We start from the raw sequence: 115,343 nt of genomic DNA on the forward strand, positions 1-115,343 counted from the left end.
GGGGCCAGAACCTGTTCAAGGTCTTCGATGGAATAGCCAGCCGCCAATTGACGCTGACGCAGTTCCGCGCCTTCGAACAGCGGTTTTTCCGGCACGTCGCCCATCAGTTCGGTCAGATCGACAACTTTTTCGATCCATTCGCCAAACGGCTGCGCCGCGGCAAGCACGTCTTTGATTTCCGTATCATGGAACAGCTTGCCGGCCTTCATATCAACCGCGATCATCTGACCAGGGCCAAGCGCGCCTTTTTCAACAACTGTGGCTTCGTCGATCGGCACCATGCCCACTTCGGACCCTGCAATCAGCAGACCATTGCCAGTCACGACATAGCGCAGTGGACGCAGACCGTTGCGGTCAAGACCGCCACAGACCCAACGTCCATCCGTCATCGCCAATGCTGCCGGCCCATCCCAAGGTTCCATGACCGCGTTGCAATAGCTGTACATATCTTGCCAGGCTTGCGGCATTTCCGTCGCTTGCTGCGCCCATGCTTCGGGGACCAGCATTGTTTTCGCCATTGGGGCGTTACGGCCCGCACGGACCAACACTTCGAAAACAGAGTCTAACGCAGCGGAATCCGATGTGCCCGATGGGATGATCGGCTTAATGTCTTCGGCTTTTTCGCCAAACGCACCGGACGCCATCCGGATTTCGTGGGACTTCATCCAGTTGATGTTGCCCTTTAGCGTGTTGATTTCGCCGTTGTGGGCCAACATGCGGAATGGTTGCGCCAGCGACCACTGCGGGAAGGTGTTGGTGGAATAGCGCTGGTGATAAATCGCAAACGCGGATTCAAACCGTTCGTCCATCAGGTCGGGATAGAAATCCGCAACCTGTTCGGCCAGCATCATGCCTTTGTAAATGATCGACCGGCACGAAAGCGAGCAGATATAAACGCCGTTGATCTGCGCCGCTGCGGCGGCTTTTTCGATCCGGCGGCGGATGATGTACAGCTCGCGCTCGAACTGTTCGTCATCGATGTCTTTTTCACAACGGATCAGGATTTGTTCGATCTCGGGGCGGGTGGCGTTTGCCTTGTCGCCCAGACAGTCAACCTTGACCGGCACATGGCGCCATCCGTAGATATAGTGCCCCATGCGCAGGACTTCGGATTCAACAATCGTCCGGCACCGTTCTTGGGCACCAAAATCGGTGCGCGGCAGGAACACCTGACCGACCGCAATCATCTTGCCTGCGTCAGGTTCATGCCCTGTGCGGCGGATTTGGTCCTGAAAGAAAGCAACAGGAATCTGCACGTGAATTCCCGCGCCGTCGCCTGTTTTACCGTCGGCATCAACCGCACCACGGTGCCAAATCGCCTTGAGCGCATCAATCCCGTTTTGGACCACGCCGCGCGATGGTGTGCCGTCAATGGCGACGACCAGACCGACACCACAGGACGAATGTTCATCCTCGGTCGAGTACATGCCGTTTTCGGCCATCCACTTGCGCTTTGCTTCCTCAGCCGCGACCCAAGCTTGATCATAGGTAGTCATAGGTAGTCTCCTCAGAAAGTGGTGCGGATGAGATCGCAACCCCACAGCCGTGCTTTGGCCGTGTGCTTAGAAAACCCGGTTCACCGGGAAAGATGAATTCGACAGGGGTGTCGTCGTGTTCAAACTGGCCTTCGGGTGTGGTTGTCACACCCGTGCCAGACAGAAACATGCGCCAGTCGGGGCTGATAAATTCCCGGCCCTTGCCAGACCAAATCACGCTGCCGTCTGCGGCATACGCGGTCAGATCATAGGTCGTTTCAAGCAAACTGACCCCGTCAATGGTCACTTCTTTGCCCGTGAGCGTGTCGCGCCCCACAAACCGGGTTTCGCCAAACATGTCAGAGGTGGTGCGAAAATCGTAGTCATCAACGCTGTTCGCCATCAGATCGGTCAGCGACGCGGGCTCTGTCGGGTTCGGCATCAGCGATTCACTATGCCCGGTCAGCGCATGAAAACTGGCAATCCACTGGGTTTCCGCGTCTATTTCGCCAGCATAGGTCACGCCCTGTTCATCGAGACTGACGCGGCGCTGGTGACCCTCGGCATCGCCTTCACAGGTAAAGTGGTGTTCGACTTCACAGCTGGCGTTTTGCACCGTGACAAACGCGGTGCATCCAGCAGGCAAACTAAAGGTTGTCGGTCCAGACTGCGCCACGGCAGGACTGGCCAGACACACCAAGGCAAGCACAAGTTTCATGGATGGTAGCCTGTTTCGATTTGGTTGCATTCGTATTTAGGCGTGGCCGCAAAAAAGCCGGGTTCGCCGGGGTAGATAAATTCCAGCGGAGACAGATCGGTGATCAGATCAGGTGTCGCGGCATCCCAGGTTTCGCCCATAAAAAACAAGCGGTGCGTCGGGCTTACGTATTGGCGCCCCTCGCTTTCGTCCAGAATGTTACCCTGATCGTCGATCGTTTGCCCCTCGAACGCGGTCATCAAAAGCGGTTCACCGTCAATTGTGATCGTCTCGCCTGTCAGCATATCAAAGCCGACGTTACGCTCACTGCCACCTTCGGTTTCAATGGTGAAATCCCAGGTATCCACTTGATTTTCAAGAAGCTCGGTCAGCGAAGACGGGTCTGCCGCAGGTTGTTGCAACCGCTCCGTACCGCCGATTCCATAGGTTTCCATCCACTGAAATTCACGGTCAACCCGCTGCACGCTGAACACACCGGCCTGCCCGATCAATGCAATCCACTGATCGCCGGGGTTGTCTGCCTCGCATGACCAGACATTCACCATAACGCAGCCTTTTTGCTGCACTGTCAGCGTGCCTTCGCAACCTTCTGGCGCAGCAAAGCTTTGCTGCGCCGCCACGGGGGCAGCCAGCACAAGGGCGACAGTCGTCATCAATGGCTTAAGCATGCTTAACCTTTCAGGTCAGGTCGACAGGATTTATTCAGCCGCAACCGATGCGGATTCGTTCAAGAAATTCAGGATAGCCGTCGCAGAGTCGCGGCCGTCGCGGATGGCCCAAACCACCAAAGACGCGCCACGAACAATGTCACCAGCGGCGTAAACGCCTTCGAGGCTGGTCGCGCCAGAACCGAATTCAGCCTTGATCGTTCCCCAACGGGTGACCTCTAGACCTTCAACGTCCCATAGCTTTGGCAGGTCTTCGGGCGCAAACCCAAGCGCCTTAATCACCAGATCGGCGGGTTCGACATAATCGGCCCCTTGGATCACTTCGGGGGCGCGGCGTCCTGTCACGTCGGGTGCGCCAAGGCGCATTTTCTGTACCTTCACACCTGTGACCGCGTCGCCTTCGAAACCCGCAGGCGCAGCAAGCCAGACAAATTCGACGCCCTCTTCTTCGGCGTTTTGCACTTCACGTTGTGATCCAGGCATGTTGGCCCGGTCGCGACGGTACAGACATTTCACGCTTTCGGCGCCCTGACGGATCGACGTGCGGACGCAGTCCATTGCAGTGTCCCCCCCACCAATCACGACAACGCGCTTGCCGGCAGCGTTCAGTTCACCGCTATCAAATTCCGGCACATCATCGCCAAAGCTTTTGCGGTTGCTTGCGGTCAAGAAATCAATGGCGTGCACGATCCCGTCTGCGCCAGAATCCGGCAGATCGTGGGTTTTATAAACGCCTGTGGCAATCAGGATCGCGTCGTGTTTGCCACGGATCGCATCGAACGACAGATCTTCGCCGACTGTGCAGTTCAGCACAAACTGGACGCCGCCGTCTTCAAGCTGCGCCATACGCTGCATCACAATGTCTTTTTCAAGCTTAAATCCGGGGATGCCGTATGTCAGCAGCCCGCCACCGCGATCGTAACGGTCGTAAACCGTCACTTGCACGCCTTGGCGACGCAGCATATCCGCAGCGGCCAAACCACCGGGACCAGCGCCGATAATACCAACGCTGTCAGCACGTTCGACAGCGGGACGGATTGGTTTCACCCAACCCTCTTCAAACGCTGTGTCCGTGATAAATTTTTCGACCGACCCGATTGTCACGGTGCCATGACCAGATTGCTCGATCACGCAGTTGCCTTCGCACAGGCGATCTTGTGGGCAAATGCGGCCGCAAATCTCTGGGAACGTGTTCGTGGCTTGGCTGATTTCATAGGCCTCTTCCAACCGGCCTTCGGCGGTTAGGCGCAGCCAGTCAGGGATGTTGTTGTGCAACGGACAGTGGGACTGGCAGTAGGGCACGCCACACTGCGAACAGCGGCTTGCCTGTTCTTCGGCTTTGGCTGTCGCGTATTCGGCATAGATCTCGCCAAAGTCCTGCTTGCGCAGATTTGGCGGACGCTTTTCCGGCATCTCGCGGTCCACGACAGTAAATTTCAGCATCTTCTGGCCAGCCATACGCCGTCCTCCCGTTTTACAGAGCGAACCGTCTTTTAAAACGGATCGAAATAAATGAAAAGGCAGTAATGCTGACCTATATTCAATAATTTTCCGGGGCAGCGATCATTTTTCGGGACTTGCGGATGAAATTTAGGTCCGACATGATACCTATATATCCCCTTCCCCCTGTTTCGCATCAGTTTAGGGTGACGAAAAACGAATCACAGGTGACCCGAGATGACACTGTTTAACCTTCTGCTTGTCGCGTTAATCCAAGGGATCACTGAATTTCTGCCCATCTCTTCGTCTGGGCACCTCATTCTGCTGCCGTCCCTTACCGGCATGGCCGACCAAGGCCAAGTGATCGACGTCGCAGCCCATGTCGGGACGCTGACAGCGGTCATTTTGTTCTTCTGGTCAGATGTCCGCCTCGCAATCGGTGGCACCGTCCGCTTGTTGACCGGCAAGGCGGACACGCCGGGCGCGAAACTGGCGCTGTGCCTGCTGATCGCGACGATTCCCGTTATTGCTTTCGGCCTCATTTTAAAACTGACCGGCCTATCGGATCATCTGCGCGGGATCGCAATCATCGGATGGACGATGATCATATTCGGGATTTTCCTTTATTGGGCCGATCAAAAGGGACCAACTGGAAAGGTATCCGCCGACTGGACCATAGCGGACGCGATCAAGATGGGCCTCTGGCAGGCTGTCGCGCTTATTCCCGGCACGTCGCGTTCGGGGATCACAATCACGGCCGGGCGGATTTTGGGATACACCCGCGCCGATGCGGCACGGTTATCGATGCTGATGTCGATCCCGACGATTATCGCATCAGCGACGCTGATCGGGCTGGATGTCGCCAAGACGGCGGATGCCAGCGCGCTTTATGATATCGCCATTGTCGCCGCGATGTCCTGCGTGGCTGCGTTGGTGGCACTGACGTTGATGATGCGCCTGCTGCGCGCCGTCAGTTATACACCATATGTCATCTACCGGCTTATTCTGGGGACCGTCCTGCTGTGGATCGCGTATACCTAAGCTTTCAAGTTTTTCGCAGATTCCTTGATGGCGTCGTACTGGCCTGATGGCCGGAACCGCCACAAATAGTCAGGCAAAATAGCATCCAACGACGTTGGCTGAATGCCCAGCGCGGCAAGGTCATTTGCCCCGGGAGTGACCACATTATCCACAGTCAGGTTTGCCACTTGATCTGTCGTAATCGGCCCCTTGACGAGCCCCAACGAAAGCACGCGCCCGATACCAAAGCCTTTGGCCATCAATCGCGCCACCCAGAACGGGATGTTGACGATCAAACGCCGACGGCGGACAACTCCCAGCATCTTTTGCATCAGGCCACGAAAATCCAGAACATCCGGGCCGCCCAATTCGTATACCCCGGCTGGTGCATGCCCCAACACGGCCTTCGCAGCGGCAGCGGCAACATCATCGACGTAAACCGGTTGAAACTTTGTCTCTGCGCCGACAACGGGCAGGATCGGCCCAAAACGGGACATCCCCGCAAACCGGTTAAAGAATTCATCTTCGGGACCAAAAACAATCGACGGGCGCAAAATAACCGCGCCCGGGAAATGCGCCAGCACAGCGGCCTCTCCCGCTGATTTGGTGCGGCCATAGATGCTTGGCGCGTTTTCGTCGGCGCCGATCGCAGATACATGCACCATGCGCGCAACGTTCAGCGACGCCGCAATCCGGGCGATGCGGTCGGCGCCTTCGGTGTGTACCGCGTCAAACGTGTTCTTCCCCGCCTCGTCCAGCAGACCCACACAGTTCACAACCACATCCGCGCCAGCGGTCACGGCAGCAACGCTCGCGTCGTCGCGAATGTTGCAAAACACGGGCTCTACTTGCCCGACGGCACCGTAGGGACGCACAAACATCGCCTCGTTGACATTGCGGACGGCCACGCGGACGCGCCATCCCTCTTGGGCCATGCGACGGGCGATGTAACGCCCCACAAAACCGGATCCGCCGAAAATGGTGACTAGCTTGGACATGGGAAGGCCTCTTTGCAGGTTTAACACGGTTTAGCGGGCCAGCCATGGTCAGACAAGCCGCATTTAAAAGGTTTCTATGTGGTCTTTTTGAACGAACGCAATTTTCCCGTCGAATCGCGTTGACACCACCCGGTTTCAGCCTTAGATCGCCCTCCACGACACTTGCCCAGGTGGCGGAATGGTAGACGCGCCAGCTTCAGGTGCTGGTGTCTGTATGGACGTGGAGGTTCGAGTCCTCTCCTGGGCACCATTAGCAAGCCAAACAACCCTTAGAAACTTAGTTTTCGGAGGGTTTTTTTTTTTATCCACACAAACTGCGACACACAGCGGTTCTCACCTTTGTGAGTCATGTTGGCGGCAGGGTTCTCATTGGGCCTCCCTCCCGAGTGGTCTTGTCCGGCGTACGTTCCGGTCTCTTAACTCATTTGGCTGCCTTTAGTGCGAACGCCAAGGGGCTTTTGCCGCGTAGCGACGAGTGCCGCCGCCGCGGATTGTAGAATCCCTTGATTTACTGGAAGATCGCGCCTTCGGCCTGGCGTCTGGTTTCCCAGCGGTTGCGCCAGATCACCTCAGCTTCGAGCGATTTGAAGAAGGTTTCCACCATGGAATTGTCATAACAATTCCCTTTACCTCCCATGGATACCTTGAAGCCATGCTTTGACAGGCGCTTCTGATCGTCATGTGAACAGTCTTGCGATGCACGACGATCCGTGTGGTGAATGCAGCCCTTGGCAGGTTGTCGCTGGGCTACGGCCGTGTCCAACGCCCGGATCGCCAGATCCCATTTCATGAGATTGCTGACCGCCCATCCGATGACGCGAGGGGAGTACAGATCAAGGATGACTGCCAGTTAAGCCAGCCTGCGCTGGTTCAAATGTACGAGATATCACCCGCCCATTTTTGATTTGGCCCATCGGCAGACAAGTCCTGATCCAGCAAGTTGGGCGCGATGTTGAAAGCGTGGTTACTGTCCGTGGTCAACTTGCATTTCTGAGTTCCGACGGTCATGATGCCGGTCATGCACATTAGGCGGCCAATCCGGCGGTGCCCGACGTTCAGCCCCCGCTCCTGCAACTCTTCGGTCATGCGTGGTCGACCATAGCGATGCAGGCTGGGACGGTGTTGTTCACGGATATGCGCCAGAATAACCATATCGCTGCGTTGACGCGGGCTTATCGGACGCACTCGCCACGCACGATAACCACGCGATGTAACCTGCATAACACGTCAGAGACAGTCGACAGGCCATTCTTCTTTCCAGGCTTCGGTGAAAGCAAACCTCACCGGCTTTGGCCTTCAAGAAGATCGCCGCATTTCTTAACACTTCCCTCTCCTCGCGAATGCGCTCGTTCTCCCGCTCCACATCTTCATGAGGACCCGACATAAGGTCATCATGCTGATACTTTTGGATCCACTTGTTCAGGGTCGAACGCCCAATACCCTAATCAGAGTAAGCTTGTGGTCATTTCAGTCCACTGGTAGTTGCGATGCGCACTGCATCACCGCCAAACTCGTCGGTGTATCGCGTTGCCATTCTTTGTCTCTTTCATAGCAAAAATCGCTCGAAAGAGAACGGAACAAAAACGCGACAAGGCCACACCGCTCATCCCATGCTCCGGCACAGATCAGAGACCGACACACCGCCCTGTGCTTTGCGAAGGTGATCGTGTTTGGCTGGGATCCGCAATCTGCGCAGACCGTTACGCAGTATCCAACCACCGATGACGCCACCGGTGGTTGGTCGGGTGTTTCAGGCGTTCCAGGCGCGGTCGCCTTGCGCGTCTTTAACCCGTGTCGGCAGACCAAGCTGGTCGAGCAGCGTAAAGAACGGTTTTGGGTCCAGCTCTTCGACGTTCAGCATTTTGCCGTGGTCATATGACCCATCCGCGATCAACATGGCCACGGCCACAGGCGGCACACCGGCGGTATAAGAGATGCCTTGGCTGCCGACTTCTTCGTAGGCGTCTTTGTGGTCAGCGACGTTGTACACAAACACCTCGACCTCTTGTCCGTCTTTGGTGCCCTTTACCAGATCACCGATGCAGGTCTTGCCGGTGTAGTTCGGTGCCAGGCTTGATGGATCAGGCAACACGGCTTTGACAACCTTCAGCGGCACGACCTCAAGCCCTTCGGCGGTGACGACAGGTTGTTCCGATAGCAACCCAAGGTTTTTCAAAACGGTAAAGACGTTGATATAATGATCACCAAAGCCCATCCAGAATCGGACATCTGCGTCAGGATAGTTGGCGGCAAGCGAATGCACCTCGTCGTGGCCGGACATATACGCCTTTTGTTTACCGACGACAGGCAAGTCCCATTCGCGGCCAACTTCGAACATTGCGTTCGATTGCCATGCGCCTTGTTGCCAACTGTACACCGTGCCGGTGAATTCACGGAAATTGATTTCAGGGTCAAAGTTGGTCGAAAAGTATTTGCCGTGCGATCCTGCATTAATGTCCACGATGTCGATTGACGTGACCGTGTCCATGAATTCATCAACCGCAAAGCGTGCAAACGCGTTCACAACGCCCGGATCAAACCCCGCCCCAAGGATCGCGGTCACGCCGGCCTTTGCACAGTCGTCGCGGCGTTTCCATTCGTAGTTTCCGTACCATGGCGGGGTTTCACAAATCTTGGCCGGATCTTCGTGGATCGCTGTGTCGATGTAGGCGGTCCCTGTCTGAATACAGGCATCTAACACGGTCATGTTCACGAAAGGTGCGCCAACGTTGATGACAATTTGTGCGCCTGTGTCCTTGATCAACGCGGCAACAGCATCGGTATCCATCGCGTCAACGGCATGCGACAGCAGAACGCCGTCCTGTTTCATCGCGTTTTTTTCATGCACGCTGGCAATGATAGCGTCGCATTTGGAAACCGTCCGACTGGCGATATGAATATCCCCCAAAACATCGTTGTTTTGTGCGCATTTATGCGCCACGACTTGGGCGACGCCACCAGCGCCGATGATAAGAACGTTGCGTTTCATGTATCCAAGAGACCTCTTTTGTTTGTCGGGTTAAGAAAGGGCTGCCGCAAAGTCGGCATAGTCAAAGTCGCGCACCATACGCGTGGTTCCATCCAGTTCACGGATCGCGATTCCCGGCATCTTCACGCCATTGAACCAGTTCTTTTTAACCATTGTGTAACCAGCGGCATCTTGAATCGAAATTCTGTCACCAGCTTTCAGCGGCTTATCGAAACGGAACTCGCCAAAAATATCCCCCGCAAGGCAGGATTTCCCGCAGATCATCCATTCATGATCGCCTGTATTCGGGCTGATCTTGGCGGATTCGCGGTAGATGAGCAAATCAAGCATATGCGCCTCGATCGAACTGTCGACGATCGCCAGATTTTTACCGTTATGCAGCGTGTCAAGGACGCTCACTTCTAGGGTTGCGGCACCGGTGATCGCGGCCTCGCCCGGTTCAAGGTAAACCTGCACGCCATTGTCGGATGCAAAACGTTTCAGGCGCTCGGCCAATCGATCCAGCGGGTAATTTGCGCCAGTGAAATGGATGCCACCGCCAAGGCTGATCCAGTCCATTTTTGCGATGATCGCGCCGAACCGATCCTCGATCAGGGTCAGCATCGCGTCGAACCGGTCAAAGTCATCGTTTTCACAGTTGTTGTGGAACATCAGGCCGGAAATTTTATCCGACACCGCGTCAATGGCCGCAGGATCATGTTCACCCAAACGGCTAAACGGGCGCGCAGGGTCCGCAAGGTCGAAAGACGATGTCGACACGCCGGGATTCACCCGCAAACCGCGCACATGTCCGGCGGCGGCGGTTTCGAATTTTTCAAGCTGACCGATGGAGTTAAAGATGATTTTGTCCGAATTTGCCAAAACTTCGGTAATTTCGTTGTCAGCATAGGCCACGGAATAGGCGTGTGTTTCACCGGGGAATTTTTCATAGCCCAGCTTGACCTCGTAAAGAGACGACGAGGTGGACCCGTCCATATACTGCGCCATAAAGTCGAACACCGACCAAGTCGCGAAACATTTGAGCGCGAGCAGCGACTTTGCACCGGATTCGGCGCGCAGCCACGCGATCTTCTCCATGTTTTGCAGAAGACGTGATTTATCGATCAGATAAAATGGCGTTTGCATGGTGAACCCTCGATTGCCCAGACAGTCATGGCGCTAGCGCGCCAAATTGATCAGTGAACCGTCGTCATACGGGCTCTGCAATTTCTTGTACAGCGCTGTGCCGCTACGGCAGGTGGGCGGCTGCCAAATCGTCCAGAATCGGGCAGTCCGGCCGATCGTCGCCCGCGCAGCATGTCACCAAACGTGACAGCGTGGCGCGCATCGACTGTAGCTGCGCGATTTTTTCGTCGATCGCATCAAGATGCCCTTTGGCCACCGCTTTGACCTGCCCGCTTTCGCGGTTGTCATCGGCGTATAAGCCCAGCAGCGTTCTGCAGTCATCGATGGTAAAACCCAGCGCCCGCGCGCGCGCGATGAACGTCAGTTTGTGCAGATCATTTTCCCCAAAGGCGCGATACCCGTTGGCGGACCGTTGCGGCATGATCAACCCGATATCTTCATAGTAGCGGATCGTTTTGGGCGGCAGACCTGATCGCTCTGCGACGTTTCCAATATTCATATCAGTCTCCGGCTTGTGGGCTTGTTTCATTCATTACGGGTTTTACCCGACGCAAGCGCAGCGCGTTCGTCAGCACAAAGACCGATGACATCGCCATCGCCCCTGCGGCCAATATCGGTGATAGCAAAATCCCAAAGGCCGGGTAAAGCACGCCTGCGGCAACAGGAATCAGCGCAACATTATACCCAAAGGCCCAGCCAAGGTTTTCCTTGATATTGGTCATGGTCCGGCGTGAAATATCAAAGGCATTCACCACCCCGCGCAAGTCGCCTGACATCAATACCACATCGGCGCTTTCGATTGCCACGTCAGTGCCGGTGCCGATCGCGATACCAACGTCAGCATGGGCAAGCGCGGGCGCATCATTGATCCCGTCACCGACAAAGGCGATTTTTCCAGTACCGCGCAGTTTTTCCAACGCGGCAACTTTGCCGTCGGGCAACACACCCGCAACAACATGATCGATCCCGATTTCGGCAGCGATCGCGTCAGCGGTTTCCTGTTTGTCACCCGTGACCATCGCAACCTTCAGGCCCAAGCGATGCAAGGCGGCAATGGCGGCCCGGCTTGCGGGCTTTACCGGGTCGGCGACTCCGATGACTGCTGCGATCTGCCCCCCGATGGCCGCGAAGAGCGCGGTGCGCCCTTGGCGTGCAATCTCTGTTTCAGCCATCGCCAAGTCACCCAAGTCGATGTTTTCGCGCGCCATCAACCGACCTGCCCCGACAAGCACATCCGCGCCATCCACCAGCGCCCGCACGCCATAACCCGTGATGGTCTGGAAATTTGAAAGGGGCGGCAGCGTCAATTTTTCATCGTGTGCTGCACGCAGTATGGCCTGCGCAATCGGATGTTCAGACTGGGCCTCGACGGCTGCGACCTGCGCCAGCACCGCAGCGCGGTCAAATCCGTCAGCCAGCACAAGATCGGTCAACGCCGGTTTGCCTTCGGTCACGGTGCCGGTTTTGTCCAGCGCAACGACTGTCACTGAACCCAATGCCTGCAATGCGTCACCCTTGCGAAACAGAACACCCATTTCAGCGGCACGCCCGGTGCCCACCATGATCGACGTCGGCGTGGCAAGCCCCATCGCGCAAGGGCATGCAATGATCAGCACGGAAACCCCCGCGACCAGCGCATAGGTCAGGTTGGGTCCCATCACCAACCACGCCAGCACGGTCAACGCGGCCAATCCCATAACGGCAGGCACAAACCACAATGTGATCCGGTCTACGATCCCTTGGATGGGTAGCTTTGCGCCTTGGGCGTCTTCGACCATACGGATGATCTGCGAAAGTGTGGTGTCCGCCCCCACGCGCACGGTGCGAAACTGAAAACCGCCAGCGCCGTTCACTGTGCCACCAGTTACGGTATCACCTGTCGTTTTCGCAACGGGAACCGGTTCGCCAGTGATCATGCTTTCATCAACATAGCTGTCGCCGGTCGTCACTGTTCCGTCAACGGCGATCCGTTCGCCCGGACGCACCAGCACGATGTCACCCACCTGCAACGCCTCGATTGCGATATCGCTGGTTTCCCCGTCGCGGATCACACGTGCTGTCTGCGCCTGCAATCGCAACAGTTTCTGGATCGCAGCACCTGTGCGGCCTTTCGCACGCGCCTCGAGCCAGCGCCCGATCAGGATCAGCACCACGATCACCGCCGCTGCTTCAAAGTACACCGAACGCACCGCATCCGGGAGCAAAGCCGGCGCAAATGTTGCAATAACAGAATAGACATAGGCGGCACCGGTTCCGACCGCGACAAGGCTGTTCATATCGGGTGCAAGTTTCAGCAACGCGGGCACGCCGCGCAGATAAAATTGCCGGCCCGGCCCGATCAGCACAAGCGTGGTCAGCACCCATTGGATCACCCAACTGGCCTGTGTACCGATGGTATTGTGAATCATCATATGGAAGGCGGGGATCAGATGCCCCCCCATTTCCATCACAAAAACAGGCACTGCAAGGGCCGCAGCAATCGTAACACGGCGCTTCAGATGGTGGGCTTCTTCTTCTTTGCGCTCTGCCCGGTCCTGACTGGCGGTCGCAACGGCAACGGTTGCCGGGTAGCCGGCGTCTGTCGCAGCACGGATTAAGGCATCTGCGTCAACCGCCCCATCATCAAAGGTCACGGCAGCCGTTTCAGTGGCAAGGTTCACATTGACCGACGTCACGCCCGGTACGGCCGCGAGCGCATGATCGACACGTCCGACGCAAGACGCACATGTCATGCCTTCAACAGTCAGGGTAATTGGCATTTGGGCAGTCATATCGGGCTCCTTGCGGGATGTTCGATATGCTACATGGTGGTTCCAGTTGCGGGAAGGTCAAGTGTTAGAAAAGTCTTTCTGCGGGCTTGACCCTCCCGTTGGTGGAAACCCTATGTAAAAACCACCACAACGGAGTAGTCCCAAGATGATTTTTAACGTCCCTAAAATGAGCTGCGGCCATTGCACCGCTGCGATCACGAAAGCCATCACAACTGCCGACCCGACCGCCACCGTGACCTGTGATCTGACCGATCACACCGTGACCGTACAAGGCGCCCTTGATGATAGGCAGCTCGCGGCACTGATCACATCAGCAGGTTACGACAGCACCTTACAGGTCGCCTGAACGTCAGTCCCAAACATCACGCATGGCTGCTTTGCCGCCGTGCGGAGACGTGCACCAATCCTTTTTGCAAAAGGATAAAGACCAAGAGTAGTATCCCGATCACAATCTTCGTCCACCAACTGGACAGGGTGCCGTCGAATACAATGTAGGTCTGGATCAACCCCATGGTCAGCACGCCGATCAACGTGCCAAACACATATCCCGCGCCCCCGGCAAGCAGCGTGCCACCAATGACCACCGCCGCAATCGCCGTCAATTCGGTTCCAACAGCGGCCAGCGGGTAACCGGACCCGGTATAAATCGAAAAAACGATCCCCCCGAGGCCCGACATAAACCCTGAAAACGCGTAGATCTTCATCGTGGTTTGGCGCACGTTTACACCCATCAGCCGGGCCGTATTTTCGCCCCCACCCAGTGCAAAGACCGACGTTCCAAACCGGGTCCGGTGTGCAACAATCATGCCGATGCCCACCGTCGCCACCATCAGCACCCCGATAAACGTCAAACGGCCCTTGCCCGGCATCAGGTAATAGGCCTTTTGCAGCATCGTGTAGAATTCATCCGTGATCGGGATCGATTCAATCGTCATCATGTAGGCCACACCACGCGCCAAAAACATGCCCGCGAGCGTCACAATAAAGGGCGGCATCGCAAGCCAATCAATCAGCCCGCCCATCGCCGCGCCAAACAAAGTCGTGATCACCAAAAGCAGCGCGAAGATCAGCAGAGGGTGCAGATTGGTATCGCGTAGCATGACGGCGATGAAAACACCGGAAAACGCGATCACCGATCCAACAGACAGGTCGATGCCACCCGAAAAGATCACGATCGTCATCCCGACGGCCACAATGCCCAGATAGGCGTTGTCGGTCAGGAGATTGCCCGCGACACGCGTCGAAAACATCGTCGGGAACTGCAGCGCACACAGGGTGTAAGACACGATAAAAATCGCGATGGTCGCCAAAAGCGGATAAGCGCGGGGGTTCATCATCAGACCTCTTGTTCGCGTGCGGCACGACGGCGCGCAATTTGGTGACGGATCAATGCCCATTCGCGCGCGAGGTGCGGGGATTGAATCATCAGAATGGCCAGAACCAGTACGGCTTTGATCACGAGGTTATATTCAGATGGGAAACCCGCCAGCAAAATGCCGGTATCGATGGTTTGAATGATCATCGCGCCCAATACTGTCGCAGCAATCGAAAACCGCCCGCCCAGCAAAGAATTCCCGCCAATGACGACGGCAAGGATCGCATCAAGTTCCAACCAAAGCCCGGCGTTGTTGGCATCGGCCCCCAGAATATCTGCGGTCGTGATCACCCCTGCCAGGGCAGCACACAGGCCCGACGCCATGTAGACAGCAATCAGAATGACTTTGGCGTTGATCCCGGCCAGCGCGCTGGCACGCTGGTTGATCCCAATCGCTTCGATCAACAGGCCAAGCGCTGTTCGGCGCATCAGGATTGCGATTAAAATCGCCGTCAAAACCCACAAAATCGCCGGAACAGGAATTCCAGCCAAATTGCCTGATCCCAGCCATGCAAATGCGGGTTCGTTAAAGGTAAGAATACGGCCTTCGGTGATCAGTTGCGCAATCCCGCGTCCCGCAGTCATCAAAATCAGGGTCGCGACGATGGGTTGAATACCGATATAGGCAACCAGAACACCGTTCCAAATGCCTGCAATCAGGCCTGCGATCAGCGCAAGAATGATCGCAATCGGGACACCCCAACCATTGACCAGCGCCATGGCCGCCACAGCACCGGTGATCGCCATGACCGTACCAACAGACAGATCAATGCCGCCGGTCGCAACCACAAGGGTCATGCCGACGCCCAAAATTGCGATCGGCGCGCCACGTTTCACGATGTCGATAACGGGTCCGACAAGGCGGCCATCTGAAATTTCGATTTCCAGAAAGCTGGGGAAAAACCAGCTGACTAATGCCGCAAGAACAATCAACGTGATCACTTGCGGCGCGATGCGTTTCAGCACGCGGTTCATGGCTGCACCTCTGTTGTCTCGTGGTCCGGCGTGGCGATTTCACGCATAATCGTGTCGGTGGTCGCCGCCGCGCCTGCCAATTCTGCGACATGGCGACGATCACGGATCACGATCACCCGCCGCGCTGCGACAACCAATTCATCCAATTCGGATGAAATGATCAGCACGGCCATGCCGTCTTGGGTCAGTTGTTCAACCAGTTTCAAAATTTCGGCATGGGCACCGACATCGATCCCGCGGGTCGGTTCATCCAAGATCAAAAACCGCGGGTTCATCGCCAGCCAGCGGGCCAGAACGACCTTTTGCTGGTTGCCGCCAGACAGGTCACCGATTGCTTTTTCGGCGTCGGATGTGCGGATATCCAGCTTGTTGATATATTCTGCGGCCAGACGGTCCTGTTCCGCGCGCGGCAAGGGGCGCGCCCAGCCGCGGCGGGCTTGCAGTGCCAAGATGATGTTCTCGCGGATCGACAGATCAGCCACGATACCGTCTGTTTTGCGATCTTCGGGCGCAAATCCAAACCCCGACGCAATGGCCGCACGCGGGCTGTCAATTGACACGGGACCGTCTTTGTCAGTGGCAGTGCCAGTCTGCGCACGGCGCAGACCAAACAAAAGTTCGGCACTTTCGGTGCGCCCCGATCCTAGCAACCCCGCAAACCCTGTCACCTCGCCTTCGCGGATTGTCAGATCAAAGGGTTCGATCACGCCCGATCGTCCCATGCCTTTGAATTCCAACATGACGGGGCGGTCTTTGCCGGTATTGGTGCGCGTCATGGCAGGCGATACCGCCTCGAGTTCGCGGCCCAACATATGTTGAATAAGACCCAGTCGATCAAGATCCGCGGTTTTCACCGTCACAACCTTTTGCCCGTTGCGCAGCACAGTCACGCGGTCGGTGAGGTCAAACACCTGATCCAGAAAATGCGACACGAAAACAATACCAAGCCCCTGATCACGCAGCTTGCGTACCACATCAAACAGCATGCGTACTTCGGCAGCGTCCAAGCTGGCAGTTGGTTCGTCTAGGATCAACACTTTGCCAGATACGGCGACCGCACGCGCGATGGCAACGATCTGCTGGATGGCAACGGAATAGGTGGACAGATCACGGCCGACATCAATATCAAGTCCGTAGCCTTCCAGCATCTCGTGGGCTTGGCGTTTTTGCGCGCGCGTATCGATCAATCCGAACCTGCGCGGTTCGCGCCCGAATGTCAGGTTTTGCGCGACCGTCAGGTTTGGCAGCAGGTTGACCTCTTGGTAGACCGTCCCGATCCCCAGTTCTTGCGCCTCTGAGGTGGATTGCGGTGAGACCAGTTCACCATCCAGCCGAATATCACCGTCATCGCGGCGATAGGCGCCTGTCATGCATTTAATCAGGGTCGATTTTCCAGCGCCGTTTTCGCCCAGCAACGCATGCACTTCGCCTGCGGCCAGCTCAAAATCGACACAGTCGAGAGCTTTGGTGCCCGGAAATGATTTGGACAAAGATTGAAGAGATAAAAGCATAATTCAGCCCGTCTACTGTGGAATTGCAGTAGCAATCCTGTGACGTCACCGGGCCGCATGCCGCAGCCCGGTGCGCATTAAATCAAAGGATTAATAACCCAGATCTTTGCGTGCTTCGTATTCAGCCGCTGGATCGTCTGCTTGTGTGTACAGCGCAGATTCCGTTTGGATGAATTTGGGGGGCAGCGTGCCATCAGCCCAATAGGCAGCCAGCGCGTCAAATGCAGGACCTGCCATGTTTGGCGTCAGCTCGACGGTTGCGTTTGCGTCGCCATCAGCCATTGCCTTGAAGATATCAGGCACCGCGTCAATTGACACGATCAGGATGTCTTCACCTGGGTTCAGGCCAGCTTCTTTGATGGCTTGGATCGCGCCGACAGCCATATCATCGTTGTGTGCGTAAAGCGCACAGATGTCAGCGCCACCATTTTCAGCCTGCAAGAAGCTTTCCATGACTTCTTTGCCCAACGACCGCGTAAAGTCACCTGTTTGGCTACGTACGATTTCGATGTTGTCATGGCCTGCAATGCCGGCTTCAAAGCCGTTTTTACGGTCAATCGCTGGGGACGAACCGGCCGTACCTTGCAATTCGACAACGCGGCAAGGCGCGTCGCCAACCGTATCAACCAGCCATTGACCGGCAACTTCGCCTTCGTGGACCAGATCGGACCCGACCGCAGTTAAATACAGATCGTCAGAACTGTCGACAGAACGGTCAAGCAAAACAACCGGAATATCGGCTTCTTTTGCTTCTTCCAGAACGGAATCCCAGCCTGTTGCAACAACTGGCGCGATCAGGATCGCGTCAACGCCTTGGGCGATGAACGACCGCATGGCGGCAATCTGGTTTTCTTGCTTTTGCTGCGCGTCCGAAAACCGCAAGTCGATGCCGCGCTCTTCGGCTTGAAGGCGTGTCAGTGTCGTTTCCGCCGCACGCCAACCGGATTCAGATCCGATCTGCGAGAAGCCGATGGTTTGTGCTTGGGCAGTGGCCGCGAAACAAAGCGTAGCAGCCGTCGTCATCATAAAAGTCTTCATCATAGCAATTGTCCTCCCAGACAGTCGGGTCGCAACGTGCTTCCCTTACTAATGTTCCTCCTCGGTGGCCCGGCTTGCCGGATCACCCTTTCTTGCAGGTTTGCAAAGCACCCTCTTTTCGGGGTTCAGTTCTTTGCGTCTTCGGGCAGCAGCGCATCCGGGATATTCTGGAAACAAACCGGACGGACAAACCGCCGAATTGCCAATGTCCCAACGCTGGTTGCGCCGAAATTCGTGGATGCAGGGAAAGGTCCGCCATGGACCATCGCATCGGCAACTTCGACCCCGGTCGGGAAGCCGTTGACCAAAATGCGCCCTGCTTTGCGTTCAAAGACGGGCATCAATGGCCGCGCAGCATCAATATCCGCGTCGTCCATTTGCAAGGTAATCGTCAGTTGCCCGTCCAGTTTCGCGGCGATCTGCGCACGTTCGGCCGCATCTTTTGCGAAGATCAGGATGCCTGCGGGTCCAAAGACCTCGTGGGCCAGTTCAGGGTGTGCCAGCCAATCGGCACCCGACACGCGAAATGCAGCAGGTGCCGCACAACGGGCCGGGGCGTCTGCGGGCGTATTCAGCGCCGTCGCAACACCGGCATTTGCCAGTGCAGTCACACCACGCCCATAGGCAGCGGCGGTGCCATCGGTCAGCATCACCTGCGGGGCCACGTCGCCCAATGCAGCCGCAGCAACCGATGCAAAGCTTTCAGCGGCATCACCCGCGGTCAGCACGACAATTCCGGGGTTGGTACAGAATTGGCCCACACCCATGGTCAGCGACGCCGCCCAGCCTTTGGCAATATCATCGCCGCGCGCAGAAAGCGCGCTATCCATGACGAAAACAGGGTTGATTGCGCCCAGTTCGCCAAAGAACGGGATCGGTTCAGGCCGCGACATGGCGATGTCAAACAGCGCTTTGCCACCACCAAACGACCCAGTGAAACCAACGGCGCGGATCAGCGGGTGACGCACCAAGGCTTCACCGGCTTCATTTGTATTGGACTGCACGAAACCAAATGTACCTGCTGGCATCCCGGTCTTTTCGATTGCAGCCGCGATTGCGCGGGCAACCAATTCGCCTGTGCCGGGGTGGCCGGGGTGGCCTTTGAACACAACCGGGCATCCTGCCGCGAGTGCCGACGCGGTGTCACCGCCCGCAGTCGAAAACGCGAGCGGGAAGTTGGATGCGCCAAACACACCTACAGGTCCAATCGGGCGTTGGATCATACGCAAATCAGGGCGCGGCAGTGGCGCGCGATCAGGCAAGGCAACGTCATGCCGGAAATCAAGGTAATCGCCCTTGCGAATGTGATCTGCGAACAACCGCAACTGACCACATGTGCGACCACGTTCACCTTGCAAACGTGCCTCTGGCAGACCCGTTTCTGCATGGCCAACAGTTGTCAGTTGATCACCGCGCGCGTCGATTTCATCGGCGATTGCCTCAAGAAATGCGGCGCGGGCTTCGCGACTGGTCCATCCGTAAGTCACAAACGCGTCTTCGGCAGCTTTGACCGCAGCGTCAACTTCGGCCTGACCTCCACATTGAATCGTCAGTGCGTCACCTGTTGCAGGTGCGGATTGGAACGGCGTACCACCATCTACCCATGTGCCTGCAATCAGATGTTGTCCGGTGAGTGTCGTATCAGTCATCTTAATTCCTCGGGTTCATTCGTGAAAGGGCGCCACAGTTTTGCGGTCACCCAGCATGAAAGCATCCGCCACATGCATGAGCGGGCTTATATCGACATCGGATTGACCTGCTTCGATCAGTTCGGCGAAGCGGTGGTAAAGGCCGGGATATTCCCCGGTATCGGTTAGTTTCTGCGCCAAACCATTGATCGTTAGCGTCGCGCCGCCATCGGTCAGCTTCAGTGTGCCTTCGGTGGTTTCAACGGTAATATTCCACGTCTGTGGACCCTCTTGCCGCCAATCAAAGTCGGCTTTGACGACCATACCAGCAGGCCCTGCAAATGTCAGATCGGCGGCGATCGGTGTCGCCCTATTTTCGGGAAACGACAGGGTTGCGCCGGTCAGATGCACCGGGTTTGGCAGGATTTCGGTCATGATTGACAGGGCATTGATACCCGGATCAAACACACCAAGGCCGCCTGCCTCCCAGATCCAGTCCTGACCGGGGTGCCAGCGCCGCACATCTTCTTTCCAGTCGATCTGTACCGACGTAATCTTGCGATCGGACAACCACGCACGTGTACGCGCAACACCCGCAGCATAACGCGAATGCCATGTTGCAAAAAGTGTCACGCCTTTCGCCTTGGCCAGTTTTTCAAGCTTGCGGACTTCGGTTACCGTCGCGCCGGGCGGTTTTTCCAGCATCGTGTGCTTGCCCGCCATCAACGATTTTACGGCAATTTCATAGCGCGGCACCGGCGGCATACAAAGCGACAGCGCGGGAATATCCGTGCGCGCGCCCAGCAACGCGTCGATGTCGGTGAAATTCTCGACCCCGTCGACGCCGCCAGAGCGGCTGACTGTTGCGGCCAGATCAAAGGCGGTACTGCCAGCAATCGCCGGAATATGCTGGTCGCGGGCAATTTTGCCCACACCAAGGATTGCGATCTTTGCGCCGCGCAGTTCCGCGCCCGATGAACTAGTGACTGTCACGGGGCACCTCGTTTCCGCGCTGGCCTTTCAGCACTTCGAAATCCGCACCGGTGTCAGCGCCTTCGACGTTGTCAACGAACATCTTGGAAAAACCGCTGGTGAACATCGGCGCAGCCGGGGTCCATGCGGCCAAACGTGTCGCAAGCTCTTCATCGGAAATATCCAGATGGATGCGGCGCGCGGCGACATCTAATTCAATCATATCGCCGTTTTGCACCACAGCCAGTGGACCACCGGCCGCGGCTTCGGGGGCAGTATGCAGCACAACGGTGCCGTAAGCCGTGCCCGACATCCGCGCGTCTGAAATCCGGACCATATCGGTGATGCCTTTTTTCAGGACTTTGGGCGGCAATCCCATGTTCCCGACTTCTGACATGCCGGGGTACCCTTTGGGACCGCAGTTTTTCAAAACCATGACGCAGTTTTCGTCGATATCCAGCGCGTCATCGTTGATCTTGGCTTTGTAGTCGTCGATATCTTCGAACACCACGGCGCGGCCGCGGTGTTTCATCAGATGCGGGCTGGCCGCAGAGGGTTTCAGCACCGCGCCTTTTGGTGCAAGGTTCCCTTTAAGAACCGCAATACCACCGGATGCCGCCAGCGCCTTTTCGACAGGCAAAATCACATCTTCGTTCCAGTTGGTCGCGTCTTTGACTTCGTACCAGATCGCCTCGCCGGATACGGTCAGCGCGTCTTTGTGCAGCATGCCTGCTTCGCCAAGACGTTTCAGCACCACAGGCAAACCGCCCGCATAAAAGAATTCTTCCATCAGGTACTTGCCCGATGGCATCAGGTTGACAATTGTTGGCACGTCGCGTCCGCACCGGTCCCAGTCGTCCAAGGTCAGATCAACTTCGACACGGCCAGCAAGCGCAAGAAGATGGATGACCGCATTGGTCGATCCGCCGATCGCACCATTGGCACGGATCGCGTTTTCAAAGGCTTGTTTGGTCAGGATGTCGGACGGTTTCAGGTCGTCCTTAACCATCTGCACAATGCGGCGGCCCGTCATTTGGGCCATCACCTTGCGACGGCTATCAACACCGGGAATGGCTGCGTTGCCGGACAGGGCCATGCCCAATGCCTCGGCCATGGATGCCATCGTTGATGCGGTACCCATTGTGTTGCAGGTTCCCGACGACCGGCTCATTGCCTGTTCGGCCTCTAGGAAATCTTCTTGGGTCATTTTACCGGCTTTGATGTCTTCGGACATTTGCCAAAGCGCGGTACCCGACCCGACACGTTCGCCGCGGAACCAGCCGTTCAGCATCGGCCCACCGGTGACAACGATCGAGGGGATGTCGGTACTGGCGGCGCCCATCATCAAGGATGGCGTGGTTTTGTCGCAACCGACAAGAAGAACCGCGCCGTCAATGGGTTGCGCGCGCATCACTTCTTCGACCGCCATCGCCGCAAGGTTGCGATACATCATTGCCGTCGGACGAAAGGTGTTTTCCGAGGCCGAAAAAACAGGCACCTCGACGGGGAAACCGCCAGCCTCCCAGATCCCGGCCTTCACCTTTTCAGCCAGTTCACGCAGGTGGCCGTTACAGGGGGTCAGTTCCGACCAAGTGTTCAGAATGCCAATCACCGGACGCCCGTCGAACAGGTCATGCGGGTAGCCTTGGTTTTTCAGCCAGCCACGGTGATAGATATTATCGCGGGAATTGCCGCCGTACCATTCTTGCGAACGCAATTTGCGGGGCCACTTAGCGGGGACAAAGGTCATGGTCGGCTCCTACAGCTTGCGAACGGCGACAGCGCCGGACGTCACAGGGGTGGTGGACAGGGCGTTGCGCAGCGGCAGGCCAAAAGCGGGCGCACTGATTTCAAAGACATCGCCGTCTTGCGGTGCGACGCCATCCGCAAAGGACAGGGTGGCCGTACCAAACATATGGACATGCACATCGCCGGGCTGGCGGAAAACATCATATTTAAAATGGTGATGTTCCAAATTGGCGATTGTATGCGACATATTCGCCTCTCCGGACAGGAACGGCTTTTCAAACAGCGTGTCGCCGCCACGCAAGATTTTGCTTGTCCCTTCTACGCTATCGGGCAGATCGCCGATCAACATTTCAGGCCCAACCGAACAGGGGCGCAATTTGGAATGCGCGAGGTAAAGATAGTTCTGGCGCTCTGTCACATGGTCCGAAAATTCGTTGGCTAGCGCAAAGCCAAGGCGGAATGGTGTGCCATCGGCCGCAATGATGTAAAGGCCCGCCAGTTCAGGTTCTTCCCCACCATCCAGCGCAAACGACGGTGACACCAGCGCAGCGCCAGGCGCAACAAGTGCGGCACCGGTCCCCTTGTAGAACCATTCCGGCTGGACGCCGACCTGTCCCGACGCCGGTTTTCCGGCCTCGACCCCCATGCGGAACATTTTCATGGAATCGGTTTCTTCGTCCGCTTTGGCATGCATCGATGCGCGCGTTGATGCGGACCCAAGGTGGGTCAGGCCGGTCCCGGTCAGATGCAAATGCGCCGGATCTGGGTGGGTAAGCGGCGGTAAAAGTTGGCCCGCCGCATAAAGCGCGGATAGATCAACCGCGTCCCCGAAACCAATTTCGGATATACAGGCAAATAGTGTCTTGCCGTTTGCGGCGCAGTCCATCGCCAAGTCGTACAATGAATGATCGGTATTAACCTCATAGGCCTCTGTGCCGTCGCGTGCGACAATTTGGATACGGCCATCAGCCTTGCGGTATTGTGAAATCAGCATCTGATTAACCCTTCTTTTTATTCAAGACGTCAAAGACAACAGCAGCCAAAAGCACAAGGCCTTTGATGACTTGTTGCCAGTCAATGCCGATCCCAAGGATGGACATCCCGTTATTCATGACACCCATGATAAACGCGCCGATCACAGCACCAACAACAGTTCCGACACCACCCGACATCGACGCACCGCCGATAAACACCGCCGCGATCACATCAAGTTCAAACCCAAGCCCGGCTTTGGGGGTCGCGGTATTCAGGCGCGCCGCAAATACCAGCCCTGCAAGCGCGGCCAGCATCCCCATGTTGGCAAATGTCAAAAAGGTGATCTTTTTGCTGTTGATCCCGGACAGCATGGCCGCCTTTTCATTCCCACCAATCGCATAGATACGCCGCCCCATCGTCGTCCGAGACGTCACAAACGAATAGACCGCGATCAACAAGGCCATCACGATAAAGACGTTCGGCAGGCCGCGGAACCCGGCCAAAAGAAAGCTCATGCTGACCAGCGCCAGAAAAATCAGCGCATTCTTTGAGGCGAAGAACACAAACGGTTCTTCAATGCTACCTGTTTTGGCGGCATCCATTCTGCTGCGGATTGCCAGACCGGCAATCAACGCGGCGACAGCGGCGCCCAAGAACAAAGAGAACGCATTGATGTCCTCGCCATTGAACAGGTCAGGAATAAATCCGGACGAAATCAACTGAAACTGCGGCGGAAATGGCCCGACAGATTGACCGGCCAACAGCCACATCATCAACCCTTTGAACACCAGCATCCCTGCGAGCGTCACAATAAACGACGGGATACGCAGATAGGCGATCCAGAATCCTTGGGCCATGCCGATAATTGCCCCGGCCCCCAAACACAGCACCGCAGCCACAGGATAAGGGATGCCCCAATTTACGATCATGACAGCAGCCAATGCACCGATGAACCCCATGACCGATCCAACCGACAGGTCAATGTGCCCGGCTACAATCACCAGCAACATGCCCACCGCCATGATGATGATATAAGAGTTCTGCAAAATCAGGTTCGTCAAATTGAGCGGTTTTAACAGGATCCCGCCCGTCGCAATCTGGAAAAAGATCATGATCGCGACGAGCGCGAACAGAATTCCGTATTCACGCATATGGCTGCGCAGAAATGACCAGCTGGATTTGACCTGCATTTTCGGCTGATCGTTTTTATGTGTCGTGGTTGCCTCGGTCATGCCTGGTTTCCTGATTTAATGATGGTCGCCATGATTTTTTCTTGGGTTGCGCCTGTTGTTGGCATTTCGCCGACAAAGCGGCCTTCGTTCATGACATATAGTCGGTCAGTGACGCCCAATAGTTCGGGCAATTCCGACGAGATCACGATGATCGCCTTGCCGGATGCGGCCAGTTCACGGATGACAGTATAAATTTCGAATTTCGCGCCGACGTCGATGCCGCGCGTCGGTTCGTCAAGGATCAGCACGTCAGGGTCCGCAAACAGCCATTTCGACAGCACGACCTTTTGCTGGTTCCCGCCCGACAGATTGATTGTTTCCTGCTCGATCGAGCTGGATTTGATGTTCAAGCGGTCGCGGTACTGGTTTGCGACAGAAGCCTCTTTGGTGCCGTCCACAACAAGCCCGTTCGCGACACCTTCGAGGTTGGCCAAAGGCACGTTCCGCCGGATCGTATCGTCCAGCACCAAACCATAGGTTTTGCGATCTTCTGTCGCATAGGCAAGGCCCGCATCAATCGCGCGGCGGACGTTTGATAGATCGACAGGCGCGCCGTTGATCAACACCTCGCCTCGGATGTGCGCGCCATAGCTGCGGCCGAACAGTGACATTGCCAGTTCGGTACGCCCAGCGCCCATCAGGCCCGCGATACCCAGCACTTCGCCTTTGTTGACATGAAAAGAGACGTCTTTGACGACCTCGCGTTCGGCATGCAGGGGGTGGGTCACCGACCAGTTTTTGACTTCCATCGCAATTTCATCGCGCTTGTGCGGCACGCGCACGGGATACCGGTCATCCAGTGACCGGCCAACCATATCGCGGATAATATCGTCTTCGCTGATCCCGCTACTGCAATCCAAACGCGATACGGCAGCGCCGTCGCGGATAACGGTGATGGTGTCAGCGACACGTGAAATTTCATTCAGCTTGTGCGAAATCAAGATCGACGTGATGCCGCGCGATTTGAATTCAAGCAACAAGTCCAACAGTTTTTCGCTGTCGGTTTCATTCAGGGACGATGTGGGTTCGTCCAAAATCAGCAAACGGACGTTCTTGGACAAGGCTTTGGCGATTTCAACCAGCTGCTGTTTGCCCAGACCCAATGTGTCCACAATCGTATCGGGGTGTTCATCCAGCCCGACACGCGCCATCACTTCGGCGGCCGCACTGCGGGTTTCGTGCCAGTCGATCACGCCGCGGTTGCTGCGTTCGTTGCCCAAAAAAATATTCTCGGCGATCGACAAAAGCGGCACCAACGCCAATTCCTGATGAATGATGATGATCCCGTCATCTTCGCTATTGCGGATATTGGCAAAGGCTTTGATTTGATCGTCATAGACGATGTCGCCAGTATAGGTGCCATGGGGATATACACCAGACAGGACCTTCATCAGGGTCGACTTACCCGCACCGTTTTCACCAACAAGTGCGTGGATTTCACCCTCGGCCACGGACAGGCTGACCTGATCCAGCGCTTTTACACCGGGAAATTCCTTGGTGATCGCACGCATTTCAAGAATAGTGGACATGTTGTTTTTGCTCTCACTTGAGCTGCATAAATGGGTTCCCACCGGCACGTCAAAGGGTCGGCAGGAACCAAAGTGACAGCGACGCGGACACTGCGTCGCTGTCGTGGGAGACGTGTCTTATTCGACCTGATCGCGGGTGTAGTAACCGCTATCGAGAAGAACAGATTCCCAGTTGTCCACGGTCACAGCCACTGGCTCCAACAGGTAGGACGGGATCACTTTGACACCGTTGTCATAGGTGGTGGTGTCGTTAATTTCAGGTTCGCCATCGTTCAAGATTGCCTCGACCATACCGACGGTGACGCGGGCCAGTTCACGGGTATCTTTAAAGATTGTCGAATACTGTTCGCCTGCGATCATGGATTTGACCGAAGGGACCTCGGCGTCCTGACCAGAAACGATTGGCATTGGCATATCGCCAGACCCGTAACCCACACCTTTCAGCGACGACAGGATGCCGATGGACAGACCATCGTAAGGCGACAGAACGCCGTGCACATGTGAATCGCTGTAGTTGGCGGACAACAGGTTATCCATACGCGCCTGTGCGACAGAACCATCCCACCGCAATGTACCGACCGTATCCATCCCCATCTGGCCGGAACCGATGACGATGTCACCAGAATCGATCAGCGGCTGCAAAACAGACATGCCACCATTGTAGAAGAAATAGGCGTTGTTGTCGTCCGGGCTGCCGCCGAACAGTTCAACGTTCCAAGGCTTGTCATCAGGGAACCGTTCTTGCAGGCCATTGACCACTGTTGTTGCCTGCTGAACGCCGACCTTAAAGTTGTCGAACGTAGCGTAATAGCTTACGTCGCCACTGTCGCGGATCAGACGGTCGTAGGCCACAACTTCGATGTCGGACGCCGCGGCATTGGCCAGCGCGTTCGACAATGTGGTGCCGTCGATGGCAGCAATCACCAGAACATCCACACCTTTGGTGATCATGTTTTCAATCTGAGCCAACTGGTTTGGAATATCGTCTTCTGCGTATTGCAGATCAACGGTGTAACCCGCAGCTTCGAACTGCTGCACCATGTTTTCGCCGTCGGCGATCCAGCGTGCCGACGATTTTGTCGGCATTGCGATACCAACATAACCTGCGTCCTGCGCCGTAGCAGCAGAACCGAATGCGACCAACGCTGTTGTCGCGAGAATTTTCTTAAGACCAGTCATATTTTCCTCCCTGGCGCATGCAATTGATCAAAAACTGATCAGAAATCGGCATGCAGTGTCCTTGCCCCCAACACATTGACATAGTGTCCCCCAATATGTGGTGCGATCCGTATGATGGCGAGCTTCGTCATTGCAATCAAATCAGAAATCGGCCATTTGATATATCATATGTGACATATCAAAACAGGTGGCGCCTTGCAAATCCAGACCCGCGAACACGGCCAGACTGACCGTCTTATCCAGCGCGGGCTTCGGTTTTCGCAATTACGCCTGATTGTTTCGATTCAGGACACTGGACAAATATCGAGTGCTGCGGGTCTGTTGGGCATCACCCAGCCTGCGGCATCGCGTCTGCTGGCAGATCTTGAAAAGGCCACCGCCTGCAAGCTTTATGAACGCCACCCGCGTGGCGTTGTTCTGACCGAAGCCGGGATTGCATTTGCTGCGCGCGCGCGCGCGACGCTTCACGAATTGGATGGGGCGTTTGCCGATCTGTCGTTGATGAACGCAGGCGCACGCGGTGTGGTCCGCATCGGCACCGTGACCGGACCGGGGCTTGAATTGATAATGCCCATTATCCGCGAACTTCGGATTACCTATCCTGACATCGAATTTGACGTGCTTGTCGACACATCAGACAAGCTGTCAGAGGCGTTACTGGCGCATGACTTGGATTTCTATATTGGCCGGCTGTTGGCGACGATGGACCCGCGCGCGGTGACTTTACGTCCCATTGGGCCGGAACCCTTGGCGTTGATCGTACGTGCGGGGCATTCTCTTTTGAACAAACCTGACCTGACGCTCAAGGATTGTCTGGACTACGACTGGATCATGCAATCGCAAACCGGTTTGCTGCGGCGGACAGCCGAAAAATACATCATGGAACACGGGCTACAGCCCCCAATGCGGGTGGTTAGTACGTCGTCGCTGCTGATGACACTGGCCCTGATCAGTGAAACCAACGCGATTGCGCCGATTGCCCGGTCGGTCGGGGATTTGTTTACAAAATCGTCGCGACTGGGCAGCAACATTCGCACGCTGGATTTGGCACAAGACATGATCGTCGAGCCATACTCTTTGATCCAGAGACGCGGCTATGAGCCGACCCCTGCGGTGCAACGGGTGTTAACACAGCTCGCGACGCGGCTAGAAACCATTCAGAAATCAGAAACGACGTGATTTTTTATTCGGCCAGAAAAATTGTGCCGGGCCGCACGTCGTGCAAATCAACCCCTTGCATATGCAGCCAATTCTTCAGCAACCGGGTCATGTCGGCGGCGGAAAACTGTACAGCGCGAAACCGGGGGCTGCACGGGCCAGCGGTGTCGATACCAGCGCGGTCAAAACCGCCGACGCCCCAGTCACCCATGGCACCGCCGAATTGATATGCGTGCCAATATCTGATCCCGTTATCACACATTTTCCGACGGCTTCTCATGTCGCGCGACTCATTGCGCCTGTTGGGCAATCATAGGCTGACAGTTACCTGCCGTAAGACAGCCCAGCGATAACGCCACGCAGTTCCGCCAACCCCCGCAAGCGTCCGATCAACGGATAGCCGGGGTGGGTCGCACGTGCGGCATCCGATAGCAGTTCATGCCCATGGTCAGGCCGGAACGGGATTGACGCATCAGCGCGGCCAACCGCATGCCGTCGCTGTTCTTCGTCGAGCAAAACCTTGATCAACGCAACCATATCGGTGTCACCTTCTAAATGCGCAGCCTCTTCAAAGGCGCCATCGGGGTCTTTGCGTACATTGCGCAGGTGCGCAAAATGAATGCGCGCCGCATTGGCAGCGGCGATCGCCGGAACATCATTGGCAGGGTTTGCGCCAAGCGACCCCGAACACAGCGTAAGCCCGTTTGCAGGGCTGTCGACCGCATCCATAATCCACTGGATGTCAGCGGCGTTGGACACGATGCGCGGCAGGCCTAAAATATCACGCGGCGGGTCATCGGGATGGACGCATAGGCGCATACCAAGGTCTTCGGCGGTGGGGATCACCTCTTTGAGGAACCGATTATAGTTGGCCCGCAATTCCGCCCGGTCTAGCCCATCGTAAAGGGTCAGCGCCCGCTTCAACCCATCCACGTCATAACGGTCATAGGCGCCGGGCAGCCCCGACATGATCGCATGCAGTAGCGCGTCACGATCGGCTTGGGTGGACTGTTGGAACCAGATCGCCGCACGCTGGCGCACCTCTTGCGGGTAATCATCTTCTGCCGCGGCGCGTCCCAGCATGTGAATTTCAAACGCAGCCATCCGGTAGGCTTCGAACCGCAGGCAGGTCCCCCCGCGTGCGACAGGCGCGGTCAGGTCGGTCCGGGTCCAGTCCAAAAGCGGCATAAAGTTATAACAAATGACCTTTACGCCGGAAGCTGCCAAATGCGCCATCGACTGACGGTAATTTGCAAAAAGCTGGGTTAGATCACCTTCGCCGCGTTTGATCCGTTCGTGGATTGGAAGGCTTTCGACGACCGACCATTCAAAGCCAGCAGCGCGAATTTCCCCTGCCCGCGCCGCAATCGCATCGGCATCCCACACGTCGCCATATGGCACCTCGTGCAAGGCGTTCACGATCCCGGTTGCACCAGTTTGCGCAATTTCGGGCAGGGTAATTTTGTCAAAAGGGCCGTACCACCGCCATGTTTCCTGCATCAGATTAAACCTTGGACTGTTGGCTGCGCACCATCTTCGAGAAGGCGCAGAAATGCTTGGGAGACCGCCGTCCTGAACACGGTGTTCGCGGCCAAGGCTGGCGTAAATACATCTGTGATGGCAAGCAAGGCCGCGACCTTTTCCTCTGGAACGTCGCTGCTGTCATAGGCCCTGCGCAACTGTTCGGCCAACGGGTCCTTGACGTCGATCGCGGCCCCGTTTTCGTCGATACCGCCGACATAGCGCATCCAACCCGCAACCCCCAATGCAAGGCCCGGAATGTCGCGCCCCGCAGCAAGGTTATCAGCGGCGGTTGCCAGCAACCGCTGCGGCAGTTTCTGTGACCCGTCCATGGCGATCTGCCATGTGCGGTGCCGGATGGCCGGGTTTTGGTAGCGGGTCAGCAAAGCCGCGCAGTAGGCCGACAAATCTTCGCCTTCGGGTTGCGGCACCGTCGGGGTGATTTCGTTCGCCCATAACGCGTTGATCAGTTTGGCAAATGCAGGGTCCGCCACTGTTTCGGCGATGGTTTCATACCCGGCCAGATACCCCAAGTAAGCAAGTATTGAATGGGTGCCATTCAAACAGCGCAATTTCATCAGTTCGAACGCGTCGACATCACTGACAAGTTGCGCGCCAACGCTGCCCCAATCAGGGCGGTCGCCATTCACAAAGTTGTCTTCGATCACCCATTGCCGAAATGGTTCATGCATGACGCAGGCACTATCGACATAGCCCTGCTGCGCGGCCAGCGCGGCAACATCAGACGGGGTTGTCGCAGGCGTGATGCGGTCAACCATCGTCGCTGGAAACCGGACGTTGGCGTCAATCCACGCCGCCAGACCGGCATCAAATGCATGCGCAAAATCCAGCACGACACCGCGGGTCAGTGGACCGTTGCTGGGCAGGTTATCGCAAGACATCACGGTGAACGGCGCAATGCCCGCCTTGCGACGCATATCCAGTGCATGAACAATAAATCCGATCGCCGAACGGGGCGCATCCGGGTGGGCCAAATCATGCGCTATATCAGGGTCATCCAACCGCAATTTCCCGGTGGCTGGGTTGTGGCAGTATCCTTTTTCGGTGATCGTGGTTGATACGATCTTAACATCCGCATTGGCCATCGATGACAGAACCGCGCCCGGATTTTCGGGGGCCACAAGGATGTCTTCAATCACCTCGATAACCGTGTACCGGGCATCTTGCGGGGCAAGCGTCACGGCGGTGTAGGCGCAATCTTGGGGCGCAAGTTTATCGCGGATATCAGCGCTGCGCAGGCTCACTGCCAGAATACCCCAGTCACCACCGGATTTTGCCATCGCTTCGGCAGTAAACGGCGCATTGAAGGCGCGAAAGAATGCGCCCGGCCCAAGGTGGACAATGCCAACGTTCGGGCGCGGCGCAGCAGAGCGGCGCAAAATCGGGTTAGCGGGCAAGCCAGCCTCCATCAACATTCAGCACGGCACCGTGCACATAGTTTGCCGCAGATGACGCAAGGAAAACGGCCGCGCCGCCCATGTCGGACGCATCACCCCAACGCCCAGCCGGAATACGGTCAAGGATCGCTTTGTTGCGGTCTTCGTCTGCGCGCAAGGCGGTGGTGTTGTTCGTCGAAATATAGCCGGGGGCAAGCGCGTTCACGTTGATCCCCTTCGCGGCCCATTCATTCGCCATCAGCTTTGTCAGCCCGGCTATACCATGCTTGGATGCGGTGTAGGATGGCACACGGATGCCCCCTTGAAACGACAAAAGTGACGCGATGTTAATGATCTTGCCGCCCGTTTGCCGCGCCAACGCGGCCTTGGCAAATGCCTGACAGGTGAAAAACACCGCCTTCAAGTTGACGTCCATGACGTCATCCCAATCAGCCTCGGAAAAATCGATGCTGTCAGCGCGGCGGATGATCCCGGCGTTATTGACCAGAATATCGATTTGCTGATCGTTAAACACATCACGCGCGGCCATCGGGTCTGAAAAATCCAGCTGAAGCGCGGCCCCAGTTGGGACCAAAGCCAAAGTTTCTTCCATGCCAGAGCGGCCCGCGCAGACAACCTGTGCCCCCGCGTTTCCCAACGCAACCGCGATGGCCTGCCCAATGCCGGTGTTTGCGCCTGTTACCAGCGCCCGTTTTCCTGTCAGATCGAACGGGTTCACCGCAAATCCCCCATCGCGACCATATCCATGTCTGTGAAATCGACGTTGTCACCAGCCATCGCCCAGCAAAATGTATACGACCCGGTGCCCGCACCACAGTGGATTGACCACGGCGGGGAAATGATGGCCTCTTCGTTTGCGATCACCATATGACGGGTTTCAGACGGTTCGCCCATAAAGTGGAATACGCGCTGATCCGGGTTCACGTCAAAATATAGGTATGCCTCCATGCGGCGATCGTGCAGGTGTGCCGGCATCGTGTTCCACAACGAACCGGGCTTAAACTGGGTATATCCCATCAAAAGCTGGCAGCTTTTGCAGACTTCAGGGTGAAGCACCTGAATGATCACGCGCTCGTTCGCTTGTTCACGTGACCCCATTTCAACACGGCGGGCGTCCGATTCACGGATGTGCGTGGTCGGATATGACTGATGCGCAGGGGCCGACAGAATATAGAACCGGCCTGCACCGGAAAATTCAACGGCGCCGCCGCCCATGCCGACGTATAACACTTCGCCTTTGGCTAATTCATATGCAGCACCATCGACCTTTACCGTCCCAGTGTCGCCAATGTTCAAAACAGCCATTTCGCGACGCTCTAGAAACGTCTTGGTACCCGTTTCCGGCATGTCAGTCAGCGTCAGCGTGCCGTTACCGGGTACAGCCGACCCAAGGATCAGACGGTCATAGTGGCTATAGACCAGTTTGATTTCACCATCTGCAAACAGCCCCCCCACGTGAAAGTGGCTGCGCAACCCTTCGGTATCCAGCGTCTTTGCTGTGGCAGGGTCAATGGCGTAGCGGGTTTCAGATTTCAGCATGGGGAGGGTCCTTTTCAAAGAAAGTCGTCGCGGCGAGGTGTGAAAGTATCGATCAGCCGACCAGGTGCCAGGCAGACACAGCCGTGTTCCGCACCAGATGGAATAACAAAGCTATCGCCCGGCCCGACCTCGAAATCCTGTCCAGATAACGTGAACCGGAAACGCCCGCTTTCGACATAGGTGGATTGCACATGCGGGTGGCTATGCAGCGCGCCTTTGGCATCAGCATCAAAGCTGAATGACACCACCATCAGGCTTTCATTTTCCGACAACACCTGCCGGGTGACGCCCGTATCGGGGTGGGCCTTGGGATAGGTTTTCAGCATTTCAGTCTCGATCTTATTGGAACGGCGGGGACAGTGATCGCGGTTCTTACGGCATTAAATTGTTGAAGAAAGCCGGCAACCAAAGCGACAGACCGGGGATGTATGTGACCAACATCAGCGTTGCAAAAGCCGCGCCATAGAAGGGCCAGATCGACCTGACTGCATCCCAGATTGGCAGCCGCCCAACGGCACATCCCACAAAAAGAACTGCACCAACGGGTGGCGTGCACAGGCCAATGCCAAGGTTCAGGATCAGGATCACCCCGAAATGCACAGGGTCCACGCCAAACGCCATGGCAACCGGCAGGAAGATCGGGGTTGTGATCACGATCAGCGGGGACATATCCATGAACGTGCCAAGGATCAGCAAGACCACGTTCAACAACAACAAGATCACAATCGGGTTGTCCGAAATGCCCGTCAGGAACGTGACCATCGCCGCCGGAACCTGAAGACGGGCCAGCAGCCACCCGAACCCGGCCGCACAACCGATGACCAGCAATACCATGGCCGTCGTCCGCACAGCGGCAAATGTTGCTTGGATAAAGTCGTGCCAGCTAAGGCTTTGGTAGACAAAGAACGTCACAAACATCGCATAAATCACGGCGACGTTGGACGATTCAGACGCGGTGAAAACCCCGGAACGTACCCCACCAAAGATTATCAAAATCAGGATCAGCCCCGGTGCCGCTGAAGCGAACAACTGGCCCAGCATCTTTCGCCCCGGAAACGGTTCTGTCGGATAGCCGCGGCGGCTTGCCACGATGTATGCCGCAACCATCAAGGACGTTGCCAAAAGCAGACCGGGGATAATGCCCGCCGTAAACAGATCTGCGATAGAAATGTTACCACCAGCTGCAATCGCGTAAATGATCATGTTGTGCGAGGGCGGCAAAAGCAGTGCGATGATCGAACTGACCACTGTGATGTTCACAGCATAGTCAGCACCATAGCCGCGTTCTTTCATTTGCGGCACCATCAGGCCACCCACGGCAGATGCATCCGCCGCCGCTGATCCCGACACACCGCCGAACATCACGGACGCCAAAATATTGACCTGCCCTAATCCGCCGCGCAAATGCCCCACAACCGCGCCGGCCAAGGCGACCAAACGGCGGGCAATATCGCCGCGTACCATCAGGTCACCGGCAAAGATAAAGAATGGGATCGCCATCAGCGAAAAGTTGGACACCCCGGAATTCAGGCGCTGGAAAACGACGATCGGGTTGATGCCCATATAGGCAACGGTCGCAAAGCTGGACACGCCCAGACAAAACGCGACAGGCGTCCCGATCAAAAGGAGGAACACAAATGTTCCGAATAGGATATACAGTTCCATTACATGTCCTCGATGGGATCGTCGCCAAAGCGCGCGGTCGGAAGGCCCGCAGCACGACGTGCAAGGCGTTCAAGGGAAAACAACACGACCAACACGCCACCGATCACAATCGGGGCATAATCATAGGCACCCGAGATACCCAATGACGGAAGTTTGGTATTCAATTTGTTCGCGGCCAACAGCCAGCCGTAATAGATCATGCCCGCCCCAAAAATGGTGACGACAATGTCCGACAGCGAATACATGACCATTTTCCCGCGGTGCGGCAGCAGATAAAGCAGCACATCGAATGACAGGTGGTATCCTTCGCGAATACCAACGGCTGCCCCCAAGAAAATAAACCAACCCATGATCATCACGGATGCCGGTTCGGTCCACGAAATACTGTCGTTCAGGACATAGCGCCAAAACACTTGGGCTGCGATCAGGGCGGTCATCACGACCAACCCGGTACCTGCCAGCAAAAGTGCTGCAGTCGCAATGCGCCCCATCCCGCGGGCGACGATTTTCATGAAATTCTGCACTCTGTTCCCCCCAGAGAAGATGGAGGCCCGCAACCGATGCTGCGGGCCACTATCGCTTACTCGGTGGCTTGGATGTCGATGACCATTTGCTGCAGAACAGGCGAGGTCACATATTTTTCATAGACAGGCACCATGGCTTCGATGAACGGTGTTTTGTCGATGTCTGTGATAATCTCGACGCCGGATGCACGCACACGGGCTTCTGATTCCGCCTCACGCGCGGCCCACAGGTCGCGCATGACAGGCACGGAATCACGCGCCGCTTGCCGCACAAGTTCCTGATCTTCAGCGGACAGTTTATCAAAGCTCGACTTTGCCATCACCAAAACCTCGGGCACGATCAGGTGCTGATCCAAAGTGTAGTACTTGGCGACTTCGAAGTGGCCCGAGCTGTCGTAAGAAGGCCAGTTGTTTTCCGCACCGTCGATCACGCCCGTCTGGATCGACGAATACACTTCGCCGTACGGCATCGGTGTCGCATTCGCGCCCAGCGCAGATACCATGTCAACGAACATGTCAGACTGCATCACGCGGAATTTCAGACCTGCAAGGTCTTCCATCGACGTAATCGGCTTTTGCGAGTTGTAAAAGCTGCGCGAGCCGCCATCAAAGAACGCCAAACCAACCAGATCGTGATCCGTGAACGCATCCAAAATCTGCTGGCCAACAGGGCCATCCATCACGTGGTGCATATGTTCGACCGACCGGAAGATGTAGGGCAGCGACGGAATTTGGGTTTCTTCGATGATGTTGTTAAACGGCCCAAGCGAGACACGGTTCATGTCGATGACACCGAACTGCGTTTGTTCGATGGTGTCTTTTTCTTCACCCAACTGCGCAGAGTGGAAGACTTCGATGCACAGGCGACCGCCGGACCGTTCTTCCAACAGCTCGCCCATGTGGTTCACTGCTGCCACCGTGGGGTAACCATCAGGGTGCGTATCCGACGACCGCAGCGTTACTTCACATGCGGCCACCGCAGATGCCATGGCAACGCTTGCCAGCAAGGCTGCCCCGATTGTTTTCGTAAAAGTCATTTGTTTTTCCTCCCAGAAAAATGGCCCATTTCAGAGCCGGTAAGCCTGCAGAGCAAGCCGGTACGTGAGGTCCAAAGCGACCTCGTGTGCATCCGCCAAAGACAGCCGCCCGGTGGCGACCAAATTGGCCAGATACGCACAATCCGACCGCCGGGCCACGTCATGCCGGGCGGGGATTGAACAAAACGCGCGGGTATCGTCGTTGAAACCGACAGTGTTGTAGAACCCGCATGTTTCGGTTGTGGCTTCGCGGAATCGTTTGATCCCTTCGTTGCTGTCAAAGAACCACCAAGGCGGGCCAAGCCGCAGTGCCGGATAGGCCCCAGCAAGCGGCGCCAATTCGCGGCTATAGGCGGTTTCATCCAGCGTAAAGACGATCACCGTCAGGGACGGCTCCATCCCGACAGCGTCCAGCAGCGGTTTCAGCGCGTGCACGTAATCTGTCTGGCTCGGAATATCGAAACCTTTGTCGCGCCCAAAGCCTGCGAAAACGCTGGCAGAGTGGTTGCGGAATGATCCGGGGTGAATTTGCAACACCAACCCGTCATCAAGGCTCATCCTCGCCATTTCGGTCAACATCTGCCCGCGAAATGCATCTGCGTCGGCCGGGGTGCAGTTGCCAGCCAGGGCCTTTGCGAACAAGGCGGCGGCGTCTGCCTGCGGCATATCTTCGGTGCGTGCTGTGGCATGGCCGTGGTCTGTCGCGGTGGCACCATACGCCTTAAAAAACGCCCGCCGCACCCGATGCGCTTGCAAATATCCCGCCCATGTTGTCGTGTCTTCGCCCGTCAGCGCGCCAAATTGCGCGACATTCGCGGCAAAACCTTCAAATTCAGGGTCAACCACATTGTCCGGGCGATAGGTAGTCACCACGCGACCATTCCAGTCGCTGTCGGCAATCATCTGATGCCATTTCAAATCATCCAGCGCACTTTCGGTCGTCGCCAGCAATGCGATCCCAAACCGATCAAACAACGCACGCGGACGGAACGCGTCTTGGGCCAGCTTTGTATCGATGTGATCGTAGTAGGCGTCAGCGGTATCTGCGGTCAGGCGTTCATCAATCCCAAAAACATGTTCAAAGGAATGATCCAGCCACATCGACGACGGTGTGCCCCGCAGCAGGTGATAATTTTCGGCAAAGCGACGCCAAATCTCGCGCGGGTCGGTTTCGACCGCGCCGCCATCGACGCGCGGGACACCCAAATCGGCCATTGGCACACCTTGGGAAACAAGCATCCGAAAGACGTAGTGATCAGGCACAACAAACAACTGGGCAGGGTCTGGAAACCGTTCGTTTTTTGCAAACCAGCTGGGGTCGCAATGACCATGCGGGCTGATGATAGGGAGATTGCAAACGCCTTCATACAACTCGCGGGCAATGCCGCGCACATGTGATTCGACGGGAAAAAGACGGTCCGGGTCCGTTAATTTCATCAGTTTCCCTCCCAAGGTCTTGCGGTAACGCTAGTCATCTAATATGTTAGTCTGGTAGTTACGTCAAACTGGAATATATCATGCCTGCCCTTGCATCACTCGCGACCCTGCAGATCACGACAGCGACGGAACAAGTGTTTCAAACCCTGTATGCAGCGATCATTTCGCTAGAGCTGGCCCCGGGAACAAAAGTGTCGGAAGCCGAAATCGCCAAAGAGCTTGGCGTATCCAGACAGCCCGTCCGTGACGCATTTTACCGTCTGTCCGAGCTAGGATTTCTTTTGATCCGGCCACAGCGCGCGACGACGATCACCTACATTTCACAACAGGCCCTGCGGGACGCGCGATTCATTCGCACAGCCCTTGAAACCGAATGCCTGCGCGCGGCGATCGAAAATGTAACACCGGCTGATATTGCCGTGCTTGATGCGCTGCTGGATCGGCAGGCGGCTGCGATCAAGTCAGGCGACAAACTGGGCTTTCACGAACTGGACGACCAATTTCACCGCACAATCTGTGAAATTGCGGGGCACCCGAATGCTTGGAACATGATCAGAGATCAAAAAGTTCACTTGGACCGGGTCCGGTACCTTTCGCTTTCGTTTGGCGCGCAAAGTGCACTTGATGATCACATATCAATCATGAAATGCATTCGTGCAAAGGACACCCAAGGCGCAGATGCCCAAATGCGGATGCATCTGTCGCGTATTCTTCAAATTCTTGGGCAAGTCAGCTTAGAACATGCCGAATACTTTGAAAGCGAAACAGAATGACCCAGCGCATTTTGGCGATCGGGGAATGCATGGTCGAAATGGCGCCGCAGGCCGCAGGTGGCTATGCGATGGGGTTTGCCGGCGATACGTTTAATACCGCGTGGTATTTGCGTAAAAATCTGCCCGACACATGGGACATCGCGTATCTGACGGGTGTCGGCACCGACACACTGTCCGCGCAGATGACCGATTTTATCGCAAACGCTGGGATCACCCCAGAATTGCTGGTGGTGCCTGACCGGACTGTCGGGCTCTATATGATTTCGTTGAAAGATGGTGAACGCAGTTTCAGCTATTGGCGCAGCGCTGCCGCCGCCCGCAAACTTGCGCAACATCGCGCGCCAATTGACGCGCTAGGTGCCGGGGATGTGGCCTATTTTTCCGGGATTACCATTGCCATTCTTGAACCGGATGATCGCGCGATATTCTTATCAACCCTCGCGGATGCGCGCGCCCGCGGCGTGCAGGTCGCTTTTGATCCCAATCTGCGTCCGCGATTATGGTCAGGCGTGGATGGAATGCGTAATTGGATCATGCGGGCCGCCGCCGTCTGTGACATCGCTCTTCCTTCGTTTGAAGACGAAGCAACGGTTTTTGGCGATGCGGACAAAGCTGCGACGCTTGCAAGGTATCAAAATGCTGGTGCCACATGTGTGATCGTCAAAGACGGCCCCGGCGACGTAGTTGCGCAAAACGGAACCGACCCGGCTGTAACCGTCACCCCAATTCTGAACCCTGCCCCCGTGGATACCACTGCCGCAGGGGATGCATTTAATGCGGCCTTTCTTGCCGGGTACTTGCGTGGTGCGGATCTTTACGACGCAATGCGAGCAGGCTGCGCCCTGTCTCATAAGGTTGTGTCGCACAAGGGTGCGCTGGTGCATGTCGGTTAAGCGATCGCAACGCGGAAATGGGGGTGGGCTGCCGCACGGGTTTCAAACCGCGCCATCGCAATCGTTGTTATACATGAAACCAAGGCCCCGCAAACCAAGGCACACATGATCCAACCTTGCGCACGCTGCCATACTGTATACTTCCTGCACGCAATAACGGGGGGACCACATGACACACGACATTACAAAGCTGGTTGATCAACTGACGCTGCAAGAGCAGGTTTCGCTGCTATCGGGTGCAGACCTATGGTCAGTTGCCGCGGTCGAACGGCTGGGCATTCAAAAGCTGCGCGTTTCAGATGGACCCAACGGCGCGCGTGGCGGTGGCGACTGGTTCGGGGGCGTCACGGCGGCGGCTTTCCCGGTCGGTATCGCGCTTGGCGCGACCTGGAACCCTGATTTGATGTACGAAATCGGTGCCGCGCTCGCTGCTGAGACGAAATCAAAGCGGGCGAATGTACTGCTTGCCCCGACGATCAACATCCACCGGTCTGTCACCAACGGACGCAATTTTGAATGCTTTGCAGAAGATCCTGCACTGACCGCATTCTTGACCGTGCCCTATATCGCAGGCCTTCAAGATAACGGGATCGGCGCGACCCCGAAACATTTTGCGGGCAACGAATCTGAAATTCAGCGCACGACGATGAATTCAGAAGTCGATGAACGCACCCTGCGCGAAGTGTACCTGCGCCCATTCGAGGCGGCGGTAAAAGATGGCGGGGCATGGGCACTTATGTCGTCCTACAACCGGCTGAACGCGGATTATACCTCTGAAAACACGTGGCTTCTGACCACCGTTCTGCGGCAGGACTGGGGTTTTGACGGCATTGTCATGTCAGATTGGTTTGGGTCACATTCAACAACGCAAACTGTGAACGCAGGCCTTGATTTGGAAATGCCGGGGCCAACGCGGGACCGGGGCGATAAATTGGTGTCAGCCGTCCAAGCGGGCGATGTTTCGTCCGCCACAATACGCGAACGCGCGCTGAACATGCTGCGGTTGATGGACCGCACAGGCGCACTGTTTGACGAAACACCCTATATCGAAAGCGCGCAAGATTTACCCGAAACACGCGCCCTGATCCGGCGTGCCGGCGCCGAAGCGATGGTCCTTCTCAAGAATGAAAACATCCTTCCCTTGGGCGCACCAACCGGAAAAATTGCGCTGATTGGTCCAAATGCCGGGGTGGCGCAGATCATGGGCGGCGGGTCGTCATTCATCAACGCGCATTATCGCATCGCGCCACTAGATGCGTTCACCGCGCGCTTTGGTTCTGCAAATGTGATCCATGCGCCCGGATGCCAAAACCACCGTTGGGAACCGCTGTTTGTTGGTGACGCCAGCGTTGATTTCTATGATAACGACGACCTATCGGGCGACCCGGTGGCGACCGATACCCTACAGCAAACGCAGACATTCTGGATGCATCCGATCGCGGGCGGCAAGGTTGATCCCGATCGGTTCTCGGCGCGAATCCGGTGGACGTTTACGGCTGATGAAACCGGACCGTATGTGTTCGGCCTTCATGCGACAGGGCGCAGCAAGTTGTTTGTCGATGGCAAATTGGTTGTCAATGCGGCTGACGGATGGGCGCGTGGGCGGACCTTCTTTGAGGAGGGCTGTGACGAAGTCACCGCCGAAATCGTCCTGACAGCTGGCCAAAGCTATGCTGTTTGCGTCGAATTCACTGCGCGCAAAGGCGAAATGCTGCAGCTTTCGGCGTTCCGCGCCGGGATCGGTCGACCGTTGGATGACACGGCCATCGCCACAGCTGTCGCTGCCGCAAGGGCCGCAGAAACCGCGATTATTTTTGTTGGCCGTTCAGGTGAATGGGACACCGAAGGGTCCGACCTGGAAAACATCACGTTGCCCGGACGCCAAGACGAATTGGTCGCGGCGGTTCTTGACGCTAACCCCAATGCGATCGTGGTGCTGCAAACCGGCGGACCCGTTGAGATGCCGTGGGTCACACAAGCCAAAGCCATTGTGCAAGCATGGTATCCCGGCCAAGAAGCCGGAAACGCCATCGCTGACGTGCTTTTCGGCGATGCCGAACCGGGTGGGCGCCTGCCGCAAACCTTTCCGGTCCGATGGGAAGACAACCCAACATGGTCGCAAGATGCCGAAGTTTACCCCGGCCTTGATGGCAAAGTCCGCTACGAAGAAGGCGTGTTTATCGGTTACCGCCACTACGAAAAAATCGGGATTACCCCGCTGTTCCCGTTCGGCTACGGACTTGGCTACACAACGTTCGCGCTAACGAAGGCGCAGGTTACGGCCCAAGGCGACGGCGCCCGCGTGACAGTGATGCTGACCAACACAGGTGACCGCAGCGGATCCACGGTTGTGCAGGTCTATGTCGGTGAACAAACACCAACAGTGCCCCGTCCCGCAAAGGAGCTGAAAACCTTTGCCAAAGTCACCTTGGCTGCGGGCGAAAGCCGCGCGGTTGATCTGACATTAACCGGACGCGACTTTGCGTATTTTGATGTGAACGCTGGACTTTGGCGGGTCAATGCCGGTGTGTTCAACGTGTTTATAGGTTCATCAGTCGCCGACATCGCCTGCACCGAAACGATATTCATGCAGGCGACGACCTATTCCAAATAGGTTACGCTGATCGGCCTGCCTTGCGCATTTGGTCAAGGCAGGCGGACAGCGACGCATCTTGAATCTGCTGATAAAGAACAAATTCGTCAGTCACAGCAGCGCCTAACGCCGCTTCAAATTCGTCCCGGCTCGACGCGGTTTGGGTATCATGCCCGGCACCGTCGCCAAGGTTTGACTGAAAAATCCCGGCAGCACTCACGGGCAGGAAGTCTTCGTAAATGATCGGGCTAAGTGTTAGAATGCCTGCATCAATAAGATCAGAAGCGTCCAGCGATGTTGCTGTGTCGGGCAGATGATCAATCGCGAACTTGAAGTAGGCTAATCCCTGATCGTAAAGTGCGCGCCAATCGTCGGGAAAGGCCGCAAAAGCACCCCCAAGCGCGGCCATATATGCGCCCGCATTGGACCCGTCGCCCGCTGGCAATATATCGTCACGCACGCCCGCCAGCGTGGTGTCATAAAGCGCACGCCCCTTCGGTGTCAGGGCCACGCCACGCTGTTCTATCTCGCCGAAACGGGCGGTATGGCTGCCGATGGATGCTGTACCGTGTGCCGACGGAAAGTTGACCGTTTCTTCCAGTGCCTTAAAAGATGTTTGCCGCAGCAAAATGGGGCATTTGCGGGGCGGCGGCCCTTCGACCACGGCTTTGGCGGGCAGGCCGCGGGTAATCATTGCGGCCTGTGCCGCGTCGATATCCAGCGTGCGCGGCGTCAAGTGATTGATGTGCGGCCCCTTGAACGAAACCACGTCGGCGATCAGGCGGTGGGCGTCATTCAACTTTTCAAAGGTTTCAATATCGACACAGGCATCCGCGTGCCACCGAAAGGTTTCAAGGACTGCGGCGACAAAACGCGTCGCATCCTCATCTGATAACCCACCGTCACTTTCGGCCTTTGATGTCAGCGCAATGGCTTCATCGTTGAAGATGTTCCGTTTGGCCAAAATTGCAGCCGCTTGGTCGCGTAGATTGGCATCCTTGATCAGCTCAAGCCGAAGCAGGGATGTAAAAACACGGAACGGGTTCGCCGCGAGAGCCGCGCGGGTCAGGGGCCTGAACGCAGTGGAATGCACAGGCACCGAGGCAGCGGACAAATCATAATACCCGACCGGATACATGCCCATTACCGCGAAAACACGGGCCATCATGGCCAGTTCCGATGCTGTACCCAGACGGATGGCGCCATGACGCTCCTCTGAAATCCGGGTGGTGTCTTCGTCCGGTGTCAGGTTCAGCGTGGCGGCCGCAGGGCTGGCCAATGTCGCCGCATTCGTATCGTTGACGATTTGCAGCAAATCACCATAAGCAGGGACTTCGGTGCGGTACATCGCTGACATAGCAGCAGAAAAGTTGGCGCGAATAGCATCGGAACGGGCAAATGACGCTGTCATCTTAGGGCTTCCTTGGGATTACATGTGCATATCATAACCACGGTTTGCGGCCCCTGAACAGCCCGCGCCACAGGCTATTTGACGCGGGCGACAATCCCGGCGGTCAGGGGTACTGCCATCATGAGAACCGCCACGATCCAGAAGGCCGTCGGCAAACTGGTCACATGTGCGGCAAAGCCGATCAATGCCGGCCCCAACAGAATTCCTGCATAGCCAACGGTGGTTGCCGACGCGATCGCTAACCCTGCTGGCATCACTTTTTGGCGGCCTGTTGCGCTAAAGATAACGGGCACCACATTTGCGGCCCCTAGCCCGATCAACACAAATCCGCCCATCGTCAATAATGCCCAAGGGGCCAAAAGCGTGACCGCGATCCCCATTATTGTGACGATGCCTCCTCCAACCAACACCCGGAATTCACCAAGCGCCGAGACAATGCGATCACCCGTCAGACGGGCTATTACCATCGCAATCGAAAACAGCATATAGCCCAAACCTGCGTTTTGTGGCGCGGCCATCGCGCGGTCGATAAGCAGTAGCGCGCCCCAATCCAGCACCGCGCTTTCAGCCAGAAATGCGATGCCCGCCAAGACGGCCAGCAACAGAACAATGCCCCGCGGAAAGCTGAAACCATGTGCTTCTTCGGGGCGCGCCCGCAAGAGACGCGGGCCGGCAAACGCGATCATGAAAAGCGCCAACGCCGCCCCTATCACACTTGCGGAAAACGGGCCAAACCCGACAGATAACACGAACGTCGTGAGCCCCGACCCGATGAATGCCCCGACACTGAACATGGCATGAAAGCCTGACATCAACGGGCGGGATTCCTTGGTTTCGACCTCAACCGCATGCACGTTCATTGACACATCCAACGTTCCTAAAGCAGCGCCGAACAGCAGCAAAACAGCACCAAGCACCACACTGCTACCCGATATCGCCAACAATGGAAGCGTCGCAACCATTCCCAGACCACCCAAAAGGACCATTGATCGTGCTCCGTATCTGGATGCCAGAAATCCGGTAACAGGCATTGCGGTCACCGATCCAATCCCCAAACACAACAATAGTAATCCCAGCTCTGCCTCGTCGGCGCCGACACGTGCTTTGACATAGGGAATAAGCGGCGCCCAACATGCCATCGCAAATCCCGCCGCCAGAAACGCCAACCGTGTGGCCAGCCGGGCCGGAGCCGTCACAGATAGATCGATCATTTTCTATGTTCTTTCTTTATATTTTTCTGGCTGGCGCGGAGCATTGGGTTGTCGCTATGCGCGCTTGCAGGGCGGCAAGATCTTTGGGCGCGACATCATGTTCCACCAGCAGGTAATCTGCGCGTGACATCGCGCCAATCACATAAGGCGCCGTGGTTCCGATTTTTTCTGTGGTCACCATCAGGATTGTGGCCCGTGATCGTTCCAGTAACTGACGCTTGAATGCCGCATCATCCGGATCAAACGCCGCAAAGCCGACATCGGGGTGCAGCGCACATGTACCAAGAAAACATAAATCAAAATGAAAATGGGTCAGCGAAGCTTGGGCCAGCCCATCAACACTTCCCCCCACATGCGGCGATACTTTTCCGCCGATCAAATGCAGCGTGATATCAGTGCGGTGCGCAACCGCTGCGGCGACGGCCACCGCATTTGTAACGACAATCAACCCGGCGTCTTGCGGCAAAAACGGTGTAATCTGCGCCACTGTACTGCCTGCATCCAAGAACACTGTCTGCCCCGGTTTGATATGCTGTGCGCCCGCATGGCAAAGCGCGACTTTGCGGTTTAAATCTTGCTGATTGCGCTGTGCCACTGGCGTATGCGCACGCGAAATCGGCAGCGCACCGCCGTAAACGCGCTCGCATTTTCCTTCGGCAGCCAAGGCGCGCAGATCGCGACGAATGGCATCATCAGACACATGAAATTCATGCGCCAAAGCACCCGACAACACGGCCTGACCGTCCGCGATACGTTGGGCGATGACTTGCCGCCTATTCTCTGGGATAAAATTTGGCTCACGCATAAACGTACATAAACGTGCACAAACAAGAACAGTCAACACAAATCGTGTTTATTCTTCTTCCCCGTCAGGACGCTGTCACTTTTTAGAATTGGCCTGCCGCCGAGGCATATCCCCCCAAGCGTGATTACCGCGAATGAACTGCCAAAAACCTTGCAGGCGCCATATACTGTTGAGCTGCCGGTAACCGAAGTTTTCAAAAATTGCCGCAGCTCCCAGCCTCGCCAAATCACGCGCGTTTGGTGTACGCCGTAGCTCCGCTTCTTCCAAAATCAGCGCGCTTACGCTGAAAAACACCCCGAAAACGATGAAAATCGCGGTGAATGCCAGAATGAAAGGCGTGTTTAAAACACCCATCGCCCAAAACAGCGGAAGCAAAATAAATCCGGTAACTTCTGCAATGGGCCCAATGACATCAACAATCAGGTTATGCGGCAAGCTGATTAACCCAAAGCGGCCATAACGTGGATTAAAAACCATCCCCTTGTTCTTGCAAATCACTTGAAGTGCGCCGCGCTGCCACCGCTTTCGTTGCGTTGCCAATACCTTGAGCGTTTCCGGCGCCTCAGTCCAGCAGACAGGTTCAGGAACATATCGCATCGAATAGGGACGATTTTGATCGCGCATGTGACGGTGCAGCTTCACCACATAATCGTAATCCTCGCCATGTGAATCCTTTGAAAAACCGCCGACTTCCAGCGTGAGATCACGACGAAATATGCCAAATGCGCCGGAAATGATCGACAGCATTCCCCAATGGCTCCACGCGAGACGTGTCACCAGAAAGGACCGGATGTATTCAAGGCTTTGCACCAGCGGGATAAAATTCGACGGGAGGCTTGTATCAACAACTTGGCCTGCGCGCACCGTGCACCCGTTAAGGATGCGAATTGTACCACCGACAGCCACTGTTTCGGCAGGGTTTTCCATAAACGGCCGGACCGACCGCAACAATGCCTCAGGCTCCAGTAAAGAATCTGCATCAACCACACAAAACAACGGATTGCGTGAAAAATTGATGCCCGCGTTCGTTGCATCAGCCTTCCCCTTGCCGTTTTCTTTATCGATAACAATCAGGCTGGGATATTGCTGCGATTTATACACCCCCCGCACCGGCGCATGTTCAAGGCTAAGTTCATGCGCACGGGTCACACGTTGCAACGAAAACGCTGCAATAAGTTCGTCTAACGTGGCATCTTTCGACCCGTCATTAACCACCACAATCTCAAGTTCGGGATAGTGAAGGAACAACATAGAGCGCACATTCGCTACGATGGTCTGCTCTTCATTATATGCGGGCACCACCACGCTCATCGGAATAGTGACGTCGGAAATGAGCATTTGCCACGTTGATTCCGTATCTTCCGCCATGGAATGGCGACCTAATTCGCGCCAAGCAAAAGGTAATTGCACAAGGCTGATCAAGTTTTGCGCAAATCCTACAGTAAAAATGGCCCAAGCCAGCGCGCGCAACCAAACGATGTGGGCATGTCCAAATTCGACGACACCATGCCAAATTTCTACGATCATTTTTCACCACCCATTTCTGCGAGAACCTGCAAGGCAATACCGGCTGCGACATCGTCACCCGAAGCTGCAACGCGCAATAGAACAATGCCGCGGTCTCCGAACCCAAAGATCGCCTGTGCAGAGCGGAATCGCACCCACCAGGCCTGATCCTGCAAACCTTCAACAAGTTTGGGTAAAGTACTATCCGCCCGGATCTTTCCCAGTGCTTTTGCTGACTGAACGCGGACACCAGTTTCCGTGTCGTTCATAAGTGATGCAATTTTGTTTCCAGCCGCAGGATCACCAAAATCGCCCAGCGCCGCTACTGTACGAGATCGAATTTCGGCGTCGGGGTCATCAAGAAACGGGATGAGAAACGGAACCGAAACAGAATTACCAATAGCGCCCAGCGCCATGATAGCGGCCACACGCGCACTTTGATTTTCGCGTTTTGTTCCGGTGAACGCTGTTTTATCCTGCGCACCTTCGGCAAGAACGTGCAGCGCAGGAACCGCCGGGTCACCGAATTTCTTCAGCACATCCGCCAGCATCAACATATTGGTTTGGTTCGAATCGCGCAGCCGAACAATGCTGTCGAACACCAACTGCCCCTGAGCGCGGTTCGCCAACCCGCGCAAGGCTGCTAGCTGAATGTAGGGGTCTTTTGATCGTGCTTGGGTGACTAAATGGTGCAGCGTTTCATCATCATCGAAATGCGCCATCAACGTTAACGCCTGAATACAGGCACCACGGCTGCCCTCTGTCACCGCTTTTTCTAAATATGACCCCAGCCCCCATACCCCTAAAAGCGTAACAATGCGCGCCGAGGTGTTTCCCTTAATGGCCCGCATTGTATCAAGCGCGATTGACACAACAATGCGCGCGTCACCGCCCTGAAGAACCGGTAAATCAACACTGTCCAGCTGTACCGGGCTTCGCAGAGCTGCATGAAAAATTTCCACTAATTCGCCACGGCGTAATTCGCCCGCGGCTTGTTGTTTTGCAGAATGGTGGCGTCGCAAGATAAGCATATACAGAAAACAGCATGCCAAAACGGACATGCCAAGTGAGGTACGCCATATCCACGTCAGCAGAAACTGCTCAAACTCCACCGCGCCTCTCCTATACCAAGTCGTTTCGCGGAGGCAGCAAACCGCGATTGGCCAGCATGCTGGCCACACGGTGGTCATAATTGACGGGCTGTGCTTGGGTCATATCAATCGTGCGCAACGCGCAATCAGTTCATCCGGGTTGAATGGTTTTACGATGTAATCAGCCACACCCAATTCGAACCCTTCGAGAATGTCTGTTTCACGGCGCCGTGCCGTTAGAAATACAACTGGCGTGTCTTTCAGGTGGGGGGTAGCACGCATTTTTTGCAGTACGATTGAACCATCAAGCCCTGGGAGCATGCGATCAAGCAATACCAAATCAGGCGACTTTTCGGCCATCATCACCATCGCATCGGACCCATCATACGCAACCTGCGCCCTGTATCCTGCCGCAATAAACCGCCGCTCCAGCAGGTCGCAAATCGACCTGTCGTCATCAACAATCATGATAGTCATCATGAGACGCTTTAGGCGTGTTTGAATTTTGGTTGCGACTTCTTTGACGTTGTAAGGTTTGATGACATAATCAACCGCTCCCGCCTTCAAGCCGCGCATGATACTATTAGGCTGTCGCGCTGCGGTAACCATCACAACAGGAACATGTGACAGCGCGTCCAGTTTTTTCATTTGCTCTAATACCATCAATCCAGAGATCGCACCCGGCATATTATGGTCGAGCAGTACCAGATCAGGAGTATCACAAAGCATAATGTCCATGGCCTCGCTTCCGCTGGACGCCACAATAACGTCTGCGACATCGGTCACCAACGCCGCGAGGATGGCGCGCGCAGAAGGGTCATCGTCAACGATCAGCACATTCAGTCGGTTGGGCAGCGGATCACCCAATTTGGCCACACTGTCGCCGTGATCGTCAGTCGCTTGATCATCAGGCGGCACGTGAAAAGGCCCATCCGCGTCAGGCGCGTATGCAGCCGTGCATGTGACAACAAGCTTCTGAACCTCAAGAATAATTTCAGCCTCGGTCGCTTGTGGTTCATCCACAATCAGCCGCTCCAAGCGCGTTGCGCTTTCGCTGATTTCAGGGAAGCCATAGGTTGCGCCGCTACCTGACAGCTTGTGAGCAAGACTGGCAAGCCCTTCGTAATCTTCCGGCGTCAGAGCGCGACTTTGCTGATTTTGCTGAACATCTGCCAGCAAAGATCTCTTTTCCATCACACTTTCAAGGTAACGGGCGCGCAGCGTAAACATCATTTCTTGGGGCAGCGTGGCATTTATGCTCATTGACCCACCTCAGGCGTGCATTGGAGATTCCTTAATTGGTGCGCGTCCACTGAAGCACCTCCTTGAGCTGGGATGGTAGGAGCATGGGGTCAAATGGTTTATGAATCACTGCGCTTGCCCCTAGTTCGAGGTACTCGGCAACTTCGTGGGCCTGTACACGCGCCGTCATAAACACCACTGGAATGCCTGCTGTATTCCGGTTTTCGCGCAGCGCTTTGAGAGTAGCAGGGCCACCCATTTGCGGCATCATAACGTCAAGCAGTATCAAATCGGGTTGCGTATCCTCAGCCGCCCACACCGCGTCAGATCCGTTTGTAACACTGGAAACAGTAAAGCCGCCAACCATCTCAAGCGCTAGCGTTGCCACACTCAAGATATCTTGTTCGTCATCCACACACAGGATGTGCGGCATTGTCTCTTCGCCAACCGCTTGTGGCGATGACGTTTTGGACCAGCCCGCGCTGACAGACCCAACCCGTTGCGGCGATGCACAGTCGACGGCATCATACCGCAGTGTGTCTTTTGGCTGAGCCAAAAAAATTACACCAGGGACGCTTTTTCGTATAAATGTGTTTAAGTCGGCATTCGAACTGCGGCTTTGCATCACTTTGCTCTCCTCACTGCATTTCAATTTCAAATTCAGGTTCAGTGGGTTCAAATCCTGTTGGCGCTGCCAGCGGGAAGCTGACCCAAAATGTCGTGCCCCGGCCAAAGATGGACTCAAAGCCGATTTCACCAGCCATCCGCTCTACCAGCCGCTTGCTGATCAAAAGCCCAAGACCCGTGCCGCCCTTCTGACGGGTCGGCGAAGCGTCCGCTTGGGCGAATTTGGAAAAAATTCTGCTTTTGAAATTATCCGAAATTCCGATGCCCTGATCACGAACGCGTATCCACACCTTCTTTTCAACAACTTCGGTTGAAACCACCACTTGGCTACCCGCAGGGGAGAATTTCGCCGCATTCGAAATAAGGTTGGTAAGCACCTGCATCAAACGCAGTGAATCCACCATCACCTCTGCATCGCTTTCGCACTGCTGAACCTGCAGCGTTACACCATGCGTGTCTGCAAACGGTCTGTTTGCTTCCATTGCTTGGGCAACAATCGGTCCAAGTTTCTGATGGGATATTTCGAAATGCATTTCGCCAGAATCGAGCTTGTCGATATCTAGAATGTCGTTGACCAAAGCAATTAGTCGCTCGCTGTTTTTATGTGCGATTTTAATGAGGTCGAGGATGTTCTGTGGCAGCGCACTGCTCATCGCGCCAACAACCAGACCAAGCGAACCGCGGATAGAGGTCAGCGGAGTTCGCAGTTCATGGCTCACCGTTGAAACAAACTCGCTCTTGAGGCGATCCATTTCGCGGCGATCAGAAATGTCCTCAACCTGTTTAATGGTGTAGTCAGGTGTACCGTCCGGTTTACGCACGATCGACACGCTGACCTTTGTCCAAACAACGTTTCGTGTCTTGGAAATAAACCTCTTTTCCAGCCGGTACGAAGAGATCTTTCCCGCCACAAGATCGTCCATTAAAGCCAAATCTTTTATGAGATCATCTGGATGGGTGAGTTCGCGGATTGTCGACCCCAGCAGTTCGCCTTCGTCGTAACCCAAAACGTCACAAAATGCTTTATTTACGCGCAAGCACGCGCCTGCGGGGCACACCAGAACCATCCCGATCGAAGCTAACTCCATCGCCTGACGAAACGTTTGTTCGCTCGCCTCCAGGGCATTTCGGGCTGTTATGCGTTCCGTGATATCCCTGATGCTGCCAACAAATCCACGTTCGGAGCTCAACCCGATTTCGTTAACGAACAGCTCCATAGGAAATATCGACCCATCTTTACGCTGCGCCGTCACTGTTCGCCCGGCCGCAATGGGTTTTGCGCCAACCTTTTTGAAAAATGTATGGAGGTATCCGTCATGCTCGCTCCGGTATGGCTCTGGCATCAGAATATTGACATTTTGCCCAATGACTTCTCCAGCGCGATACCCGAATATGCGTTCGGCCGCGGGGTTAAACCCGCGAATTTGGCCGACGGGCGATATACTGACAATACCGTCGACGACGGTATCTAAAACCGCCTGCAAGCTACGGCGCGCCTCGACAACTTTGCGGGTTTTCAGCGCGACTTCTTCCTGAACAAGTCCGTTTTGCCGCACTGTCATTAGAAAAATAAATGCAAGTAGCCCCGTCAGCGCCGCCCCCCCAAGAAGGATCAACTTAGACAATGGGTCATTTGATAATGACTCGAAACGAGCGCTACTTTTCCAGACCAACGTCCACGTCTGTTGCATGACCTCAATCTGACGTGTCCGCGTGAATAGGGGCTCACTTGCGGTGTCGCCGTTCGCAAGACTGGTGTAGATGAGTGTTTCCGGGCTGGCGACAGCGCCATCGAAGACCTCGATATGAATGCTATCGCCCTGACTAAGCGTCAGGTTTTGCAGAAAGTTTTTGCCAATAAATGGGGCATAGATCCAGCCCAGCGTTGCGTCTCGGCGTTGCCCCGGCGTCGCGACAGGCGCATCTGCCTTGTAGATTGGCAGCAGCAGAAGAAAGCCGGGTGTCTTTTCGGAATCCTGAACCAACAAAATTCGCTTAGTGATAGTCGAACGACCAGTTTCCATCGCCGTAATGGCGGCCTCACGACGGTTTTCTTCGAAGGCTATGTTCAAGCCTTGCGCCGGAAGGTTGATATCCAAAGGCTCGATAAACGTGATAATAAAATTCGCGGGGTGATCGCCTTCTGGCTTAACGTTGAAATCAGGCGCACCGTCTGCCTTTGTCTGTTCAAGGAACGCAACCAGATCTTCGTCGCGGACATTGGCGATATATCCTATGCCATTTATGCCCGGAAACTGTGTGCGGATCTGAATTACGTCGACGTAATGCCGCCACTCATGACTGCTAACCTGGCTTAATGTGCTAAATAGACCGACCCCCGCTAAAAGAGACTGCTCGTATGATTTCATCTTGAATTGGAGCGCGCTTTCGCTCTCGGCCGCGAGCGCATCAAAGCGACTTTGGTCGCGTTGATCGGCCCGAATTGAGACGGATTTCCATGACATCAGCGTCGCGCCAACGGAAAAGATCAAGATGAAAATCATCAGAAAATGACTGATACGCGGCGAAACGTATTCAGACCTGATTTGCCGATAAGCGCCAACCAGCGACAAAAATACCGGGGTAAACACCAGCGCCCCAACAGCATTACCAGTGAAAAACAGCAACCACGTTTGGGTAATCCCATCTGTGGTGTTCACGCCGGTCGCTGCGACGATCAACGCACTGACAAGCGAGAACAACAAAGCCAGACCGGCAATGCCCAAAAAGGTCTTTGTGAAAGGCAATGCCTTGGCTGCGGTAGGTTGACGTCTGACTAATTTTATCAAGCGCGACGTGGTCCACGCGAGTGCCGTGGCGCTTGATGACACACCAAAAGCACATACGCCCCCCCAAAGAGGGCCATCTGCAAGCTGACCATAAAACACCGGTGTCAGATAGCCGAGCAGCATTCCGATCAGGACAGCCGGAACGCTTCTGCTGCCGAGCGTCAAAAACGCGCCCAGCGCGATTCCCGTCGGCGGCCAAAGGAACGTCGCATATGCACTTGGTTCGGCAACGGCGATCATGGCGGCACCCGACAGCGCCACCATCGCTGCCAGAAAAACGTGCTGACAAGCAGAGATTACGCGTTTTGATGGGACATCGTTAGCCAATCGTACTTTGCCTCGCTCCACTATGCGCGGGAACTAAACCCTTGCTTCGTGCAACAATATTTCACAAGACGCCTTAAGGATGTGTGTATGGTTTTGGCAAAACCGGGAGGAAGGCGTCCCCGTATGTGCGTTAGAACGGCCTGCGTTATGTCCAACGTTGCGCCAACCGAGCAAAGATCAACTGCTCAAGGATCTGCATCCCCTGTACAAACAGACACCTCCAAATGCACAACAGCGGCAGCACAGTCGCTGTGAAGCTGCAAGGAGGCGCCTCACCTCTATAATGGCCGCCATTCAATATGGGGGCCATAGGCTTGGACGCTAGTTGATTTCCCAAATATCTTTAACTTCGGGAAATTCATTTAATACATAAGCTTTAGTACTGGCCGTCATTGCACGAATGTCGTCCAATACAATTGAAGGTATTTGTACTTTTTTACTGATGTTGACCTTTTCCTCAAGGTTCATATCGTCTTCCACAAAATCACTTATCCCCAAGGCAGTATTCAGCTCTTGGAGTGCCGCTTTTTTGTTTTGCATGATTCTTTCAAAGAACATAAAGGTTATATCTTCTTCCTTAAATGAAGCACGTAGGTCTGCAATAGTGCTCCGATAATCACCCAAGTCCTGAAGAAACCTCAGCCGGGCTAATTTCCTCCATTCGTCATTTGATAAATTTGTTTCGTCTATTTTAAGCATCTGAATATGATAGCTTAGAGCCGATTTTAGCCTGGCTGCAGGCTCGCGCATCACAAAGATAATTTTTTGATTTTCGGATAACCGCTTTACGTGATCGTACCCAGGCACCCCAATTTTTGCATACTCGGGTGAGAAGTCAGCGCAAAACCGTTTTTTTTGTGGCCTAAATTGACGCAGGTACCATTCGTCATCTACACCAGATAGCAGACCTCTAACACCTTGATCTCCAGCGCCCGCACCATCAACCGACTCAGCAATAAAATATTGGATCAATCGGTCAGGATTGTTCTCAAGCATTTTCTTGAGATGGAACACCTTTCTTTGCGCGATCAGGTTACTACGGTTATGTATTGTGCTGAAATACTGGACTTCTTTATTGAAAGAAAATTGGATATCAGGATGATTATCCAATTGCTTATAAAGCCATGTTGTTCCAGCTTTTTGAGCCCCAACACAGAGCAACAAGTTTTCTATTTTATTTTTCATTTTCAAGAAGTCACCTTGCAATTTTGGACGCTATATTGCGCTTACAGCACGTTCTAAGGCCTTTAGGTGGATATTGCGAACGGCGAGAGTATCAGCCAAATGATGATCCATAGTGGAAGGCAGAAAATCCCACTTCAGTCGCAGATTTGTGGCTGAGGTGTTTTGTGTTTCAGAAACTATGTCGAAGTAAGCACCGCCTAAATTTCGCACCGCACGCTCAAGCTCGCGATTGAATGAGATATGAAATCTATTTTGATCTATTTCTGAATGCAAGCATTCAGAAAGACTACTCATTATCGCAGAGTCATTAGATTCATCAATAATCCTACTTACATAATCGAGTGTAAAAATTTTGCCTGTGAGCGCAGTTAAATTTACACCCTTGACTACAATTTTCGACACGTCAAAAGGCAAGCTTTCAATGAAGTTCATATATATCTCTATTAGCCAATCAATGTATTCTTCTTTATTTATTTTATCTCTTTTGACAATTTTTCTATAGTAATACCCCAACTCTAAATCCACCTGACCAAAACACAAACAAAGTATATCGGCGTCGACAGATCCGTTCAAAACCCTAGCTTTAGTATCTAAAGTCGACTGTTGCGGTCGAAAGCCAGCTAAAGACGCCGATGTTACGCTTTCACCAGAAATCACATAATGCTGGTTTAAGCGGCCAATTCTACCTAGTTGGTGCGGCTTGCAGAAGAAGTATCGACTGTGCGAGTCTCCGAACAACGCAATTTTCAAATCAAAGACTCCATCAAAAACATGTTAACTTTGCTTTCTGTGTGGCAGCGGGTTAACAATCATATACTGCTTCACAACATAGCATTCATTTTGGGTGCGCATCAACTTATCTCGAAAAGAAAATGCTTCTAAAAATTCATCCACGTCAGCGAGTGTTTCGATCACGTTGCGCCACAAAAATCTGATGATCGTTCGGCTTGAGAAACGCGTAGTTTTCATCAAATTTGTCCAGCGCATCAAAAAAGCGCGCATAGGTCGCGGATGTGTGGCCGCCAGTCCGCGCCATCTCTACCAAGTCAGGTATCGTTGGGGTCTCTGTCCACGGCTGCCAGCCAAGGTCCTCGATGATGTAGAGACCCCCGGGGTTTAACCTGCTCGCCAATGTCTCGAAGGCAATACGTTGATGCGACGGCGCGTGCGACCCGTCATCAATAATGATGTCGAACGTCGGATTTCCAAGCTTTGCTAATGCGTCCGCGATCTCTTGGGGGTTTGATTGGTCAGCGGTGCCCAGCGTGACACGGTCCGGCACTTTTACACCGCTTGCGTCGACAATATCCAAACCGAAAATCTCGGCTTTGGGGAAATAGGCTAACCACATGTCGATCGATGGCATCGCGTCGATCCGGTTCCGGTCGTGCGCGCCAACATTCAAGCCAATTTCCAAGATCGATATATTTTCATTCCGCCGCGGTGAAAAAAGCGCATCATAGGCAAGCGTATATGCATGCGGGGATTCAGTCACACAAAACAGGGTTCCCTTGTCACTGTGTGCGCGGTTCGCCAGTTCGGTTAGCGGATCATTCGCATGGAACAGTGCCGATATCACCTCTAGTCCGGTGCGAGAGATGGCGTTTTTATTGTGCGCACATACCTGCATGGTGATGGACATATCTTTTACGTCGCGGTCCGACGTCACCGTCAAAAAATGACGTCCCGTGCCGTTGATCGTTTGCACGGTGCATCCAACCTCGACCCCACCGTCACGCATCGAAACCGTCAGCCTGACCGGGTTGGGGTTGGGGTTCCTTAGCTTTACGACCATGTTAAATGTCCGATGGCCGGAAGGAACGTCTGGAAACGACTGCGACACCTCGAGCGGATCGATGTGCGGCGGGTTTGGATGCAGAAACCACTTGAGATCCAGCAGGCTACCGGAAATGTTTGAAAACTCGTTGCAATTGCGCAGGTGAACTGAAGACGCAACGCCAGTGTACCCAAGCGCGTGTCGTGATACGGCGGTGTTCTGGGCCGCTTTCCGAAACAGCGCGTTTTTGGAATTATATAGCACGATACGCCACCCTATGTGTTGATAACATCTGAACCCACTTTATTGTCTTATGTTCCAACACGGCTTACGCGTCGATATCATATCGCCCTAACAGGGCGTCTCTGTCCAGCGTACCGTCATAGGCGCCCATCAACTGATCCACATGCCATGACAGCGTCGGTAGCGGCGCCAAGTCATCAAAGAAGCTCCGCCTAAGGTCGCGGCTCTTGACGAGTTTAAGCAATTTTTCCTGAAAATCCGTAGCCGACGCGTTTTGATATGTGAACGTCTTGGGCTGACTAAAGAGTTCCGACGCACCCACGAAGTCTGACGTGAGTGAAGGTGTACCAAGCGCCATCATCTCGTAAGTCACCTGATTAAAGGTCTCCGGCCAAATCGATGGTACAATATTGAGATCAATTTGGTGTGCCAGCGCTGGCAGCTCTGGCCTTTGATAACCCTCGATGATTTCAACGCGTTTAAACCGTTTTGTAAGTTTAAGCAGGCGACGGCGCAAATGGGCGTTTGTCCGACAGACAATGATCAACCGAACGTTTTCGCGTAGGAATTCATTATCGAAATCCTCGAACGTTTGAAGAAGGAATGGCAGGCCCTTGGACGCAATACTATAGCCAATAAAGGATATTGTTACCTCGGATTTGTCTGTTTTGCTATCGAACGCTTCTAGCATCTGCTGAGGTGATCTGTGCAAATCCATCGCAAGCGGCAAAGGGACAATGTTGTCGATGTCCTCGCCGATACGCTGCACAGTCTGGCGCACCAGATTAGATACAGCGAATACCAGATCAACCTGTTTGCTCAGTATCGTGCTGTTGGTGCGGCGCCACTCGGCGAACTCTTTTGCTTCCGCAGACAATCCGTCCAGGTTTCCCAGATGAGGAACAGACGAACGATCCTCGAGGTTGATGGGTTCCCATTTACCTGGAAGCTCGCGCTTGCGTGACCAATTCTTAAAGCGCTTCTTGATGCCGGCTTTAAAATCTAATGCCAAGTACCGAACGGCATTTCCTAGTTGAAGAAGGCCCATGAAGGAACCAAATGCAAAGTTACCGATAGGCCGCCCCGCAAAGCCATTTCTGACAAGAGTAGAACCCAACCGTTCGCGCCGTATAATCGCGTTCATGGAGCGTTTACCATTTAGGCACCCAATACATTTGGTCCCATCCATGAAATCTTCGCAAAATTTCTCGTTCTGATACAAAAGTTCGATCTGCGGACAGTAGGGCATATAGTTGTGAAGGGTATAGATGACCTTCATTTCCGGGAAAGCTGTCTGTAGCGCCATGATATGTGCGCTAATACCCTCCAAACTATGAATGTGGAGGGCGTCAAACGGGCCGTGTTGAGATATAAAATCCTTCATGACGCGGTAGGTGACAGCATCAGTCCGCCATTTGCTGATTGAAGCAAATGCATCATGCGCCGGCGCCTTGATCGTCGAATTAATAATGCGATAGCTTTTAACGCCATCGGCAGAGAACATATTTTTTGTTTTCTGTACGTAGGGTCGACGCTTTAACACATCAAAATGCTGACCCGACCCAATAAAGGTAATGTCAACATTTTCGCGCGCTAGCAGCTCGGGAATTATATTTCGCAGGTACACCGACACACCGCCGCCGCGCCCCTGCGCATCATCGAACTGTGTCCAGTTATAGATCAGAACTTTCATTTTATTAGGAATTCCCTAGCTTAACATTTCAACCACTACCAACCGAACTCCTGTCAGGTCGACGTTTTTGCCCAACGATTAACTATTGGGTTTAAAAAACCCAATTTCGTGCCTTTAAAGGATCCCTGCAACCAAACATCATCATTCCTAAGGTGTTTTAGTGCAAATAAATCTTTTGGACTGACCCACTTCAGAATACCCTTGTGTTCTACCGATGCATTTCCAAAATCATGTTGCATTTCCCGCATGGCACGCACTTGTCGCGCTGTCGGGTTCACTGAAAACGCAAGGAGCCTGCTTTTGGCAACGGCGTGAACAGTACTCAAATCAACATTTGATAGGATAATTTGATCCATCAGGCTTTCACAGCGTTGCAGAATTCGATCTTGGACCATTTTTCGATGTTCAACATTTGATGGCGCGGAAAAGTCAGGGGTAATTTTTCCGTCTTGATCTTTTTTGTATCCGCGCAAACGCCCAAGGTTCGGTTCAAGCGCGAAAGGCTCTAACCAACCAAAGTTCATGAGCGCTGGTTTATCATTGTCGTCAGCGTGATTCAATATAAAGCCAGGGTTAAACGCCACCCCCGGATGCATTTCTCGCATATTGTTTCGATAAAATCTGTTCGTTGCAAAAAACTGGCAATGTATCTGGTTCGCCGAGAACCTCATCAAATTGCTGTTCTGCGTCATATGCTGCGACAAAAATTTTACGATCGTTCCAGAATATCCGATGTCTACCATGCCAATTTTCGAATATTCTGTGACCTTCTGTTGCTGCAGGTATTTTAGCACAGTATCGCGTTTCGTCCGCATTAGTTTTTCAAAGGAGTGACGGACGGTAGCGTCGCTCATCAAATACGCCGTGGTATCAGCAAAGCCTGTGACATCAAGAGAGTTTACAACCCGCTGCCGTTCCTCCGGCTTGAGGTCCGGCAGATCACCAACGTCGCATGAAAATGTAGAAAGAAGGTTGCGCAGCGACAAAGGCTTTCCGCTCAGCCACGAAACCGCGTGCTGCGCCCACCCCAGATGATACAGGTTTTCATAGGTCAAAAGGATTGCCGACACCCTGTTGATCGCTAAATCGCTGCTAAACGTGTCTAACGACGGTATCATCGGCAGCCGACTATTCACAATGCGTGCAATTTTCCTGAATACCAATCCGTCCCTTGAAAGGTAGTATTGATGGTCAAGCTTTTTCCGACTTGCATAACTAAGCAGTTGTATTGAGAACGATAGAAATGCAGGGGCTATGACACCATCAATTAGCTCCTCCAACGCATTTTTTCCTTTTTTGGAAAAGATCCCGTCGGCCATTTGTCTTTGCAGGACATCCGAAGTTGCGATAACAACATCGGTTTTATCTTGCGTCAAACGCTTTACTTCGAAATTGCGATTGTAATAGTGCAGTGAATTCCAGCCATGCGCGCGCGGCTTAACGAAGTCGTTATTGAAATTGTCTCCGATATGCAGGCAGCCCGCAGGATCCAATTTCAGCTTGTCACGCACGCGATCGAACAAAACACCGGAATGCTTTGTTACACCCTCTTCAGCTGAAACAAAAACATGATCGAAAAAATCTGATATTCCCAAGTGCTGTAAAATTTCAACGATAGCATCTTCGCGATGATACATGTCTGAAATAAGAATTAACCGCTTATCCAATCGCTTAATTAGTTTGGCTATGGGGACAAAGTCAGGGTCTACATAGAGCGTTGCACACTCTTGCTTTACTTCAAATTCCACCAGCTTGTCGACGGCCGTCTTCCTGTGCCGCCGCGAAGGGAAATAAGGGGTTAAACAATGATCAAAAACCTCTGATAGAACAATCTCATTTCTATTTTCATTTTTAATACTTCTCTGTTTAATTTTTTGTGATACCGCCCCGCGAGCAGATTGAAAAACCCAGGCACCCACATCGCCGTTTTCGCCAGCCACTGAGATCGAACCAAACTCAGAGGTTTTGTGGAATATCTGCCCCAAAGAAAGCCGTCGATGTACAACGGTGTCGAAAAGGTCAAAACTGATTGTATCGTATGCTGCGACGATGGGCTCGAGATCTTTTAGACTTAGAATATTATTCTGATCTGCCTTAACGACAGGGGTATTCTTTTCAACATTTTTAGAAATCCTGATCAGTCTAAGTTGTTCAACTTTCTTCACGATGCCCTCTCAAGGATAACTTTATAGTCTCTCCGCACCTATCTCTTAAGGATATGGCCACGTCGCTTTCTGCCCGTCATAGAAGATCACACCCCAGACTGCAATTCGCACTGGGCACAAACGTTGCGTAGACTGCACCCCGTCGCCAACCGAACGGCGCTTGCGTTCAAACAGCTCTGACATCTCTGGCCAAGGCAATAGAAGTTGTAAAGCATTGTATTAAATGTATTATTTTTACCCCCACCGTCCTTATCGCTGCATCGTCCCCTACCGCTGTCGTATCAGTTCGCCGGTCTCCATTGATATAATGGAGTGCATTTGAGACGACTTTTGCATCGGGATTTACTGAAACTTACATACGGATCGCCCCAAAACGGTTTGAATTTTCGATCTTTTTTAGTGCAGTGCATTCACGCAAAATCGGGCAAGCATGTCGTTGACAGCAGATGCTCTTGCCTGTTTGGTCACCAAGAACGCAAAGCTAGGCTATGAAATCACGTGCAGCAAAAAATCAGTATTTTCTCGTTTGATTTCTTTGACACCCTCATGACGCGAAACGTTGCGCGCCCAGAGGATGTTTTTGACCTGTTGTGCCTGCACGACAAGGCACCATCTTGGGTAGCAAGGCGCTGGCAGGCGGAACAAGAGATAATTCAGGCCGGCCGCGAGCCGCGCATCGAGGATATCTACGCCCTGATCGCGCCAGATTTTAGCGAGGCGCAGGTGTGGATGCAGGCAGAAATAGACCTAGAGGCGCGTCTGCTACGTGCACGGCCCGCTGGCAAAGCTCTGTTTGCCCAACGTATGAGCTTGGACCATCAGGGAATGTTTGTCACAAGTGATACGCCGCATAGCGCCACATCTATTCTGTCATTTTTCAACGGCGCGATTGATGATGTGAACGCTGAAATACTTACATCCGCGGACCAGGGATGCTCTAAACACAAGGGCAGTTTGTTTGGACGGCTTATCGAGAAATCCGGCAATAAACCCGAGAGCATCGAACACATTGGCGACAACCCTCGGGTGGATATCGCGGGCGGTGACAAATTTGGGCTGAAGACAACTTTGCTACATGCCCCGCTGGATAACTATCTTGGACACGATCAACATGCTCGTATTTTCAGGCCGCGCGCGTCTAAGCTGACGCCCGCAGAGTCAGTGGCAATAGGCGTGATAAAAAACCGCTTTTTCGATACGCCGCAGCCCAGCCCTTTTGCTGGCAGCCTCGTGCAATTTGGTTACATGGCCTACGGTCCACTTTTCCTTTCGATCGCGATATGGCTCATCAATCAGGCCCGGCTGAAAGGTGAAAAAACTGTGTTTTGCCTGTCGCGTGATGGCTACATTATCGATCACTTTGTCAATCGTATATCAGCGCAATACGCGCTGCCCGAGACATCGACATACCTGTACGCCTCACGTCAGGTGTCGAAAATGCTCGATATCCAATGCAATAATAGCTTGCAGGCGGCGCTTGCGGCAACGAAGGGCACCCCACGTCAGCGCCTAAAGGCGGTGCTGGGCCGCTCTGAGATAGGGGAAGAGAAAGACTGGGACAATATCAATGATTTGATTGCTGATATCGGCCCCGATATCTTGCAATATACCCATGAACAAAAAACACGTTACCGCGATTATCTTGTTCGCGAAGGCCTAGGGGAAGGTGCCGTGATCTTCGATATCGGGTATCAAGGCACCACGCAAAAGGCGCTTCAGGATCTGATGGGTGTGGATCTCTATGGAACCTATGTGGTGACTTTCCCAGAACTGCACCAGACCGTTGAAAACCACGCGACCTCGACAGCCCGCTTTATCGACCCTAAAACCGACCGCGAGCAAAATCGAAAGTTTATAAAATACCGACTGATGCATGAGGTGGTTTTTAGCGCTCCTGACGGGAGTTTCTGCGGGTTTGGACCCGACGCAGAACCACTATTTGCCACCGAACACGAAAACGCCGCGCTCACAGCCGTCCATCAGGGTGCCCGCATATTTTTGGACGATTTTCTGAACGCCTGGCCCTATGATGAGAAAAAAATAACCCTGACCCCAGACTTTGCGTTTGCGCATGTCCACCAGCACTTTGCATCGCCGTCGCACATTGATGATGTGAGAATGATGTCGCACTTGGTATTCGATAATTCGTTCGAGGGTTATGATCAAAAACCGATGGTTTCAGAGCACCCTCATCAAGGTTCGGTATCCGGTCTTTGGCGCGAGGGCGCGAAAGTACTTCGCGGGCAACCCACCGAGAACGTGCAGATAAGATTGCTCAAAAAACTTTTGGGACAAATGATCATAAGTATTTTTGTGAAGATGGTGCGCAGCGAATCCAAAAAGCGCAAACTACGCAACGATCCCCTGATGTTTTTCAGCGATACCAAGTCACGTTGGTTACAGCGTCTTGCATTTTTGTATTATTGAAGCTGACCTGGCCCCACAGCTCTCTCAATTATAATGAAAGTTTACGGGAGACGGTGACAACAGCGCCTCGGCAATGGTTTGGTGACATGGTCGGCGGAAATGTTCCGCCGACCATGATTTCTTAGTGATTTCGAACCTTAGAAATGGGCTGACAATGTGCCCGCTGGCTTTTCAAGCGGTGGGGCAAATTTGGTCAGATCGATCCCTTCCACGGCTGCGATGTATTCCGCGACGGTGGGTGTGCGACCCAAGATTGCGGACAGTACCACAACAGGTGTTGATGCCAGCAGTGACTCACCGGTCTTGCCATCGGCGTCTTCGACAACGCGGCCTTTGAACAACCGGGTCGAGGTCGCAAGAACAGTGTCGCCTTTGGCAGCTTTTTCTTGGTTCCCCATGCACAGGTTACAACCGGGACGTTCGAGATACAGAATATTTTCATATTCCGTACGTGCCGTGTTCTTTGGTGCCGTGTCATCGAACTCGAAGCCAGAGTACTTTTGAAGAACCGCCCAATCGCCTTCTTCTTTCAGCTCATCAATGATGTTGTAGGTTGGCGCCGCAACAACCAAAGGTGCTTTGAATGTGACTTCGCCTTGTGTCTTTTCAAGATTCCGCAGCATTTGGGCCACGATTTTTACGTCGCCTTTATGCACCATGCATGACCCGACAAAGCCCAAATCGACCTTCTTTTCAGCCTTGTAGTACGAAATCGGGCGGATCGTGTCGTGCGTGTAACGCTTGGAGACATCGGCGTTGGCGACGTCAGGGTCAGCGATCATTGGCTCGATAATTTCGTCAAGGTTCACAACAACTTCGGCGAAGTATTTCGCATTGTCATCAGGCGTCAAGGCTGGCTTTTCACCAGATTTGATCTCGGCAATCCGTTTGTCCGCAATATCGATCAAGCCCTGAAGCATCTGTGCGTCGTTTTCCATACCCTTTTCGATCATAATCTGGATGCGGTGCTTGGCGATCTCAAGAGATTCAACAAGTGTGTCGTCTTCCGAAATACAGATGGACGCTTTTGCCTTCATCTCGGCGGTCCAGTCAGTAAAGGTAAAAGCTTGGTCAGCAAGCAAGGTGCCAAGATGGACTTCGATGATGCGACCTTGGAACACGTTGTCACCAAATTGCTTCAACATCTGCATTTGCGTCGCGTGAACCACATCGCGGAAATCCATGTGGTCGGCCATCTTGCCTTTGAAGGTCACTTTGACAGATTCAGGGATGGGCATCGTTGCCTCACCTGTCGCCAACGCCAGCGCAACAGTCCCAGAATCGGCCCCGAAGGCGACGCCTTTGGACATACGTGTATGTGAATCGCCGCCAATAATAATGGCCCAGTCGTCCACAGTGATGTCGTTCAGCACCTTGTGGATAACGTCCGTCATCGCATGGTACACACCCTTTGGATCACGGGCGGTGATAAGCCCGAAATTGTGCATAAATTTCATGAGCTTAGGCGTGTTTTCCTGGGCTTTGAAATCCCAGACAGATGCCGTGTGGCAGCCCGATTGATACGCGCCGTCAACCGTCGGTGACAGGACAGTTGCCGCCATCGACTCTAGTTCTTGTGCTGTCATCAAACCGGTGGTGTCTTGTGATCCGACGATATTCACTTTGACCCGCGCATCGGACCCCGCGTGCAAAACCGTCCCGGGCGCCACGCCCAGCGCATTGACGTTGAAAATCTTTTCAACAGCCGTGAGGCCCTGACCTTTGTGGTGAATTTCTTTGGACGGTGCATAAGCCGATTTCAGTTCGACGCCCAGCGTTTCACAAGCAAAGCTTTGCAGCTTTTTGCCAAAGACAATGGCGTAAGAACCGCCCGCCTTCATGAATTCCACCTTTTGCGGCGTGAACGACGACGACATATCAACAAGCTCTTGATCGCCCGCGTCGTTATACAGCTTCTTTTCTTTGGTGTTGATTGTCAGGATGGTGCCTGTCTCTACAGAATATTTCTGCTCAAGAATCGGGTTTTCATCGTTGTTCAGGATCGGGTTACCGTCCGAGTCCAGTTTTTTGACCCAGTTTTTAAGGTCGATCCCAATGCCGCCGGTAACCCCAACAGTCGTCAAAAAGATTGGTGAAATACCATTTGTACCCGCAACAACCGGCGCATTATTCACGAAGGGGATATACGGGCTGGTTGGTTTGCCCGTCCACAACGCGACATTGTTCACACCCGACATGCGCGACGACCCAACGCCCATTGTGCCTTTTTCGGCAATCAGCATAACACGGGCGCCGGGGTGCTGCCGTTGCAGCGCTTGAATTTCGGCCTGTGCCTCCGGTGTGATCATACATTTGCCGTGCAGTTCGCGATCTGATCGAGAGTGCGCCTGGTTACCAGGAGATAGCAAATCGGTCGAAATATCGCCTTCTCCAGCGATATAAGTCACAACTTTGATTTCTTCCTCGATGTCGGGCAGCTTTGTGAAAAACTCGGCCTTGGCATAGCTTTTCAGGATGTCGGTTGCGACGTCGTTGCCCGCAGCATGTGCCGCCTTCAATCGCTGAGTGTCAGCTTCGTACAAGAAAACCTGCGTTTTCAAAACGTCAGCGGCTTGTTGCGCGATGGTACGATCAGCACCCAAAGCCAGATCAAGAAGAACCTCGACCGATGGGCCGCCTTTCATGTGCGAAAGCAGTTCAAATGCGAATGCGGGTGAAATTTCCGCAACCACATCGCGCCCTTGAATGATATCTTTCAAGAATGCTGCTTTTCTGCCTGCCGCGCTCGTGGTGCCGGGAAGGGTGTTATAAATGAAATACCCAAGAGAGTCCGCACGATGCACGTGGTCGGCATCTTTGATTTGCGCAATTATTTCATCTACCAGCGCGCCATCTTCGATGGGCTTCGGGTGCAACCCTTGCTTTTTGCGCGTTTCGATTTCGGTCAGGTAATCTGTGTACAGGCTCATGGCTATCCGGAGTGTAAAAGTTGTCAGAACTGTGTTGTGGCAGGAACTGTCGACCCAATGGGATCTTTCTGTATGCGATCGTATACCAACTCAGAGCAGAGTTCAATATAGACAATAGCAACGGAACATGTCGCGTCACATTCAGGCTGACTGTTGTTCACACGCCAACGGGCTATTTGACAATAACGGGGCGCGTTGGGGCCAGAGCCACGAATCCAGACGATATCACCGCCCGTCGGGATATTCGGCGGGCCCTTTGATCTCTAGCTTATTGCCAAACGGATCAAAGATATAAAACGAATGACCTACGCCACGGGCACCGCCGTGCTGGGCTTCACGGTCGATCGTCACGCCATGTGCAGCCAAATGTGCACGCATGGCATCAGGGGCAAACGGACTGGTGGCGATACAAACGTGGTCCACATTGCGGCCACCTGTGACTTGCGGCACCGCGCTTGTCGCACCGGGATGGGTGATATCCCAAAGCACGATCAGCGCCGCACCGGCCCACACTTGTTCCATGCCCATCGCCGGATAGGAGTAGCCCGGCACGCACCCCAAAACACCATGATAAAACGCAAGCGCCTTTGGCATGTCGTCGACGATAAACACAACGTGGTCGATCCCAACCAGCGAAAATGGCGGCCTGCTCATATCACGTCCCACTCTGGGCACCACGGGCCGTTAACCAACCGCATTCCGCGCTCGAGGCCCTCGATCCGCTTTAGTTCTGGGGCCGTGAGTTGCAGATCGGCCGCCGCCAAGTTTTCGCGGATGCGGTCTGGGTTGCCGGATGACGGGATCACGATGTGCCCCTCGGCCAGCAACCACGCCAACGCCACCTGACTGGCGGTTGCGCCATGCGCGGCGCCAATCGCTGTCAATATGGGATCATCCACAACCGCACCGCGGGCAAGCGGCGAAAATGCAGTCAACGCGATACCTTTTCCACGGCAGTAATCGACAATCGGTTTGTTCTGCATAAACACATGCAATTCGACCTGGTTGGTCAGGATCGGACGATCCCCCAGCAGCGCGAGCGCGCGATCCATATAGCGCTTGGTGAAATTGGACACCCCAATATGGCGACACAGGCCCGCGTCATAAACGGCGGCAAACTGCGCCATGTAATCTTCGATATCGTATTCGTCGCCAATCGACGGGTAGTGAAGCAATAGCAAATCCACCGGACCCACACCCAACTTATCAAGAGAGGCCTCAACATGTGGGCGGATTTGACCGGGGCCAAAGCTCTCTGGGGCCACCTTTGTGGTCACCCACAATTCTTCACGGGGCAGGCCGAAATCCGCAATCGCGCGGCCAACGAACTCTTCGTTGTCATATCCCTCGGCACCATCGATATGGCGATACCCGGCCTGCAAAGCCGCAAGCGTCCCATCATAAGCCGCATCACCGGGCCGGTTCCACGTCCCATAGCCCATTTGTGGTATCGTTTTCATCATAATCCTCCCCTTTTCAGGTCGGGACTGTAACGATTACGGTGCGTAAACCAAGTGCAAATTCCGTCAGTCCAGCCGCGTTCCCAGATCTAGTCCGCGCAACACATCCGTCGCAGACATTGCTATTTTGCCGGGACGTTGCGCGATAGTGACCTCGACCGCGCCATCGCCGCATGCAATTGTGAAACCTTCCAAAACAGTGCCAGCCGGCGCATCACCGGACACCACACGGCTGGCCAAAAGTTTGACCCGCTCGCCAGCAACATCACACCATGCCCCCGGAAACGGGGACAGGCCGCGGATCAGACGATCCACTTGCACCGCTGGCTGTGACCAATCCACACGCGCCTCGGACTTATCGATTTTAGCCGCATAAGTGACGCCCGCTTCGGGCTGCACCTGTGGCGATAGGGTGGGCAACTGCGCCAATGCATCAACGATCAACCGTGCACCCACGTCAGAAAGCCGATCATGTAAACTGCCGGTGGTTTCTTCGGCGCCGATGGTCAGCGCCTCTTGCAGTAGCACAGGACCTGTATCCAGCCCTGCCTCCATCTGCATGATACACACACCCGTCTCGACATCGCCTGCCAAAATGGCGCGGTGGATCGGTGCCGCACCGCGCCAACGGGGCAACAATGAGGCATGAATATTCAAACAGCCGAAATGTGGCTCGTCCAGAACCGCCTGCGGCAAAATCAGCCCATACGCGACGACCACAGCAACGTCTGCATTCAACGCTGCAAACTCGGCCTGCGCCTCGGCGCCCTTTAAGGATTGTGGATGGCGGACCGGTAAACCCAGCGCCTCTGCGCGTTGCTGCACGGGGCTGGGCCGATCCTTTTTGCCGCGCCCCGCAGGGCGTGGTGGCTGGCTATAGACCGCAATAACCTCGTGGCCGGCATCGACTAATGCCTCTAACACTGGAACGGAAAAATCTGGCGTTCCCATAAAGACTACACGCATCTATTTTCCTTTGTTTACTTGACAATACGCCGTTCGAGGGGGATCAGACCTGCCCCACGCTGTGTCAGTCGCGCGCGATTTTATGCGCTTTTTTAATCAGCATATCGCGTTTCATTCGGGTCAGGTGATCAAAGAACATCTTGCCTGCCAGATGATCAATCTGATGCTGAACCGACGTCGCCCATAGACCTACGAAATCGCGATCCTCTTGCACACCTTGGTCATTCAAAAACCGAACAGTCACCGCGCGCGGGCGGCTGACTTTTGCCCAGACACCGGGCAAATTTGGCGACCCTTCTTCATGCACACGTGGTTCAACACTGGCATGTAATATTTCCGGGTTCGCCATCCGAACCGCTTGCCCACGTGCTTCTGACGCGTCAACCACCGCCAAGGCCAGCCCGATCCCCAATTGCGGGGCGGCAAGACCAACACCGGGCATTGCGTCCATTGCGCGGATCATTTCGTCCCACATCGCACGAATATCATCCGTTACCGACACGACGGGCGTCGCGGCGGTGCGCAGCACAGGATTAGGCCACATGACATAGGGGCGGTGATTCATAAAAGTATTCCCGTATCCGTGATCAAAATACCGTTCAGGTGGTCCAATTCATGGCAGGTACACACCGCTTGCATGCCGTCAAATCGGGCCTCTTGCGTGGCACCAGACGTGTCTTGCCAGCGTATCTGCACCCATGTCGGGCGCGGCACGTCAAAGCTTAGGCCGGGGATCGACAAACAGCCCTCTGTGCCGGTTTGTGTCTGGTCCGACTGGGCCATGATCTGCGGGTTCACAAAGGCGATCGGGGTAGGGTCGGCGTCTTTCCACGTCACATCCGTGACAAAAACACGTCGGCTGATCCCGACTTGCGGTGCGGCCAACCCGCGTCCGGGGGCGGCATACATCGTGTCAAACATATCCGCGACAAGCCGCGCCAAATCAGCATCAAAAACCGTCACCGGTTCCGCCATCGCGCGCAACACCGGATCGCCGTCAAAGCGCAGGTCCAGAACTGTCACTTTAACCCCGCGCCAATTCGCGTTTCAGCTTTTGCATTTTGCGGGTGATCATCTGGCGCTTGAGCGGCTTCAGATAGTCGATGAACAAAATTCCGTCCAAATGGTCGATCTCGTGCTGGACGCAGGTGGCCCACAACCCTTCGAACTTTTCACGTTGTATCCTGCCATCAAGACCCAGCCATTCGACCTCGACCGCTGCGGGTCGCTCAACTTCGGCGTATTGCTCTGGGATCGACAAACAGCCTTCGTCGTAAACCGACCGATCCTCGGAAGACCACACCACCTGCGGGTTAATCAATACCATCGGCTCGGGCGTTGCCAGTTCATCCTTTTGGCAATCCATCACGATCAATCGGTGCATCTGCGCGACCTGCGGCGCGGCCAATCCAATGCCCGGCGCGTCATACATGGTTTCCAACATATCATCAGCCAAACGGCGGACGTCATCTGTGACACTTGCCACAGGGTCAGCCACCTTTTTAAGCCGCGGATCAGGGTGAATAAGGATATTTCGTAAACTCATGGCGCTGATCTAATCACACTCGCCGCGTATCGCAAGCGTATGGATACAATATCAGACTTGCATGCCACGTATCATCCACGCAACTTTACGATAAGCAAACAAGGACAGCAGCATGACATTCGACACCCCCATCGACCGCCGCAACACGCACTGCGTCAAATGGGACAGCATGGAAGACATCTATGGCGTCAGCCCGGATGAAGGTATCGCGATGTGGGTCGCCGATATGGAATTCCGCGCCCCCGATCCGATCAAGCGCGCGCTGCAAGGCATGATCGACCACGGGGTCTATGGCTATTTTGGTGACGAAAGCAAATACCGGGCTGCGATCCAGTGGTGGATGCAGGAACGGCACGGCTGGGGAATCGACCCATCTTGGATCTTCACAACGCATGGCCTGGTGAACGGCACCGCGCTATGCATTGATGCCTTTACGCAAGCCGGAGACGGCGTTGTGCTATTCACGCCCGTCTACCACGCCTTTGCGCGGGTAATTAAGGCGGCAGGGCGCGAAGTTGTCGAATGCGCATTGGTCGATAACGCCGGACGCTACGAGATGGACTTTGATGCCTACGACGCCCAAATGAACGGCAATGAAACCATGCTCATCCTGTGTTCGCCGCATAACCCCGGCGGGCGGGTCTGGACCCGTAAAGAACTCGAACAGGTTGCGGACTTTGCGAAACGACACGACCTGATCTTGGTCTCGGATGAAATCCACCACGATCTGACGATGCCCGGCCAAACCCACATACCAATGGCGCATATCCGCGGGATCAACGACCGTCTGGTGATGATGACCGCGACAACCAAGACCTTCAACATCGCGGGCAGCCATTCAGGCAACGTCATCATTCCCGACGCCGACCTGCGGGCGAAATTTGGCGGGCGTATGGCCGCATTGGGGATTTCGCCCAACAGCTTCGGGCTGCACATGGCTACTGCGGCCTACAGTCCCGAAGGTGCCGCATGGGTCGATGAATTGCGGGCGTATCTGGACACAAACCGACAGATCTTTGACGCCGGAGTTAATGCGATCCCCGGCCTCGCGTCTATGCCGCTCGAGTCAACGTATCTGGCGTGGGTGGATTTCGCCAACACCGGCATGACGCGCGAGGAATTCACCGCGCGTGTTGAGCAAACCGCGAAAATCGCCGCCAATCACGGTCCCAGCTTTGGCAAGGGTGGCGATACTTTCCTACGATTCAACCTGGGTGCCCCCCGCGCCCAAATCGAAGAGGCCGTCGCAAGGCTGCAAAAAGCATTTGCAGATTTGCAGTAGGTGAGGAAATTGGACATGTCGCGAGGTTTGTTTGAGCCTGAAGATACAAATTATCTGGGTGGATTTATGCAGCCAGACTTACGAATTGTTCGACTGGCGAACCGTGGTTCGTTAAGAATTGTTGTTTTCGGATCCGACTGACGCCAGCGCCATATTCGCCCTCGAATCCAACGACGCGATTTGTGTCTAGGTTTACTTGTCCGCCTGACGCAGAGAGCAGTTCGTCAGCTGAGAATAGATAAAATTCGTCTGCGCCGTTTCCCATTTCTCCTTCTCCCTAAAACGGGATTGAGGTGCCCCTAAATTTGTAGACGCTCTGCTTCGAAATTTTGGAAGCAAGGAGAGACGGATATGAACAAAGGAATACGGTTTACGGATGAGTTTGAGCGGGACGCTTTGGCGCAGGTTGGTGAGCGTGGTGACGCGGTCAGCGAAGTGGCTGAACGGCTTGGGATGATCACCAAATCGCTCTAGACTTGGAAGGCGCAGTTTTCGAAGTCGCCGCAAGTCAGAGCTGAGATCGTGGATGAGGCCGCAGATATCAAGCGATTGAAGCGCGGGGACTGGCACGGGTCACCGAGGAACGCACTATCTTAAAAAACGCGCCCGCGTACTTCGCGCGAGAGTCTCAGTGAGGTACGCGTTTATTGAGGCTCATCGCACAGAGTTTTCTGTGCGTTCAATGTGTCGTGTTCTGATGGTTCATTTCAGCGGGTTCGATGAATGGCTTAAAGAACCTTTAAGCCCGCGCGCAGGAAGACATGCGTCAAACCGATCGGATCCAGCAAGCTTGGGCTGATAGCGGCAGGGTCTACGGCTACCGCAAACTGCACGATGATCTTTTGGACCAAGGTGAGACCTGCTCAGAGAACCGTGTTGCACGTTTGACCCGATGAACAGGCATCTCGGCACAGATCGGTTTCAAACGCCGCCCGGGCAGGTACGGGGGCAAGCCGGCAGTCTTTGCTGACAACACGTTGGACCGACAGTTCGAAGTTGAAGAGCCCGATTTCGTTTGGGTGATGGACATTACGTACATCAAAACCCACGAGGGTTTGTCATATCTGGCTGTCGTCATTGATCTGTTCTCAAGACGTGTCGTCGGTTGATCGATGCAATCGCGCATGACGACAGATCTCGCCCTTCAAGCGCTGCTTGCAGCAGTGTGGCGGCGCAAACCAAAGACGAAGGTGATGATCCATTCCGATCAAGGTTCGCAGTTCTCCAACAAAGAGTGGCTGTCGTTTCTTTGAAAACACAATCTTGTTGCCAGCATGAGCAGGCGCGGGAATTGCCACGACAACGCTGTCGCCGAAAGCTTCTTCCAGCTTTTGAAAGGGAACGCGTCAGGCGGCAGACATATGTCACACGGGATACTTCTAGGCGGGACGTGTTCGGTTACCGCCCATGCGCTGCGCCGAGAAGCGGAGCGCGGGGCGCTGGGCATGGGGGCAACCTTCGGGGTAGCCGCCGAGCCGGTTCCGTTCCAGTTAGCCACCTGAGAGGAGAAGGGGCCGAAACGTTGCTGTTCGGCAGTGCGGCAACTCCCCATGACAAAGCTTCCGCGACTGGCAGAGGGCTGCTGCACGAAGCGGATGGCGGGATCCTATTCCTTGACGATGTGCAGGACCTACCGCGTGATACCCAGCGTCTTCTGCTGCGCGCGCTGCAACGTAGGGCGCTCCGCTGGCGTCGGCTTGGAGAGACCGAGCACCAGGAGGCACAATTCGATCTTGTCTGCGCCTCAAACCTTCCGATCGCCGAACTGGAGCAGACACTCGATCCGGATTTCTTCGACCGCATCGCCCATCTGCAGGTTGAATTGCCGTCCCTTCGCGACTGCCCTGCGGACCTGCAAGCCGACTGGGGCCGCGTCTGGCGCGAGAGCGGCTTTCCCGGTGATCCGCCCTGGAGCATCACGTTAGAGCGCGCCCTTACAGAGGCGCGTCTGCCGCGCAACATCCGCGATCTACAACGTCTGGCCGCGATCATCGTCTCGACGCGGCCCGATGGGCCATGGCACGTCTCCTTGCAGCGCCAAGCACTCGAAGAGTGGCGAGCTGTCGGTGCCACCCTGCAAGGAGATTTTGGAACCGGCACCCGCAAGCAGCGGCTTTACTGGTTCCAGACGCGTCTCGCACTCTGGGCAAAGCAACGATACGGCACATGGGAAGCGGCGGCGTCCGAGCTCGCCTGCCACGAAAGCACCCTGCGGGTCGACGCGAAAAGCAAATTTCCTTTGAAAGTAAATGAGGTGACGGATCTGAAAAGTTGAGCCAACTGAAGTTAAGACCCTCTTTGATGGCGCTGCCTCAGCCCGAAGCGACGAAAATGTCGACATTGCCGCCATCCGACCAAATAAATTGCTGCACGATGCACGAACTACCGCTTCGACGAGCTGTTAGACTGCATTTGGTCAACGCCAGAATGGCCGATTTGGGCCGAGTGAGTAGTTGCTCTACTGAAGAGCAACTGGCCGCAGCATGTCGTCGGTGTCGAGCTTCATCACGCTGCTGCACAGCTGCGTCTTGAATACGTGGTGCACATGCCTGCCCTCACACTCTTCTCGGGTTTGAACAAGCGACCCTGCCCATTCAAGCGGGCGCAAGACGCAGGAGGAGAACGCGGCCATTTCGCGCCATCCAGCATTCTCCCAGTCATGCTCTTCGCCGTCGAAAGCCGCGAACAGCGCCCGCTCGGTGGTGCCATTGTCGGCCTCGACGTTGATGACGTTCATCGAGACATCCCATTTGCCGAAGGGGCGCTCTTCAAACCGGGCGTAGGATGCATGGTCGATCTTGAGAACGAAGAAGGGGATGAGTTCAGCAAACAGCCGCGCTGGCGCGTCTGCCAGCTCTGCGCCACGCTTGGTCAGGCGGAACTCGCCCTTGAAGTGCCGCCCCAGGCGCAGGATGATCAACAGGTAGTGCAGCACCTCGAGCGGCGGAAATTCATACCCATTGATGACCTTGTCGAAGCGGAACATTTCCTCCGCGCTTGAGCCCGGCCAGGCGAAGTGTTCGACGGCCTAATGCACGAATACGCGCTTGAATGCCTTTGTCTTGGTCAAGCCGATCGCTCCATGTTCCTGAGTGTACTGCAGCGTCAACAGCGCCGCGGGCAGGAGCGGCGAACGCGCAAGGTCTGGATGGTCACCAGAGAGAGGGCGGAAAGTGATCATGGCGTGATGCTGCCACGGGATTTTTCACGGGGCCAGATGCAAAGCGATAGGCGGGTCATCCCGGTAACTGGCAGAGCGTGACGGGGAATCTCGTTCTTTGCACGTGGGTGCATGCCACTGCCCGCTTATGCGTGCTGGTGCGGTTTTTCTGGTGCGGTGTTGATGTGGCGTTGGTGTAGATTGCAAACGCAAAAACCCGACTGGTTAAGTCGGGTTTTAAGCATTTGATTTTGCGGTGTAATTTTGGTTGCGGGAGTAGGATTTGAACCTACGACCTTCAGGTTATGAGCCTGACGAGCTACCGGGCTGCTCCATCCCGCGCCAATGGTATTGGTATTTTTTTACATCGAAGAGAGAATTGAGTTTCTTATTAGGTTTGGCAGTGACTTACTCTCCCACGACTTAAGCCGCAGTACCATCAGCGCAGCGGCACTTAACTGCCGAGTTCGGGATGGGATCGGGTGTTTTGCTCGCGCTATGACCACCAAACCAAAAAAGAAACTCAGGAGGTTTTTGAAGCCTCCCAACATCAGTACCCTGTTTAGGGCAATGTTTCATGATTATGTATACTGATAGTATATTGTGTGTGTATGTATCTTTGATTCCAGTCTTACTATTACTGGATCAAATCAAGCCTATCGGACCATTAGTACCAGTCAACTGAACGCCTTACAGCGCTTACATCTCTGGCCTATCGACGAGGTGGTCTACCTCGGTCCTCAGGGATACCTTGTTTTGAAGGGGGCTTCCCGCTTAGATGCCTTCAGCGGTTATCCTGTCCGATCATAGCTACCCTGCACTGCCGTTGGCACGACAACAGGTCCACCAGTGGATCGTTCACCCCGGTCCTCTCGTACTAGGGGCAACTCTTCTCAAGTATCCTACACCCACGGAAGATAGGGACCGAACTGTCTCACGACGTTCTAAACCCAGCTCACGTACCTCTTTAAACGGCGAACAGCCGTACCCTTGGGACCTGCTCCAGCCCCAGGATGAGATGAGCCGACATCGAGGTGCCAAACGGTGCCGTCGATATGGACTCTTGGGCACCATCAGCCTGTTATCCCCAGCGTACCTTTTATCCGTTGAGCGATGGCCCTTCCACTCGGGACCACCGGATCACTATGGCCGTCTTTCGACTCTGCTCGACTTGTCAGTCTCGCAGTCAGGCTGGCTTCTGCCATTGCACTCAACGAGCGATTTCCGACCGCTCTGAGCCAACCTTCGCGCGCCTCCGTTACAATTTGGGAGGCGACCGCCCCAGTCAAACTACCCACCACGCAGGGTCCCGGACCCGGATAACGGGCCGCGGTTAGACATCAAGCAGAATAAGGGTGGTATCTCAAGGGAGGCTCCACAAGGACTAGCGTCCCTGCTTCAAAGCCTACCACCTATCCTGCACATATTGTGCCTGATGCCAATGCGAAGCTATAGTAAAGGTGCATGGGGTCTTTCCGTCTAACCGCGGGTAACCGGCATCTTGACCGGTAATTCAATTTCGCTGAGTCCACATTTGAGACAGCGGGGAAGTCGTTACGCCATTCGTGCAGGTCGGAACTTACCCGACAAGGAATTTCGCTACCTTAGGACCGTTATAGTTACGGCCGCCGTTTACCTGGGCTTCAATTCGGAGCTTGCACTCCTCCTTTTAACCTTCAGGCACCGGGCAGGCGTCAGACCCTATACGTCGTCTTACGACTTCGCAGAGCCCTGTGTTTTTAGTAAACAGTCGCCACCCCCTGGTTTGTGCCCCCGCCCAAAACTTGCGTTCTGAACGGGCCTCCTTCTCGCGAACTTACGGAGGTATTTTGCCGAGTTCCTTAAATGTGGTTCTCTCAAGCGCCTTGGTATTCTCTACCAGTCCACCTGTGTCGGTTTAGGGTACGATCTTATAGGAGGGCTATTTCCAGGAACCTCTAAGCAGCCCATTCAATCCGATAAGGATGAACTACCTTCGAGATCCGTCACCACTCCACGGCCCAGGAATATTAACCTGGTTCCCATCGACTACGCCTTTCGGCCTCGCCTTAGGGGTCGGCTTACCCTGCTCAGATTAGCTTTAAGCAGGAACCCTTGGACTTTCGGCGAGGGAGTCTCTCACTCCCTTTGTCGCTACTCATGTCATCATTCTCACTAGTGATCTCTCCACCCCATCCCTCACAGGGGGGCTTCACAGAAAACTCCGCGTCTCCAATCCTTCCGAAGAAGGTAAGGAGACATGGAATTATGTCACACTACGCTCTGCTACCATGCAATAAATTGCATCCTAGACTTCGGCTCATGGCTTGAGCCCCGTTACATCTTCGCCGCAGGACAACTTATTTAGACCAGTGAGCTGTTACGCTATCTTTAAAGGATGGCTGCTTCTAAGCCAACCTCCTGGTTGTTTTGGTCGTCCCACTTGCTTTCCCACTTAGCCATGAATTAGGGGCCTTAGTCGTAGGTCAGGGTTGTTTCCCTCTTCACAACGGACGTTAGCACCCGCTGTGTGTCTGCCGGATATTACTCCTCGGTATTCGGAGTTTGATTAGGATCAGTAAGGCTGTGGGCCCCCATTACCCATTCAGTGCTCTACCCCCGAGGGTATTCGTCCGACGCTCTACCTAAATAGATTTCGCAGAGAACCAGCTATCTCCGAGTTTGATTGGCCTTTCACCCCTAGGCACACCTCATCCCGACCTTTTTCAACAGGTGTGGGTTCGGACCTCCAGTAAGTGTTACCTTACCTTCATCCTGGACATGCCTAGATCACTCGGTTTCGGGTCTGATCCCACAAACTCAATCGCCCTATTAAGACTCGCTTTCGCTGCGCCTACACCTAACGGCTTAAGCTTGCTTGTGAGACCAAGTCGATGACCCATTATACAAAAGGTACGCTGTCAGGCCTCAAGGGCCCTCCAACTGATTGTAGGCGTTCGGTTTCAGGTACTGTTTCACTCCCCTCGTCGGGGTGCTTTTCACCTTTCCCTCACGGTACTGGTTCGCTATCGGTCAGTAAGGAGTACTTAGCCTTCGAAGGTGGTCCTCCGATGTTCAGACAGAATTTCACGTGTTCCGCCCTACTTAATACGTCCTATCATGCTTCTTATACGGGACTGTCACCCACTATGGTTGGCCATTCCAGACCATTCTAATCACACTCAAGGCTCGGCTGGTCCCCGTTCGCTCGCCGCTACTAGGGGAGTATCTATTGATTTCCTTTCCTCCGGGTACTTAGATGTTTCAGTTCCCCGGGTTTGCTTTTGTAAACCTATGTATTCAGTCTACAAATACCTGGTTGACCCTATTGTTAGCCACACACTCCCGAAGGAATGTATAATAACAACAAAGTATCAGGTGGGTTGCCCCATTCAGAAATCCATGGATCAAAGCTTATTCTCAGCTCCCCATGGCTTATCGCAGAGTATCACGTCTTTCATCGCCTCTTACTGCCAAGGCATCCACCAAACGCCCTTTTCGCGCTTGATTTGATCCAGAAAAAGCAAGGCTTTTTCTGTGTCCTCCCCCTCTTGTAAAAAATCAAGGAGGACTAAATCAAAATGCATACATTGCAATGTCAGCCGCTGGTTCGCAACTGACACTGTTCGAATAGCATTACTGCTATTCCGGTTAGTGTACTTGACTTGAAACAAAATAGACTTGCGTGACGGTCATAAAGGCCATGCGGCCCCTCACGTCAGCCAATGTACCCTTACGCGGGTACATCATCTATTCTGATGTTGTTTCTCTCTTTACGATGTAAAATATCGATCCCGTGGGATCAATCGTCCGATTGGACGGCTAAATGCTAACAGCACTTAACGGTCAAATCGTATGTTGGTGGGTCGAGGAGGACTTGAACCTCCGACCTCACGCTTATCAGGCGTGCGCTCTAACCACCTGAGCTACCGACCCAACTAGGTTGAAGTCAGCGACTTCAATGGTGGAGCGTATCGGGATCGAACCGATGACCCCCTGCTTGCAAAGCAGGTGCTCTCCCAGCTGAGCTAACGCCCCAAAAGGTGCGTCCCACTCATAGTGGAACAAAACTGAAGAGATATGAGGACGGCCTGGCTCTAGGTCACTTCCAAGGAATAGGAGGAAGTGCCTGATTTGCCGGCTTTGTTTGCCGACTGCTAAGTGTTTCACGAAGACTGCGAACAGTCTTGACTAGAAACATCCTTAGAAAGGAGGTGATCCAGCCGCAGGTTCCCCTACGGCTACCTTGTTACGACTTCACCCCAGTCGCTGATCCTACCGTGGCCGCCTGCCTCCCCGAAGGGTTAGCGCAGCGTCGTCGGGTAGAACCAACTCCCATGGTGTGACGGGCGGTGTGTACAAGGCCCGGGAACGTATTCACCGCGTCATGCTGTTACGCGATTACTAGCGATTCCGACTTCATGGGGTCGAGTTGCAGACCCCAATCCGAACTGAGACATCTTTTGGAGATTAACTCACTGTAGATGCCATTGTAGCACGTGTGTAGCCCAACCCGTAAGGGCCATGAGGACTTGACGTCATCCACACCTTCCTCCCGCTTATCACGGGCAGTTTCCCTAGAGTGCCCAGCCGAACTGCTGGCAACTAAGGATGTGGGTTGCGCTCGTTGCCGGACTTAACCGAACATCTCACGACACGAGCTGACGACAGCCATGCAGCACCTGTCACTTGGTCTCTTACGAGAAAACCAGATCTCTCTGGCGGTCCAAGGATGTCAAGGGTTGGTAAGGTTCTGCGCGTTGCTTCGAATTAAACCACATGCTCCACCGCTTGTGCGGGCCCCCGTCAATTCCTTTGAGTTTTAATCTTGCGACCGTACTCCCCAGGCGGAATGCTTAATCCGTTAGGTGTGTCACCAAAGGGCAAGCCCCCTGACGACTGGCATTCATCGTTTACGGTGTGGACTACCAGGGTATCTAATCCTGTTTGCTCCCCACACTTTCGCACCTCAGCGTCAGTATCGAGCCAGTGAGTCGCCTTCGCCACTGGTGTTCCTCCAAATATCTACGAATTTCACCTCTACACTTGGAATTCCACTCACCTCTCTCGAACTCTAGACTAGTAGTTTAGGAGGCAGTTCCAGGGTTGAGCCCTGGGATTTCACCCCCTACTTTCTAATCCGCCTACGCGCGCTTTACGCCCAGTAATTCCGAACAACGCTAACCCCCTCCGTATTACCGCGGCTGCTGGCACGGAGTTAGCCGGGGTTTCTTTACCAGATACTGTCATTATCATCTCTGGCGAAAGAGCTTTACGACCCTAAGGCCTTCGTCACTCACGCGGCATGGCTAGATCAGGCTTGCGCCCATTGTCTAAGATTCCCCACTGCTGCCTCCCGTAGGAGTCTGGGCCGTGTCTCAGTCCCAGTGTTGCTGATCATCCTCTCAAACCAGCTACTGATCGTAGACTTGGTAGGCCATTACCCCACCAACTATCTAATCAGACGCGGGCTAATCCTTCACCGATAAATCTTTCCCCCGAAGGGCGTATATGGTATTACTCCCAGTTTCCCGAGGCTATTCCATAGTGAAGGGTATATTCCCACGCGTTACTAACCCGTCCGCCGCTAGACCCGAAGGTCTCGCTCGACTTGCATGTGTTAGGCCTGCCGCCAGCGTTCGTTCTGAGCCAGGATCAAACTCTCAAGTTGAAAGCATCTTGCGATGCTATCCTTGACGTTCGAACCTCTGCACATCACCACTTGGCCTTACTGAAACCAAATGGCGTTTTCTCTGTTTGTTGTGCTTCAGTAACCAAAGTTACCAGAAGCCGCCAAACAGTGAAGCTGACACTCTATCATCGAACCGAAGTCCTAAGAGCGTTGATATACAGACGTCTGATCCATCGAACTGAACCAAACCGCCCACATATCTCTTCAGATATATCAATTTCAAACAGCGTAGAGACAAAAGTGACCAGATGCGCCCTAACTTAGTGGCGCGCCCCGCCTCAGTACCTCAAAATTTTCTTCTCCGCCCCGGTCCGTCTCTCCGCGTTTCCGCTTCCGTCTGGCCCGTCCGGCGCCCCGTTGGAGCGTCTCTGCTCGTCCGGTAAGGGGGGTTCTAAGGTTAGTCGCCGAGACCCGCAACCCCTTTTTTCAGGAAACATGCATTTTTTATGACAAACCCAAATTTTCCAACAATTCGCCATACTTACACATATTCATTACCCAAATCACGCAACAACACGCAACTTTATTAGGCACATCACAAACTCAAAACACCACATTTTGGGATAGCGCGCGCCATTAGGGCAAGATTGCGCTGATATTCGACAGACTCACCTGACCACACCGATGCGATTCACCCGTTTGGGAATCAAAAACCCGGCAAACTGGTTTGCCGGGTTCCACATTCTTTGATTCTGTTCGCTTATCCCGTCTGCCTCTCGCGATTCACGGTGACATACCGACTCGCGATTAGTGCAAGTATCGCTGTCAGGTAGATAATGGGTTCAATCTGGAACCCTTTCACAAGCCACAAGTAGTGAACTGCACCCAATATGCCGACGACATAGGTGAGCTTGTGTAATTGACGCCACCGCGCAGCACCAAGTTTGCGTAAGTACAGGTTGTTAGATGTCAGTACCAATGGAATCATCAATACAAAGCCAGCCATACCGACAGTCACATAGGGACGTTTGACGATTTCGGTCCAGACACGTGGCAGGGTCTGCACATCCAGAATCGCCCATACAAGAAAATGCGCCAGAATGACAAAGAACGCGGTGACGCCAATCGCCCGTCGAAACTTGATCAAGTTCAGGCCCGCCCATCTGCGCAGCGGCGTCACCAGTAAACCCGCGACCAACAGCTTAAGCCCCAGTTCGCCATACTCCCGTTCCAGGGCGTTGATTGGCTCGACCCCTAGACCACCGGTCAACGCGAGATAGAACAACCAGACCATCCAAAGCGCGGCTACTATATATATAGTCCACGCGGGAAGTTTGCGCAGGGAACTATTTACGCGATCGACAATAGCCATCAGAAATTTTCCGACAGGTCCATACCTGCATAGAGCGATGCCACTTCGGAATAGCCGTTGAACATCAGCGTGTCCTGACGCGCGGCAAACAGACCGCCGCCAACCCGGCGTTCTGTCGCTTGCGACCAGCGCGGGTGATCAACGGTTGGGTTCACATTACTATAGAACCCGTATTCGCGTTGGTTGGCGTTTTTCCAGCTGGTCGGCGGTTGGCGATCGGTCAGCGTGATCCGCACGATCGATTTGATCGACTTAAACCCGTACTTCCATGGCACCACCAAGCGGATCGGTGCGCCGTTCTGGTTTTCAAGCGGTTCATCGTAAATTCCGGTCGCCATGATGGTCAGCGGATGCATCGCCTCGTCCAGACGCAACCCTTCGACATACGGGAAATCCAGCACGTTGCGCTGCACACCTATCATATTGTCGGGTTGCACGACGGTTTCAAAGGCCACGTATGTGGCGCCAGACTGCACACCAACCTTATTCAGGATGTCGGCCAGTTCGATCCCGTTCCATGGAATGACCATGGACCATGCCTCGACGCAGCGGAAACGATAGATGCGGTCTTCGACAGAAAGCCCGTTCAACAGGTCAGCCAAATCATAGTCACCTGGGTTGTCGACCAACCCGTCGACCTTGACCTTCCAATTTGCGGTATCGAGCTTGTGCGCGTTCTGCGCTGGATCGTTTTTGCCGGTGCCGAATTCATAATAGTTGTTATAGGTCGTGATTTCTTCCAGCGTGTTCGGGGTTAAGTCGCTTTGTGCGGCAGCGCCGCCAGCAAACCCGATCGCGCCAAGCCCTGCAGTGCCCGCCAAAATTTGGCGGCGATTCAAATATGCTGACTTCGGCGTAATATCTGCGGCTGTCAGATCGTTGGTCCAGCGGTAGGCCATGGGGGGCTCCATTCAAAATATGTTCACAAGGTATATAGTGCATTCCATCTGAAAGATGTTTCACGATACTGCCAACACTTTGAAATGTTCCAAATCACGCGATATGGGTCACCTTATTTCACGGCGATGTGACTTGAAAATGTTGCTGCCCGTGGCTTAGCGCGGCGCGTGACAGCATCCAGCCTGATCACGAAAATTTTGACGTGATCCAATCGCTGGTCCCGGCCCGTAGTCTTCACGATGCTACCAAATGTGCATCGTTTAACTCTGGGAGAGAACACAATGCTACGTAGAACATTTATCGCCTTAACAGCAACTGCCGCACTGACAACACCTGCGTTTGCTGCGGGTCACGCAATGGATATCGTCGACACCGCCGTGAATGCCGGCACTTTCACAACGCTTGTTGCGGCTGTCGAAGCGGCCGGGCTGGTCGAAACACTAAAGGGCGAACGTCCGTTCACCGTATTTGCGCCAACCGATGAAGCATTCGCCGCACTGCCTGCTGGCACCGTCGAAGGACTGCTGGCCGATCCAGAGGCACTGGCCGCGATCCTGACCTACCACGTTGTAGCTGGCAAAGTGATGTCGACAGATCTGTCTGACGGCATGACCGCAACAACTGTGAACGGCGCGGACATCACCATCGGCACGATGGACGGCGTGACGGTGAACGGCGCAAACGTCGTGACCGCCGACATCGAAGCATCGAACGGCGTCATCCACGTCATCGACGCGGTGATCCTACCACCGATGTAATCCGACACGCTCTGCACCACCTGAAACCCCGGTCATTTGGCCGGGGTTTTTGCGTCCGACAAGCATCGGACCCTTTGGCAGAAACGACAAGCTTAATGCCTGACGCAATGTACGTGTGAAGATGGTATCAACAATTGGGTGGCAATGACCCGAGGTCGGCTTTGCGGGCCTTTGAGACCTTCGTTTCATGGTCCCCAGTGACCGCTTTGGCGAACCCTTCCAAAAACGGTCGTTTTTGGAAGGGTGCATGCAGCAGACGTTGGCATTATTAAACGCTGCATTTTTGCGATGAGTTTAAAATCGCGAAGAACGCCCCGCTTGGGACGCTCTCACCAAAAAATAAGTGCTTATTTATTTGCACCGGACAGTCTTTAGGATCAGATCAAATGATCTTACGCCGTAAATTACGAGCCGAGCACTTCAACTGAAAAATTTCCACTTGGCATGCGTTCAACCTCAACAAAAGCTCTTGAAAGATCAGATCCTTGCGCGCATGACGTTGTGAACGCGACCAGCCCGCTCTCAACTGGCGTTTCATTATATCCGCCAAGACTACTGCCGATGCAGATACCTTTGATCTGGTTTTGTACGAGCTGGGTAGTGAACCCAGACGGGTTATAAACACCAGAAATGACACCATCATTCAATTTAGCCCCAAAGTAATTGGGATTACGCACTGAAATATCAGAAGCGCTTGAGCACGCGACAAGCAAGGATGTGACCAAGCCGAATGTCACAAGTTTTAAACTTTTCATCATAAGATTTGTAACTTCCATATCGAACATCAAGTTGATGTATTAAATTTAAAGGAATAGTGAAATATTCCATAATCTTCGGCACAAGTTGCATCAATCTCACGTCAGCCACAAGCTTTAGTTGTATCGGTATAGCGTTCCACAAGCGTTCCTTTTTGGCACATGTAAAACCGGGCCGTTTTGACGCTGCCAAAAACCCCGTTCAAAACCCAGGTAGTTGTTGAAGGTTTTAGGCTGTCCTTTGTTGGCGGACATCCATGCATCAGGCAATCTGGGCTCGACGCCGCCATTTCTTGTTGTTTTATCCTGACAGCACACACGCCAGAAAAAAGGGCGCCCGGGGGCGCCCTGTTCCGTTAATGAACCACTGCATCTTGCGGCGGTTGTCGGTTGCTGGATGACACGCGGTCGCCGACCAACAGACCATCTGCGCCGGCGCTCACTGTGATTTTCGCGCCGTCGACGACATCACCAGACAGGATCATCTCGGCAAGTTGGTCTTGCAGTGCGCGCTGGATCACCCTTTTCAACGGACGTGCGCCGAACACGGGATCATACCCTTCGTCAGCCAGCCACTTGAGAGCCGCCGCATCCAGATCAAGTGTGATGTTGCGCCCCGCGAGCCGTTTTTCCAGCCGCTGCATCTGGATCGTCACAATCCCTGCCATGTCATCGCGGGCCAAACGGTCAAAGATGATCGTCTCGTCCAGACGGTTCAGGAATTCGGGGCGGAAATGTGCCCGCACCGCATCCATCACATCACGTTTCGCATCGGACGCATCCGCCCCGTCAGGAAGCTGGCTTAGCGCTTGCGCCCCAAGGTTCGACGTCAGAATGATCAGCGTCTGCTTGAAGTCGACCGTACGGCCCTGCCCATCGGTAAGCATCCCGTCATCAAGCACCTGCAACAGCACGTTGAACACATCGGGGTGCGCCTTTTCGACCTCGTCGAACAGGACAACCTGATAGGGCCGCCGGCGAACGGCTTCGGTCAGAACACCGCCTTCGTCATAGCCGACATAGCCCGGAGGCGCACCAATCAGACGTGACACCGCGTGTTTTTCCATGAATTCGGACATATCGATCCGCACCATGGCGCTGTCATCATCGAACAAGTATTCCGCTACCGCTTTGGTCAGCTCGGTTTTACCGACACCCGTTGGCCCCAAGAACAAGAAAGATCCAAGCGGGCGGTTTTCGTCGTTCAACCCGGCGCGGGCGCGGCGGACCGCGTTAGCCACCGCACGTACAGCAGATTTCTGACCGATCACACGCTTGCCCAGTTCGTCTTCCATCCGCAGCAGCTTGTCGCGTTCACCTTCCAACATCTTTGACATCGGGATACCGGTCCAGCGTTCAACCACTTCGGCGATCTGTTCAGGGCGCACAGCCTCTTCGACCATCAGGTCTTCGTTGCTTTCGGCTTCGGTCAGCTTGCGTTCCAGATCGGGGATGACGCCATAGGACAGTTCCCCGGCTTTGGCCAAGTTACCTTCGCGTTTGGCGATATCCAGATCGGCGCGGGCGCGGTCCAGACGTTCCTTAACGTCACGGGTGCCTTCCAGCTTGTCCCGCTCGGCCTGCCATTTCGCGGTCATTTCTGACGCGCGATCCTGCAAATCGCCCAACTCTTTTTCAAGCTTTTCAAGCCGGTCTTTCGATGCTTTGTCGTCTTCCTTCTTCAACGCCTCGGCCTCGATCTGCTTTTGCAGAATATCGCGGTCAAGCGCATCAAGCGCCTCTGGCTTGCTATCGACTTCCATCCGCAAACGGCTGGCGGCTTCGTCCATCAGGTCGATCGCCTTGTCGGGCAAAAAGCGGTCGGTGATATAGCGGTGCGACAGGGTCGCCGCAGCCACAAGCGCCGCATCAGCAATCCGCACACCGTGGTGCAGTTCATATTTTTCCTTGATCCCGCGCAAAATGCTGATTGTATCGGACACGGTCGGTTCTTCGACCAACAGCGGTTGGAACCGCCGGGCCAAAGCCGCGTCTTTTTCAACGTATTTGCGGTATTCAGCCAACGTGGTCGCACCAATACAGTGCAGTTCGCCCCGCGCCAGCGCCGGTTTAATCAGGTTGGCCGCATCCATCGCACCCTCTGACGCGCCTGCGCCGACAAGGGTGTGCATTTCGTCGATGAACAAGATGATTTCGCCAGCGGCGGATTCGATTTCTTTTAGAACCGCTTTCAAACGCTCTTCGAATTCGCCCCGATATTTGGCACCCGCAATCAGCGCACCCATATCAAGCGCCATCAACTTCTTGTTGCGCAGGGATTCAGGCACGTCACCATTGACGATCCGCAGGGCAAGTCCTTCGGCAATCGCGGTTTTACCCACGCCGGGTTCCCCGATCAGTACCGGGTTATTTTTGGTCCGGCGCGACAAGACCTGCATCGCGCGGCGAATTTCTTCGTCGCGACCGATGATCGGGTCAATCTTGCCTTGTTCGGCGGCCTCGGTCAGGTCGCGGGCATATTTTTTCAACGCGTCAAAGCTGTCTTCCGCGCTCGCGCTATCGGCGGTCCGGCCCTTGCGAATGTCGTTGATCGCCGCGTTCAAATTCATCGGTGTCACGCCACCGGCATCCAAAGCGTCTTTGGCTTTCGATTTGATCACTGCAAGTGCGGTTAGCAACCGTTCGACGGGCACAAAGCTGTCACCCGCTTTTTTGGCGATTTTCTCGGCCTCGTCGACGACTTTTGCCGTAGTGTTGTCAAGATACACCTGACCGGCGTCACCGGTCACTTGCGGAATTTTGGACACAGCCAGATCAACGGCGGCACGCACAGCTTTTGCATCACCGCCAGCGCGGTTGATCAGATTGGCGGCAAGCCCTTCTTCGTCATCCATCAATGCCTTGAGCAGATGTTCAGGGGCCAAGCGCTGGTGGTTTTCGCGCATTGCAACGGTCTGGGCGGCCTGGATAAAGCCGCGCGACCGCTCGGTGAACTTTTCTAAGTTCATGGGTCTCTCCTTTGTTAAGCGCCCGGTGATTTGGATGCCCGCATCACGGCACATCCCTTTGAGGGCCTCGTTACACAGATGGGAAGCAACCCGAGGCTTCGCAAGGTTTGGCGACAAAAATTGCGAACCGCGCCATGCGGGGAAACGCACAGCCCGTTTCCCCTTCTTTTCAGGAAGTGCCCCCCGCACATTGGCGCATCTGTCCAAATAATCCATCTTAACAATGGCACAAAAAATGACGATGCAGGTTTTACATATCCACATTCTGTCCAAACAAGAATTACAGCCGGGATTGTACGGCGCGCACATGCATCTTGTGGTACAAGATACACCATCGTCGGCGCCGCGCGGGCAAAGCCTGTGGGTCACAGTCTACGCAAATACAACGGACATCGATACGCAACTTCACCAAGAGGCAGCAGATATTGCAGCACGGATATATCAGGTGGACAGCTATTTGTATGCTGCTGTTGTCGGTGGCAAATCAGAGGGGGAACAGTGCCGTTAAGTTCCCCATGAAATATCCAAGGGCACAGGGTACCTTCACCTTACGAGCAAAACGATCATGCCTGATGTAACGATTTCCCCAGACGGTTTCTCTCTCGTCTGTTTTTTAAAGCCGAAGCCTGCGGTGTGTGACACCGTCGCAATTGCACCGCAGGACAACGCACCAAAGGGTATGAACGACCACCACTCACAAGACCTCCTGCCTCATCTTTCCCGATCTGCAGGACCCTAAAGGCGTAGCTTGTCCCGAAGCTACGCCTTTTCTTTTTTAGCCCCCAGAACGATTGCGCCAATCGTTGCCAGCGACTAGAACGCGTCAAACTTTGCAAAGGAACGTGCTATGTCTGATGATCGCCTCATTGTTGCAATGGATGTCCCTAACGTCATCGCCGGGATGGAGCTTGCGCAAAAGCTGGGCGATGCTGTCAGCTTTTATAAAATTGGTCTTGGGATGCTGACAGGTGGCGGGCTTGCGCTTGCTAACGAGCTGAAACAAGAGCATGGCAAACGCATCTTCCTCGATATGAAGTTCTTCGACATCGGCGCCACGGTCGAGGCAGCAGTGCGCGGCGTCGCGCAGTTTGATCTGGATTTCCTGACCGTACATGGCGACCCACATGTTGTACGCGCTGCGCGCGAGGGCGCGGGGGGTTCTGATATGAAAATCCTTGCCGTCACCATCCTCACGTCGCTTGATCGCAACGATATGGACGCGTCTTGCATGAAGGCGGGGACGATCACTGATTTGGTGCAGGAACGTGCCGGTATTGCGCTGATGAACGGCGCCGATGGTGTCATCGCATCCCCCCAAGAGGCTGCGCTGATCCGCGCGCTGCCCGAAGCTGAAGGCAAATTGATCGTTACGCCGGGCGTGCGCCCAGCTGGCGCCGCATTGGGTGACCAAAAACGGGTGATGACGCCAGCACAAGCGATCGCAAGCGGCGCAGATCACGTGGTTGTCGGGCGTCCGATTTGGCAATCCGCTGACCCAGCCAAAGCTGCGCGCGACATCATTGCCGAAATCAATTCGCCGCAGGCGATGCGGGCCAACCACTGATTTAAATAAATATCGGGAACCAATCCTTGTTTCGCGCATTTACTAGGTGAAACAAGCGAACGAGGTTATCCAATGAACATCAAGAACTTGCGTTATTCCGCAAAAGACGGTGCCTTTTTGGCCTCTGTCGATATTGAACGCTTTGGCCGGACCTTTCGTTACCCATGTGAAGTCTACGGCCCAAAGTCGATGGATACCGGCATGGTGATGTCACAGTTGCGCCACAAAGCAATGAAGATGTCCGACACCCGTATGTAATTCCCCCTCGGATCGAGCCAAGCGCCTGTCCTGTCCCCAAGACGCTGAAACCTGCTTGATCACAACTGGCCCGGCATTCAAACGCCGGGCCATTTTTTTTAGTCGTTGATATCGGTGTCCCAGATTTTCACCTGCCCGCTGCGCAGACCAAAAACCTTGCGCATCAACAGGTATGACACCAGAGACAGGACCGCGAAAATCAGCAGTGTGAACGCCAGGCCGGTGGCCGATACCCCGATCAGGATCAAAAGCCCCATCATCGCGGCACCAATTGCGAAGCCAAGAAAGATATACCCGGGCAGGATCACCTCAAGCGTGGCAAGCACCACAGCCGCCGACATCCAGACCCACCACAGCGTCCATAAAGGCATTAACCGCGTCCCTTCAGCATTTTGAAGGCATCGCCAAATGCGTCCATCGCGTTTGCGGGCAAAACGATCGTCTGGTTGCCTTGCTTGGACGCAACCGCCTGAAATGCCTCGACTTGTTTTAGCGCGACTTGGTATTGCGCCGCCTCAAGACCGTTTTCCGCAATCGCTACGGCAACAACCTGCGTCGCATAGGCTTCGGCGTCGGCACGCACACGGCGCGCTTCGGCTTCTTGCTTGGCAGCATACAGTTGGGCTTCGGCTTCCAGTTCGACCGACCGCTTCTTGCCTTCGGCCTCTGTCACCTGCGCGCGGCGCGCGCGTTCGGCATTCAACTGCTGCAACATCGCAGACCGCGTTGCGGCATCCAGATTCACGTCAAGAATTTCGGCGCGGGTCACTTCGATGCCCCAGTCATCCACTTGCTCTGCGACCTGATCACGGACCGCGGCGATCAGGCTGGACCGGTTTGCTTGCACCTGATCAAGTTCCATCCGGCCGATTTCAGACCGGACAATCCCGGCAACGGTTGTGGAAATCGCGCCATCAACGTCACGGATCCGGTAGACTGTCTTTTCAGGTTCGATAATCCGGTAAAACACCGATGTTTCGACCTGCACCAACACGTTGTCTGACGTGATCGCGTCTTGTGACATGGCTGGCAACTGCCGCTCTAGGATCGACACTTTGTGACGGACACGGTCAAGGAACGGCACAATAAAGTTAATGCCAGGCCCAAGCACAGAATGCAGACGACCTAGTCGTTCAACGACATATTTTTCGGATTGCGGCACAATGCGCACGCCGACCATGACGCAGACGATGATAAACACCGCCAACAGCAGAAAAAGTATATTCTGACCTAAAAATTCCGCCAGTATGTCTTCGGTGGGCATAAAACTGTCCTTCATTGTTATGAGGGACAGATAGTTACTTTTTAGGCCGATTTCAATTTCGCGTGAACAGGGACCGCGAAGTTTTTTACACGCAGACCGTTTTCAACTGCGTCCCCCAGCAAATCAGCGGTTGCAGGGGACAGTGTCCAGCCAAGGTGCCCATGACCTGTATTATAGAAAACGCGCGGGTGCTTTCCTGCGCCCACACGGGGCAGCATATTCGGCATCATCGGACGCAAACCCGCCCAAGGCACGCAGCTTTCGGTGCTGACGTCTGGGAAATGAGCTTCGCACCAATCGACCAATGGCTTAACACGGTCCGCACGAATATCGCGGTTGATACCGTTAAATTCGGCGGTGCCCGCGATGCGGAAACGGTCTACGCCCAACCGCGAGGTCACGATTTTGGCTTTGTCATCTAACAGCGAAACGTTAGGCGCACCGTCTTGGGATGCCTGATCGCGCAAATTGACCGTGATAGAATAACCTTTCACCGGATAGATATTCACCCGGTCGCCAAGCATCTTGGCGAACCCGCGCGACGCAACCCCCGCCGAGACGACGACCGCATCAAATCGCGATTCCGTCGACGTGCGCACCGTGACGCCGTCATTATCGGCGCTGACCGCTTGCACCGCCTCACCCAAGCAAAATGTGACGCCATTGGATGCGAGCCATTGCGCCAAACCTACGGTGAATTTGTGAATGTCGCCAGTGCTGTCGCTTTCGGTCCAGAACCCACCCAAGATGTCGCCGCGCAAGGTTGGTTCTTTGGCGAACACTTCGTCCGGGGTCAGTTCACGGCGGGTCAACCCACCCTGTAGCAACAGATCGTTGACGCGCCGCGCGTGATCCATGTCTTTCTGGGTTTGGTAGAAATGCAAGATACCGGCGGGTGTAAAATCAAAATTGATCCCAGCGACATCCGCCATTTCAGCCAGACCGGCACGGGCCGTCACCGCCAAACGGGTGGTATGGATGGTGTTCGCTTTGTAGCGGGGGATATTGCCCAAAAATTCGGCCATCCAACTGGCTTTGTGCCAGGTAGGGCGCGGGTTGACGGACAGCGGCGCATCGCGCTGCAACATCCATTTGATCCCCTTGATCACTGTGGACCATTGGTTCCAGACCTCGGCGTTGGACGCACTGAGCTGGCCGCCGTTGGCAAAACTGGTTTCCATAGCGGCATAGCGGTGACGATCAAATATGGTCACGTCGTATCCGCGTTTCATCAATGAATAGGCAGTGGTGACACCGGTGATTCCGGCACCCAAAACAGCAATAGAAGGCAAGGCATTTCTCCGCCAATGGCGCTTGCGCGCGTCGCCCCCACCGTCTTTGGGCCTGAGAGATTCACCGCGTCGCGGTTTGCTCCTTCGGCGGGCATTGCTGCCTCTCTCCGGTGTATTGCACCCCAACCGGTCCCTGCTGCCTGAGAGTTCCCGGGGCGGTTGCTCCTTCGGCGACGGACCTAACCGTTCTCTCCCGGTCGGCATGTTTCCTATTGGAAACTCATAGCGACAAAACGACGTTTCGCAAACAAAATCGACATTGCCCCGACAAAATTCTCATTTCCCGGCAGCATAGCCCGTACATCGGACGAAATCGCATTCAATGCGGTCTATTTTATTGGCAGGCCCCCTGTTTCTGCCTGCCAAACAGCCAATCTGGAAACATAAGACGGAACGCAGTTTGGCAGTGCCTGAAATGCGTCAAGTTCAAACAATGACCAGCGCTGACCTTCGTCCCCGAACACAATCTTCTCCGCCATGTCAGCGGGCAATTGCGCCACAAAAAATGCAACCCACGCGTCAGGTTTGTAATTGGCCGCAAAGTTTGCCTGCCACAGCACAGCGCTTGGTGGTAACGTTAACCCCAATTCTTCGAACAGCTCCCGCGTGACGGTTTGCAGTGGAGTTTCAAGACCTTCGCGGCCGCCTCCCGGCAAATCCCACATATTCGGATAGGGAATAGAATGTAGGTCATCGCGCAAAATACTGACTAAGCGATCACCCAAAAACAATGCAACCTTTGCGCCGTCATGTTGCCCTATTGTTCGCATCTCTTCCCCCGCGTAGACTGCACCTATGCCCGCACTTTGCCGCGATTGCCTGACAACATTTGACAGTGAAACCCGCTGTCCGCAATGCCGCAGCCCAAGGGTGACGCGGCACCCGGAACTGTTTGACCTGACGATCGCCCACATGGATTGCGATGCTTTTTATGCCAGTGTGGAAAAACGCGATCGCCCGGAATTGGCGGATAAGCCCGTGATCATTGGTGGCGGCAAACGCGGGGTTGTGTCGACCGCCTGTTATGTGGCGCGCATCAGGGGCGTCAAATCTGCGATGCCGATGTTTCAGGCGCTAAAACTTTGCCCGGATGCGGTTGTTCTGCCACCCCGGTTTGCGGCCTACACCGAAGCCTCGCGTGCGATCCGCGCCATGATGGATGAACTGACCCCGGTGGTCGAACCGCTGTCACTGGATGAGGCGTTTATGGACCTAAGCGGTACCGCGCGGCTGCACGGCGCCCCGCCGGCGGTGATGTTGGCACGATTAATTAAACGCATGAAAACCGAATTGGGCCTCAGCGGGTCAATCGGGCTGTCGCACAATAAATTCCTCGCAAAGGTCGCGTCAGATTTAGACAAACCGCGTGGTTTTTCGGTCATCGGTAAAGCCGAGACAACTGCATTTTTGCGTCCCAAACCCGTGCGACTGATCTGGGGCATCGGCCCCGCCGCCCAAGCCAGCCTGAACAAGGCAGGGATTCAGACCTTTGACGATTTACTGCGCTGGGACCGACGCGACCTGCATGACCGCTTTGGCGATATGGGCGAACGGCTTTATACACTGGCCCGCGGCGAAGACGCCCGCCGTATTTCGGCCCATACGCCCGTCAAAACGCTGTCAAATGAAACGACGTTTTTCGAGGATACTGCGGACGCTGGCATTCTAGACGGGCATTTGTGGCGCATGGCCGAAAAGGTCAGCGCGCGCGCCAAGGCCACAGACAAAGCGGGGCGCGTCATAACGCTCAAGCTGAAGACGTCAGATTTCAAATTGATCACCCGACGCCAAAGCCTGCAGCATCCCACGCAAATGGCGGATACGATCTACAGGATTGCTGCCGGGCTGTTTGCACAAAGCATGCAGCGTGGTCCGTTTCGGTTGCTGGGGGTGGGCCTTTCCGAAATCACATCCGCCGCTGATGCCGACCGTGAAGGTGATTTGCTGGACCCAGGTGCCGCGAAGCGTAGCAAAGCCGAACAAGCCACCGATGCCATTCGCGCAAAATTCGGGGCGGATGCCATCAAAAAAGGGCGTGCATTGCGCTGATCATTTCACCGCCGCCACGTTCCCCGCAAGACGCACCCCAAACGTCGCCAGCGCGACAATCACCGGCCGTAATTCCATCCCGAACGCAGTCAGCGCGTATTCGGTTTTAGGCGGCATCACCGGATAGATCGTTTTGACGATGATGTTGTGGTCTTCCAACATCTTAAGACGCGCGGTCAGCACTTTTGGGCTAATCCCGTCCAGCGACCGCAACAACTCTGAAAATCGTTTGGTACCGCCCAAGAGGTCGCGGATGATCTGGGTCGTCCATTTCCCGTCTAATACCGTCGCCGCCAACCGCACAGGGCAGTCAGGCGTGCAATCTTGGGCCAAAATCTCTGATAACTGCGCCATGAAACCCCGTAATTCATAGTTACAAAAAGGTACGTACTTTCTAGAAGATAGCAAAACAGCTAGCGGTTTCCCGGTATTTCAACAACCGGAAAGGTATTCCAATATGAACCGCACACAGTTTGTCTGCTATCTGATCGCAGCGTCGCAAATCGTTCTTGGGGGGCTGTACCTATTTTGGCCAGCGGGTTTTATCGCATGGCAGGGGCTAAGCCCGATTAATGCTGACACGGGCTATCCGCTTGCGATGCTGGCGGGGCGTTTCATCGTTTATGGGCTTGGTATGCTTGTCATTGCCGCGCATCCGCAAACCTATCGTATCTGGCTGGATGGGATGGTTGGTATTCAGTTAATCGACCTTGGCGCCGGCCTGTTCCACGTGACCACCGGCACCGTTGCGCTGTCGCATGCCATCATCCCCATGGGCAACGCTGCGCTGTTCATAATGCTGATGGTTTGGGTGCGCCCGCGGTCAGTGGATACTGGTAATACGGCATTTGCCTGAATGAGGCGGGCGGCTTGTCCGCCCGACCACAGCGGTTTGCGTTTCTTTTTTTAGGTTTTCATGCTTCACTTTGCGACATCATAAAGCAAGGGATGAAGTGGAAAAAGCGATGATCAAGGTCTTGGGCTTTGGCGGATTCTTCTTTCGGGCAAAAGACCCGGACGCGTTGGCAGCATGGTATGAAACCTACCTTGGCATTAATCCTGCGCCGACATCCGCAACGATGGCGCCGTGGACCACGACACCCGGCGTGACCGTATTTTCGCCGTTTGATGCGCACACCGACTATTTCCCCAAAGACCACGCATTCTTGTTGAACTTTCGCGTCGACGATCTGTGCGATGCCTTGGCGGCGCTAACCGCCGCGGGCATCGCAATCACCGAACCTGTGACGATGGACGGCGTCGGCAGCTTTGCCCGTATCCATGATCCCGAAGGTAACCCGATCGAACTGTGGGAACCCGCGGGTTAGGGCAGGACGGGGCCCGCTTGACCCGCGATCAGCAGCCGATTAGGGTTTGAATCAGGTCAATTACACACAACAGGAGGGCACAAGCTGAACATGCGTATCATCCGCCGACTTCAGCATGGTCCCCGCCACGCCCTGCAAATGCGTTTGCGGGGCTGATCATCGGTTACGCACCAGCGATCTGCCCTTGATGCCGTTGAATACGGCCCCTTTTGTGACAAGAGACAATCATGATTTTGACCACCAACAGCTTGGGTGTAACCCTTGGCGACCCGCTTTTTTCCGATCTTTCCCTGACTATTTCCAAAGGTGACCGCATTGGTCTGGTCGCCGCCAATGGGCGTGGAAAATCAACGTTGATGGCCTGTATGGCCGGAACACTGGACCCCACAACAGGCGAAATTACCCGTGCGCGCGGATTGCGCATCGGCCAAGTAGCGCAGCATATTACGCCCGAAACCTTGTCAAAAACGCTGTACGAGATGGTATTGTCCGCCCTGCCACCAGAGCAGGCAGAATATGAGGGCTGGCGCGTTGACGTCGTTTTGGATGACCTCAAAGTGCCGTTTGACCTTCATCAAAAACCGCTGTCCGACCTGAGCGGTGGCTGGCAGCGCACCGCGCTTTTGGCGGCAGCTTGGGTGACCGCGCCAGATCTGCTGCTGTTGGATGAACCGACGAACCATCTTGATTTGCAGCGCATTGCACTGCTGCAAGATTGGTTGATGGCACTTCCACGTGACACGCCTGTCGTGATCACCAGCCACGACCGCGCGTTCTTGGACGCCGTGACAAATCGCACCCTGTTCTTGCGGGCCGAACGGTCGCGTATTTTTCAACTGCCGTTTAGCGCCGCCCGCACCGCACTATCAGAGGCGGACGAGGCCGATGAACGCCGCTTTGCCAATGACCTGAACAAGGCGACGCAATTGCGCAAACAGGCCGCAAAGCTGAAAAATATTGGCATCAACTCTGGGTCCGATCTGTTGATCACCAAAACAAAACAGTTGACCGAAAGGGCCGCGAAAATCGAAGCCACGGCAAAGCCCGCCCACCAAGACCGCGGTGCTGGCGACATCCGCCTGACCAACAGCGGCACCCATGCGAAGGCTTTGATCACACTGGGTGATGTCCCGGTGACGGCGCCCGATGGCCGGGTTTTGTATACCACGGGTCAGAAATGGATTACGCAGGGCGACCGCATTGTGCTGCTGGGCACAAACGGCACCGGCAAAACGCAGCTCGTTCAGATGATTCACCGCGCGTTGGCGGGGCAGTAGCCACGCATCAAGTGCGCGCCAACGGTCGCGCTGGGGTATTCCGACCAGCACCTGAGCCAGATTGACGACGCCGACACCCCTATGACCGCCGTCGCGGGCCAGTTTGACATTGGCGACCAGCGCGCACGCGGGTTACTGGCAGGTGCTGGCGTCAATATTCAAATGCAAGACACCAAAATAGGGGCCCTGTCCGGCGGGCAAAAGGCACGGCTGGCGATGCTGATGCTGCGGTTACAACACCCGAACTTTTACTTGCTGGACGAACCGACCAACCACCTAGATATTGAGGGGCAAGAAGCGCTGGAAGCAGAGCTGGTCGCCCACGGCGCCTCTTGCCTGCTTGTCAGTCACGATCGCAGCTTTCTGCGCAATGTCGGCAATCGGTTCTGGTGGATCGACCGCAAAAGGTTGATCGAAGTGGCCGATCCCGAGGCGTTCTTGCAGGGTGAAATGACGAACTAAGGCATTCATGAAATACGAAAGAACCAACGAAACAACTGTCCGAATGCGGGGCGCGTGATGAAAAACAACGTCGGAGACCTGCGCGTTGATTTTGTGAACGGTGCCGTCGCGCACCGTCTGCGATTCGGCGGCGGGCGCGGGCAGGCGCTTGCGAAAGCCATGGGGTTGCGCGGCGGCAAAACACCGTCGATTGTCGATGCAACGGCGGGATTGGGCCGCGATTCATTTCTATTGGCGTCGCTGGGTGCGCAGGTCGTTATGATCGAGCGATCGGAAAAAATGCACGCCTTGCTGGCCGAGGGGATGGCAGCCGCAATGGATGAAAACGCAGAATTGCGCGACATTATTGCACGGATGACGCTACTGAAAGGCGATGCGAAAGACCTGTTGCCGGGCCTGTCAGCAGACGCAATTTTGATTGACCCGATGCATCCTCCGCGCAAAAGCACGGCTTTGGTCAAGCTGGAACTGCGACAGGTCCGCGACATCGTCGGCACCGATGATGATGCAGATGCGTTGGTGCGGGTGGCCTTAGAACATGCCCGGCAGCGCGTGGTATTAAAATGGCCGGCCAAGGCCGATCCTATCGCTGGCGTGCGTGCATGTTCGCACCAGATCATGGGTAAAACGACGCGATATGATGTGTTTATGGTGGGCTGAATTGAACTGCGTCAGTGGGTCGACAGGGCAAGCCTACTCAGCGGCTAACTGCAGATCCTGGGTTTCGCCAATCGCAGCGATTTCGGCGATCGCGCCGTTTAACAGTTCTTGAAATTCCGCAAAATCGGGCCGTAGCTGCACGGCAACTTCGTCCATATAAAGCGCACGATCGATTTCAACCTGAATGGCATGCTGATTGCGTGTGGGCCGCCCATACCGTTGAACGATATATGCGCCAGCAAAAGGCGCGTTGCGCGCAACGCGCAAACCAGCACGCGCAAATGAAGATTCGATCTGGTCCATGATATGCGGGCCAGCTGTGCCGCCGAACCTGTCGCCCAGCACCACGTCAGGACGGGCCGTATTTTGCACGCTGACACCCTGCAAGGCCTCATGCGGCATGGAGTGGCAATCGATCAGAATTGATTCGCCGTAGGCCCGGTTGCTTTCGTCCAGAAGCGTTTGCAACTTGTCATGATAGGGGCGCCAGAAGGTGGCGACCCGGTCGTGCGCTTCGGCGAGCGTAAGTTTGCCACGATATATTTGCCGGCCATTGGCCACAACGCGCGGAATAACCCCAAGACCACTGGCGACGCGTGCATTTTGCGCACGCTGCGTCACGCCGTCAATCAAAGCGGGGTCAAATTCATCCGGTCCCCGGTTCAAATCAACAAAAGCGCGCGGCATCCGCGCTTGCAAAAAAGGTGCCCCATAAAGCGGTACAGCCTGATAAAGCAGGTCAACAAAGGCATCTTCGGATGTCCGGATTTCAACCTCATTGAGGAGGCTGCGGTCCAAAAACCCCGACGTATAATCGCGACCGCTGTGCGGAGAGGCGAATATCACGCTTGTGGTACGTACGCTTGGGCACGAAAGATGATAGGCATCATGTTGCAAAAACTGCTCCTTATGCACAGCATGATAGACTGAATTTTGTTTTTTCTAAAAGCCCTTGATCCTTCCTACGAGTCCTTTTATAGACCCAGCACCTGACGCGGTTCTCCCGCGTCCTATTTCTTTATAGGACAACTGAGAACGTGTTGGAATTTGGATGATTAGCTCAGCGGTAGAGCACTTCGTTGACATCGAAGGGGTCACTGGTTCGATCCCAGTATCGTCCACCATGAATTCACCGGTCCATTTCGGACCGCACTGTAACCCAAGGCGCAATCCGCGCGCCGCGACATGAAGGAACGAACCCATGAAGGTACGTAACTCCCTCCGCTCGCTCAAGCAGCGCCACCGCGATTGCCGCATCGTGCGCCGTAAGGGCCGCGTCTATGTAATTAACAAGACGCAACCTCGGTTCAAAGCTCGTCAGGGCTAAACCACCGAAGTATTACACAGTTAAAAAGGTCGCACTCTTATGAGCGCGGCCTTTTTCTTTGGAAGAGTGTCGAACATAGATATCAGCACGCAAAAACGCCCGTCAAAGTGGATCACAATCCCCATTGTCATCTGGGTATTGTTGGGTGCGCTCCCAATTTTTGGCTGGAAATTCGGGTTTCAGTATCTTCCAGCGCCAAACTGGATCGCCGCCACACGATCGCTTGCCCTTCTTTCCGGGGGCGTCACAGCCTTATTGTTATTGATCGGATACCTAAAAGGATCGCAGCAGATGCGTCCGAACCATGGTCTGTTCATGAAGGTTGTTATGGGATTTGTTGGTTTGTTATTGGGCTTTCAGATTGGTCAGGACGCTGTAACGATGGGAACCCCGATGATTGTTGCGCTGATTGGTGGCGAAGATATATCTGTCGTGTTCACGGTGAGCGACGTGAACCGCGCGGGGGATTACAGGTGCCCTGTCCCAATCGTGCTGGATGGTTTGCCATCTATGTTTAACGAAGTTTGCGATTTTCCCGCCGGCCTTCGCGACAGTCTGGCGCAGGGGGATACCATCACCATTTCAGGCCATGGAACGCGCTGGGGGCTGTTTCCCGATCGGGCAACGACATATTAGCCCGCGAAAAAGCGGTCAATTGACCGGCGGAACACCGCGTATCACAGGTCAGGATTTCCCCACTTTGCATGCTAATTACTGGCAATAACGGGAATAATACGCCTAATATACAATCACATAGTTTTGCGAAAATATAAGGAACATATTCCATGACTTTCACAACGATTCGATCAAGTGCAGTCGCGTTTGCGATGCTCGGGATTGCTGCGCCAGCCTTTGCCCAAGACGCGTTTTGCGGTGGTGCTGGTGCCGGTGGCCAGTGGATCGGTGGCGACGAAGCATCATCCGACATTTCGGCGGCTTCAAGTTACCAAGAGCAGATGGCGCTTGTTTTGGGTGGAAATGAATATGTGTCCTTGTTTACCCTGAGCGAAGGCGCAGACGTGCGCATCGAAGCGGCCGGTCGTGGCGCAGGGGATACCATCATTGATGTGCTTGATAGCACGGGCAGCGTCATTCTGTCGGACGATGATTCCGGTGGAAACGCCGCGTCTCGCGCCGAAACATTTCTTGAGGCGGGAACCTACTGTATGGCGCTGCGCAGCTATGACGGTGGGCCAATGACCGCGTTTGTCCGCATTGGCCGGACCGAACATGAACCGCTGACCGAGGGGATCATGGAAAGCGACGGCGGAAATGATTCCGAAGGCTGCGCCATGGCGACACCACTCGGCATCTTGGGCAGTTCTGCCACCGGATCGGTTAGCGAAACCCCATACTGGAGCTTCACGCTTGATGCCCCAACGTCGGTCAGCATCACGGCTGAAAATGAAAATGCAGATCCGGTGATCACACTTTACGGTCCGGGCGAAAGCTATATCGACGAGAACGACGATTACGACGGTTTGAATTCGCGCATCGACGTGACCGACCCCTTGGATGCAGGCACATATTGTATTGCCATGTCTGCGCTTAGCGACGAATCGTCACCGATTACTGTAACGGTCACCGAATACGACGCAGCTGCGGCGCTTCTTTCGCTTTACGCCCGTGGCGAAGCTGCCCCACCGCTTGATGGCAGCATCCCTGTCACCGCGCTTGGCGTGTTGGAATCGCGCCTGCGCCAAGATGTACAAGCCAGTGATGACGTGTCCTGGTTCACGGTCGACGTCGAAGACAACAGCCTGTTGGTTGTCGAGGCCATCGGTGGTGGCGATAGCGATCCATGGCTGATCGTCTACGATGATTTGGGCCGCAAAATTGGTGACAACGACGATTATGGCGATGGCTTGAACAGCCTTGTCATGGCGCGTGTACAGTCGGGCAGCTACATCATTGGTGTACGCCAATACAACAGTGGCCAAGGGCTGATCCGGTTGTTAGCGGAACGTTATGTGCGCGCTGAATAAGGTTGCGCCGCGCTGCTAAAACAGGCCCGCCATGTTTGTCATGGCGGGCCTTTTCATTTTCGCCCGCCCGCAGGTTGGTGGGGTTGCCCGCAGTTTCACGTTTGGGGGGCACGGTCTTTGGTATGGCTATTTGAAAGGCCGGCGACAGGGTGCTTTTCGGTTTTCATCTGCTCGCCACTGGCGTAGCGATGTTAAGGATCGGGGGCGCAAGGTGAATTTTATGACGGACACGCCCCTACGGCGCAAATGCATATCACCCTGATGAAATGGTAGGACCTAGGAACAACGCGACATCCAGCGTGGCGTTGGCATTTCATTTGTCGTTTGGCGCGATATTTCTGAATTGGGCGATGCCGACCAACAAGGGTGGTTTGTTTATGCCTTTTTACCCTTTTCCTTTTAAAACCCCTCATCTTGTCTTATCCAGTCTTGCCGCTGCGCAGGCTCTGATCATGATGATGCGCAGCGATCAAAGCAAACCAAAGACGGATGCATGCGGGAAATGACGACCGGATCGACCTTAAAACAGAGTTGGAAGCGCGACAGTTGCAGGAGAAAATAGACCATCAGATGGCCCAGCAACGGAATAAGCTGGCGGAACTTCAACAAATCCAAATCGACCGACCAAAGGATGCCGCCCATGCAAGCCACCCGCCCAGAAAGCCATGACCGCCAAGGGCTGCGGCGGTTGTTGTCCCATCCCGCCCTGCGCGTCGCAATTCCGCTGCTGATCACTGCGATTGCGATTTTTGTGCTGCACCGGATGTCGGCGGATATCGATCTGACCGATGTAAAGAAAGACGCGCGGGACTATCCGTTGGCTGTGCTGGCGGGGTCGTTCGGGGCAATGTGTGCCAGCTATCTGGCGCTATCATTGTATGACGTCATCATTCTGCGCAGCGTTTCAGAGGCCAAACTACCTGTCGGTGTCACGATGATGACGGGCGTCAGCAGTATGGCTGTGTCGAATATGTTGGGCTTTTCTTGGCTGACGGGCGCTGCGGTGCGCTACCGCGTTTATTCGGCTTTTGGTGTTGATATCAATGTTGTCGCAAAGCTGATCGCGACGTCGTGGATTTCATTTTTCCTAGGGATGAGCGTGTTGATCGGCAGCCTGATGGTGCTGCATCCGACAGGCCTGTCCGAAGTCATATCGATTTCGCCTTTGGTTGAATCTGCCACCGGAATCGCGATTCTGGCTGCGATCAGTGCTTATTTCATGTGGACGGCTGCTGATCGGCGAAGCGTGGGCATTGGCCCCGTCAAGTTGATCCTGCCAATTGCTGGTGATGGTGCCAAGCTAACTGCAATTTCCATCGTCGATCTGGTCGCGACGGCGCTGACGTTATATGTACTGATGCCCGGTGACCTGTCGCACAACTTTGCATTTTTCTTTTTGGTGTTTGTTACGGCGGTTGGCCTTGGCATCATAAGCCATTCACCCGGAGGCTTGGGTGTTTTTGATGCGACGATCGTCGCTGGTCTTGGGGCTGCCGGGCGACCCGATGCCTTGGCGGCGCTTGTTTTGTACCGGGTGATCTATACCGTTTTGCCGTTCCTGATGGCGGTGGCAGGGCTGGCGATTGCATGGACCCTCGCAAACCGGACGAAGGCAAGCCAGACGTCGCGGATCATTTTTGCTGCTATCGGGCCGCTTGTACCGGTCGTCGCTGCCGGTCTGGCGCTGATGTCCGGTGCGATATTGCTGATCTCGGGTAACTTGCCGTCTGATCCGGGCCGTCTTGGGTTCTTGCGGGAATTATTGCCGCTTGGCCTTGTTGAAACGTCACATCTGTTAGGCAGCATCAGCGGTGTGCTTTTGATGATCGTTGCGCGCGGGTTGTACCGGCGCATGTATCGGGCATGGTTGCTGGCGATGGTGCTTTTGGGAACCGGGCTATTGATGTCGATGCTGAAAGGCTTCGACTGGGAGGAAGCGACCACGCTCGCAGGCGCGACGCTCGTTCTTTGGGTGTTTCGATCAGCGTTCTACCGGGCCGATGTTTCGGGCGGATTGCGCCTGAACTGGAAGTGGATCCTAAGCGTGTCGCTGTTGGCTGGCGTCATCAGTTGGATCGGGTTTTTCGCCTATTCGAATGTCCAGTACTCGGACGCGTTGTGGTGGCAGTTTGCGTGGCGGGGCGATGCATCGCGTTTTCTGCGGGCGACCCTTGCGGTAGCCGTTGTGTTGTCGGCGCTCTTGCTCAATACGTTGCTCAGTAAACAGTCCACGCGTTTGCGGCGCGAACCCATCCCAGATGTGGTCAGGCGCCTCGCGGCACAAGCTGACACATCACAGGCGGGCATCTCGCTCAGCGGTGACAAACGATTTATCATTTCCGCTGATGAACGCGCCTACATTGCTTATGCCGATACAGGCAGTTCGCTTGTGTCAAAGGGTGATCCGGTGGGAGACAAGGACGCGGGCATTGCCGTTATTTGGCAATTGCGCGAACTGGCCGATGCGATGGGGCGGCGATGTGCGTTCTATTCGGTGTCGGAACGGTTCTTACCGACCTATCTCGATTTAGGCATGCAGATTTTAAAAATTGGAGAGGTTGCCAGGGTCGATCTGAGCACCTTCAGCCTTGAAGGGCCGCGCCGCAAGGATTGGCGCCATGCCAAAGCGCGCATCGCCCGGGACGGGTATGTTTTCGAGGTCATAAAAGCCGCAGACCTTGCGCCGGTTATGGATAACCTTCGCGCAGTTTCTGACGCATGGTTGCAACACAAGAACAGCGAAGAAAAAGGGTTTTCATTAGGGTGGTTTCATCCGGAGTACATGCGAAACTTTGATCACGCTGTTCTACGCAACGCGGAAACAGGGCGGATCACAGCCTTTGCCAACCTAATGCAAGCTGCTGATAAATCGGAATTATCGTTAGACCTGATGCGGTACGATCCCACAGGGCCGGGAATGGCTATGGACGGCCTTTTTGCCGAAATGTTGCTGTGGGGCAAGGAGCAGGGGTTCGCATACTTCTCGCTTGGTGCGGCCCCTTTGTCGGGCCTTGAAAATCGCAGGCTGGCTCCGGCTTGGCACCGGATCGGCAGCTTCCTTTATGAACACGGAACCCAGTTTTACCACTTCGAAGGTCTAAGGACATTCAAGCAGAAGTTCGACCCCGAATGGTCGCCGGAATATCTGGCAAGTTCCGGCAAACTGGATGCTGCGCGCGTTTTATATGAAGTCAGTCTACTGGTGTCGCGCGGCGTTAAGGGGATGAAAAAGCACGGGGGCGAACCATGATCGCCTGCGGCGCGGTCGGTTTTGGCAGCGGCACGCGCAGAAATGGCCGCCGTTCGCTTTTCAACATCAGGGCGGACGCTGCTATATTGGACTAATGTACCGCATCACGGCTAAGGCCGATTTGTTCTGCACGCCTGACCGACACGCATTCATTTTATCAGCAGCGTCCGCATGACATTCCAGCGGCCTTGTTCATCATCAAAGTGACGAATTAATGTCCAACCGCTACGCGCAAGCAGCCCTGTGGCCGCCTGCGTGGTCGTATAAATCACCGTATAGCCCTGCGTACGGGCGTAATCTTGCAGCGCACCAACGATGCGCGTCGCCAGCCCGTTGCCGCGCAGCTTGTGGTTAACGCACAGACCACCCATCCAGACGACTTCGCCCGGTGCGCAGCCATAAGATGGCCCTTGCAGCGCGCCGGTACCGCCAAAGGTGCCGTCCGGTGCCACCGCAACGACGCCATACGGCAACCCCGCTGTCCGGGCACGCTTTTGAGCGTCGCCCAGCGCATCCCCCGGTCCGCTTTGCCCGTAATAGTCTGGCCAAGTTTCAAGCAAAAGATCCGCAACCGCCCCGATAAATTCGGGACGGTGATGCAGACCAAATACGGTCACCTGCCGAACGTATCTGCCAGCAACCGCGCCAGTGTGGGTTGGTTCAGATACCCTGTCGCAGACAGCCCGCTGCGGGTTTGGTAGCGACTGATTGCGCCGCGTGTATCGCTATCAAACCGCCCATCGACTGCGCCCGGATTGAACCCAAGCTGGCTAAGCCGACTCTCGATCAGACGCGCAAGCACGGGGTTTATGTTCAGGGCGTCTTCGCCCGCTTGCGCCGCATTGTTTTGGTTGTCTTGCTGGTCCACGGCGGCCTTTGCTTCGGCCGAAAATATCCCGTCAGGATAGCGGTTCAGATAGGCACGGTAGCCGGCAAGGTCACCGCGCGCGCCGGTTTCATCCCAATAGGCCCGATCAAGACGCTCTGCTTCTTCACGGGCGCGTTCTTGTTCTGCGGCAACTTCGGCCTCTCGGCGGCTTGCCTGCGCGTCGATTCTGCTGATCTGTTCCGCTGTCAGATAGGAAGTTTGGGTAAATCCATTGTTTTGTTGCCAGTTGCGAATGGCGCTGCGCGACCCTGATCCAAAAATGCCGTCCACACCGCGGGTGTCGTAGTTCAGCAGCGTCAGATCGCGCTGAATGTCACGGCGTTGGTTCCGGGTCAGCGCCAGCCGGGTTTCCGCGCTTTCGGCTAGACGCACCGGATCGCTTTCAATCGCGTCCAACCGGCGACGGGCCTCGGCGACGTAGCGGCTGTCGGGGTAATTTAAAACAAACCGGCGATAGCCGTCAGCGGTATCGGCCACCTGTGCATCAGTCCAATATTGCAGCGTCCCGTCTGATGGCGGATTGGGCGTGCTGCCGCTTGCATTCGCAGGCTCCATAATCAGAGAGTCCGGCAAAAACCCTACCGCGTCCAGCCAGCGCACGTTGCGGGCAAATCCTAAAACGTCTGCGCCTGCAACGGTAATCGCCTCGCGGATCACCTCGTCTGTGGCGTTCGGTTCGCCGTAGATCACCGTCACCCCTTGCGGGATGTTCAGATCCCCGACACCTTCGCGCAGATACGATCCGATCGCATCATCGGCGTTCAAATCGTAACCAAGGATCAGCACAGCCTGGCCGGGGGCCTGCGCCAGCACTGACATAATGCTGTCAACCGACACTGCACCACCAAGCCCAAAATAAGAGGGGCGCACGGTATCGGCGGCCAATAGCCAGCTGCGGTCACCATCGGTCACAAATTGCCCAGAAAGCCCTACAACTAAACGGTCTGCATCGGTTGCGGTATTTGCAAATTGATCCACCAACCGGATCATGTCGGCCGCACTGCCGTTTGCCAACGTGCTGACATCATACCCTGCGCCGCGCAAACTTTCGGCGCCATTCAGAACCTCTGTTGCATTCCCGACGCGACCCAAACGCTCATACCGGTCGACGCCGATAAGTAGGGCAGCGTCCTCTGCCATGACGGGCAGGGCAAAGACCGAAAGGCTGGCGATCAAACCAAATGTACGCATCTCGCGTTTCCTCCACAATTCACGCCGATCCACAGCAGCATGCTCGGACACTAACGTTTTATTGACGCAAAGGTTGCCTGCTGCGCGCTGCTATTCAATAGCGAAGATATAAGTCGTTAATCTACAGGGACATTTGTGTGTGCTTTTTCCACGCGGACCGCCGCAAATTTGAATTCTGGAATTTTTCCGTAAGGATCAACAGCAGGGTTCGTCAGCACATTCGCCGCCGCCTCGACATAGGCGAAGGGTACAAAAACCATATCCGGCGAAACAGCACGGTCGGCCCGTGCCATGATCTGAATACTGCCACGCCGCGTGGTCAATTGCACCATTTCGCCAGCTTCCACGCCCAGTTTCCGCAACGTCGTCGGGTGCAAGGAACAGTTTGCTTCGGGTTCGACCGCGTCCAACACTTTTGACCGCCGCGTCATGGAACCGGTGTGCCAGTGTTCCAATTGCCGTCCCGTCGTCATGATCATCGGATAGTCTGTGTCAGGGGCTTCATCGGGGGCAATTATGCTGGCGGGCGTGAATTTTGCGCGCCCGTTCTCGCGGGGAAACCCGTCTGCGAATACAATTGCTTGGCCGGGGTCGGTCGCCGATAGGGATGGATAGGTGACGACATTTTCCGCCTCGAGCCGGTCCCATGTGATGTGATCAAACGATGCCATCACCTGTGTCATTTCGGCGAAAACATCGCGCGGGTGGGTATAAACCCATCCCAAGCCAATGCGTTTGGCCAGTTCAATCGTGATCCACCAGTCTTCGCGTGCCTCCCCCGGAGGCGCGACTGCCGCCCGGCCCATTTGGACCTGCCGGTTGGTGTTCGTCACGGTCCCTGTCTTTTCGGCAAAAGCGGACGCCGGGAGGATAACATCAGCGAAATTCGCAGTTTCGGTCAGAAAGATATCCTGAACCACCAGATGATCCAGCTTTGCCAACGCGTCGCGCGCGTGTTCGACATCAGGGTCCGACATTGCCGGATTTTCACCAGAGATGTACATGCCACGGATATCACCCGCATGGACCGCGTCCAGAATTTCGGTGACAGTCAGGCCTTTGTTCGGGTCAATGACACCCTCGTTCCAGACCTGCTGAAAGGTATCGCGCACGGTGCTGCTTCCCACAGGTTGATAATCGGGCAGAAACATCGGAATCAGCCCCGCATCAGATGCACCTTGCACGTTGTTTTGGCCACGCAGCGGGTGCAGCCCCGCACCCGGGCGCCCCACCTGACCCGTCATCAATGCAAGGCTGATCAGGCAGCGGGAATTGTCAGTGCCGTGAATGTGTTGGCTAACGCCCATGCCCCAAAAGATCATCGCTGATTTCGCCCCGGCAAAGGTGCGGGCCACATCGCGCAGGGTGGCGGCATCAATGCCGCAAATCGCCGCCATCTTTTCGGGCGCAAAATCTCTGAGGTGGGCCTTCTCGGCCTCCCAGTTTTCGGTATAGGCATCAATATATTGTTGATCGTAAAGACGTTCTTCGACGATCACATGCATGATCGCGTTCAGCATCGACACATCCGCACCGGGGCGAAATTGCAGCATATGACTGGCAAACCGCTTGAGCGCCTGCCCGCGCGGGTCCATCACAATCAGCTTGCCACCACGTTTGGTGAACTGTTTGAAATAGGTGGCGGCAACGGGATGGTTTTCGATCGGGTTCGCCCCGATGACGATGGCGACATCCGCGTTTTCAATTTCGTTGAACGTGGCCGTCACCGCGCCCGACCCGACGTTTTCCATCAGGGCCGCAACTGATGACGCGTGGCAAAGCCGGGTGCAGTGGTCAACGTTGTTGTGTCCGAACCCCTGACGGATCAGTTTTTGGAACAGATATGCCTCTTCGTTGGTGCATTTGGCTGACCCGAAACCGGCGACGCCTGTGCCGCCGATGTCCTTTAGGCCCTGGGCGGCGACATCCAACGCCTCGTCCCATGTGGCTTCGCGAAAGTGGGTTTGCCAGTTGGCAGGATCCACGTTTAGCCCCTTGGCGGGGGCATTGTCGCGGCGGATCAAGGGTTTGGTCAGGCGGTGGTCGTGGTGGATATAGTCAAAGCCGAAACGCCCTTTGACGCACAGGCGGCCTTCGTTGGCGGGGCCATTGATGCCTTCTACGAACTTGACCTTATCGTCTTTGATTTTCAGACTGATCTGGCAACCAACCCCACAGAACGGGCAAACGCTGGCAACTTCGCGGTCATAATCGGCTGTGTCGCCCATCTGGTTTTCATCCGTCACCGTGGCGGGCAACAGGGCGCCGGTGGGGCACGCCTGCACGCATTCGCCGCAAGCCACACAGGACGATGCGCCCATAGGGTCTGCCATGTCGAAAACCGGATAGGCATCGTGCCCGCGTCCCGCCATACCAATCACGTCATTGACCTGCACCTCGCGGCAGGCCCGCACGCACAGCCCACATTGGATGCAGGCGTCCAGATTGACTGACATCGCAACATGGCTGTCATCCAATAGCGGGATGTGGTCGGCGTCCATCGTGGGAAAGCGGCTAACATGCACGTCCTGCTTCTGTGCCATATCCCACAGGTGGCTGGATTTATCATGCGCGACAGGCTGTTCGGGCTGATCAGCGACAAGCAATTCCATCACCATGCGGCGCGCCTGTTTTTCACGGGGCTGGTCGGTGGTCACCACCATGCCTTCGCTGGGTGTGCGGATGCATGATGCAGCCAGCGTCCGTTCGCCGTCAATCGCGACCATACAGGCACGGCAGTTGCCGTCAGATCGATAGCCGGGTGCCGGTTTGTGGCACAGATGCGGAATGACCAGACCACGGCCATTGGCCACCTCCCAGATCGTTTCGCCCGGTTGGGCGGTTACGGTCTGACCATCAAGCGTAAAGGTAATCGTGTCTGACATGAGCGTTCTCCGGGGTCTGGCCCGCAGAGTACAACACGTTGGCGATCAAGTGCAAAGTCCGCCAGCGACGCCGCCGCAGATATTTACGCCAAATCGACCGCCGATGGTGAAACCGGGCCCGTCAAAGATTTAGTAGGCGAACGCGCCAGCGTTTTTGGTCAGGAGGATACGCAGGATTTCGAGACCCAAAAGAACGACGATCGGCGACAGGTCAATCCCGCCCAAATCAGGCAGCACGCGACGGACACGGCTGTAGATCGGCTCTAGAATCCGCTGAAGCGTGTACCAGACCTGTCCGACGAATTCTTGCCGCACGTTCAGCACTTCGAACCGGATTAGCCAGCTCATGATGAAATGCGCCAGAACAAAAAACCGGACAACACCGATCAGCAGGAGAAGGATTTGGATAATCTTCAGCATAACAAAGCGGCCCTTGGATTGTTTGCACTGAACTAAGTGCTTGTTACGTTTCCTACAAGCCCATGGTTTCCCTAAGGTTAAAGTTGACCCTTACGTCAATTTGCATCATCCCGAATTTGAAACAACCCCCGAGGCGTCGATGTATCCTGTTGTTCGTGTCCTGAAAGAGCTTTTTGTAAACAAAAAGCGGCCCCAGCTGCATCCGCTGGACACCCATGTGTCCTATCACCGCTGCTGGCCGCAGGATATCGACACCTATTTCGAGATGAACAACGGACGTATTCTGACGATCTTTGATCTGGGGCGCACAGGTTTGGCGCAGCGGGTTGGACTGATTGATGTGTTGAAACAAAATCGTTGGGGCCTGACCATGGCTGGGGTTTCGGTACGTTATCGCAAGCGTATCCGTCCCTTTGCCAAGTTTCGGATCGTCAGTAAAACAGCCGGCTGGGATCACCGATTTGTCTATATCGACCAGTCCATTTGGATCGGCGACGACTGCGCCACCCAAGCCATGTATCGGTCCGCTGTCACCAGCGCGAACGGCATTGTCCCACCTGATCAGGTGTTCGCCACCCTTGGCCATGAAGGCACATCGCCCGCGCTACCCGACTGGATCAAAAACTGGATCGACGCCGACGCCACGCGGCCTTGGCCACCGACCGACAGCAGCCGCTAACCCCTTGCTTTTGTCCGCTTGAACGGTGTCTTATCGCACCAAAGCAAAGCAGGGACAGGCCAATGATTACCGCAAAGAAACGCATCTGGGGGTGGATGGCCTTTGATTGGGCATCGCAGCCCTATTACACGCTTGGCCTGACTTTTATTTTCGGCCCTTATTTCGCATCCGTTGCCACCCAGTATTTGCTCGGCACGGGTCTAGAGGCTGGCGTTGCTAAGGCGCAGGCGCAGTCAATTTGGTCAACCGGTCAAGTTGTGTCCGGCCTGTTCATCGCGCTTACTGCCCCTTTTTTGGGGGCCTATGCCGATCACTCGGGCCGAAAAATCCCGTGGATCGCGTTTTTCTCGGTTGTTTATATCATCGCTGCATTTTCGCTTTGGGGGCTCATGCCCGACAGCAGTGCGGTCTGGCTTTACATGGCCATTTTCTTTGTCGGGTTTGTCGCCGCTGAATCGGCGCTGAATTTTATCAACGCAATTCTGCCCAGCCTTGGGGATGATAAAGAGGTGGGGCGCATTTCCGGGTCGGGTGCGGCTTTCGGGTATTGGGGCGGGGTCCTGTCACTCATCCTGATTTTGCTGCTGCTCGCTGAAAACGGCGATACAGGCAAAACGCTGATTGGCCTTTCGCCCCTGTTCGGGCTTGAGCCCGCATTCAAGGAAGGCACACGTGCAACTGGTCCGTTCATTGCGATCTGGTACGTGGTTTTCATGATTCCTTTCTTTTTGTGGGTCCGCGACGCACCGCAAACCAAAAAACCCAAAGTCAGCCTGCGCGCTGTCGCCAGCGATCTGGGCAAAACGCTGCGCAGCGTTGCCAAGCGCAAAAGCCTGCGTAATTTTTTGATCGCGTCGATGTTTTATCGCGATGCAGTGAACGCGCTTTATGCGTATGGCGGCATCTATGCGGCGCTGGTCTTGGGGTGGGAGATCACATTTATCGGGGTGTTTGGTGTCATCGCAGCCATCGCGGCGGCGATCACGACATGGTTGGGCGGGTTGGCCGACAAAAAATATGGCCCCAAGCCTGTGATTATCGCGGCCGTGTGGGCGATGATCGCCGTGTCATGCGTCATCGTCGGCATGTCCCGCGAGGCCCTGTTCGGCGCTCCATTGGATCCCACGTCGCAACTGCCTGACATCATCTTCTTTGTGTGCGGTGCCATTATCGGCGGTGCCGGTGGTGCCGTGTATGCATCATCACGCTCGCTTATGGTGCGGCACAGCCACCCGGATCGCCCCGCAGAGGCATTCGGTCTGTTCGCGCTGTCAGGCAAGGCAACGGCATTTCTTGCTCCTTCACTGATCGGCCTTGTTTCATGGCTGTCGGGCAATGTACAAATTGGATTTTCTCCGGTTATTGTACTGTTCATCGTGGGGCTTTTGTTGCTACGGTGGGTCAACAAAGACGGAGATCGTGCAGAATGGTCCGCATAATAACCGCTGTATGTCTGGCGCTTGGGCTTGCCGCGTGTCAGCCCGAAGAACCAACGGTGACCGTGTCGTCGCAAAACGCGAACGATACCCGTATCGCCAAACAATTGTTTGGTGCCGTGCAATCAGGATCACAGCAAAGCGCCGATCCGCTGGGCAGCTATGCAGGTGGCTGTCAGGCCGGGGCAGAGCAATTGCCCGAGACAGGTCCAACATGGCAAGCGATGCGGCTTTCACGCAATCGCAACTGGGCGCAGCCTGAAACAGTTGATTTTATCCAGGATCTCAGCCGGTTTGCCGCGACGCAATCCGGTTGGGAGGGGCTTTATATCGGTGACATGAGCCAGCCACGCGGCGGCCCAATGCTGACCGGCCACGCCAGTCATCAAACCGGCCTTGACGCCGATATCTGGATGCTACCGCCCACGCGTTTGAACCTGACTGCCGCTGAACGCGAAAGCCTGTCGTCGATCACCATGCAGCGCAACGGTGGCGCGTATACAAATGCCAGCTGGTCCCCGCAACACGAGGCCATTTTACGCGCAGCCGCGTCAGACCCGCGTGTCGCACGTATTTTCGTGTTTCCGGGCGCAAAGGTTGCCATGTGCGCCAATGCAACAGGCGACCGCAGTTGGCTGAATAAAATCAGGCCATGGTGGGGACACCATTACCATTTTCACGTCCGGCTGAATTGTCCCGCTGGCGCGACCTATTGCACTGACCAATCCCCGCCGCCCGCGGGCGACGGCTGTGCCGACGCGCAAACATGGGTGAATAACATCTTGAACCCGCCGCCACCCAACCCGAACGCACCCCCGCCAACACCGCGCGCAGAACTGACTATGGCCAATCTGCCCGCCCAATGTGTTGGCGTCCTGAACGCAAACTAAGTGCGCGTCATTTGGGGTGCGCTCGTGCTGCTTTGGGCGATACCCGCAGCAGCTGACGCGACATTCATCGGGTCGTACACATGGGTTTCAGACGATCCGCTGTTTGGCGGCTTTTCCGGGATTGAACTGTCAGAAGACGGTCTGCATTTGACCGCCCTCAGTGACCGCGGCGCGTTCATCACCGCCGTACTGACCCGCACCGACGGGGTAATTACAGATGTTGCTGCAGGTGCGATCATTCCAATGACCGACACAGGCGGGCAATTGGATAGCGAAGGGCTGGCAATTTCGACCGATGGTCAGATCTTCGTGTCCTTCGAAGGACAGCATGGCGTGCGGCAGTTTGCAGGCCTGAGCGGGCGATCCGTTTCACTGCCCGTTGCGCCCGATTTCGCCGATATGCAGCACAATTCGTCGCTAGAGGCGCTGGCGATCGGGCCGGACGGCACACTGTATACCGTGCCAGAACGATCCGGGCGGGCGACCCGTCCGTTCCCTGTTTATCGGTTAGTCGATGGTCATTGGGACCACACGTTTGACGTTCCGCGCAGGGGGGCGTTCTTGATGTCAGGCGCAGATATTGGACCAGATGGACTGCTCTACCTGTTGGAGCGGGATTTTAACGGCATCGGGTTTCGCACCCGCGTGCGCCGGTTTGATCTGCGCGGCGGGTCCGAAGAAACTGTTTTACAAACCGGTTCTCTTACCCACGACAACCTAGAAGGGATTTCGGTTTGGGCCGACGACACAGGGCTGCGACTAACCATGATCGCCGACGATAATTTTCGGATGTTTCAACGCACCGAAATTGTCGAATATCGCATAAATGATTGACACCCCCGGCCGCGTAACGGTATTGCGCGCCGTCCCCGGATCATCCGCGGGGCCAAGTGCCGCACCCTTGTCAAAACGGAACATCTGATATGACACCTATTCTTCCCGGCGTTATCGCCATGGCCACCATCGTTGTGACCTCAAACATTCTTGTACAATTCCTGATCTTGGACGGCTTGCTGACGTGGGGGGCGTTTACCTATCCGCTCGCATTCCTTGTTACGGACGTGATGAACCGTGTTTACGGGGTCGCAGCGGCACGCAAAGTGGTATTCACAGGTCTGATCGTCGGGATTGTTTGCAGCCTGATCGGATCGCAAATCATGCTGGAATTCGGGCCAGCCGTGCCGATCCGCGTTGCGATTGCATCTGCGACCGCATTCCTTATCGCGCAGCTGCTGGACATTGCGGTGTTCAACCGACTGCGCGCTGGATCGTGGTGGAAAGCGCCCTTGGGCAGCACGTTGGTAAGCTCATCGGTGGATACCGTGATCTTCTTTGCGATCGCCTTTGCCGCGGCTTTCAACGGCTTTAGCGCCACCGCCGCAGACCAGGTCATGTGGGCGCAAGATGCGGTCCCGTTCCTGACCGCCGGGCCGTTGGTCCCGCTTTGGGTCTCGCTTGCCGTGGCGGACTGGGGTGTGAAGCTGGCGATTGCTTTGCTGGCTTTGGTGCCGTTTCGCATCATTGTTGGGCGGATGCAGCAGCGGATCATTTAATCGCGAGGGGTGGTATATTTTTACTTGAAATATACCAAATCTGTGCGAACCTACCTTTAGGCGAAATTTATTGAAAGGAGGTGATCCAGTGCATCATGAGGTATTGGAGAAGTGTGTCGGGACAACTTGTGGGGGTCGCAGCTAAGGCAGCCCTTGGCTGAGAACACCACAAGGTGGAGATCCTAACCGACCCACCTCCGAAATTCAGGAAAGGGCTATCCCAACGCCGGGGTAGCCCTTTTTCGTGGGGTTTTGACGGTTGGCGCGGCGTCGGATAGGTGTCGGGCAAATGTCGGGCCCGAACGGATTATGGATATGTTGAAAGTTAACGATCACATCACGATTGCGGATTGGGAACTGACCGAGAGCTTTGCGCGCGCGTCCGGCCCCGGCGGGCAGAACGTGAACAAAGTATCCACGGCGGTGGAACTGCGGTTCGAGGCGGCGCGGTCCCCCAACCTGCCCGACCCGGTGAAGGTGCGGCTGCGGCGACTGGCGGGGCAACGCTGGACGAAAGAGGGCGCGATTGTGATCTTTGTCCAAGACACCCGCAGCCAAGCCCGCAACCGCGAAATCGCACGGGACCGTCTGGCCGAACTGATCCTATCGGCAACCGTCGTGCAAAAACGCAGACGCGCGACAAAGCCGACCTATGGGTCGGTCAAACGGCGGCTTGAAGGAAAAAAGGTCCGCGGTGCGGTGAAGGCGTTGCGGGGGAAGGTTGAGGAATGAATTTTAGCTTTTCATCTTAAAGTTGAGATGTTAGCATATCCGTATGGCGCGAAGCCTAGGTGGGCGGCGTTATGACCGACGTCGATTTCGTCGATGCCAAAGGAGCAGGAAACTAAACCTTTGACGGTGTGTCTTGCAGACATATCGGCATCCCTTACTCTTTGTCGTCCACCGAACCTTATTTTTGATTGATCATTCATGCGTAACGAAATCCGAGATGAAATAAAAAGGCTTTGCAAGAGGCAATTTAATAAGGTTCGGAAGGCTGACGAGGTTGACGAAAAATATAAAAAGAAATTTGAAAAAAGGACGGGGCTTGCGCCAAGAAGAAAGGCAGTAAGGACCTCATCTTCATTGGCAAAACACTTCGATCCTTTTCACTGCAAAAGGCATGCGAATGTCATTGCTACTGCTATATGGTACAAGATTCTCCGCGGCGAGTACGAAGTTCAGCCGGCCATACAACACCTTCTTGATAAGCCGGACGGTTCCAAGAGAGAAATCATGGCGTTTGGTTTTCCTGACGCAGCTGTTGCAAATGTATTGCTACGAAGAACCAGAGCCCGAAACCTCAAGCGGTTGTCGCCTCATTCTTATGCATACCATCCTGACAAAAACGTCTTCGATGCGGTCCTTGCCCTGAAAGACTTCGATGATCATGGTAAAATGTTTGCTGTTCAAATTGACTTTAGGAATTTCTTCGACAGCATCCCCACTGGATATATTCGCAAGAAAATCAATGATCGTAACACTGTAAGTTTTACGCCACATGAACGAGCTGTCTTCAATGCGTTTCTAAACCACCGATATGCCAATAAGTCAGACTACATAGCTTTGAAATTCCGGAGACGTGTCAAGGGCACTCCCCAAGGCTCTTCTGCGTCATTGATTCTGGCGAACGTAGCAAACCACGATCTAGATAGAATGTTAGCTTTTGAATCAGGAAAATTTGTCCGCTTCGCGGATGATGTAGTCGCTTTGTCGAACAGCTACGAAGGCGCTATCAAGCTTGAGAAGTGCTTTGAGGCACATTGCAACACGAGTGGCCTAATATTGAATAAGTTAAAGTCGCCCGGAATTGCGCTGATATCCAGCCACGACCAAGAGATAAGGACCAACGGCGGCTTCACCTACCTCGGCTATGGATTTACCGATCTGGGGCTTACAATGCCTGAAAAGTCGGCAGCCAAGCTCAAGCAAAAAGTCTCACGCCTATTGAATATCTATTTAATTAACTCGTTAAAAATTGACTACAACCCTAGAAGAGCCAGTAGTGTCAATGGCTATGACTGGGATTTACTAGGTTTTGTTTACGAGCTTAGGAGATCCTTATACGGCGGGCTATCTGAGAGGAAGATTAGTGGCTTTCTGAAGGGGACATCAAACTTCGAAAGGATGCGCGGTCTAATGGGTTTCTACGCCTTGTTAGACGATTCCGAGAGACTTAAGGGCCTAGATGGTTGGATTGTAAATACGACAATCAGAACTTGTCGGAAGCGTAGTCTGCTTCTTAAGTCGCAATACGGCTGCAATTGCCCAACACCAACAGCAGAACAACTCATCAAAGGCACTTGGCTGAATCAAAGTTCATGGCGCACTGAGGAGGGAGAGCCTGACGACCTCGAGGTTGTGTTCCCTAGCTTGGTCAGGGGATGGAGGGCCGCGAGAAAGTACTTTTTTACGCGCGGCCTCGAAAACGTACAACCGCCTTCCTACCAAAGCTCTGACGATCCGCTTTCGCTATTTGATTTTTACTAAACCACAACCTCAACCCGTTCCTGCTCGCCTACCCCAAACACACGCTTATACCGTGCAATCT

The 115,343-nt window shown here is 54.8% G+C and carries 96 protein-coding genes, 5 tRNA genes, 3 rRNA genes, 3 pseudogenes and 1 riboswitch (2 of these 108 cut by a window edge); of the genes and pseudogenes, 33 read left to right on the forward strand and 74 right to left on the reverse strand.

Going from position 1 to position 115,343, the window contains the following annotated elements; all coding sequences use genetic code 11:
* The 4 genes in view from gltB to ACXJGX_RS06810 are tightly spaced (at most 30 nt apart) and all read right to left on the reverse strand, a layout consistent with a single transcriptional unit that may run on beyond the window.
* Positions 1-1,496: the beginning of a glutamate synthase large subunit gene (gltB, locus tag ACXJGX_RS06795; protein ID WP_474779941.1), read on the reverse strand. Its footprint begins 3,037 nt before the window's first position; 1,496 of the gene's 4,533 nt are visible here — the first part of the coding sequence; the start codon lies at positions 1,494-1,496; its stop codon lies beyond the left edge, outside the window.
* A complete protein-coding gene (locus ACXJGX_RS06800) occupies positions 1,483-2,193 on the reverse strand; it encodes a hypothetical protein (protein ID WP_474779943.1) in 711 nt (236 codons plus the stop codon). Before ACXJGX_RS06800 ends, gltB begins: the two co-directional genes overlap by 14 nt.
* Complete coding sequence (locus ACXJGX_RS06805; RefSeq protein ID WP_474779945.1) at positions 2,190-2,861, reverse strand: hypothetical protein; 672 nt, start codon at positions 2,859-2,861, stop codon at positions 2,190-2,192. The genes ACXJGX_RS06800 and ACXJGX_RS06805 overlap by 4 nt, the downstream gene beginning before the upstream one ends.
* A gap of 30 nt (positions 2,862-2,891) precedes the next feature.
* Entirely contained in the window at positions 2,892-4,319 is a 1,428-nt protein-coding gene (locus ACXJGX_RS06810; RefSeq protein ID WP_474779947.1) for an NAD(P)-dependent oxidoreductase, read from the reverse strand.
* A gap of 219 nt (positions 4,320-4,538) precedes the next feature.
* Between ACXJGX_RS06810 and ACXJGX_RS06815 the strand changes: the two genes are divergently transcribed.
* Positions 4,539-5,342 (forward strand): undecaprenyl-diphosphate phosphatase, encoded by an 804-nt coding sequence (locus ACXJGX_RS06815; protein WP_474779948.1) that lies wholly within the window; start codon positions 4,539-4,541, stop codon positions 5,340-5,342.
* On the opposite strand, the gene ACXJGX_RS06820 is transcribed toward ACXJGX_RS06815, so the two are convergent.
* Complete coding sequence (locus tag ACXJGX_RS06820; RefSeq protein ID WP_474779950.1) at positions 5,339-6,319, reverse strand: complex I NDUFA9 subunit family protein; 981 nt, start codon at positions 6,317-6,319, stop codon at positions 5,339-5,341. The genes ACXJGX_RS06815 and ACXJGX_RS06820 overlap by 4 nt on opposite strands.
* Before the next feature lie 164 nt (positions 6,320-6,483).
* Between ACXJGX_RS06820 and ACXJGX_RS06825 the strand changes: the two genes are divergently transcribed.
* Positions 6,484-6,569 (forward strand) — tRNA-Leu (locus tag ACXJGX_RS06825).
* Between the two features lie 171 nt (positions 6,570-6,740).
* On the opposite strand, the pseudogene ACXJGX_RS06830 reads toward ACXJGX_RS06825, so the two are convergent.
* The 5 genes and pseudogenes from ACXJGX_RS06830 to ACXJGX_RS06850 form a co-directional block, all read right to left on the reverse strand.
* A pseudogene (locus ACXJGX_RS06830) lies at positions 6,741-7,853 on the reverse strand (IS3 family transposase).
* Positions 7,854-8,069: 216 nt separating this feature from the next.
* The gene (locus ACXJGX_RS06835) at positions 8,070-9,308 is read right to left on the reverse strand and encodes a saccharopine dehydrogenase family protein (protein WP_474779952.1); all 1,239 of its coding nucleotides are present in this window, start codon (positions 9,306-9,308) and stop codon (positions 8,070-8,072) included.
* Between the two features lie 30 nt (positions 9,309-9,338).
* The gene (locus ACXJGX_RS06840; RefSeq protein WP_474779954.1) at positions 9,339-10,433 is read right to left on the reverse strand and encodes a carboxynorspermidine decarboxylase; all 1,095 of its coding nucleotides are present in this window, start codon (positions 10,431-10,433) and stop codon (positions 9,339-9,341) included.
* A gap of 103 nt (positions 10,434-10,536) precedes the next feature.
* Positions 10,537-10,932, reverse strand: coding sequence for a Cu(I)-responsive transcriptional regulator (gene cueR / locus ACXJGX_RS06845; protein ID WP_474779956.1), 396 nt, complete (start codon positions 10,930-10,932; stop codon positions 10,537-10,539).
* A 1-nt stretch (position 10,933) separates the two neighbouring features.
* On the reverse strand, positions 10,934-13,204 hold the full coding sequence (locus ACXJGX_RS06850) for a heavy metal translocating P-type ATPase (RefSeq protein WP_474779958.1): 2,271 nt from the start codon (positions 13,202-13,204) through the stop codon (positions 10,934-10,936).
* 145 nt (positions 13,205-13,349) lie between these two features.
* On the opposite strand from ACXJGX_RS06850, the gene ACXJGX_RS06855 reads away from it, so the two are divergent.
* Positions 13,350-13,550: a heavy-metal-associated domain-containing protein gene (locus ACXJGX_RS06855; protein WP_474779960.1), complete on the forward strand. Its 201-nt coding sequence runs from the start codon at positions 13,350-13,352 to the stop codon at positions 13,548-13,550.
* 16 nt (positions 13,551-13,566) lie between these two features.
* Here ACXJGX_RS06855 and yjfF read toward each other — a convergent pair whose 3' ends face one another.
* The 11 genes from yjfF to chvE all read right to left on the reverse strand — a co-directional run bounded on the left by yjfF (position 13,567) and on the right by chvE (position 27,367).
* Entirely contained in the window at positions 13,567-14,541 is a 975-nt protein-coding gene (yjfF, locus tag ACXJGX_RS06860) for a galactofuranose ABC transporter, permease protein YjfF (protein WP_474779962.1), read from the reverse strand.
* Positions 14,541-15,554, reverse strand: coding sequence for an ABC transporter permease (locus ACXJGX_RS06865; RefSeq protein ID WP_474779964.1), 1,014 nt, complete (start codon positions 15,552-15,554; stop codon positions 14,541-14,543). Before ACXJGX_RS06865 ends, yjfF begins: the two co-directional genes overlap by 1 nt.
* A complete protein-coding gene (locus ACXJGX_RS06870) occupies positions 15,551-17,065 on the reverse strand; it encodes a sugar ABC transporter ATP-binding protein (RefSeq protein ID WP_474779966.1) in 1,515 nt (504 codons plus the stop codon). The genes ACXJGX_RS06865 and ACXJGX_RS06870 overlap by 4 nt, the downstream gene beginning before the upstream one ends.
* Positions 17,066-17,155: 90 nt before the next feature.
* Entirely contained in the window at positions 17,156-18,106 is a 951-nt protein-coding gene (ytfQ, locus tag ACXJGX_RS06875; RefSeq protein WP_474779968.1) for a galactofuranose ABC transporter, galactofuranose-binding protein YtfQ, read from the reverse strand.
* 122 nt (positions 18,107-18,228) lie between these two features.
* Positions 18,229-19,752, reverse strand: coding sequence for an aldehyde dehydrogenase (NADP(+)) (locus ACXJGX_RS06880; protein WP_474779970.1), 1,524 nt, complete (start codon positions 19,750-19,752; stop codon positions 18,229-18,231).
* Positions 19,753-19,767: 15 nt separating this feature from the next.
* A complete protein-coding gene (locus tag ACXJGX_RS06885; RefSeq protein ID WP_474779972.1) occupies positions 19,768-20,724 on the reverse strand; it encodes a Gfo/Idh/MocA family protein in 957 nt (318 codons plus the stop codon).
* Positions 20,711-22,453 carry an L-arabinonate dehydratase gene (gene araD / locus ACXJGX_RS06890; protein WP_474779974.1) on the reverse strand — a complete coding sequence of 581 codons (1,743 nt, stop codon included), beginning with the start codon at positions 22,451-22,453 and terminating at the stop codon, positions 20,711-20,713. Before araD ends, ACXJGX_RS06885 begins: the two co-directional genes overlap by 14 nt.
* A 9-nt stretch (positions 22,454-22,462) precedes the next feature.
* Positions 22,463-23,446 carry an AraD1 family protein gene (gene araD1, locus ACXJGX_RS06895; protein ID WP_474779976.1) on the reverse strand — a complete coding sequence of 328 codons (984 nt, stop codon included), beginning with the start codon at positions 23,444-23,446 and terminating at the stop codon, positions 22,463-22,465.
* Between the two features lie 4 nt (positions 23,447-23,450).
* Positions 23,451-24,659, reverse strand: a complete 1,209-nt coding sequence (gene mmsB, locus ACXJGX_RS06900; protein WP_474779978.1) for a multiple monosaccharide ABC transporter permease — start codon at positions 24,657-24,659, stop codon at positions 23,451-23,453.
* Entirely contained in the window at positions 24,656-26,188 is a 1,533-nt protein-coding gene (gene mmsA, locus ACXJGX_RS06905; RefSeq protein WP_474779980.1) for a multiple monosaccharide ABC transporter ATP-binding protein, read from the reverse strand. The genes mmsB and mmsA overlap by 4 nt, the downstream gene beginning before the upstream one ends.
* A 117-nt stretch (positions 26,189-26,305) precedes the next feature.
* Positions 26,306-27,367, reverse strand: a complete 1,062-nt coding sequence (gene chvE / locus ACXJGX_RS06910) for a multiple monosaccharide ABC transporter substrate-binding protein (RefSeq protein ID WP_474779982.1) — start codon at positions 27,365-27,367, stop codon at positions 26,306-26,308.
* Between the two features lie 195 nt (positions 27,368-27,562).
* On the opposite strand from chvE, the gene ACXJGX_RS06915 reads away from it, so the two are divergent.
* A complete protein-coding gene (locus ACXJGX_RS06915) occupies positions 27,563-28,546 on the forward strand; it encodes a LysR family transcriptional regulator (protein ID WP_474779984.1) in 984 nt (327 codons plus the stop codon).
* Between the two features lie 4 nt (positions 28,547-28,550).
* On the opposite strand, the gene ACXJGX_RS06920 is transcribed toward ACXJGX_RS06915, so the two are convergent.
* The 10 genes from ACXJGX_RS06920 to uxaC form a co-directional block, all read right to left on the reverse strand.
* On the reverse strand, positions 28,551-28,736 hold the full coding sequence (locus tag ACXJGX_RS06920; protein ID WP_474779986.1) for a hypothetical protein: 186 nt from the start codon (positions 28,734-28,736) through the stop codon (positions 28,551-28,553).
* Positions 28,737-28,849: 113 nt separating this feature from the next.
* Positions 28,850-30,025: a mannonate dehydratase gene (gene uxuA, locus ACXJGX_RS06925; RefSeq protein ID WP_474779988.1), complete on the reverse strand. Its 1,176-nt coding sequence runs from the start codon at positions 30,023-30,025 to the stop codon at positions 28,850-28,852.
* Positions 30,025-31,464, reverse strand: coding sequence for a mannitol dehydrogenase family protein (locus ACXJGX_RS06930; RefSeq protein WP_474779990.1), 1,440 nt, complete (start codon positions 31,462-31,464; stop codon positions 30,025-30,027). Before ACXJGX_RS06930 ends, uxuA begins: the two co-directional genes overlap by 1 nt.
* Positions 31,454-32,182, reverse strand: a complete 729-nt coding sequence (kduD, locus tag ACXJGX_RS06935; protein WP_474779992.1) for a 2-dehydro-3-deoxy-D-gluconate 5-dehydrogenase KduD — start codon at positions 32,180-32,182, stop codon at positions 31,454-31,456. Before kduD ends, ACXJGX_RS06930 begins: the two co-directional genes overlap by 11 nt.
* Positions 32,179-33,003 carry a 5-dehydro-4-deoxy-D-glucuronate isomerase gene (gene kduI / locus ACXJGX_RS06940; RefSeq protein WP_474779994.1) on the reverse strand — a complete coding sequence of 275 codons (825 nt, stop codon included), beginning with the start codon at positions 33,001-33,003 and terminating at the stop codon, positions 32,179-32,181. Before kduI ends, kduD begins: the two co-directional genes overlap by 4 nt.
* Positions 33,004-33,017: 14 nt before the next feature.
* Positions 33,018-33,329 (reverse strand): cupin domain-containing protein, encoded by a 312-nt coding sequence (locus ACXJGX_RS06945; RefSeq protein ID WP_474779996.1) that lies wholly within the window; start codon positions 33,327-33,329, stop codon positions 33,018-33,020.
* A gap of 46 nt (positions 33,330-33,375) precedes the next feature.
* Entirely contained in the window at positions 33,376-34,668 is a 1,293-nt protein-coding gene (locus ACXJGX_RS06950; protein WP_474779998.1) for a TRAP transporter large permease, read from the reverse strand.
* Positions 34,668-35,180, reverse strand: coding sequence for a TRAP transporter small permease (locus ACXJGX_RS06955; protein ID WP_474780000.1), 513 nt, complete (start codon positions 35,178-35,180; stop codon positions 34,668-34,670). The genes ACXJGX_RS06950 and ACXJGX_RS06955 overlap by 1 nt, the downstream gene beginning before the upstream one ends.
* Before the next feature lie 68 nt (positions 35,181-35,248).
* The gene (locus ACXJGX_RS06960; protein WP_474780002.1) at positions 35,249-36,229 is read right to left on the reverse strand and encodes a TRAP transporter substrate-binding protein; all 981 of its coding nucleotides are present in this window, start codon (positions 36,227-36,229) and stop codon (positions 35,249-35,251) included.
* 30 nt (positions 36,230-36,259) lie between these two features.
* Positions 36,260-37,666 carry a glucuronate isomerase gene (gene uxaC, locus ACXJGX_RS06965; RefSeq protein ID WP_474780004.1) on the reverse strand — a complete coding sequence of 469 codons (1,407 nt, stop codon included), beginning with the start codon at positions 37,664-37,666 and terminating at the stop codon, positions 36,260-36,262.
* Positions 37,667-37,746: 80 nt separating this feature from the next.
* On the opposite strand from uxaC, the gene ACXJGX_RS06970 reads away from it, so the two are divergent.
* The 3 genes from ACXJGX_RS06970 to ACXJGX_RS06980 all read left to right on the forward strand — a co-directional run bounded on the left by ACXJGX_RS06970 (position 37,747) and on the right by ACXJGX_RS06980 (position 41,946).
* Positions 37,747-38,439: a GntR family transcriptional regulator gene (locus ACXJGX_RS06970; RefSeq protein WP_474780006.1), complete on the forward strand. Its 693-nt coding sequence runs from the start codon at positions 37,747-37,749 to the stop codon at positions 38,437-38,439.
* The gene (locus tag ACXJGX_RS06975) at positions 38,436-39,332 is read left to right on the forward strand and encodes a sugar kinase (protein ID WP_474780008.1); all 897 of its coding nucleotides are present in this window, start codon (positions 38,436-38,438) and stop codon (positions 39,330-39,332) included. The genes ACXJGX_RS06970 and ACXJGX_RS06975 overlap by 4 nt, the downstream gene beginning before the upstream one ends.
* A 169-nt stretch (positions 39,333-39,501) precedes the next feature.
* Positions 39,502-41,946 (forward strand): beta-glucosidase, encoded by a 2,445-nt coding sequence (locus tag ACXJGX_RS06980; protein WP_474780010.1) that lies wholly within the window; start codon positions 39,502-39,504, stop codon positions 41,944-41,946.
* A 1-nt stretch (position 41,947) separates the two neighbouring features.
* Here the strand turns inward: ACXJGX_RS06980 and hglS are convergent, their stop codons facing one another.
* The 13 genes from hglS to ACXJGX_RS07045 form a co-directional block, all read right to left on the reverse strand.
* A complete protein-coding gene (gene hglS, locus ACXJGX_RS06985) occupies positions 41,948-43,336 on the reverse strand; it encodes a 2-oxoadipate dioxygenase/decarboxylase HglS (protein ID WP_474780012.1) in 1,389 nt (462 codons plus the stop codon).
* Positions 43,337-43,410: 74 nt separating this feature from the next.
* Entirely contained in the window at positions 43,411-44,547 is a 1,137-nt protein-coding gene (locus tag ACXJGX_RS06990) for an MFS transporter (protein WP_474780014.1), read from the reverse strand.
* Positions 44,548-44,563: 16 nt separating this feature from the next.
* Positions 44,564-45,352 carry a DeoR/GlpR family DNA-binding transcription regulator gene (locus ACXJGX_RS06995; RefSeq protein ID WP_474780016.1) on the reverse strand — a complete coding sequence of 263 codons (789 nt, stop codon included), beginning with the start codon at positions 45,350-45,352 and terminating at the stop codon, positions 44,564-44,566.
* Between the two features lie 75 nt (positions 45,353-45,427).
* Positions 45,428-46,774, reverse strand: coding sequence for a glycosyltransferase family 2 protein (locus ACXJGX_RS07000; RefSeq protein ID WP_474780018.1), 1,347 nt, complete (start codon positions 46,772-46,774; stop codon positions 45,428-45,430).
* Between the two features lie 101 nt (positions 46,775-46,875).
* Positions 46,876-47,889: a HEAT repeat domain-containing protein gene (locus ACXJGX_RS07005; RefSeq protein WP_474780020.1), complete on the reverse strand. Its 1,014-nt coding sequence runs from the start codon at positions 47,887-47,889 to the stop codon at positions 46,876-46,878.
* A gap of 180 nt (positions 47,890-48,069) precedes the next feature.
* Positions 48,070-49,212 (reverse strand): response regulator, encoded by a 1,143-nt coding sequence (locus ACXJGX_RS07010; protein WP_474780022.1) that lies wholly within the window; start codon positions 49,210-49,212, stop codon positions 48,070-48,072.
* Between the two features lie 31 nt (positions 49,213-49,243).
* A complete protein-coding gene (locus tag ACXJGX_RS07015; protein ID WP_474780024.1) occupies positions 49,244-49,747 on the reverse strand; it encodes a response regulator in 504 nt (167 codons plus the stop codon).
* Positions 49,748-49,829: 82 nt separating this feature from the next.
* On the reverse strand, positions 49,830-52,955 hold the full coding sequence (locus ACXJGX_RS07020) for a PAS domain S-box protein (RefSeq protein ID WP_474780026.1): 3,126 nt from the start codon (positions 52,953-52,955) through the stop codon (positions 49,830-49,832).
* Positions 52,956-53,255: 300 nt separating this feature from the next.
* Positions 53,256-54,119: a sulfotransferase domain-containing protein gene (locus ACXJGX_RS07025; RefSeq protein WP_474780762.1), complete on the reverse strand. Its 864-nt coding sequence runs from the start codon at positions 54,117-54,119 to the stop codon at positions 53,256-53,258.
* A 30-nt stretch (positions 54,120-54,149) separates the two neighbouring features.
* Positions 54,150-54,869, reverse strand: a complete 720-nt coding sequence (locus ACXJGX_RS07030; protein WP_474780028.1) for a hypothetical protein — start codon at positions 54,867-54,869, stop codon at positions 54,150-54,152.
* A 145-nt stretch (positions 54,870-55,014) separates the two neighbouring features.
* Positions 55,015-56,160 (reverse strand): class I SAM-dependent methyltransferase, encoded by a 1,146-nt coding sequence (locus ACXJGX_RS07035; protein WP_474780029.1) that lies wholly within the window; start codon positions 56,158-56,160, stop codon positions 55,015-55,017.
* Between the two features lie 64 nt (positions 56,161-56,224).
* The gene (locus ACXJGX_RS07040; protein WP_474780031.1) at positions 56,225-57,832 is read right to left on the reverse strand and encodes a glycosyltransferase; all 1,608 of its coding nucleotides are present in this window, start codon (positions 57,830-57,832) and stop codon (positions 56,225-56,227) included.
* A 53-nt stretch (positions 57,833-57,885) separates the two neighbouring features.
* Positions 57,886-59,997, reverse strand: coding sequence for an HAD-IA family hydrolase (locus tag ACXJGX_RS07045; protein WP_474780033.1), 2,112 nt, complete (start codon positions 59,995-59,997; stop codon positions 57,886-57,888).
* Between the two features lie 498 nt (positions 59,998-60,495).
* Here ACXJGX_RS07045 and ACXJGX_RS07050 point away from each other — a divergent pair, with 498 nt between their 5' ends.
* Positions 60,496-62,424, forward strand: a complete 1,929-nt coding sequence (locus ACXJGX_RS07050; RefSeq protein ID WP_474780035.1) for a hypothetical protein — start codon at positions 60,496-60,498, stop codon at positions 62,422-62,424.
* A gap of 137 nt (positions 62,425-62,561) precedes the next feature.
* Here the strand turns inward: ACXJGX_RS07050 and ACXJGX_RS07055 are convergent, their stop codons facing one another.
* The 7 genes from ACXJGX_RS07055 to def (ACXJGX_RS07085) all read right to left on the reverse strand — a co-directional run bounded on the left by ACXJGX_RS07055 (position 62,562) and on the right by def (ACXJGX_RS07085) (position 69,326).
* A complete protein-coding gene (locus ACXJGX_RS07055; protein WP_474780037.1) occupies positions 62,562-65,354 on the reverse strand; it encodes a bifunctional aconitate hydratase 2/2-methylisocitrate dehydratase in 2,793 nt (930 codons plus the stop codon).
* Positions 65,355-65,579: 225 nt separating this feature from the next.
* Entirely contained in the window at positions 65,580-66,008 is a 429-nt protein-coding gene (locus ACXJGX_RS07060; RefSeq protein ID WP_474780039.1) for a VOC family protein, read from the reverse strand.
* Positions 66,005-66,817 carry an aldo/keto reductase gene (locus tag ACXJGX_RS07065; protein ID WP_474780041.1) on the reverse strand — a complete coding sequence of 271 codons (813 nt, stop codon included), beginning with the start codon at positions 66,815-66,817 and terminating at the stop codon, positions 66,005-66,007. Before ACXJGX_RS07065 ends, ACXJGX_RS07060 begins: the two co-directional genes overlap by 4 nt.
* Before the next feature lie 63 nt (positions 66,818-66,880).
* Positions 66,881-67,780 (reverse strand): methionyl-tRNA formyltransferase, encoded by a 900-nt coding sequence (fmt, locus tag ACXJGX_RS07070; RefSeq protein ID WP_474780043.1) that lies wholly within the window; start codon positions 67,778-67,780, stop codon positions 66,881-66,883.
* Between the two features lie 64 nt (positions 67,781-67,844).
* Positions 67,845-68,345: a peptide deformylase gene (gene def, locus ACXJGX_RS07075; RefSeq protein ID WP_474780045.1), complete on the reverse strand. Its 501-nt coding sequence runs from the start codon at positions 68,343-68,345 to the stop codon at positions 67,845-67,847.
* A complete protein-coding gene (def, locus tag ACXJGX_RS07080) occupies positions 68,342-68,803 on the reverse strand; it encodes a peptide deformylase (protein ID WP_474780047.1) in 462 nt (153 codons plus the stop codon). The genes def (ACXJGX_RS07075) and def (ACXJGX_RS07080) overlap by 4 nt, the downstream gene beginning before the upstream one ends.
* A 1-nt stretch (position 68,804) precedes the next feature.
* Positions 68,805-69,326: a peptide deformylase gene (gene def / locus ACXJGX_RS07085; protein WP_474780049.1), complete on the reverse strand. Its 522-nt coding sequence runs from the start codon at positions 69,324-69,326 to the stop codon at positions 68,805-68,807.
* Between the two features lie 112 nt (positions 69,327-69,438).
* Here def (ACXJGX_RS07085) and ACXJGX_RS07090 point away from each other — a divergent pair, with 112 nt between their 5' ends.
* From ACXJGX_RS07090 to ACXJGX_RS07100, 3 genes and pseudogenes are all read left to right on the forward strand, one after another.
* On the forward strand, positions 69,439-70,608 hold the full coding sequence (locus ACXJGX_RS07090; RefSeq protein ID WP_474780051.1) for a MalY/PatB family protein: 1,170 nt from the start codon (positions 69,439-69,441) through the stop codon (positions 70,606-70,608).
* Positions 70,609-70,959: 351 nt separating this feature from the next.
* Positions 70,960-72,010: pseudogene (locus tag ACXJGX_RS07095) on the forward strand (IS3 family transposase); the annotation flags it as partial.
* Positions 71,999-72,883 carry a sigma 54-interacting transcriptional regulator gene (locus ACXJGX_RS07100; protein ID WP_474780764.1) on the forward strand — a complete coding sequence of 295 codons (885 nt, stop codon included), beginning with the start codon at positions 71,999-72,001 and terminating at the stop codon, positions 72,881-72,883. The pseudogene ACXJGX_RS07095 and the gene ACXJGX_RS07100, both read left to right, overlap by 12 nt.
* Positions 72,884-73,066: 183 nt before the next feature.
* On the opposite strand, the pseudogene ACXJGX_RS07105 reads toward ACXJGX_RS07100, so the two are convergent.
* The 9 genes and pseudogenes from ACXJGX_RS07105 to msrP all read right to left on the reverse strand — a co-directional run bounded on the left by ACXJGX_RS07105 (position 73,067) and on the right by msrP (position 81,650).
* Positions 73,067-73,789: pseudogene (locus ACXJGX_RS07105) on the reverse strand (hypothetical protein).
* 244 nt (positions 73,790-74,033) lie between these two features.
* Positions 74,034-74,110, reverse strand: a tRNA-Met gene (locus ACXJGX_RS07110).
* 53 nt (positions 74,111-74,163) lie between these two features.
* Positions 74,164-74,278, reverse strand: a 5S ribosomal RNA gene (gene rrf / locus ACXJGX_RS07115).
* A gap of 136 nt (positions 74,279-74,414) precedes the next feature.
* Positions 74,415-77,257 (reverse strand): 23S ribosomal RNA (locus ACXJGX_RS07120).
* Between the two features lie 349 nt (positions 77,258-77,606).
* Positions 77,607-77,683, reverse strand: a tRNA-Ile gene (locus ACXJGX_RS07125).
* Positions 77,684-77,709: 26 nt separating this feature from the next.
* Positions 77,710-77,785, reverse strand: a tRNA-Ala gene (locus ACXJGX_RS07130).
* A gap of 169 nt (positions 77,786-77,954) precedes the next feature.
* Positions 77,955-79,418, reverse strand: a 16S ribosomal RNA gene (locus tag ACXJGX_RS07135).
* The 16S, 23S and 5S rRNA genes sit together here with 3 tRNA genes alongside, the layout of an rRNA operon.
* A 721-nt stretch (positions 79,419-80,139) precedes the next feature.
* Positions 80,140-80,751, reverse strand: a complete 612-nt coding sequence (msrQ, locus tag ACXJGX_RS07140; protein ID WP_474780053.1) for a protein-methionine-sulfoxide reductase heme-binding subunit MsrQ — start codon at positions 80,749-80,751, stop codon at positions 80,140-80,142.
* Complete coding sequence (gene msrP, locus ACXJGX_RS07145; protein WP_474780055.1) at positions 80,751-81,650, reverse strand: protein-methionine-sulfoxide reductase catalytic subunit MsrP; 900 nt, start codon at positions 81,648-81,650, stop codon at positions 80,751-80,753. Before msrP ends, msrQ begins: the two co-directional genes overlap by 1 nt.
* 282 nt (positions 81,651-81,932) lie before the next feature.
* Between msrP and ACXJGX_RS07150 the strand changes: the two genes are divergently transcribed.
* Positions 81,933-82,409, forward strand: coding sequence for a fasciclin domain-containing protein (locus ACXJGX_RS07150; protein WP_474780057.1), 477 nt, complete (start codon positions 81,933-81,935; stop codon positions 82,407-82,409).
* A 404-nt stretch (positions 82,410-82,813) separates the two neighbouring features.
* On the opposite strand, the gene ACXJGX_RS07155 is transcribed toward ACXJGX_RS07150, so the two are convergent.
* Both ACXJGX_RS07155 and clpB read right to left on the reverse strand, forming a co-directional pair.
* Positions 82,814-83,185 carry a hypothetical protein gene (locus ACXJGX_RS07155; RefSeq protein ID WP_474780059.1) on the reverse strand — a complete coding sequence of 124 codons (372 nt, stop codon included), beginning with the start codon at positions 83,183-83,185 and terminating at the stop codon, positions 82,814-82,816.
* Positions 83,186-83,520: 335 nt separating this feature from the next.
* A complete protein-coding gene (gene clpB / locus ACXJGX_RS07160) occupies positions 83,521-86,133 on the reverse strand; it encodes an ATP-dependent chaperone ClpB (protein WP_474780061.1) in 2,613 nt (870 codons plus the stop codon).
* Positions 86,134-86,368: 235 nt separating this feature from the next.
* On the opposite strand from clpB, the gene ACXJGX_RS07165 reads away from it, so the two are divergent.
* The 3 genes from ACXJGX_RS07165 (at position 86,369) to ACXJGX_RS07175 (ending at position 87,955) form a co-directional block, all read left to right on the forward strand.
* Positions 86,369-86,641, forward strand: coding sequence for a hypothetical protein (locus ACXJGX_RS07165; RefSeq protein WP_474780063.1), 273 nt, complete (start codon positions 86,369-86,371; stop codon positions 86,639-86,641).
* A 339-nt stretch (positions 86,642-86,980) separates the two neighbouring features.
* Positions 86,981-87,697 (forward strand): orotidine-5'-phosphate decarboxylase, encoded by a 717-nt coding sequence (pyrF, locus tag ACXJGX_RS07170; protein ID WP_474780065.1) that lies wholly within the window; start codon positions 86,981-86,983, stop codon positions 87,695-87,697.
* Between the two features lie 72 nt (positions 87,698-87,769).
* Positions 87,770-87,955, forward strand: coding sequence for an orotidine 5'-phosphate decarboxylase (locus ACXJGX_RS07175; protein WP_474780066.1), 186 nt, complete (start codon positions 87,770-87,772; stop codon positions 87,953-87,955).
* A 98-nt stretch (positions 87,956-88,053) separates the two neighbouring features.
* Here the strand turns inward: ACXJGX_RS07175 and ACXJGX_RS07180 are convergent, their stop codons facing one another.
* From ACXJGX_RS07180 to ACXJGX_RS07195, 4 genes are all read right to left on the reverse strand, one after another.
* Positions 88,054-88,326, reverse strand: a complete 273-nt coding sequence (locus ACXJGX_RS07180; RefSeq protein ID WP_474780068.1) for an NfeD family protein — start codon at positions 88,324-88,326, stop codon at positions 88,054-88,056.
* Positions 88,326-89,219, reverse strand: coding sequence for an SPFH domain-containing protein (locus ACXJGX_RS07185; protein ID WP_474780070.1), 894 nt, complete (start codon positions 89,217-89,219; stop codon positions 88,326-88,328). The genes ACXJGX_RS07180 and ACXJGX_RS07185 overlap by 1 nt, the downstream gene beginning before the upstream one ends.
* A gap of 41 nt (positions 89,220-89,260) precedes the next feature.
* Entirely contained in the window at positions 89,261-90,511 is a 1,251-nt protein-coding gene (locus ACXJGX_RS07190) for a D-amino acid dehydrogenase (RefSeq protein ID WP_474780072.1), read from the reverse strand.
* 30 nt (positions 90,512-90,541) lie between these two features.
* A riboswitch (glycine riboswitch) is annotated at positions 90,542-90,632 on the reverse strand.
* Positions 90,633-90,840: 208 nt separating this feature from the next.
* The gene (locus tag ACXJGX_RS07195; RefSeq protein WP_474780074.1) at positions 90,841-91,236 is read right to left on the reverse strand and encodes an NUDIX domain-containing protein; all 396 of its coding nucleotides are present in this window, start codon (positions 91,234-91,236) and stop codon (positions 90,841-90,843) included.
* Positions 91,237-91,306: 70 nt separating this feature from the next.
* Here ACXJGX_RS07195 and ACXJGX_RS07200 point away from each other — a divergent pair, with 70 nt between their 5' ends.
* On the forward strand, positions 91,307-92,560 hold the full coding sequence (locus tag ACXJGX_RS07200; RefSeq protein WP_474780076.1) for a DNA polymerase IV: 1,254 nt from the start codon (positions 91,307-91,309) through the stop codon (positions 92,558-92,560).
* On the opposite strand, the gene ACXJGX_RS07205 is transcribed toward ACXJGX_RS07200, so the two are convergent.
* Positions 92,561-92,914 carry a winged helix-turn-helix transcriptional regulator gene (locus tag ACXJGX_RS07205; RefSeq protein WP_474780078.1) on the reverse strand — a complete coding sequence of 118 codons (354 nt, stop codon included), beginning with the start codon at positions 92,912-92,914 and terminating at the stop codon, positions 92,561-92,563.
* 103 nt (positions 92,915-93,017) lie between these two features.
* Between ACXJGX_RS07205 and ACXJGX_RS07210 the strand changes: the two genes are divergently transcribed.
* The 5 genes from ACXJGX_RS07210 (at position 93,018) to ACXJGX_RS07230 (ending at position 96,287) form a co-directional block, all read left to right on the forward strand.
* A complete protein-coding gene (locus ACXJGX_RS07210; protein WP_474780080.1) occupies positions 93,018-93,416 on the forward strand; it encodes a hypothetical protein in 399 nt (132 codons plus the stop codon).
* Between the two features lie 109 nt (positions 93,417-93,525).
* Positions 93,526-93,888, forward strand: a complete 363-nt coding sequence (locus tag ACXJGX_RS07215; RefSeq protein ID WP_474780082.1) for a VOC family protein — start codon at positions 93,526-93,528, stop codon at positions 93,886-93,888.
* A 227-nt stretch (positions 93,889-94,115) separates the two neighbouring features.
* Positions 94,116-95,165 (forward strand): ATP-binding cassette domain-containing protein, encoded by a 1,050-nt coding sequence (locus tag ACXJGX_RS07220; protein WP_474780084.1) that lies wholly within the window; start codon positions 94,116-94,118, stop codon positions 95,163-95,165.
* 81 nt (positions 95,166-95,246) lie between these two features.
* Positions 95,247-95,627: an ATP-binding cassette domain-containing protein gene (locus ACXJGX_RS07225; RefSeq protein WP_474780086.1), complete on the forward strand. Its 381-nt coding sequence runs from the start codon at positions 95,247-95,249 to the stop codon at positions 95,625-95,627.
* A 57-nt stretch (positions 95,628-95,684) separates the two neighbouring features.
* A complete protein-coding gene (locus tag ACXJGX_RS07230; RefSeq protein WP_474780087.1) occupies positions 95,685-96,287 on the forward strand; it encodes a class I SAM-dependent methyltransferase in 603 nt (200 codons plus the stop codon).
* Positions 96,288-96,320: 33 nt separating this feature from the next.
* On the opposite strand, the gene ACXJGX_RS07235 is transcribed toward ACXJGX_RS07230, so the two are convergent.
* Positions 96,321-97,184 (reverse strand): N-formylglutamate amidohydrolase, encoded by an 864-nt coding sequence (locus ACXJGX_RS07235; RefSeq protein WP_474780089.1) that lies wholly within the window; start codon positions 97,182-97,184, stop codon positions 96,321-96,323.
* A gap of 152 nt (positions 97,185-97,336) precedes the next feature.
* On the opposite strand from ACXJGX_RS07235, the gene ACXJGX_RS07240 reads away from it, so the two are divergent.
* The 4 genes from ACXJGX_RS07240 (at position 97,337) to ACXJGX_RS07255 (ending at position 99,599) form a co-directional block, all read left to right on the forward strand.
* Positions 97,337-97,411: transfer RNA gene (locus ACXJGX_RS07240), tRNA-Val, on the forward strand.
* 77 nt (positions 97,412-97,488) lie between these two features.
* Positions 97,489-97,614 carry a type B 50S ribosomal protein L36 gene (gene ykgO / locus ACXJGX_RS07245; protein ID WP_037210500.1) on the forward strand — a complete coding sequence of 42 codons (126 nt, stop codon included), beginning with the start codon at positions 97,489-97,491 and terminating at the stop codon, positions 97,612-97,614.
* 39 nt (positions 97,615-97,653) lie between these two features.
* Positions 97,654-98,250, forward strand: coding sequence for a hypothetical protein (locus ACXJGX_RS07250; RefSeq protein ID WP_474780090.1), 597 nt, complete (start codon positions 97,654-97,656; stop codon positions 98,248-98,250).
* 149 nt (positions 98,251-98,399) lie between these two features.
* A complete protein-coding gene (locus tag ACXJGX_RS07255; protein ID WP_474780091.1) occupies positions 98,400-99,599 on the forward strand; it encodes a PPC domain-containing protein in 1,200 nt (399 codons plus the stop codon).
* A 450-nt stretch (positions 99,600-100,049) separates the two neighbouring features.
* On the opposite strand, the gene ACXJGX_RS07260 is transcribed toward ACXJGX_RS07255, so the two are convergent.
* Positions 100,050-100,241 carry a hypothetical protein gene (locus ACXJGX_RS07260; protein WP_474780093.1) on the reverse strand — a complete coding sequence of 64 codons (192 nt, stop codon included), beginning with the start codon at positions 100,239-100,241 and terminating at the stop codon, positions 100,050-100,052.
* Between ACXJGX_RS07260 and mprF the strand changes: the two genes are divergently transcribed.
* On the forward strand, positions 100,240-102,849 hold the full coding sequence (mprF, locus tag ACXJGX_RS07265) for a bifunctional lysylphosphatidylglycerol flippase/synthetase MprF (protein WP_474780095.1): 2,610 nt from the start codon (positions 100,240-100,242) through the stop codon (positions 102,847-102,849). The two genes, ACXJGX_RS07260 and mprF, sit on opposite strands and share 2 nt — an antisense overlap.
* Positions 102,850-102,998: 149 nt before the next feature.
* Here the strand turns inward: mprF and ACXJGX_RS07270 are convergent, their stop codons facing one another.
* From ACXJGX_RS07270 to ACXJGX_RS07285, 4 genes are all read right to left on the reverse strand, one after another.
* Complete coding sequence (locus tag ACXJGX_RS07270) at positions 102,999-103,466, reverse strand: GNAT family N-acetyltransferase (RefSeq protein ID WP_474780097.1); 468 nt, start codon at positions 103,464-103,466, stop codon at positions 102,999-103,001.
* A complete protein-coding gene (locus ACXJGX_RS07275) occupies positions 103,463-104,929 on the reverse strand; it encodes a peptidoglycan-binding domain-containing protein (RefSeq protein WP_474780099.1) in 1,467 nt (488 codons plus the stop codon). The genes ACXJGX_RS07270 and ACXJGX_RS07275 overlap by 4 nt, the downstream gene beginning before the upstream one ends.
* A gap of 116 nt (positions 104,930-105,045) precedes the next feature.
* The gene (gene fdhF / locus ACXJGX_RS07280) at positions 105,046-107,814 is read right to left on the reverse strand and encodes a formate dehydrogenase subunit alpha (protein WP_474780101.1); all 2,769 of its coding nucleotides are present in this window, start codon (positions 107,812-107,814) and stop codon (positions 105,046-105,048) included.
* 129 nt (positions 107,815-107,943) lie between these two features.
* A complete protein-coding gene (locus ACXJGX_RS07285; RefSeq protein ID WP_474780103.1) occupies positions 107,944-108,234 on the reverse strand; it encodes a YggT family protein in 291 nt (96 codons plus the stop codon).
* 139 nt (positions 108,235-108,373) lie between these two features.
* On the opposite strand from ACXJGX_RS07285, the gene ACXJGX_RS07290 reads away from it, so the two are divergent.
* The 7 genes from ACXJGX_RS07290 (at position 108,374) to ACXJGX_RS07320 (ending at position 115,282) form a co-directional block, all read left to right on the forward strand.
* Positions 108,374-108,913, forward strand: coding sequence for an acyl-CoA thioesterase (locus tag ACXJGX_RS07290; protein ID WP_474780766.1), 540 nt, complete (start codon positions 108,374-108,376; stop codon positions 108,911-108,913).
* Between the two features lie 62 nt (positions 108,914-108,975).
* Positions 108,976-110,352: an MFS transporter gene (locus tag ACXJGX_RS07295; protein WP_474780105.1), complete on the forward strand. Its 1,377-nt coding sequence runs from the start codon at positions 108,976-108,978 to the stop codon at positions 110,350-110,352.
* Positions 110,340-111,239 (forward strand): penicillin-insensitive murein endopeptidase, encoded by a 900-nt coding sequence (mepA, locus tag ACXJGX_RS07300; protein WP_474780107.1) that lies wholly within the window; start codon positions 110,340-110,342, stop codon positions 111,237-111,239. The genes ACXJGX_RS07295 and mepA overlap by 13 nt, the downstream gene beginning before the upstream one ends.
* A complete protein-coding gene (locus ACXJGX_RS07305) occupies positions 111,240-112,073 on the forward strand; it encodes an esterase-like activity of phytase family protein (protein WP_474780109.1) in 834 nt (277 codons plus the stop codon).
* An 89-nt stretch (positions 112,074-112,162) separates the two neighbouring features.
* A complete protein-coding gene (locus ACXJGX_RS07310) occupies positions 112,163-112,792 on the forward strand; it encodes a queuosine precursor transporter (RefSeq protein ID WP_474780111.1) in 630 nt (209 codons plus the stop codon).
* 315 nt (positions 112,793-113,107) lie between these two features.
* A complete protein-coding gene (gene arfB / locus ACXJGX_RS07315) occupies positions 113,108-113,524 on the forward strand; it encodes an alternative ribosome rescue aminoacyl-tRNA hydrolase ArfB (RefSeq protein ID WP_474780113.1) in 417 nt (138 codons plus the stop codon).
* 198 nt (positions 113,525-113,722) lie between these two features.
* On the forward strand, positions 113,723-115,282 hold the full coding sequence (locus tag ACXJGX_RS07320; RefSeq protein ID WP_474780115.1) for a reverse transcriptase domain-containing protein: 1,560 nt from the start codon (positions 113,723-113,725) through the stop codon (positions 115,280-115,282).
* Here the strand turns inward: ACXJGX_RS07320 and pncB are convergent.
* On the reverse strand, positions 115,279-115,343 hold the end of the coding sequence (gene pncB, locus ACXJGX_RS07325; RefSeq protein ID WP_474780117.1) for a nicotinate phosphoribosyltransferase. 1,228 nt of this gene lie beyond the right edge of the window; only the last 65 of its 1,293 coding nucleotides appear in the window; the start codon falls outside the window, past its right edge — the gene reads right to left on this strand; it ends in the stop codon at positions 115,279-115,281. The two genes, ACXJGX_RS07320 and pncB, sit on opposite strands and share 4 nt — an antisense overlap.

The sequence above is a fragment of the Yoonia sp. SWMV100 genome (genome assembly GCF_056108365.1).

Coding starts and splice junctions, on each gene's coding strand:
- ACXJGX_RS06800 (WP_474779943.1), bottom strand. CDS start 2,193: ATGAAACTTGTGCTTGCCTTGGTGTGTCTGGCCAGTCCTGCCGTGGCG.
- ACXJGX_RS06805 (WP_474779945.1), bottom strand. CDS start 2,861: ATGCTTAAGCCATTGATGACGACTGTCGCCCTTGTGCTGGCTGCCCCC.
- ACXJGX_RS06810 (WP_474779947.1), bottom strand. CDS start 4,319: ATGGCTGGCCAGAAGATGCTGAAATTTACTGTCGTGGACCGCGAGATG.
- ACXJGX_RS06815 (WP_474779948.1), top strand. CDS start 4,539: ATGACACTGTTTAACCTTCTGCTTGTCGCGTTAATCCAAGGGATCACT.
- ACXJGX_RS06820 (WP_474779950.1), bottom strand. CDS start 6,319: ATGTCCAAGCTAGTCACCATTTTCGGCGGATCCGGTTTTGTGGGGCGT.
- ACXJGX_RS06835 (WP_474779952.1), bottom strand. CDS start 9,308: ATGAAACGCAACGTTCTTATCATCGGCGCTGGTGGCGTCGCCCAAGTC.
- ACXJGX_RS06840 (WP_474779954.1), bottom strand. CDS start 10,433: ATGCAAACGCCATTTTATCTGATCGATAAATCACGTCTTCTGCAAAAC.
- cueR (WP_474779956.1), bottom strand. CDS start 10,932: ATGAATATTGGAAACGTCGCAGAGCGATCAGGTCTGCCGCCCAAAACG.
- ACXJGX_RS06850 (WP_474779958.1), bottom strand. CDS start 13,204: ATGACTGCCCAAATGCCAATTACCCTGACTGTTGAAGGCATGACATGT.
- ACXJGX_RS06855 (WP_474779960.1), top strand. CDS start 13,350: ATGATTTTTAACGTCCCTAAAATGAGCTGCGGCCATTGCACCGCTGCG.
- yjfF (WP_474779962.1), bottom strand. CDS start 14,541: ATGATGAACCCCCGCGCTTATCCGCTTTTGGCGACCATCGCGATTTTT.
- ACXJGX_RS06865 (WP_474779964.1), bottom strand. CDS start 15,554: ATGAACCGCGTGCTGAAACGCATCGCGCCGCAAGTGATCACGTTGATT.
- ACXJGX_RS06870 (WP_474779966.1), bottom strand. CDS start 17,065: ATGCTTTTATCTCTTCAATCTTTGTCCAAATCATTTCCGGGCACCAAA.
- ytfQ (WP_474779968.1), bottom strand. CDS start 18,106: ATGATGAAGACTTTTATGATGACGACGGCTGCTACGCTTTGTTTCGCG.
- ACXJGX_RS06880 (WP_474779970.1), bottom strand. CDS start 19,752: ATGACTGATACGACACTCACCGGACAACATCTGATTGCAGGCACATGG.
- araD (WP_474779974.1), bottom strand. CDS start 22,453: ATGACCTTTGTCCCCGCTAAGTGGCCCCGCAAATTGCGTTCGCAAGAA.
- araD1 (WP_474779976.1), bottom strand. CDS start 23,446: ATGCTGATTTCACAATACCGCAAGGCTGATGGCCGTATCCAAATTGTC.
- mmsB (WP_474779978.1), bottom strand. CDS start 24,659: ATGACCGAGGCAACCACGACACATAAAAACGATCAGCCGAAAATGCAG.
- mmsA (WP_474779980.1), bottom strand. CDS start 26,188: ATGTCCACTATTCTTGAAATGCGTGCGATCACCAAGGAATTTCCCGGT.
- chvE (WP_474779982.1), bottom strand. CDS start 27,367: ATGACTGGTCTTAAGAAAATTCTCGCGACAACAGCGTTGGTCGCATTC.
- ACXJGX_RS06920 (WP_474779986.1), bottom strand. CDS start 28,736: ATGGGTGACTGGGGCGTCGGCGGTTTTGACCGCGCTGGTATCGACACC.
- uxuA (WP_474779988.1), bottom strand. CDS start 30,025: ATGCAGGAAACATGGCGGTGGTACGGCCCTTTTGACAAAATTACCCTG.
- kduI (WP_474779994.1), bottom strand. CDS start 33,003: ATGCTGAAATCTGAAACCCGCTACGCCATTGACCCTGCCACAGCAAAG.
- ACXJGX_RS06945 (WP_474779996.1), bottom strand. CDS start 33,329: ATGCTGAAAACCTATCCCAAGGCCCACCCCGATACGGGCGTCACCCGG.
- ACXJGX_RS06950 (WP_474779998.1), bottom strand. CDS start 34,668: ATGGAACTGTATATCCTATTCGGAACATTTGTGTTCCTCCTTTTGATC.
- ACXJGX_RS06955 (WP_474780000.1), bottom strand. CDS start 35,180: ATGAAAATCGTCGCCCGCGGGATGGGGCGCATTGCGACTGCAGCACTT.
- ACXJGX_RS06960 (WP_474780002.1), bottom strand. CDS start 36,229: ATGACTTTTACGAAAACAATCGGGGCAGCCTTGCTGGCAAGCGTTGCC.
- uxaC (WP_474780004.1), bottom strand. CDS start 37,666: ATGAAATTAACGGACCCGGACCGTCTTTTTCCCGTCGAATCACATGTG.
- ACXJGX_RS06970 (WP_474780006.1), top strand. CDS start 37,747: ATGCCTGCCCTTGCATCACTCGCGACCCTGCAGATCACGACAGCGACG.
- ACXJGX_RS06975 (WP_474780008.1), top strand. CDS start 38,436: ATGACCCAGCGCATTTTGGCGATCGGGGAATGCATGGTCGAAATGGCG.
- ACXJGX_RS06980 (WP_474780010.1), top strand. CDS start 39,502: ATGACACACGACATTACAAAGCTGGTTGATCAACTGACGCTGCAAGAG.
- hglS (WP_474780012.1), bottom strand. CDS start 43,336: ATGACAGCGTCATTTGCCCGTTCCGATGCTATTCGCGCCAACTTTTCT.
- ACXJGX_RS06990 (WP_474780014.1), bottom strand. CDS start 44,547: ATGATCGATCTATCTGTGACGGCTCCGGCCCGGCTGGCCACACGGTTG.
- ACXJGX_RS06995 (WP_474780016.1), bottom strand. CDS start 45,352: ATGCGTGAGCCAAATTTTATCCCAGAGAATAGGCGGCAAGTCATCGCC.
- ACXJGX_RS07005 (WP_474780020.1), bottom strand. CDS start 47,889: ATGCTTATCTTGCGACGCCACCATTCTGCAAAACAACAAGCCGCGGGC.
- ACXJGX_RS07010 (WP_474780022.1), bottom strand. CDS start 49,212: ATGAGCATAAATGCCACGCTGCCCCAAGAAATGATGTTTACGCTGCGC.
- ACXJGX_RS07025 (WP_474780762.1), bottom strand. CDS start 54,119: ATGAAAAATAAAATAGAAAACTTGTTGCTCTGTGTTGGGGCTCAAAAA.
- ACXJGX_RS07040 (WP_474780031.1), bottom strand. CDS start 57,832: ATGAAAGTTCTGATCTATAACTGGACACAGTTCGATGATGCGCAGGGG.
- ACXJGX_RS07055 (WP_474780037.1), bottom strand. CDS start 65,354: ATGAGCCTGTACACAGATTACCTGACCGAAATCGAAACGCGCAAAAAG.
- ACXJGX_RS07060 (WP_474780039.1), bottom strand. CDS start 66,008: ATGAGCAGGCCGCCATTTTCGCTGGTTGGGATCGACCACGTTGTGTTT.
- ACXJGX_RS07065 (WP_474780041.1), bottom strand. CDS start 66,817: ATGATGAAAACGATACCACAAATGGGCTATGGGACGTGGAACCGGCCC.
- fmt (WP_474780043.1), bottom strand. CDS start 67,780: ATGCGTGTAGTCTTTATGGGAACGCCAGATTTTTCCGTTCCAGTGTTA.
- def (WP_474780045.1), bottom strand. CDS start 68,345: ATGAATCACCGCCCCTATGTCATGTGGCCTAATCCTGTGCTGCGCACC.
- def (WP_474780049.1), bottom strand. CDS start 69,326: ATGAGTTTACGAAATATCCTTATTCACCCTGATCCGCGGCTTAAAAAG.
- ACXJGX_RS07090 (WP_474780051.1), top strand. CDS start 69,439: ATGACATTCGACACCCCCATCGACCGCCGCAACACGCACTGCGTCAAA.
- msrQ (WP_474780053.1), bottom strand. CDS start 80,751: ATGGCTATTGTCGATCGCGTAAATAGTTCCCTGCGCAAACTTCCCGCG.
- msrP (WP_474780055.1), bottom strand. CDS start 81,650: ATGGCCTACCGCTGGACCAACGATCTGACAGCCGCAGATATTACGCCG.
- ACXJGX_RS07150 (WP_474780057.1), top strand. CDS start 81,933: ATGCTACGTAGAACATTTATCGCCTTAACAGCAACTGCCGCACTGACA.
- ACXJGX_RS07155 (WP_474780059.1), bottom strand. CDS start 83,185: ATGGAAGTTACAAATCTTATGATGAAAAGTTTAAAACTTGTGACATTC.
- clpB (WP_474780061.1), bottom strand. CDS start 86,133: ATGAACTTAGAAAAGTTCACCGAGCGGTCGCGCGGCTTTATCCAGGCC.
- ACXJGX_RS07165 (WP_474780063.1), top strand. CDS start 86,369: ATGACGATGCAGGTTTTACATATCCACATTCTGTCCAAACAAGAATTA.
- pyrF (WP_474780065.1), top strand. CDS start 86,981: ATGTCTGATGATCGCCTCATTGTTGCAATGGATGTCCCTAACGTCATC.
- ACXJGX_RS07175 (WP_474780066.1), top strand. CDS start 87,770: ATGAACATCAAGAACTTGCGTTATTCCGCAAAAGACGGTGCCTTTTTG.
- ACXJGX_RS07180 (WP_474780068.1), bottom strand. CDS start 88,326: ATGCCTTTATGGACGCTGTGGTGGGTCTGGATGTCGGCGGCTGTGGTG.
- ACXJGX_RS07185 (WP_474780070.1), bottom strand. CDS start 89,219: ATGCCCACCGAAGACATACTGGCGGAATTTTTAGGTCAGAATATACTT.
- ACXJGX_RS07200 (WP_474780076.1), top strand. CDS start 91,307: ATGCCCGCACTTTGCCGCGATTGCCTGACAACATTTGACAGTGAAACC.
- ACXJGX_RS07205 (WP_474780078.1), bottom strand. CDS start 92,914: ATGGCGCAGTTATCAGAGATTTTGGCCCAAGATTGCACGCCTGACTGC.
- ACXJGX_RS07210 (WP_474780080.1), top strand. CDS start 93,018: ATGAACCGCACACAGTTTGTCTGCTATCTGATCGCAGCGTCGCAAATC.
- ACXJGX_RS07215 (WP_474780082.1), top strand. CDS start 93,526: ATGATCAAGGTCTTGGGCTTTGGCGGATTCTTCTTTCGGGCAAAAGAC.
- ACXJGX_RS07220 (WP_474780084.1), top strand. CDS start 94,116: ATGATTTTGACCACCAACAGCTTGGGTGTAACCCTTGGCGACCCGCTT.
- ACXJGX_RS07225 (WP_474780086.1), top strand. CDS start 95,247: ATGACCGCCGTCGCGGGCCAGTTTGACATTGGCGACCAGCGCGCACGC.
- ACXJGX_RS07230 (WP_474780087.1), top strand. CDS start 95,685: ATGAAAAACAACGTCGGAGACCTGCGCGTTGATTTTGTGAACGGTGCC.
- ykgO (WP_037210500.1), top strand. CDS start 97,489: ATGAAGGTACGTAACTCCCTCCGCTCGCTCAAGCAGCGCCACCGCGAT.
- ACXJGX_RS07250 (WP_474780090.1), top strand. CDS start 97,654: ATGAGCGCGGCCTTTTTCTTTGGAAGAGTGTCGAACATAGATATCAGC.
- ACXJGX_RS07255 (WP_474780091.1), top strand. CDS start 98,400: ATGACTTTCACAACGATTCGATCAAGTGCAGTCGCGTTTGCGATGCTC.
- mprF (WP_474780095.1), top strand. CDS start 100,240: ATGCAAGCCACCCGCCCAGAAAGCCATGACCGCCAAGGGCTGCGGCGG.
- ACXJGX_RS07260 (WP_474780093.1), bottom strand. CDS start 100,241: ATGGGCGGCATCCTTTGGTCGGTCGATTTGGATTTGTTGAAGTTCCGC.
- ACXJGX_RS07275 (WP_474780099.1), bottom strand. CDS start 104,929: ATGCGTACATTTGGTTTGATCGCCAGCCTTTCGGTCTTTGCCCTGCCC.
- fdhF (WP_474780101.1), bottom strand. CDS start 107,814: ATGTCAGACACGATTACCTTTACGCTTGATGGTCAGACCGTAACCGCC.
- ACXJGX_RS07285 (WP_474780103.1), bottom strand. CDS start 108,234: ATGCTGAAGATTATCCAAATCCTTCTCCTGCTGATCGGTGTTGTCCGG.
- ACXJGX_RS07290 (WP_474780766.1), top strand. CDS start 108,374: ATGTATCCTGTTGTTCGTGTCCTGAAAGAGCTTTTTGTAAACAAAAAG.
- ACXJGX_RS07295 (WP_474780105.1), top strand. CDS start 108,976: ATGATTACCGCAAAGAAACGCATCTGGGGGTGGATGGCCTTTGATTGG.
- mepA (WP_474780107.1), top strand. CDS start 110,340: ATGGTCCGCATAATAACCGCTGTATGTCTGGCGCTTGGGCTTGCCGCG.
- ACXJGX_RS07310 (WP_474780111.1), top strand. CDS start 112,163: ATGACACCTATTCTTCCCGGCGTTATCGCCATGGCCACCATCGTTGTG.
- arfB (WP_474780113.1), top strand. CDS start 113,108: ATGTTGAAAGTTAACGATCACATCACGATTGCGGATTGGGAACTGACC.
- ACXJGX_RS07320 (WP_474780115.1), top strand. CDS start 113,723: ATGCGTAACGAAATCCGAGATGAAATAAAAAGGCTTTGCAAGAGGCAA.